94 protein-coding genes and 2 tRNA genes (2 of these 96 cut by a window edge) are annotated in these 115,343 nt (G+C 61.6%); 56 read left to right on the plus strand and 40 right to left on the minus strand.

The window, feature by feature from the left end; translation table 11 throughout:
• The 5 genes from parE to HX805_RS06665 all read left to right on the plus strand — a co-directional run.
• Positions 1–45: the end of a DNA topoisomerase IV subunit B gene (parE, locus tag HX805_RS06645; RefSeq protein WP_003209518.1), read on the plus strand. 1,860 nt of this gene lie to the left of the window's left edge; only the last 45 of its 1,905 coding nucleotides appear in the window; its start codon lies beyond the left edge, outside the window; it ends in the stop codon at positions 43–45.
• Positions 45–1,049, plus strand: coding sequence for an esterase-like activity of phytase family protein (locus HX805_RS06650; protein ID WP_177022500.1), 1,005 nt, complete (start codon positions 45–47; stop codon positions 1,047–1,049). Before parE ends, HX805_RS06650 begins: the two co-directional genes overlap by 1 nt.
• Positions 1,046–1,567: a TIGR02281 family clan AA aspartic protease gene (locus HX805_RS06655; protein ID WP_008439113.1), complete on the plus strand. Its 522-nt coding sequence runs from the start codon at positions 1,046–1,048 to the stop codon at positions 1,565–1,567. The genes HX805_RS06650 and HX805_RS06655 overlap by 4 nt, the downstream gene beginning before the upstream one ends.
• Before the next feature lie 10 nt (positions 1,568–1,577).
• Positions 1,578–3,842 (plus strand): DNA topoisomerase IV subunit A, encoded by a 2,265-nt coding sequence (gene parC / locus HX805_RS06660; RefSeq protein ID WP_003217539.1) that lies wholly within the window; start codon positions 1,578–1,580, stop codon positions 3,840–3,842.
• Positions 3,843–4,019: 177 nt separating this feature from the next.
• Positions 4,020–4,727, plus strand: coding sequence for a membrane integrity-associated transporter subunit PqiC (locus tag HX805_RS06665; RefSeq protein ID WP_003217538.1), 708 nt, complete (start codon positions 4,020–4,022; stop codon positions 4,725–4,727).
• Between the two features lie 187 nt (positions 4,728–4,914).
• On the opposite strand, the gene HX805_RS06670 is transcribed toward HX805_RS06665, so the two are convergent.
• Positions 4,915–6,447: an AhpA/YtjB family protein gene (locus tag HX805_RS06670; protein ID WP_008439111.1), complete on the minus strand. Its 1,533-nt coding sequence runs from the start codon at positions 6,445–6,447 to the stop codon at positions 4,915–4,917.
• Between the two features lie 134 nt (positions 6,448–6,581).
• Here HX805_RS06670 and serB point away from each other — a divergent pair, with 134 nt between their 5' ends.
• Positions 6,582–7,796 (plus strand): phosphoserine phosphatase SerB, encoded by a 1,215-nt coding sequence (gene serB, locus HX805_RS06675; protein ID WP_003217536.1) that lies wholly within the window; start codon positions 6,582–6,584, stop codon positions 7,794–7,796.
• Between the two features lie 120 nt (positions 7,797–7,916).
• Here serB and asd read toward each other — a convergent pair whose 3' ends face one another.
• From asd to HX805_RS06690, 3 genes are read right to left on the minus strand one after another with little or no spacing between them, the layout of a single operon-like run.
• On the minus strand, positions 7,917–8,777 hold the full coding sequence (gene asd / locus HX805_RS06680) for an archaetidylserine decarboxylase (protein ID WP_008439110.1): 861 nt from the start codon (positions 8,775–8,777) through the stop codon (positions 7,917–7,919).
• A 16-nt stretch (positions 8,778–8,793) separates the two neighbouring features.
• On the minus strand, positions 8,794–9,609 hold the full coding sequence (locus HX805_RS06685; protein ID WP_102367974.1) for a rhodanese-like domain-containing protein: 816 nt from the start codon (positions 9,607–9,609) through the stop codon (positions 8,794–8,796).
• Positions 9,610–9,667: 58 nt separating this feature from the next.
• Positions 9,668–11,203, minus strand: a complete 1,536-nt coding sequence (locus HX805_RS06690) for an HDOD domain-containing protein (protein ID WP_177080393.1) — start codon at positions 11,201–11,203, stop codon at positions 9,668–9,670.
• A gap of 166 nt (positions 11,204–11,369) precedes the next feature.
• On the opposite strand from HX805_RS06690, the gene motA reads away from it, so the two are divergent.
• Together motA and motB are read left to right on the plus strand one after the other, a co-directional pair.
• Positions 11,370–12,221 (plus strand): flagellar motor stator protein MotA, encoded by an 852-nt coding sequence (gene motA / locus HX805_RS06695; RefSeq protein ID WP_003217532.1) that lies wholly within the window; start codon positions 11,370–11,372, stop codon positions 12,219–12,221.
• 3 nt (positions 12,222–12,224) lie between these two features.
• Positions 12,225–13,247, plus strand: coding sequence for a flagellar motor protein MotB (gene motB / locus HX805_RS06700; protein WP_102367976.1), 1,023 nt, complete (start codon positions 12,225–12,227; stop codon positions 13,245–13,247).
• Between the two features lie 75 nt (positions 13,248–13,322).
• On the opposite strand, the gene HX805_RS06705 is transcribed toward motB, so the two are convergent.
• A complete protein-coding gene (locus tag HX805_RS06705) occupies positions 13,323–13,718 on the minus strand; it encodes a type II toxin-antitoxin system PemK/MazF family toxin (protein WP_102370214.1) in 396 nt (131 codons plus the stop codon).
• 300 nt (positions 13,719–14,018) lie between these two features.
• A complete protein-coding gene (rsgA, locus tag HX805_RS06710) occupies positions 14,019–15,050 on the minus strand; it encodes a small ribosomal subunit biogenesis GTPase RsgA (RefSeq protein WP_003217530.1) in 1,032 nt (343 codons plus the stop codon).
• A gap of 106 nt (positions 15,051–15,156) precedes the next feature.
• Here rsgA and orn point away from each other — a divergent pair, with 106 nt between their 5' ends.
• Both orn and HX805_RS06720 read left to right on the plus strand, forming a co-directional pair.
• A complete protein-coding gene (gene orn / locus HX805_RS06715; protein ID WP_177080392.1) occupies positions 15,157–15,699 on the plus strand; it encodes an oligoribonuclease in 543 nt (180 codons plus the stop codon).
• 201 nt (positions 15,700–15,900) lie between these two features.
• On the plus strand, positions 15,901–16,515 hold the full coding sequence (locus HX805_RS06720) for a trimeric intracellular cation channel family protein (RefSeq protein ID WP_177080391.1): 615 nt from the start codon (positions 15,901–15,903) through the stop codon (positions 16,513–16,515).
• On the opposite strand, the gene queG is transcribed toward HX805_RS06720, so the two are convergent.
• On the minus strand, positions 16,494–17,576 hold the full coding sequence (queG, locus tag HX805_RS06725) for a tRNA epoxyqueuosine(34) reductase QueG (RefSeq protein WP_177080390.1): 1,083 nt from the start codon (positions 17,574–17,576) through the stop codon (positions 16,494–16,496). The two genes, HX805_RS06720 and queG, sit on opposite strands and share 22 nt — an antisense overlap.
• Positions 17,577–17,638: 62 nt before the next feature.
• Between queG and HX805_RS06730 the strand changes: the two genes are divergently transcribed.
• The 12 genes from HX805_RS06730 to HX805_RS06785 all read left to right on the plus strand — a co-directional run bounded on the left by HX805_RS06730 (position 17,639) and on the right by HX805_RS06785 (position 31,994).
• Complete coding sequence (locus HX805_RS06730; RefSeq protein ID WP_003217526.1) at positions 17,639–18,499, plus strand: NAD(P)H-hydrate dehydratase; 861 nt, start codon at positions 17,639–17,641, stop codon at positions 18,497–18,499.
• The gene (gene tsaE, locus HX805_RS06735; RefSeq protein WP_003217524.1) at positions 18,487–18,957 is read left to right on the plus strand and encodes a tRNA (adenosine(37)-N6)-threonylcarbamoyltransferase complex ATPase subunit type 1 TsaE; all 471 of its coding nucleotides are present in this window, start codon (positions 18,487–18,489) and stop codon (positions 18,955–18,957) included. Before HX805_RS06730 ends, tsaE begins: the two co-directional genes overlap by 13 nt.
• Before the next feature lie 3 nt (positions 18,958–18,960).
• On the plus strand, positions 18,961–20,394 hold the full coding sequence (locus tag HX805_RS06740) for an N-acetylmuramoyl-L-alanine amidase (RefSeq protein ID WP_202948682.1): 1,434 nt from the start codon (positions 18,961–18,963) through the stop codon (positions 20,392–20,394).
• 14 nt (positions 20,395–20,408) lie between these two features.
• Positions 20,409–22,307 (plus strand): DNA mismatch repair endonuclease MutL, encoded by a 1,899-nt coding sequence (gene mutL, locus HX805_RS06745; protein WP_177116730.1) that lies wholly within the window; start codon positions 20,409–20,411, stop codon positions 22,305–22,307.
• Positions 22,307–23,278, plus strand: coding sequence for a tRNA (adenosine(37)-N6)-dimethylallyltransferase MiaA (gene miaA, locus HX805_RS06750; RefSeq protein ID WP_003217518.1), 972 nt, complete (start codon positions 22,307–22,309; stop codon positions 23,276–23,278). Before mutL ends, miaA begins: the two co-directional genes overlap by 1 nt.
• 93 nt (positions 23,279–23,371) lie before the next feature.
• Positions 23,372–23,635: an RNA chaperone Hfq gene (hfq, locus tag HX805_RS06755; protein WP_003217515.1), complete on the plus strand. Its 264-nt coding sequence runs from the start codon at positions 23,372–23,374 to the stop codon at positions 23,633–23,635.
• Positions 23,636–23,647: 12 nt separating this feature from the next.
• Positions 23,648–24,949: a ribosome rescue GTPase HflX gene (gene hflX, locus HX805_RS06760; protein ID WP_003217514.1), complete on the plus strand. Its 1,302-nt coding sequence runs from the start codon at positions 23,648–23,650 to the stop codon at positions 24,947–24,949.
• Positions 24,950–25,045: 96 nt separating this feature from the next.
• Complete coding sequence (gene hflK, locus HX805_RS06765; RefSeq protein WP_177080388.1) at positions 25,046–26,221, plus strand: FtsH protease activity modulator HflK; 1,176 nt, start codon at positions 25,046–25,048, stop codon at positions 26,219–26,221.
• Positions 26,221–27,087, plus strand: a complete 867-nt coding sequence (gene hflC, locus HX805_RS06770; RefSeq protein ID WP_003217510.1) for a protease modulator HflC — start codon at positions 26,221–26,223, stop codon at positions 27,085–27,087. The genes hflK and hflC overlap by 1 nt, the downstream gene beginning before the upstream one ends.
• Before the next feature lie 301 nt (positions 27,088–27,388).
• A complete protein-coding gene (locus tag HX805_RS06775) occupies positions 27,389–28,576 on the plus strand; it encodes an ATP phosphoribosyltransferase regulatory subunit (RefSeq protein ID WP_003217507.1) in 1,188 nt (395 codons plus the stop codon).
• Positions 28,577–28,630: 54 nt separating this feature from the next.
• Positions 28,631–29,920, plus strand: a complete 1,290-nt coding sequence (locus HX805_RS06780) for an adenylosuccinate synthase (protein WP_177080387.1) — start codon at positions 28,631–28,633, stop codon at positions 29,918–29,920.
• Between the two features lie 139 nt (positions 29,921–30,059).
• Entirely contained in the window at positions 30,060–31,994 is a 1,935-nt protein-coding gene (locus HX805_RS06785; protein WP_008439098.1) for a methyl-accepting chemotaxis protein, read from the plus strand.
• 108 nt (positions 31,995–32,102) lie between these two features.
• Here HX805_RS06785 and HX805_RS06790 read toward each other — a convergent pair whose 3' ends face one another.
• The 4 genes from HX805_RS06790 to HX805_RS06805 form a co-directional block, all read right to left on the minus strand.
• Complete coding sequence (locus tag HX805_RS06790; protein ID WP_003217500.1) at positions 32,103–33,668, minus strand: iron ABC transporter permease; 1,566 nt, start codon at positions 33,666–33,668, stop codon at positions 32,103–32,105.
• Positions 33,668–34,693, minus strand: coding sequence for an extracellular solute-binding protein (locus HX805_RS06795; RefSeq protein ID WP_177080386.1), 1,026 nt, complete (start codon positions 34,691–34,693; stop codon positions 33,668–33,670). Before HX805_RS06795 ends, HX805_RS06790 begins: the two co-directional genes overlap by 1 nt.
• Positions 34,694–34,838: 145 nt before the next feature.
• Positions 34,839–34,925, minus strand: a tRNA-Leu gene (locus HX805_RS06800).
• 173 nt (positions 34,926–35,098) lie between these two features.
• A tRNA-Leu gene (locus HX805_RS06805) sits at positions 35,099–35,185 on the minus strand.
• A 224-nt stretch (positions 35,186–35,409) separates the two neighbouring features.
• Here HX805_RS06805 and rnr point away from each other — a divergent pair.
• From rnr to HX805_RS06870, 13 genes are all read left to right on the plus strand, one after another.
• Positions 35,410–38,043: a ribonuclease R gene (gene rnr / locus HX805_RS06810; protein WP_003217496.1), complete on the plus strand. Its 2,634-nt coding sequence runs from the start codon at positions 35,410–35,412 to the stop codon at positions 38,041–38,043.
• Positions 38,040–38,795 carry a 23S rRNA (guanosine(2251)-2'-O)-methyltransferase RlmB gene (gene rlmB, locus HX805_RS06815; protein WP_003217493.1) on the plus strand — a complete coding sequence of 252 codons (756 nt, stop codon included), beginning with the start codon at positions 38,040–38,042 and terminating at the stop codon, positions 38,793–38,795. Before rnr ends, rlmB begins: the two co-directional genes overlap by 4 nt.
• 307 nt (positions 38,796–39,102) lie before the next feature.
• Positions 39,103–39,525, plus strand: coding sequence for a 30S ribosomal protein S6 (gene rpsF, locus HX805_RS06820; protein WP_003217491.1), 423 nt, complete (start codon positions 39,103–39,105; stop codon positions 39,523–39,525).
• 28 nt (positions 39,526–39,553) lie between these two features.
• Positions 39,554–39,784, plus strand: a complete 231-nt coding sequence (gene rpsR / locus HX805_RS06825) for a 30S ribosomal protein S18 (protein WP_002551829.1) — start codon at positions 39,554–39,556, stop codon at positions 39,782–39,784.
• Positions 39,785–39,820: 36 nt separating this feature from the next.
• On the plus strand, positions 39,821–40,708 hold the full coding sequence (locus tag HX805_RS06830; protein ID WP_003217488.1) for a hypothetical protein: 888 nt from the start codon (positions 39,821–39,823) through the stop codon (positions 40,706–40,708).
• Between the two features lie 18 nt (positions 40,709–40,726).
• Positions 40,727–41,173, plus strand: coding sequence for a 50S ribosomal protein L9 (gene rplI, locus HX805_RS06835; RefSeq protein WP_003171376.1), 447 nt, complete (start codon positions 40,727–40,729; stop codon positions 41,171–41,173).
• 120 nt (positions 41,174–41,293) lie between these two features.
• Positions 41,294–42,688, plus strand: a complete 1,395-nt coding sequence (dnaB, locus tag HX805_RS06840) for a replicative DNA helicase (RefSeq protein WP_003217484.1) — start codon at positions 41,294–41,296, stop codon at positions 42,686–42,688.
• Positions 42,689–42,787: 99 nt separating this feature from the next.
• A complete protein-coding gene (locus tag HX805_RS06845) occupies positions 42,788–45,091 on the plus strand; it encodes a YgiQ family radical SAM protein (RefSeq protein WP_008439091.1) in 2,304 nt (767 codons plus the stop codon).
• Between the two features lie 221 nt (positions 45,092–45,312).
• Positions 45,313–46,233 carry an NAD synthetase gene (locus HX805_RS06850; protein WP_177022497.1) on the plus strand — a complete coding sequence of 307 codons (921 nt, stop codon included), beginning with the start codon at positions 45,313–45,315 and terminating at the stop codon, positions 46,231–46,233.
• A complete protein-coding gene (locus HX805_RS06855; RefSeq protein WP_134325642.1) occupies positions 46,230–46,679 on the plus strand; it encodes a hypothetical protein in 450 nt (149 codons plus the stop codon). Before HX805_RS06850 ends, HX805_RS06855 begins: the two co-directional genes overlap by 4 nt.
• A gap of 187 nt (positions 46,680–46,866) precedes the next feature.
• Positions 46,867–50,157 carry a transglutaminase family protein gene (locus HX805_RS06860; protein WP_177080385.1) on the plus strand — a complete coding sequence of 1,097 codons (3,291 nt, stop codon included), beginning with the start codon at positions 46,867–46,869 and terminating at the stop codon, positions 50,155–50,157.
• Positions 50,158–50,332: 175 nt separating this feature from the next.
• Positions 50,333–52,819, plus strand: coding sequence for a circularly permuted type 2 ATP-grasp protein (locus HX805_RS06865; protein ID WP_102604264.1), 2,487 nt, complete (start codon positions 50,333–50,335; stop codon positions 52,817–52,819).
• Positions 52,819–53,709 (plus strand): transglutaminase family protein, encoded by an 891-nt coding sequence (locus HX805_RS06870; RefSeq protein WP_003217471.1) that lies wholly within the window; start codon positions 52,819–52,821, stop codon positions 53,707–53,709. The genes HX805_RS06865 and HX805_RS06870 overlap by 1 nt, the downstream gene beginning before the upstream one ends.
• A 70-nt stretch (positions 53,710–53,779) precedes the next feature.
• Here HX805_RS06870 and HX805_RS06875 read toward each other — a convergent pair whose 3' ends face one another.
• Both HX805_RS06875 and HX805_RS06880 read right to left on the minus strand, forming a co-directional pair.
• Positions 53,780–53,959 (minus strand): hypothetical protein, encoded by a 180-nt coding sequence (locus tag HX805_RS06875; protein ID WP_003217470.1) that lies wholly within the window; start codon positions 53,957–53,959, stop codon positions 53,780–53,782.
• A gap of 68 nt (positions 53,960–54,027) precedes the next feature.
• Positions 54,028–54,615 (minus strand): TIGR00730 family Rossman fold protein, encoded by a 588-nt coding sequence (locus HX805_RS06880; RefSeq protein ID WP_177080384.1) that lies wholly within the window; start codon positions 54,613–54,615, stop codon positions 54,028–54,030.
• A gap of 337 nt (positions 54,616–54,952) precedes the next feature.
• On the opposite strand from HX805_RS06880, the gene azu reads away from it, so the two are divergent.
• Positions 54,953–55,399 carry an azurin gene (gene azu / locus HX805_RS06885; protein ID WP_008439083.1) on the plus strand — a complete coding sequence of 149 codons (447 nt, stop codon included), beginning with the start codon at positions 54,953–54,955 and terminating at the stop codon, positions 55,397–55,399.
• A 289-nt stretch (positions 55,400–55,688) separates the two neighbouring features.
• On the opposite strand, the gene nadE is transcribed toward azu, so the two are convergent.
• The 3 genes from nadE to HX805_RS06900 form a co-directional block, all read right to left on the minus strand.
• The gene (nadE, locus tag HX805_RS06890; protein WP_003217462.1) at positions 55,689–56,516 is read right to left on the minus strand and encodes an ammonia-dependent NAD(+) synthetase; all 828 of its coding nucleotides are present in this window, start codon (positions 56,514–56,516) and stop codon (positions 55,689–55,691) included.
• A gap of 3 nt (positions 56,517–56,519) precedes the next feature.
• A complete protein-coding gene (gene pncB, locus HX805_RS06895; protein ID WP_003217456.1) occupies positions 56,520–57,734 on the minus strand; it encodes a nicotinate phosphoribosyltransferase in 1,215 nt (404 codons plus the stop codon).
• Between the two features lie 225 nt (positions 57,735–57,959).
• On the minus strand, positions 57,960–58,856 hold the full coding sequence (locus tag HX805_RS06900) for a LysR family transcriptional regulator (protein WP_003217454.1): 897 nt from the start codon (positions 58,854–58,856) through the stop codon (positions 57,960–57,962).
• 154 nt (positions 58,857–59,010) lie between these two features.
• Here HX805_RS06900 and HX805_RS06905 point away from each other — a divergent pair, with 154 nt between their 5' ends.
• From HX805_RS06905 to HX805_RS06945, 9 genes are all read left to right on the plus strand, one after another.
• A complete protein-coding gene (locus HX805_RS06905; protein WP_003217452.1) occupies positions 59,011–60,501 on the plus strand; it encodes an aldehyde dehydrogenase family protein in 1,491 nt (496 codons plus the stop codon).
• 171 nt (positions 60,502–60,672) lie between these two features.
• Positions 60,673–61,956, plus strand: coding sequence for an FAD-binding oxidoreductase (locus HX805_RS06910; RefSeq protein ID WP_087692468.1), 1,284 nt, complete (start codon positions 60,673–60,675; stop codon positions 61,954–61,956).
• Positions 61,957–62,332: 376 nt separating this feature from the next.
• A complete protein-coding gene (locus HX805_RS06915) occupies positions 62,333–63,469 on the plus strand; it encodes a branched-chain amino acid ABC transporter substrate-binding protein (protein WP_003217449.1) in 1,137 nt (378 codons plus the stop codon).
• 253 nt (positions 63,470–63,722) lie between these two features.
• Entirely contained in the window at positions 63,723–64,637 is a 915-nt protein-coding gene (locus tag HX805_RS06920; protein ID WP_003217447.1) for a branched-chain amino acid ABC transporter permease, read from the plus strand.
• 2 nt (positions 64,638–64,639) lie between these two features.
• On the plus strand, positions 64,640–65,917 hold the full coding sequence (gene livM / locus HX805_RS06925; protein WP_003217445.1) for a high-affinity branched-chain amino acid ABC transporter permease LivM: 1,278 nt from the start codon (positions 64,640–64,642) through the stop codon (positions 65,915–65,917).
• The gene (locus tag HX805_RS06930; protein WP_003217442.1) at positions 65,914–66,789 is read left to right on the plus strand and encodes an ABC transporter ATP-binding protein; all 876 of its coding nucleotides are present in this window, start codon (positions 65,914–65,916) and stop codon (positions 66,787–66,789) included. The genes livM and HX805_RS06930 overlap by 4 nt, the downstream gene beginning before the upstream one ends.
• Positions 66,786–67,502, plus strand: a complete 717-nt coding sequence (locus HX805_RS06935; protein ID WP_003217439.1) for an ABC transporter ATP-binding protein — start codon at positions 66,786–66,788, stop codon at positions 67,500–67,502. The genes HX805_RS06930 and HX805_RS06935 overlap by 4 nt, the downstream gene beginning before the upstream one ends.
• Before the next feature lie 824 nt (positions 67,503–68,326).
• Entirely contained in the window at positions 68,327–69,094 is a 768-nt protein-coding gene (locus tag HX805_RS06940; protein WP_003217437.1) for an SDR family oxidoreductase, read from the plus strand.
• 223 nt (positions 69,095–69,317) lie between these two features.
• Positions 69,318–70,223, plus strand: coding sequence for a cation diffusion facilitator family transporter (locus HX805_RS06945; protein WP_177116713.1), 906 nt, complete (start codon positions 69,318–69,320; stop codon positions 70,221–70,223).
• On the opposite strand, the gene HX805_RS06950 is transcribed toward HX805_RS06945, so the two are convergent.
• The 5 genes from HX805_RS06950 to ureE form a co-directional block, all read right to left on the minus strand.
• Positions 70,195–71,325, minus strand: coding sequence for an AGE family epimerase/isomerase (locus HX805_RS06950; RefSeq protein ID WP_177080382.1), 1,131 nt, complete (start codon positions 71,323–71,325; stop codon positions 70,195–70,197). The genes HX805_RS06945 and HX805_RS06950 overlap by 29 nt on opposite strands.
• A gap of 182 nt (positions 71,326–71,507) precedes the next feature.
• Positions 71,508–72,080, minus strand: a complete 573-nt coding sequence (locus HX805_RS06955; RefSeq protein WP_087692463.1) for a HupE/UreJ family protein — start codon at positions 72,078–72,080, stop codon at positions 71,508–71,510.
• 24 nt (positions 72,081–72,104) lie between these two features.
• A complete protein-coding gene (gene ureG / locus HX805_RS06960; protein ID WP_003217431.1) occupies positions 72,105–72,719 on the minus strand; it encodes an urease accessory protein UreG in 615 nt (204 codons plus the stop codon).
• A 23-nt stretch (positions 72,720–72,742) separates the two neighbouring features.
• On the minus strand, positions 72,743–73,417 hold the full coding sequence (locus HX805_RS06965) for an urease accessory protein UreF (RefSeq protein ID WP_102604261.1): 675 nt from the start codon (positions 73,415–73,417) through the stop codon (positions 72,743–72,745).
• Positions 73,414–73,914, minus strand: a complete 501-nt coding sequence (gene ureE / locus HX805_RS06970; protein ID WP_177080381.1) for an urease accessory protein UreE — start codon at positions 73,912–73,914, stop codon at positions 73,414–73,416. Before ureE ends, HX805_RS06965 begins: the two co-directional genes overlap by 4 nt.
• 337 nt (positions 73,915–74,251) lie before the next feature.
• Between ureE and HX805_RS06975 the strand changes: the two genes are divergently transcribed.
• Positions 74,252–74,740 carry a C40 family peptidase gene (locus tag HX805_RS06975; RefSeq protein ID WP_087692460.1) on the plus strand — a complete coding sequence of 163 codons (489 nt, stop codon included), beginning with the start codon at positions 74,252–74,254 and terminating at the stop codon, positions 74,738–74,740.
• Between the two features lies 1 nt (position 74,741).
• Here HX805_RS06975 and HX805_RS06980 read toward each other — a convergent pair whose 3' ends face one another.
• Entirely contained in the window at positions 74,742–75,374 is a 633-nt protein-coding gene (locus HX805_RS06980; RefSeq protein ID WP_003217423.1) for a TetR family transcriptional regulator, read from the minus strand.
• Between the two features lie 151 nt (positions 75,375–75,525).
• Entirely contained in the window at positions 75,526–75,975 is a 450-nt protein-coding gene (locus HX805_RS06985; protein WP_177116714.1) for a hypothetical protein, read from the minus strand.
• Between the two features lie 368 nt (positions 75,976–76,343).
• On the opposite strand from HX805_RS06985, the gene HX805_RS06990 reads away from it, so the two are divergent.
• On the plus strand, positions 76,344–78,413 hold the full coding sequence (locus HX805_RS06990; RefSeq protein ID WP_003217419.1) for an AsmA family protein: 2,070 nt from the start codon (positions 76,344–76,346) through the stop codon (positions 78,411–78,413).
• A gap of 137 nt (positions 78,414–78,550) precedes the next feature.
• Here HX805_RS06990 and HX805_RS06995 read toward each other — a convergent pair whose 3' ends face one another.
• Both HX805_RS06995 and HX805_RS07000 read right to left on the minus strand, forming a co-directional pair.
• Complete coding sequence (locus HX805_RS06995; protein WP_003217418.1) at positions 78,551–79,081, minus strand: bacterioferritin; 531 nt, start codon at positions 79,079–79,081, stop codon at positions 78,551–78,553.
• A gap of 98 nt (positions 79,082–79,179) precedes the next feature.
• Positions 79,180–80,091: a LysR substrate-binding domain-containing protein gene (locus tag HX805_RS07000; RefSeq protein ID WP_085984661.1), complete on the minus strand. Its 912-nt coding sequence runs from the start codon at positions 80,089–80,091 to the stop codon at positions 79,180–79,182.
• A 124-nt stretch (positions 80,092–80,215) separates the two neighbouring features.
• On the opposite strand from HX805_RS07000, the gene HX805_RS07005 reads away from it, so the two are divergent.
• Both HX805_RS07005 and HX805_RS07010 read left to right on the plus strand, forming a co-directional pair.
• Positions 80,216–80,857 (plus strand): FMN-dependent NADH-azoreductase, encoded by a 642-nt coding sequence (locus HX805_RS07005; protein WP_087693121.1) that lies wholly within the window; start codon positions 80,216–80,218, stop codon positions 80,855–80,857.
• A 1-nt stretch (position 80,858) separates the two neighbouring features.
• Positions 80,859–81,164, plus strand: a complete 306-nt coding sequence (locus tag HX805_RS07010) for a multidrug efflux SMR transporter (RefSeq protein ID WP_003217412.1) — start codon at positions 80,859–80,861, stop codon at positions 81,162–81,164.
• Here the strand turns inward: HX805_RS07010 and HX805_RS07015 are convergent.
• Positions 81,157–82,053 carry a DMT family transporter gene (locus tag HX805_RS07015; protein WP_177028640.1) on the minus strand — a complete coding sequence of 299 codons (897 nt, stop codon included), beginning with the start codon at positions 82,051–82,053 and terminating at the stop codon, positions 81,157–81,159. The two genes, HX805_RS07010 and HX805_RS07015, sit on opposite strands and share 8 nt — an antisense overlap.
• A 97-nt stretch (positions 82,054–82,150) precedes the next feature.
• On the opposite strand from HX805_RS07015, the gene HX805_RS07020 reads away from it, so the two are divergent.
• The 3 genes from HX805_RS07020 to HX805_RS07030 all read left to right on the plus strand — a co-directional run bounded on the left by HX805_RS07020 (position 82,151) and on the right by HX805_RS07030 (position 84,523).
• Positions 82,151–82,945 carry a helix-turn-helix transcriptional regulator gene (locus tag HX805_RS07020; protein ID WP_177080380.1) on the plus strand — a complete coding sequence of 265 codons (795 nt, stop codon included), beginning with the start codon at positions 82,151–82,153 and terminating at the stop codon, positions 82,943–82,945.
• 63 nt (positions 82,946–83,008) lie between these two features.
• Positions 83,009–83,323, plus strand: coding sequence for a PsiF family protein (locus tag HX805_RS07025; protein WP_003217404.1), 315 nt, complete (start codon positions 83,009–83,011; stop codon positions 83,321–83,323).
• Positions 83,324–83,509: 186 nt separating this feature from the next.
• Positions 83,510–84,523 carry an AI-2E family transporter gene (locus tag HX805_RS07030; RefSeq protein ID WP_003217402.1) on the plus strand — a complete coding sequence of 338 codons (1,014 nt, stop codon included), beginning with the start codon at positions 83,510–83,512 and terminating at the stop codon, positions 84,521–84,523.
• A gap of 134 nt (positions 84,524–84,657) precedes the next feature.
• On the opposite strand, the gene HX805_RS07035 is transcribed toward HX805_RS07030, so the two are convergent.
• Positions 84,658–85,926 carry an Hsp70 family protein gene (locus HX805_RS07035; RefSeq protein WP_087693124.1) on the minus strand — a complete coding sequence of 423 codons (1,269 nt, stop codon included), beginning with the start codon at positions 85,924–85,926 and terminating at the stop codon, positions 84,658–84,660.
• A 288-nt stretch (positions 85,927–86,214) separates the two neighbouring features.
• Between HX805_RS07035 and HX805_RS07040 the strand changes: the two genes are divergently transcribed.
• Together HX805_RS07040 and HX805_RS07045 are read left to right on the plus strand one after the other, a co-directional pair.
• Positions 86,215–87,162 (plus strand): DnaJ C-terminal domain-containing protein, encoded by a 948-nt coding sequence (locus HX805_RS07040; RefSeq protein ID WP_008439071.1) that lies wholly within the window; start codon positions 86,215–86,217, stop codon positions 87,160–87,162.
• A gap of 2 nt (positions 87,163–87,164) precedes the next feature.
• Positions 87,165–87,473, plus strand: coding sequence for a chaperone modulator CbpM (locus HX805_RS07045; RefSeq protein ID WP_003217397.1), 309 nt, complete (start codon positions 87,165–87,167; stop codon positions 87,471–87,473).
• Between the two features lie 5 nt (positions 87,474–87,478).
• Here the strand turns inward: HX805_RS07045 and HX805_RS07050 are convergent, their stop codons facing one another.
• Positions 87,479–93,394: an NEL-type E3 ubiquitin ligase domain-containing protein gene (locus HX805_RS07050; protein WP_177116715.1), complete on the minus strand. Its 5,916-nt coding sequence runs from the start codon at positions 93,392–93,394 to the stop codon at positions 87,479–87,481.
• A gap of 284 nt (positions 93,395–93,678) precedes the next feature.
• Here HX805_RS07050 and HX805_RS07055 point away from each other — a divergent pair, with 284 nt between their 5' ends.
• Positions 93,679–98,838, plus strand: coding sequence for a dermonecrotic toxin domain-containing protein (locus HX805_RS07055; RefSeq protein ID WP_177080378.1), 5,160 nt, complete (start codon positions 93,679–93,681; stop codon positions 98,836–98,838).
• Here HX805_RS07055 and ureC read toward each other — a convergent pair.
• The 11 genes from ureC to urtA form a co-directional block, all read right to left on the minus strand.
• Entirely contained in the window at positions 98,835–100,535 is a 1,701-nt protein-coding gene (gene ureC, locus HX805_RS07060; protein WP_177080377.1) for an urease subunit alpha, read from the minus strand. The genes HX805_RS07055 and ureC overlap by 4 nt on opposite strands.
• 129 nt (positions 100,536–100,664) lie before the next feature.
• Positions 100,665–100,970 (minus strand): urease subunit beta, encoded by a 306-nt coding sequence (locus tag HX805_RS07065; RefSeq protein ID WP_177039716.1) that lies wholly within the window; start codon positions 100,968–100,970, stop codon positions 100,665–100,667.
• Positions 100,967–101,497: an N-acetyltransferase gene (locus HX805_RS07070; protein WP_177080376.1), complete on the minus strand. Its 531-nt coding sequence runs from the start codon at positions 101,495–101,497 to the stop codon at positions 100,967–100,969. The genes HX805_RS07065 and HX805_RS07070 overlap by 4 nt, the downstream gene beginning before the upstream one ends.
• Before the next feature lie 5 nt (positions 101,498–101,502).
• The gene (locus HX805_RS07075; protein ID WP_003217385.1) at positions 101,503–102,024 is read right to left on the minus strand and encodes a GNAT family N-acetyltransferase; all 522 of its coding nucleotides are present in this window, start codon (positions 102,022–102,024) and stop codon (positions 101,503–101,505) included.
• Between the two features lie 9 nt (positions 102,025–102,033).
• Positions 102,034–102,336 carry an urease subunit gamma gene (gene ureA, locus HX805_RS07080; protein WP_003217383.1) on the minus strand — a complete coding sequence of 101 codons (303 nt, stop codon included), beginning with the start codon at positions 102,334–102,336 and terminating at the stop codon, positions 102,034–102,036.
• 148 nt (positions 102,337–102,484) lie between these two features.
• Positions 102,485–103,324, minus strand: coding sequence for an urease accessory protein UreD (locus HX805_RS07085; RefSeq protein WP_003217381.1), 840 nt, complete (start codon positions 103,322–103,324; stop codon positions 102,485–102,487).
• 30 nt (positions 103,325–103,354) lie between these two features.
• A complete protein-coding gene (gene urtE / locus HX805_RS07090) occupies positions 103,355–104,053 on the minus strand; it encodes an urea ABC transporter ATP-binding subunit UrtE (RefSeq protein ID WP_003217380.1) in 699 nt (232 codons plus the stop codon).
• A 127-nt stretch (positions 104,054–104,180) separates the two neighbouring features.
• A complete protein-coding gene (urtD, locus tag HX805_RS07095) occupies positions 104,181–105,041 on the minus strand; it encodes an urea ABC transporter ATP-binding protein UrtD (protein ID WP_003217378.1) in 861 nt (286 codons plus the stop codon).
• The gene (gene urtC, locus HX805_RS07100) at positions 105,038–106,117 is read right to left on the minus strand and encodes an urea ABC transporter permease subunit UrtC (protein ID WP_008439056.1); all 1,080 of its coding nucleotides are present in this window, start codon (positions 106,115–106,117) and stop codon (positions 105,038–105,040) included. The genes urtD and urtC overlap by 4 nt, the downstream gene beginning before the upstream one ends.
• On the minus strand, positions 106,117–107,619 hold the full coding sequence (gene urtB, locus HX805_RS07105; RefSeq protein ID WP_003217374.1) for an urea ABC transporter permease subunit UrtB: 1,503 nt from the start codon (positions 107,617–107,619) through the stop codon (positions 106,117–106,119). The genes urtC and urtB overlap by 1 nt, the downstream gene beginning before the upstream one ends.
• Before the next feature lie 134 nt (positions 107,620–107,753).
• Positions 107,754–109,019, minus strand: coding sequence for an urea ABC transporter substrate-binding protein (urtA, locus tag HX805_RS07110; RefSeq protein ID WP_003217372.1), 1,266 nt, complete (start codon positions 109,017–109,019; stop codon positions 107,754–107,756).
• A 297-nt stretch (positions 109,020–109,316) separates the two neighbouring features.
• On the opposite strand from urtA, the gene HX805_RS07115 reads away from it, so the two are divergent.
• The gene (locus HX805_RS07115) at positions 109,317–115,238 is read left to right on the plus strand and encodes a hypothetical protein (protein ID WP_177080375.1); all 5,922 of its coding nucleotides are present in this window, start codon (positions 109,317–109,319) and stop codon (positions 115,236–115,238) included.
• Here the strand turns inward: HX805_RS07115 and HX805_RS07120 are convergent.
• Positions 115,235–115,343 carry the final stretch of an iron ABC transporter permease gene (locus HX805_RS07120; RefSeq protein ID WP_003217368.1) on the minus strand. Its footprint extends 902 nt past the window's final position, so only the last 109 of its 1,011 coding nucleotides appear in the window; its start codon lies off the right edge, out of view; it ends in the stop codon at positions 115,235–115,237. The genes HX805_RS07115 and HX805_RS07120 overlap by 4 nt on opposite strands.

The following is a 115,343-nucleotide window of genomic DNA, read 5'->3' on the forward strand; positions in this document are numbered from 1 at the left end:
AACTGGCTGGAGTCCAAGGGCAACCTGGCCGAGGTTCTGGGCTGATGCGCAGCGGTTTCGCCCTGGCGATACTGTTGTTGAGCGGGTTGGCGGCCACCTCGGTGGTCGCGGCGCCCGTGGCTGAGCTGAAGCTGTTGTCGGAACACCCGGTGGAAGGCATGCGCGGCGGTAACCTGTCGGGCCTGGCCTTATGCGGTAGCGAATTGTGGACAGTCTCCGATCGCGATGACGACCAGATCTACCGGCTCGATACCGCCGGTGACGTCTGGAAAGCAGAGACATACGGGATTGATGTGCCGCCGGTGCCGGCGTCGGGTTTGCCCTTTGGCCTGCGCTCACGCACCAGGGCAGCTGCGTTGATTCGTGGTGGTGATCTGGATTTTGAAGGCATCAGCTGCGATGCGGCGGGTAACCGTTACATTGTCAGCGAAGCCCACGCGGCGGTTCTCAGGGTGCCTTTCTCCTCAGAACACGGCGAAACGGAGTGGCTGAAGATCGCCCCGGGCATGGTTCGCGAAGCTCGGGCCAGTGGCATGTTGCTGCACTTCAACGCGCTGTTTGAAGGCATCGTGGTGAACCCGGAAGGCAATCAAATCTGGCTCGCAGCAGAGCGTGAGCGGCGCGGGTTGATCTCCATCAAGCGCCCGCAAACCCTCTGGGATTGTGACGGCCCTTGTGTATTGCTGAGCGAGGCCGGCCAGGAGATGCAGCCGGCGCAGTTCCCGGGCGCCAAGGCGGTGTCCAAGGACTTTGCCGACCTGGCGCTGTTCAATGGCAAGCTGTTTACCCTGGAGCGCAATGCGTTTCAGGTGTGTCGCCGGGATGCGGTCACGGCCCAGGTGGAGTTGTGCTGGTCGTTTGCCGATGAAGCGCTGACGCCGAATCGGCGTTATGCCCAGGCCTATGGATTGGCCGAAGCCTTGGTGGTGGACGCTGACGGTGCCTGGATCGGCATTGACAATAACTTCGGTGCCCGCGCCGATGGCGAAAAGCGGCCGGTGGTCTATCGTTTCGCCGCCCCTGCGGGTGGCTGGAGCGCCAAGCCATGAGTGCGCAACCACCCGGCAAGCGCGCCGGGCGTGTGTTGATGTTCGTCGCGTGGGGCGCCGGCCTGTTTTTGGCGACACGATTTTTTGGGCAGTGGGAAGCGCGACAGGAAAACCCCAATGCCGTGGTGACCTCGGAGCAGCACGAGGGTTATATCGAAGTAAAACTGCTGGGCAACGGCCAAGGGCATTTTGTCGCCACTGGCCAGATCAACGGCAAGCCGGTGCAGTTCATGCTCGACACCGGGGCCACCGACGTGGCGGTTCCGGCTGAATTGGCCGACCGTCTCGGGCTTGAACGCGGCATGCCGGTTGGCGTGAGTACGGCCAACGGGCGAACCCAGGGCTTTCGGACCGAGTTGGGCCGCCTGCAACTGGGCGATATCGTCCTTCGGGACGTGCGCGCCATCGTGGTACCGGGTTTGGGCGATGAACAGGTATTGCTGGGCATGAGTGCATTGAAACAACTTGAATTTACCCAGCGCAGCGGCACTTTGCTGCTGCGCCAGACCAAACAATGATGAGGCCCGCATGAGTGACATCCTTGCAGACAGCTTAGATGGCGTTGAACGCCGGTCGCTGGCTGACTTCACCGAAAATGCCTACCTCAACTACTCCATGTACGTGATCATGGACCGTGCCTTGCCGCATATCGGCGACGGCCTGAAGCCCGTACAGCGGCGCATTATCTATGCGATGAGTGAGTTGGGCCTGGACGCTGACTCCAAGCACAAGAAGTCGGCGCGTACCGTCGGTGACGTGCTCGGTAAGTTCCACCCCCACGGCGATTCGGCGTGCTACGAAGCCATGGTGCTGATGGCCCAGCCGTTCAGCTACCGCTACACGCTGGTGGACGGCCAGGGTAACTGGGGTGCGCCGGATGATCCGAAGTCCTTCGCCGCCATGCGTTACACCGAAGCGCGTCTGTCGCGGTATTCGGAAGTGCTGCTCAGCGAACTGGGCCAGGGCACGGCCAACTGGGGCCCGAACTTTGACGGCACCCTCGACGAGCCGCTGGTGTTGCCGGCACGTTTGCCGAACATCCTGCTCAATGGCACCACGGGCATCGCCGTGGGCATGGCCACTGACGTACCGCCCCACAACCTGCGGGAAGTGGCCAGCGCCTGCGTGCGCCTGCTGGATGAGCCGAAGGCTACGGTCGAACAGCTCTGCGAGCATATCCAGGGCCCGGATTACCCGACCGAAGCAGAAATCATCACGCCTCGCGCCGACCTGCTGAAAATCTACCAGACCGGTAAAGGCTCGGTGCGCATGCGCGCTGTGTACCACATCGAAGACGGCGACATCATCGTCACGGCGCTGCCGCACCAGGTGTCCGGCGCCAAGGTGCTGGAGCAGATTGCCGCGCTGATGCAGGCCAAGCCGTCGAAGCTGCCGCAAGTCGCCGACCTGCGTGACGAGTCCGACCACGAAAACCCGTGCCGCATCGTGATCATCCCGACCAACAGCCGGGTCGACCATGAAGTGCTGATGCAGCATCTGTTCGCCAGCACCGAGCTGGAGTCCAGCTATCGGGTCAACATCAACATCATTGGCCTGGACGGCAAGCCGCAGTTGAAGAACCTGCGGGCTTTGCTGGTGGAATGGCTGGAATTCCGGGTGCAGACCGTGCGTCGCCGCCTGCAATTCCGCCTGGACAAGGTCGAACGCCGCCTGCACCTGTTGGACGGCTTGCTGATCGCTTACCTCAACCTGGATGAAGTGATCCATATCATCCGTACCGCCGAGCACCCGAAGGCCGAGCTGATCGCGCGCTTCGAACTCAGCGAAATCCAGGCCGACTACATCCTCGACACCCGTCTGCGTCAGTTGGCGCGACTGGAAGAGATGAAGCTGCGGGACGAACAGGACGCGCTGCTCAAGGAGCAAGCCAAGCTCCAGGCCCTGCTGGGCAGCGAGGCCAAGCTGAAGAAGCTGGTGCGCACCGAGCTGATCAAGGACGCCGAAACCTATGGCGACGACCGCCGCTCGCCGATTGTCGAGCGCGCCGAAGCCAAGGCCCTGACCGAAACCGAGTTGCTGCCCAACGAGAAAATTACCGTCGTTCTGTCGGAAAAGGGTTGGGTTCGCTCAGCCAAAGGGCATGATATTGACGCCACCGGCCTGTCTTATAAGGCTGGCGACGGTTTCAAAACCGCGGCGGCGGGGCGTTCCAATCAGTTTGCGGTGTTTATCGACTCCACCGGTCGCAGTTACTCGGTGCCGGCGCACACCTTGCCATCGGCGCGGGGGCAGGGCGAGCCATTGACCGGGCGCCTGACACCGCCGCCGGGTGCGAATTTTGAGTGCGTGCTGCTGCCGGACGATGACTCGTTGTACGTCATCGCTTCCGATGCGGGCTATGGGTTCGTGGTCAAGGGTGAAGACCTGCAGGCCAAGAACAAGGCGGGCAAGGCGTTGTTGAGCCTGCCGAACAACGCCAAGGTGATCCTGCCGCGTCCGGTGGAAGACCGTGAAGGCAACTGGCTGGCGTCGGTGACGACCGAAGGGCGCCTGCTGGTGTTCAAGATCAGCGATTTGCCGCAGTTGGGCAAAGGCAAGGGCAACAAGATCATTGGTATTCCCGGGGAGCGGGTGGCCAGTCGCGAAGAGTACGTGACCGACATCGCCGTGATCCCGGAAGGCTCGACCCTGGTGTTGCAGGCCGGCAAGCGCACGTTGTCACTGCGCCCTGACGACCTCGAGCACTACAAGGGTGAGCGGGGTCGTCGTGGCAATAAACTGCCGCGCGGCTTCCAGCGAGTGGACGCTTTACTGGTGGAAACGCCCGTTTAAGGCGATATAGAGCGCCCGATCTACGATTTAACCCGTAGATCGACGCTTTCGCGCTGGAGTCATGGCGCATATTCACGGATGATATGGCCTTTCCAGCGCCGGCGTGGCTGAGCGCGTACAGGTTATTTTTGAGTATTACATTGTGGTTCGCCTTGTGGCAGCCACCTGGATGGGATGATGACTGCTCCGCGCCTTCCTTTATTTTTGTTGCTCGCTGGCCTTTTGGGCCTGGCGGGTTGCAGCACACACCAACCGGTGTCGCTGTATCAGCTGGACAGTGGAAGTCCGGCTCAGCCTGCACAAAGTGCCGGCATGGCTGTATTGCTTGGCCCTGTTGTAGTGGCCGACTATCTGCAACGTGAAACCCTGCTGCAACGTCAGAACGACGGCAGCCTGCAAGGTTCCACCGATGGCCGCTGGGCCGGTAGCCTTTCGTCCGACATCAATCAGTTGATGTTGCGCCAGGTGGCTGGCCACCTGGACAGCCAGCGCGTGGTATTGGCGCCGGCGCCGTTGGGTTTTGCCCCGGACGTACAGGTGCTGCTGACCATTACGCGACTGGACTCGGGCGTTTCGCAGCCCGCTATCCTCGACGCGCAATGGCGCCTGATCGACCGTCGTGGCCAGGTGCGGGATAACCGCATCGTGCACTTGCAGGAAGAGCACAGCGGCAGCACCGCGTCCCAGGTCCAGGCCCAGGGTGTGTTGCTGCAACGTTTGGCTGACCAGCTGTCGGTGGCCCTCAAGCCATTGGCCAATCAGCCAGCGGTGGCAGAAGCGCCACGCAAACAAGCCCCGGCGCAGCCCAAGGCTGCGGCACCGGAGAAGCCGAAGATGCCGATGGCCGTGCCGATTCGCACCGATATGGAAGTGTTCAGGTTCTGACCTGAATACAGACCAACAAAAAGGCCCGCTGATGAGCGGGCCTTTTGTTTGTGCGGGATTTGAGCGGTACGCAGATCTAATGTGGGAGCGGGCTTGCTCGCGAAGGCGGCGGATCAGTCGATACATAGGCTGACTGACAGGCCGCTTTCGCGAGCAAGCCCGCTCCCACATTGATTTGCGTTGTTCTTTAGTTCTTCGCCCGCGTCTCATGCATCCGCGCCAGCTGGCGCTCCAGCATCGACGGGTAAGGCTCCATCAGCCGCTCCACACAGCACGCACCCTCAGGGCTGGCAATCGGGCGGATCCGCGCACGCTGGCGAATCAGCACGTCGTCACTGATCTTGCGCTCCACCAGCAGCAGGTTGCGGCTGTGTTGCGACAAGGCCAGGGCGTCCTGGGCAATCTCGGTCAGCAGCAGATCAATCTGGCTCATGCCATACAGATCGTCGCCCACCGTCAGGCCCAATTGCAGCTGCAAGGTGATGCCGCTGTCGGCCACTTCGATTTGCAGCGCATGGCCCAGGGCCCGCAGCAGTTCACCGCAGCAGATGGCGTTGGTCAGGTAGTCTTCGCCGCTGTCTTCGCTGTGGAACAGCATCAAGGTGCTGCCGTCGTTCAGGGTGTGCAGTTCGCTCTGATACAGCGAGGCCGCCTGGTCGAGGCAGTCACGATAACGTTCCAGCAGCTCGGTCAGGCGTGCCCGCGGCAAGCGACGCAGTTGATCCTGTGCGCCCAGTTGCACGGCCAATACGGCGCTGTGCTGGGGCTGGGTGCTGCGCACCGGAGCAGGCTGCACAGCAGGAGCGGTTGGCACTGAAGTATCGCGAAGATCGGCGAACGGGTCTTCTTCGTCCAGTTCGTCTTCTTCTGCCTTGATCACATGACGGGTCGCCGGCTTTTGGGCCGCTACCGGCGCAGACTCGTCGAAGCTCGGGTCCCGCAGGTTGCGCACTTCAAACTCGGGCTCGTCGTCTTCGTAGTCGGTGTCGTCGAACTCGGGCTCGGGTTCAACCTCGGGCACTACGGGCTCCGGCGCGAAGCTGGTGTGCAGTTGGCGGGCGAGGTCGCCGATTTCGTCCTGGCGGTCGGTGGCCGGGGTGTGTTCATCGATATCCCGCAGCCAGATGCGCAGTTGCATCAGTGGCGTGGAGATATGCCGGCCCAGGCGCAGGCTCAAGGCCAGGGACAGTGCCAGCAGGATCGCACTCAAGATACCCATGCTTTGCAGGCTGATGGTCATCGGCTGCTGGAACTGTTGCATGTCCAGGCTGATGCGCAGTTGGCCGGCCTTCACGTCCTGAAACGTGATATTGCTCTGGTACAGGCCTTCGGCTTCACCCAGCAGGCCGTTTTTCGGACGTTGCCCGGCTTCGGCCATGATCCGGTTGTCCACGCTATAGATAGCAGCGTGGGCCACCAGCGGGTTCTTGGTCAGGTTGTTGAGCAGCACGTTGAGGCTGAGGATGTCGTTGGACACCAACAACTCAGTCGCCGAGGTGGCGGTCTGGGTGGTCAGGCTCTCGCCCAAAGCGTCGGCTTGCTCGTGCATGGCCTGCTTGAACTGCAAACCCATCACGCAGGCGTAGATGACCAGGGCCAGGGCGACCAGGATCACGTTATGGCTGGCGATGCGTAATGCGATCGGTACACGGCGGTGACGCAGTGCCCGGAAGATCAGCAGGAAGAAGTTATCGGTTTTTACTGGCGTGGGCCGGTTCACTTAAGCTCGGCTCTTTAGTCCGTGAAGTTGACGCGCAGTATAGCGACAGGCCCAAGACCGGCAAAGCGCTGGCTGTGCCCGATGGTCACTGAAAGTGGGTAGAATGCGGTTTTTTTCCAGCTCGGGGGTGCGCTTTGCGCGAAATTGTCCTGATTAACATCACAGGTGAGGACCGTCCGGGTCTCACTGCAGCCATTACCGGTGTTCTGGCCCAGGGTGGTGTGAATATTCTCGACATCGGCCAGGCAGTGATTCACGACACGCTGTCGTTCGGCATCCTGGTGGAAATTCCCAGCACCGAGCAGGCCTCGTCCGTGCTCAAGGACATCCTGTTTACGGCGTATAAGCTCGATCAGCAGGTGCGTTTCACCCCGGTGTCCGAAGAGGATTACCAGAGCTGGGTGGCCGGCCAGGGCAAGAAACGCCACATCGTGACGCTGTTGACCCGCAAGGTGACAGCCGAGCAACTGCAGCGTGTCAGTTCGATCACGGCTCAGTACGGTTTGAATATCGACCATATTGACCGTCTGTCGGGTCGCATGCCATTGGACACGCCGGCGGACAAGGGCAAGGGCTGCATTGAGTTCTCCGTACGCGGTGAGCCGGCAGATCCCCAGGCCCTGCGTGCCGAATTCCTGAGCGTTGCCCAAGAGCTGAACGTCGATATCGCCTTCCAGGAAGACTCGCTGTTCCGCCGCAATCGCCGCCTGGCGGTGTTCGACATGGATTCGACGCTGATCGAAGCCGAAGTCATCGACGAATTGGCCAAGGCTGCCGGTGTAGGCGAGCAGGTTTCGGAAATTACCGAGCGTGCCATGGCTGGTGAGCTGGATTTCCGAGCCAGCTTCAAGGAGCGCCTGGCGCTGCTCAAGGGCCTGGATGTGAGCGTACTGGACTCCATCGGCGCCTCGCTGCGACTGACCGAAGGCGCCGAAACCCTGTTCGCCGAACTCAAGCGCCTGGGCTACAAGACCGCGATCCTGTCGGGCGGTTTCACTTACTTCGCCAAGCAATTGCAGGCCAAGCTGGGTATCGACTATGTGTTCGCCAACGAGCTGGAAGTGGTAGACGGCAAGGTGACGGGCGTGGCCGTGGAGCCGATTGTCGACGCACAGCGTAAGGCTGACCTGTTGCGGGAATTGGCACACAAGGAAGGGTTGCGTCTGGAGCAGACCATTGCGGTCGGCGACGGGGCAAATGACTTGCCGATGCTGGCGATTGCCGGGTTGGGTGTGGCGTTCCGGGCCAAGCCGCTGGTCAAGCAATCGGCCAAGCAGGCGATTTCGACTTTAGGGCTGGATGGCGTGTTGTACCTGTTGGGCTTTCGCGATCGCGACGGTCAGCTCTGAAGATCGTTCCCACGCTCTGCGTGGGAACGCCGCCCTGGACGCTCCGCGTCCGATTTTGAGGTTGGGACGCGGAGCGTCCCGGGATGCATTCCCACGCGGAGCGTGGGAATGATCGCTAGGTCAGGCTTTCGGCAAACCCATGCCCTGGCCCATCTGCACCGGCGTCCCCGCCTGCAGTGCTTCCGACCATTGAACCTGGTCCGGCCCAAACAGCACGATTGCCGTCGAACCCAGCTTGAAGCGCCCCAGTTCCGCACCTTTTTCCAGGTGGATCGGCCCACGGGCAGCTTCGTCATAACGGAAGGTTTTCAGCTCGCGTTTTGGCGGCGTTACCAAGCCTGCCCAAACCGTTTCAATCGACGCCACGATCATCGCGCCAACCAGCACCACGGCCATCGGGCCGCGTTCGGTGTCGAAGATGCAGGCAACACGCTCGTTACGCGCAAACAGTTCCGGCACATTTTCGGCCGTGGTCTGGTTCACCGAGAAGATTCGGCCAGGGATATAAACCATTTCCCGCAGGGTGCCGGCCAATGGCATATGCACCCGGTGGTAGTCCTTCGGCGACAGGTAAACAGTGGCGAAATCGCCGCCCATGAACGGCGCAGCCACCGCCGCATCGCCGCCCAGCAATTCCAGCACGCTGAAGCTGTGGCCCTTGGCCTGGAACACCCGGCCATGTTCAATCGGGCCCAACTGGCTGACCGCGCCATCGGCCGGGCTCAACACCGCGCCTGGGGTCTGATCCAGCGGGCGTGCACCGTCTTTCAGTGCGCGGGTGAAGAAGGCGTTGAAGTGCTCGTAAGCGGTCACGTCTTCAACCAGGGCCTGGGACATGTCCACTTGATAACGCTTGGCAAACCAGCGGGTGAACGCATTCTTGAACCAGCGCACGCGGCATTCGGCAATGCAACCGGCCAGACGCGACAGCAGGTGGTGGGGCAGCAAGTACTGGCTGAGGATGAACAACTGCTTTTTCATTAACTGTCCTTAAACCTTAAATCTCAACGGGGGTGTCGGGGTGGTTGCCCCATTCGCCCCAGGAACCGGCATAACCTTTGACTCGCGGATAACCGAGCGCCTTGGCCACCAGGTAGGTGAAGCCAGAACGGTGGTGAGTCTGGCAGTGGGTGATGATTTCTTTGTCGCGGGTCAGCCCGAGGTCTTCGAGGATCTGCGGCATGTCGCGGCGGATGCGCAGTTGGCGTGCCTTGTCCATGCCGGCGGTCCATTCGAAGTTCACCGCGCCCGGGATGTGTCCACCCTTGGCCGCGAGGACTTTCTCGCCGGAGTATTCCAGCGGGCCACGGGCGTCCCAGATGCCGAGGTCGGCAGCGCCGAGACGGCTTTGCAGGTATTCGCGGGTGGCGGTGGGTTCTTCATGCAACGTCAGGCTGACCGGGCCGCCGGCGCTGGCCGGTACCTCGGTGGACACTGGGTGTTTTTCTTCCAGCCACGCCAGCAGGCCGCCGTCGAGGTAGTGGTACTTCTTGTGGCCGATGACGTCGAGCATCCAGATGAATCGCCCGGCCCAGCCACCGCCTTCGTCGTCATACACCACGTAAGTGGCATCCGGGGTGTGGCCCAGTTCGCCGAACAGCTTTTCAAGATCGGCCTTGCCCGGCAGCAGGCCCGGCGCTGGTGGCTGGCCCAGTTGAGTGCGTTTTGGATCAACGAAGCGTGCGCCGGGGATATGCCCTTCGGCGTAACGCGCAGCGCTGGTGAGGTCCACCAGGATCAGGTGTTCGGCATCGAGGCGACCGAGCAGGTCACTGGCCTCGATGACCAGCGGCAAGCCAGAGAAGTCAGGCATGTGAGGTCTCCTGGGCATAAAAATTGGGCGCTAAGGGAGGGCGATTGTAGCGCAAGCGTCAGGCACTGCGGTTGGTAAAGCTGTGCAGGGCCTTTTCGATGCATTGGGCGGTTTTGCCGAAGGCCTGCACGGTGGTTTCCGAGAACGGCCCGCCGCCCTGGTCGGCCACCATCAGCATCACCACCCGGCCATTGCAGCTCAGGGAGCGCAGCAGCAGGTGTTCGCCCTTGAACAGGCGGCGCAGTTCCGGCGGCAGCAGTGCCGAGAACTGGGCGTGGTTGTCGGGGTTGAGGCGCACCTGGGCGGACTTGGCCAGCAGGCGTTGCAGCAGGGTGCTTTGCGCCACGTCGAGGCTCATGTGGTCGGCGTCCTTCGGCAGGCCGTCGACTTGATGCACACGTAGCGTGCTCAAGGTTTTGTCCGCCATCAGCAGCATCACCCGTTGCATGCCGCAGGCCACGAGGGCTTCCTTGGCGCAGGTGGTCAGGTGCATGGCATTGGCAAAGCGGCTCGGCTCTACGAGCAATTCGGTGCAGCGCTTGCGCCAGATCGCCAGGGACTCGGCGGTGGGTGGCGGTGCCGGCAGCAAGCCGTGGTGAACGCGCTGCACATCCCATGGCCAGATCAACGACAGCGCCGGGTGCCACAGGTCGCGCATCAGGGTGCTGCGGGCGCTGATCGCCGCGTGTTGGTGGGACTGTTGCTGCACTTCGGCCAACGGTTGTTGCAGGTAAAGCGCAGTGAGGTATTGCCAGCGCTGGGTGTGCGGGCAGGTCCAGGACTCCTGCGCCGCCAGCGCCAGGCCGTTGGCCAACAGCACAGTGTTGGCCGGCTGGTTCAGCCAGCGGCGCAGGTTCGGGTCGGCATCCAGCAACTGCTGTTGGCACAACGGCTCGTCTTCACGGGCAATGCTCAGCGCCTTGACCAGCAAGCGTTGTTCCGTCAGCAGCAACGTATAACCCTGGGACACCCAGATCGGCAGGCGCCAGGTGTCGGTCAACCCCAGGCACAGGTCCAGCAGGCGTACGCCGAACAGCTCCTGTTCGACCGTGCGGGCCGATTCGCCCTTGTGAATCACCCGCAGCTCCCATTCTTCCAGCAGCTTGGGATAGGCAATCGCCATCGGCCACAGCGGCGAAAGGAACAGCAGGCTGCCCCAGTGAATGTCTTGCCACAACCGCGCCAGGCGGCTGGCGAACAGGCCGCTGGCTTGTTGCGACGCGTGCTGGCTGATCATCTGCAGCTGGCGCAGGGCCACGGGGATTTCATTCAGCGGCACGGAAGGCAGGCGCCGCAGCAGCTCCTCGGTGCGCTTGAGGCCGAGGCGATTGATCGCCACTTCGAGGTTTTCTGCCGGCTCCGCGAGGCTGCCGTGGGCCTGGTTGTTGGCCTCGCGCATCACGCTCAGCACCAGCGCCGGGCTGTTCTGCATCAGCTCTGCAATATCCCGCAACGAACTGCGGTTGTCGCCGATGGCCTTGCAAACCCGGTCGTGGCTCGCCTGTGGAACAGGCAACAGCACATCGTCCAGGCGCTTTATCCAAGCGGCGAGGGTGGCGGGTTTTTGAGTTGGGACTGTCGTTTCATTTGCCATGATTGGGGCGCGATCATCACTTGCGGTCAACACGCCCGGGACGGGCCGAACTGGTTTTTCGCCATAACGGGCTATAGTCTGGCGCAGATTTGCCGATAAGTAGAACAAGAGTTTTCAACTCTTGCGAATATGACCCTGAACCCGACGGCGCAAGTACTCATCCCCTATGGCTAAAATTATCGGCATCATCGTCGTCATCGCGAGCGTGCTCGGCGGATACGTCCTTTCCCACGGCAAGATTGCGGCGCTGATCCAGCCTTTCGAAGTGCTGATTATCGGCGGTGCGGCGTTCGGCGCATTCCTGCAGGCCAACCCCGGCTACATGACGATGCACGTGATCAAGAAGTCGCTGGGCATGTTCAGCTCGCGCTTCTCCCACACCTTCTACCTGGAAGTGCTGGGGCTGATCTACGAGATCCTCAACAAGAGCCGCCGCGAAGGCATGATGGCCATCGAAGGCGACATTGAGGACGCCGCGGCGAGCCCGATTTTCGCCAAGTACCCGGCCGTGCTCAAAGACGAGCGCATGACCGCCTACATCTGTGATTACCTGCGCATCATGTCGTCCGGCAACATGGCGCCCCATGAGCTGGAAGGCCTGTTCGACATGGAACTGTTCAGCCTCAAGGAAGAGCTGGAGCACCCATCCCACGCCGTGACCGGCATCGCCGACGGCATGCCCGGTTTCGGTATTGTTGCCGCGGTGCTCGGGATCGTGGTGACCATGGCCTCCCTCGGTGAAGGCGACCAGAAAGCCATCGGCATGCACGTAGGTGCGGCACTGGTAGGTACCTTCTTCGGTATTCTCGCGGCCTACGGTTTCTTCGGCCCGCTGGCCACGTCCCTGGCCCACGATGCCAAGGAAGAAGTGAATCTGTACGAAGCCATCAAGGCCTGCCTGGTGGCTTCGGCTTCCGGCATGCCGCCATCGTTGGCAGTGGAGTTCGGGCGCAAGGTTCTGTATCCGAAGCACCGTCCAAGCTTCGCTGAGCTGGAACAAGCGGTTCGCGGTCGCTAAGCCATGGAAAACAACCAGCCGATCATCATCAAGCGCGTCAAGCGCTTCGCTGCGGGGCACCATGGCGGCGCCTGGAAAATCGCCTTCGCCGACTTTGCGACGGCGATGATGGCGTTCTTCCTGGTGCTGTGGCTGATGTCCACCGCCACGCCGGAACAGAAGATCGCCATCGCCGGTTACTTCAAGGACCCCATCGGTTTCTCCGAGAGCGGCACGCCTTTTGTGATCGACCTCGGTGGTTCGCCGCAACTGGCGCCCGAGCGCACCATCAACCCGGAAATCAAGACCGACTCGCCGCAGGAAAAGATCCCGATCGAGCGCGACACCGTCGAGAGCATGGCCGAACAGGTCGAGCAGGAACGCCTGGAATTGCTGCTGCAGGAACTGCAAACCAAGGTTGAGGAAAACCCGCAACTGCTGAAGTTCAAGGACCAGATTTCCTTCGAGATCACCCCGGATGGCTTGCGCATCCAGATCACGGACGCCGCCAACCGGCCGATGTTCGACTCCGGCAGCGCACGCTTGAAGCCGTACTTTGAAGACATCCTGCTGGCCATGGCCGACACCATCAAGGCGGTGCCGAACAAGATCAGCATCAGCGGCCACACCGACGCCAAGCCGTATGCAGGCCAGGGCGACTTCGGCAACTGGGAGCTCTCGGCCAACCGGGCCAATGCCGCGCGTCGTGCACTGGTGGCCGGCAGCTATCCGGACCCGCAAGTGGCACGGGTGGTGGGGTTTGCTTCCTCGCAGCTGTTTGATCCCAAGGATCCGTTCAATCCGATCAACCGACGCATCGATATCGTCGTGCTGACCAAAAAGGCCCAGCGTGCAATTGAAGGTGACCCGCCTGCGACGCCACCGGTACCGACCCAGGGTGAAGGCGCGCCGGGCGAGGTGCCGGCAGACCCGAACGCACTGCCGCCGGAGCAGGAGCCGTTGCCGGCCCATGAGCTGCGGCAGAAGCTGAACCTGTTTGATGACGGCGGGATGAAAGACCCGACTCTGCCCGCCACGGGTTCATGAGGCCGTCAGACTCAATCGGTTGCTTCGACGATTAAAAAAGCCCCGGGTTCTCGGGGGTTTTTTCTGTCGGTTGTATCAGAGCGGGAGGTAGGCCTTCACACCGTCAATCACGCCTCGCATATCTTCCGCGCCCAAGCGCGGCACGAAATACTCTCGCCCAGTGGTCCTGGTCTTTCTGTGCAGTTTGTCCAGTCGTTCGAAACTGACCGTGTAGATCATGTCGCATTTCACCCACAGCGCTTTATAGCCATCGGTATGCAGCGGATTGGTTCGCAATAAATGGTGCCAGTCGTGCTGGATGTCAGGCGCTGTGGAGGAAATCGGGACCACTGTGCACAGTTTTCGGCTGTGGGTGACAGTCGGCGAGATCACAACGACTTTGCGGATCTTCAGCATTTCGGGCGCTACAAAGCCCCGAGTGAAGTCGCACAGAAGAACATCGCCTTGTTTGGGATGGTAGTAGAGAGGCAATCGTTGATTCCCCGGAAAAAGCAAAGCCGCCCGAAGGCGGCTTCATTCGACACGCAGTGGAGCTTGCTTCGCCCCTTCTGCGCCGCTGGATCAACCCCGAAAAGGATCCAGACTCCTGCCAGCTTGCGCTGGTGACGGAGCGAGTATGAGCATTGGGAAAATCGAATTCAAGCTGGCTTGCGTCATGGGCCGCCCAGTTGCAGCGGATTCTTGATGGCTGACTCGATTTAATCAATGGGGTCGGGGGTTCCGTGCCGTGCCTTATGTGTATCAAGGCATGGCACGGCACCGGTTTGCTGCTTAGTAACTGGTCTCGGGCAAGCTGGCGATGATCGAGCGATAGCTGTTCATTCGCTGCTGCTGCACGCGGCCGTCTTCCAGTGCCTTGAGCAGGGCGCAACCCGGCTCGCGGTCATGTTTGCAGTCGCGGAAGCGGCAGGTGCCGATCAAGTCGTTGAACTCGATAAAGCCCGCTTCAACATCGGCACGGCTCACATGGCCCAGGCCGAATTCACGGATGCCGGGGGAGTCGATCAACTCGCCGCCGCCCGGAAAGTGGAACAATCGCGCGGTGGTGGTGGTGTGGGTGCCCTGGCCGGACAGCTCCGACAGCGGGCCAACACGGGTTTCGACTTCCGGCAACAGGCTGTTGACCAGGGACGACTTGCCCACGCCCGACTGGCCGACGAACACGCTGATGCGACCGTCCAGTTCAGTCTGTAACTGTTCCATGCCATTGCCGTGATGCGCCGAGACTTCCAGCACCGGGTAGCCGAGGGTGCGGTACACCGCCAGCAACGCGTTGAGCGCCGGGGCGTTCTGTTCGTCGATCAGGTCGAATTTGTTCAGCAGCAACAGCGGGCGAATGCCGGCGTGTTCGGCGGCTACCAGGTAGCGGTCGATAAGGTTGGCATGGGGCTCAGGCAGTGGCGCGAAGACAATGACGATCATGTCGACGTTGGCCGCTACCGGCTTGAGCTGGCCACGGCTGTCGGGGCGACGCAGTTCGGTGGTGCGCGGCAACTGGGCGACGATCACGCCGATGCCCTGGTTGCCGGCACGCCATACCACCTTGTCGCCGGTCACCAGCGCAGGCAGGTTGGCGCGCAGGTGGCAACGGAACACCTGGCCGGCGTGATCGCCTTCGGTGGCCTCGACTTCGACCTGCACACCGAAGTGCGCGATCACCAGGCCCGTTTGCTCGGGGCCCAGGTCGCCGCCCTCAAGCGCTTCCACGGCGGAGGATTCACGTTTGGCGGCGCGGGCAGCGCGTTCGCCCTGAATCTTTTCGATGCGCCAGTTTTGGCGACGGTTGAGCTGGCGTTTGGCCATTGGTGTTCCGTGTCGATAATGCAAAGGTTAGGTGAAACGGTCGCGAGTCTAGCACGCCCTGCCTGCTAAACTGCGCAGCTACGCCAAGGTGCCAAGGAACCACGACATGCAAAACCCACAGAACCTGATTTGGATCGATCTGGAAATGACCGGTCTGAACCCTGACACCGACGTCATCATCGAGATGGCGACCATTGTCACCGACAGCAACCTCAACACCTTGGCCGAAGGTCCGGTGATCGCCATTCACCACAGCGACGCGGTGCTGGCCACCATGGACGAGTGGAACACTCGCACCCACGGCAACTCGGGCCTGACCCAGCGTGTGCGCGACAGCCGCGTGAGCATGGCCGAGGCTGAAGCCGAAACCATCGCCTTCCTGGAAAAGTGGGTAGCCAAGGGCAAGTCGCCAATCTGCGGCAACAGCATTTGCCAGGACCGCCGCTTTCTCTATACCCACATGAAGGCGCTGGAAAGCTACTTCCACTACCGCAACCTGGACGTGTCGACCTTGAAGGAGCTGGCCGCGCGCTGGGCGCCGGAAGTCAAAGACAGCTTCCACAAGGGCAGCACCCACCTGGCGCTGGACGATATTCGCGAGTCGATTGCCGAGCTGCAGCATTACCGCAAGCATTTCATCAAGTTCTAAAGCGGTAATACCTGAGCCAAGCGGGCTTTTGTGGCGAGGGGCTTGTCTGTGGCGAGGGGGCTTGTCCCCCGTTGGGCTGCGAAGCGGCCCTAAAATCTGACATCCCGATCTACCTGAAAACTCTATTGCCTTTAAAAGGGGCTGCTTCGCACCCCAACGGGGGACAAGCCCCCTCGCCACAACTTTGCAAGGATCGCCACCATGCTGCTGATGCTCTACCTCATCGCCATCACCGCCGAAGCCATGACGGGTGCCTTGTCCGCCGGGCGGCGCGGGATGGACTGGTTCGGTGTGGTGCTGATCGCCTGCGTGACGGCGCTGGGCGGCGGTTCGGTGCGTGACGTGTTGCTCGGCCACTACCCGCTGACCTGGGTCAAACACCCGGAGTACCTGGTGCTGACCTCCGTCGCTGCCCTGGTGACCATCTTCATCGCTCCATTGATGCGCCACCTGCGGTCGCTGTTCCTCGCGCTGGACGCCGTGGGCCTGGTGGCCTTCACGCTGATCGGCAGCATGACCGCCCTGGAAATGGGCCACGGCATGCTGGTGGCTTCAGTCAGCGGTATGATCACCGGGGTATTCGGCGGCATCCTGCGGGATATCTTCTGCAACGACATTCCGTTGATCTTCCGCCGCGAGCTGTACGCCAGCGTGTCGTTCCTGGCCGCCTGGTTCTACATGCTGTGCATCTACCTTGAGCTGCCAAGTGAGCAATCGATCCTGCTGACGCTGTTCAGCGGCTTTCTATTGCGCCTGCTGGCGATCCGTTTTCACTGGGAAATGCCCAAGTTCGTCTACAACGACGACGTGCACTGACGTTCGGCGTGCTGGTTCAGCGCCCATTCCACATGTTCGCGCACCAGTTCCGAGGGGTATTCCCGACGCGCCTTCAGCGCTTCCAGCACCGGAATGCTTGATGGCGCATTGCCCAGGCCCACCGCCAGGTTGCGCAGCCAGCGCTCATAGCCGGCGCGGCGCAGGGGAGAACCTTCGGTGCTGCTGAGGAATTTGTCCTCGTCCCACATAAACAACTCGGCGAGCTCTGCGTTATCCAGGTTGTGCCGTGGCTTGAAATCGCGTTCGTCGGTAGGCCGCGCGAAACGATTCCACGGGCAAACGATCTGACAGTCATCGCAGCCGAATACCCGATTGCCGATCAGTGGGCGCAGTTCTTCGGGGATCGCACTTTTCAGCTCGATGGTCAGGTAGGAAATGCAGCGCCGGGCGTCCAGCACGTAGGGCCCGACGAAGGCGTTGGTAGGGCAGATATCCAGGCAGGCGGTGCAGCGGCCACAATGTTCGGTGGCGTGGGGTGGGTCGACCGGCAACGGCAGGTCGACAAACAGCTCGCTCAGGAAGAAGTAACTGCCCGCCTTGCGATTGAGTACCAGGGTGTTCTTGCCGATCCAGCCGAGCCCGGCCTGCTCGGCGATGGCTTTTTCCAGCACGGGGGCGCTGTCGACAAAGGCGCGGAAGCCGAACGGGCCGATTTGCGCCTGGATGCGGTCGGCCAGTTGCTGCACGCGCTTGCGGATCAGCTTGTGGTAGTCGCGGCCCAGGGCGTAGCGGGAGATGTAGGCTTTTTCGGGTTTGGCCAGCAGTTGGGCCATTTGGGTGTCGCCCGGCAAGTAGTCCATGCGCAGTGAGACCACGCGCAAGGTGCCGGGTACCAGCTCCTCCGGGTGTGAGCGCTTGCTGCCGTGGGCGCCCATGTAGTCCATTTCGCCGTGGTAGCCGGCGTCGAGCCAGCGTTGCAGGTGCTGTTCATGCTCGGCGAGGTCGAGGCCGCTGATGCCCACTTGTTGAAAGCCCAGCTCGCGGCCCCAGTCTTTGATCGATTGGGCGAGGGCGGGCAGGTCGTAGGTAATAGCAGGCATGAACAAGAGAAACCGCAGGTTAGATGCGTATAATTCTGCCAGACATCGGAGCTTGAAGACGCATGCCGCAGACAAAACACGAAATACCCGACGTTCAGCACCTGTTGCCCGGCCAATTGCCGCAACTCGCTGCGCGTTCCCCGGACGCCCATAAAGGCCAGTTCGGCCATGTATTGCTGATCGGCGGCGACCGCGGTTTTGGCGGCGCCGCCTTGCTCAGTGCTGAAAGTGCCCTGCGCAGTGGTGCCGGCATGGTTTCCCTGGCGACCCGTAGCGAACACGTCGGTGCGGCGCTGGCGCGGTTGCCGGAAGTGATGACGGTGGGCGTGCACTCGGCCAATCAATTGATGGGCCTGCTGGAAAAGATTTCCGTGATCGTCATCGGCCCGGGCCTGGGCGAGGTCTCCTGGGGCAAAAGCCTGCTGTCGGTAGCGGCCAATGCCAGGCAGCCGCAAGTCTGGGACGCCGATGCCTTGAACCTGCTGGCGGCGGGCAGCGTCAGCTTGCCGGCCAATTGCGTGATCACTCCGCATCCTGGCGAAGCGGCCCGCTTGATGGGTATTTCGACAGCCGAGGTTCAGGCCGACCGCCTTAACGTGGCGCGCGCCTTGAGTCAGAAATTCAATGCGGTGGCCATCCTCAAGGGCGCCGGCAGCTTGATCGCCAGCCCGGACGGTCGGGTTGCCCGCTGCGATCAGGGCCATCCTGCAATGGCAACCGCTGGCCTTGGCGATGTGTTGGCCGGCCTGGTCGGTGCTTTGCTGGCGCAAGGCATGCCGGCATTTGATGCCGCCTGCCTGGCGGTCTGGCTGCATGCCACTGCCGGAGATCGCCAGGGTACCTACGGTCGCGGGCTGGCCGCCAGTGACCTGATTCCTGCCATTCGTCAGTTGCTGGAGGAGCAATCGCCGTGTCTGAAGTAGTTCTTTTCCTGCCTGATGAAGACGCCATGGTCGCCTTGGGCAACCGTATTGCCCGGGTCACTCAAGGCTCAGGGCTGATCTTTCTGGAAGGCGATCTCGGCGCCGGAAAAACCACCTTGTCCCGGGGCATCATTCGCGGGTTGGGGCACGCGGGTGCTGTGAAAAGCCCTACGTTCACCTTGGTAGAACCCTACGAAATCGGTGACGTACGAGCGTTCCACTTCGACCTGTATCGCCTGGTGGACCCGGAAGAACTGGAATACATGGGCATTCGTGATTACTTCGATGAGGACGCCTTGTGCCTGATCGAGTGGCCAGATAAAGGCACAGGCTTTTTGCCAAAGCCGGACCTGACCATTACCATTACCCCGCATAAGCAAGGACGTCAGCTGAAATTGTTGTCCCAGAGCGCGCGCGGCGAGTCGTGGTGCGCCGCCTTGGCATTGGAATTCAAATAATTGATGGGGTTAGGTATGCGCTTTCGCGCGTTGGTTACTGTCGTAGGGGTGTTGCTTGCGGCAATGACTTTCAATGCACTGGCGGCCTCACAGGTGAAAAGTGTTCGCCTGTGGCGGGCACCGGATAACACGCGACTGGTATTCGACCTGTCCGGCCCGGTTCAGCACAGCGTCTTCACCCTCACGGCGCCTGATCGCCTGGTGATTGATATCAACGGTGCGACCCTGGCCGCGCCGTTGAAGGTCGCCATGGCCAATACCCCGATTACCGCGATGCGCTCGGCCCAGCGTACGCCGACCGACCTGCGGGTGGTCATCGACCTGAAAAAGGCCGTGACCCCGAAAAGCTTCGTGCTGGCGCCCAACGCACAGTATGGCAACCGGCTGGTGGTCGACCTGTTCGACAACGCCGCCGATGCCGCGCCGCCGCCTGCGCCAACTCCAAGCGTCGCGACGATACCTGCGGTGCCGGTCAACCAGTCGCAACCCCAGGTCAAATTGCCGCCGTTGCCACCGGCTCCTGCGGGCAAGCGTGACATTATTGTGGTTATCGATGCCGGTCACGGCGGCGAAGACCCGGGAGCCTCCGGTTCGCGCGGCCAGCATGAAAAAGACGTGGTACTGGCCATCGCTCGCGAACTGCAGCGCCAGATCAATGGCATGAAAGGCTATCGCGCCGAGCTGACCCGTACCGGCGACTACTTTATTCCGCTGCGTGGCCGTACCGAAATCGCCCGCAAGAAGGGCGCCGACCTGTTCGTCTCGATCCACGCCGACGCCGCACCTTCGGCCGCGGCGTTTGGTGCCTCGGTGTTTGCCCTGTCTGATCGCGGCGCTACGTCCGAGACCGCCCGCTGGCTGGCGGACAGTGAAAACCGTTCCGACTTGATCGGCGGGGCTGGCAACGTATCCCTCGACGACAAGGACAAGATGCTCGCTGGCGTATTGCTCGATCTGTCGATGACTGCCTCGCTGACCTCCAGCCTGAACGTGGGGCAGAAAGTCCTGAGCAACATTGGTCGCGTCACCTCGCTGCACAAACAGCGCGTGGAACAGGCCGGGTTCATGGTGCTCAAGTCGCCGGATATTCCGTCGATCCTGGTGGAAACCGGGTTTATCTCCAACTCCAACGAAGCCTCGAAACTGGCCTCGGCCAGCCACCAGCAGGCGTTGGCGCGGTCCATCAGCGCCGGTGTTCGCCAGTTCTTCCAGCAGAACCCGCCGCCGGGCACTTATATAGCCTGGCTGCGTGACTCCGGGAAAATCGCCCAGGGCCCGCGTGACCATCGCGTGCAGCCGGGCGACACCCTGGCGATGCTGGCGGTGCGCTTCCAGGTGTCAGCGGCAACCTTGCGCAGTGCCAACAACCTCAAGACCGATGAATTGAAGGTCGGCCAGGTGTTGACCATCCCGGGCACTGAACTGGCGGCGCAATAATGAGCGAAACAGTCTTGAGCAATACCTCGCGCATCGAGCTGCTAAGCCCGCGTCTCGCCAACCAGATCGCGGCGGGTGAGGTGGTCGAGCGGCCAGCGTCGGTAATCAAGGAGTTGCTGGAAAACAGTATCGACTCCGGTGCCAGGCGCATTGATGTCGATGTTGAGCAGGGCGGCGTCAAGCTGCTGCGAGTGCGCGACGACGGCAGCGGGATTTCCTCCGATGACCTGCCGCTGGCCCTGGCCCGTCACGCCACCAGCAAGATTCGTGACCTGGAAGACCTGGAGCGGGTGATGAGCCTCGGGTTTCGTGGTGAGGCCCTGGCCTCCATCAGCTCCGTGGCTCGCCTGACCCTGACGTCCCGCACCCGCGACGCCGACCAGGCCTGGCAGGTTGAAACCGAAGGCCGCGACATGGCGCCCCGGGTCCAGCCGGCGGCACATCCGGTGGGCACCTCGGTGGAAGTACGCGACCTGTTCTTCAATACCCCGGCCCGGCGTAAATTCCTCAAGGCCGAAAAAACCGAATTCGATCACCTGCAGGAAGTCATCAAGCGCCTGGCCCTGGCTCGGTTTGATGTGGCTTTCCACCTGCGCCACAACGGCAAGACCATCCTCAGCCTGCACGAGGCCCATGATGATGCGGCCCGTGCGCGGCGTGTCTCGGCCATCTGCGGCGCGGGGTTCCTGGAGCAGGCGCTGCCGATCGAGATCGAGCGCAATGGCCTGCGGCTGTGGGGTTGGGTGGGTTTGCCGACTTTCTCCCGTAGCCAGGCGGACATGCAGTATTTCTTCGTGAATGGCCGGGCGGTGCGCGACAAGCTGGTGGCCCACGCGGTGCGCCAGGCGTATCGCGACGTGCTGTTCAACGAGCGGCATCCGACGTTTGTGCTGTTTTTCGAGGTCGACCCGTCGGTGGTCGACGTCAACGTGCACCCGACCAAGCACGAAGTGCGCTTCCGTGACGGTCGCATGGTCCACGACTTTCTTTACGGCACCCTGCACCGCGCCTTGGGCGATGTGCGGCCGGATGATCACCTGGCGGCGCCGATTGTCACGGCTGTTGTCCGTCCTTCAGGGCCGGAAGCCGGCGAGTTCGGGCCCCAGGGCGAAATGAGCCTGGCGGCCAACCTGCTGCAATCGCCGCAAGCCCAGCCGAGCTATACCGCACCAGGCTCAGGCGCCGGCGCCGGTTATCAATACCAGTACACCCCGCGTCCGCAATCGGCGGTGCCGGTGGCCGAGGCCCAGGCGGCCTATCGCGAGTTTTTCGCGCCGCTGCCCGGCGCCGAGCCAGGTGCTGCCGCGTTGCCGGAAGGCCAGGGCGACGTGCCGCCGTTGGGTTACGCGCTGGCACAGCTCAAGGGTATCTATATTCTTGCGGAAAACGCCCATGGCCTGGTGCTGGTGGACATGCACGCCGCCCACGAGCGGATCATGTACGAGCGCCTGAAGATCGCCATGGCCAGCGAAGGCCTGAGCGGCCAGCCGCTGCTGGTGCCGGAATCCCTGGCGGTCAGCCAGCGGGAAGCGGATTGCGCCGAAGAGCACATCAGCGTGTTCCAGAAGCTGGGCTTTGAGCTGCAACGCCTGGGGCCGGAAACCCTGGCTATCCGCCAGATTCCGGCTTTGCTCAAGCAGGCAGAGGCCAACCGGCTGGTGGCCGACGTACTGGCAGACCTGATGGAATACGGCACCAGTGACCGGATCCAGGCCCACATCAATGAACTGCTCGGCACCATGGCCTGTCACGGCGCCATCCGCGCCAACCGCCGGCTGGCCTTGCCGGAAATGAACGGCCTGCTGCGGGACATGGAAAACACCGAGCGCAGCGGCCAGTGCAACCATGGCCGCCCGACCTGGACCCAGATGGGCCTGGACGACCTGGACAAACTGTTCTTGCGCGGCCGTTGATGAGTGCCTTGCCCCCCGCCATCTTCCTGATGGGCCCGACGGCCGCCGGCAAGACCGACCTGGCCATCGAGCTGACCAAGGTCTTGCCGTGCGAGTTGATCAGTGTCGACTCTGCACTGGTTTACCGGGACATGGACATCGGCACTGCCAAACCTTCAAAAGAGCTGCTGGCCCAGTATCCGCACCGGTTGATCGACATTATTGATCCCAGCGAGAGCTATTCGGCGGCGGATTTTCGCATCGATGCGCTGGCCGCCATGGCCGATATCACCGCGCGGGGCAAGATTCCGCTGCTGGTCGGCGGCACGATGCTCTACTACAAGGCCTTGCAGGAAGGTCTGGCTGATATGCCGCCAGCTGATCCACAGGTGCGCGCCGAACTTGAAGAAGAGGCTGCGCGCCTTGGCTGGCAGGCCTTGCACGATCAGTTGGCCATTGTGGATCCGGTTTCCGCCGCGCGAATTCATCCCAATGACCCCCAGCGCCTGACGCGAGCGTTGGAAGTCTGGCGGGTCAGTGGCCAGACCATGACTGAACACAGGCTGAAACAAACTGCGCAAAGTGCTGAAGCAGGCGCCTCGGGACACTCACAATTGCCCTATACTGTGGCGAATCTGGCCATCGCTCCGACGGATCGCCAGGTGCTGCATGAACGAATTGCACAAAGATTCACAATTATGTTGGAACAGGGGTTTGTGGAGGAGGTCGTAGCACTGCGTTCAAGAGGTGACCTGCATCCAGGGCTGCCTTCGATACGTGCTGTAGGCTACCGCCAAGTCTGGGATCATCTGGATGGCAAGCTGACGTCAGCCGAAATGCAGGAGCGCGGCATCATTGCCACGCGCCAATTGGCGAAGCGTCAGTTCACCTGGTTGCGCAGTTGGAGCGATTTGCACTGGCTGGACAGCCTGGACAGCGACAATCTGTCACGCGCCTTGAAATACTTGGGAACGGTCTCCATATTGAGCTGAGTCCTTGCAATTGCCGTCTATCCTTGGGGGTGTGACGGCCATGAGCTATCTATTTTCCGATTTTTATTATTGATCCTTAAAGGAGTGCGGCACATGTCAAAAGGGCATTCGCTACAAGACCCTTACTTGAATACTTTACGTAAAGAGAAAGTTGGGGTTTCCATCTATCTGGTCAACGGTATCAAGCTGCAAGGTACGATCGAGTCGTTCGACCAGTTCGTGATCCTGCTGAAAAACACCGTAAGCCAAATGGTTTACAAGCACGCTATCTCGACCGTAGTGCCGGTTCGTCCAATTCGTCTGCCTAGCGCAACCGAAGAACAGGGTGACGCCGAGCCTGCACCAGGTAACGCCTGATAGGAGTCTCCTTTGTTCTTTGAGCGCCACGGTGGTGGTGAGCGAGTAATCCTCGTTCACTTGGATGGACAGGACCCTGAGGCGCGCGAAGATCCGCAGGAGTTTCAGGAGTTGGCAAATTCGGCCGGCGCCGAGACCGTCGCGTTTTTTAACGTGCCGCGTCATCGGCCAACCGCCAAATTCCTGATCGGCAGCGGCAAGGTCGAGGAACTGCGCGACCTGGTCCACGCCGAAAAGGCCGATCTGGTGATTTTCAATCACATCCTCACGCCCAGTCAGGAACGTAACCTCGAACGAGTTTTCGAGTGTCGCGTGATCGACCGCACGGGTCTGATTCTCGATATTTTCGCTCAACGCGCCCGTACCCATGAAGGCAAGCTCCAGGTAGAACTGGCCCAGCTTGACCACATGAGCACCCGGCTGGTTCGTGGCTGGACTCACCTTGAGCGCCAGGGTGGCGGCATCGGCATGCGCGGCCCGGGTGAAACCCAGCTGGAAACCGACCGGCGTCTGCTGCGGGTGCGCCTGCGACAGATCAAGGGCCGCCTGGAGAAGGTGCGCAGCCAGCGCGAACAATCGCGACGTGGCCGTATGCGTGCGGATATCCCGACCGTTTCCCTGGTGGGCTATACCAACGCCGGCAAATCCACACTCTTCAACAACGTGACGAAATCGGACGTGTACGCGGCCGACCAACTGTTCGCGACCCTCGACCCGACCTTGCGCCGTCTGGAACTGGACGACCTGGGGCCGATTGTCCTGGCCGATACCGTGGGTTTCATTCGTCACTTGCCCCACAAGCTGGTCGAGGCATTTCGGTCTACGCTCGAAGAGTCGAGCAATTCCGACCTGCTGTTGCACGTGATCGATGCGGCCGAACCGGATCGCATGTTGCAGATTGAACAGGTCATGGTGGTGCTGGGCGAGATTGGTGCCCAGGACTTGCCGATCCTCGAGGTCTATAACAAACTCGATTTGCTTGAAGGCGTTGAGCCACAAATCCAGCGCGACGAAAACGGCAAGCCCCAGCGGGTCTGGCTGTCGGCGCGTGATGGCAGTGGCCTGGAATTGCTTGAACAAGCCATTGCCGAGCTGTTGGGCAGCGATTTGTTCGTCGGCACCTTGCGCTTGCCGCAGCGTTTTGCTCGACTGCGTGCACAGTTTTTCGAGCTGGGCGCGGTACAGAAAGAAGAACACGACGAAGAAGGTGTCAGCTTGCTGGCCGTTCGATTGCCGCGCTCGGAGCTGAATCGGCTGGTCAGCCGTGAAGGCGTTGTGCCGACAGAGTTCATCGAACAACACACTTTGCAATAAAAGCCTGAGAAAGCGGTTGTGCCGCTGTGACAGGCATTCTGTAGCATTGGTCGGCGCGCCGTGGGTGCGTCTTTGCTTTATCAGATGGAGAGCGCTATGGCTTGGAATGAGCCGGGTGGCAACTCGAATAATCAGGATCCTTGGGGTGGTAAACGCCGCAATAATGGCGACCGCAAGGGGCCACCAGATCTCGACGAGGCCTTCCGAAAGCTGCAGGAAAGCCTGAATGGGTTGTTCGGTGGTGGAAAAAAACGTGGTAGTGACGAAGGCGGTCGTACGAGCAAGGGCGGTGGTTACGGCCTGCTCGGCATCGGCCTCGTCGTGCTGGCGGCCGTCTGGCTGTACAGCGCCGTCTATGTGGTGGACGAGCAGGAGCAAGCCGTGGTGCTGCGCTTCGGCAAGTACTACGAGACTGTCGGCCCTGGCCTGAACATCTACTTCCCGCCGATCGACAAGAAGTACATGGAAAACGTCACGCGTGAGCGTGCCTACACCAAGCAGGGCCAGATGCTGACCGAAGACGAGAACATCGTCGAAGTGCCGCTGACCGTGCAGTACAAGATCAGCAACCTGCAGGACTTCGTGCTGAACGTCGACCAGCCGGAGATCAGCCTGCAACATGCGACCGAAAGCGCCCTGCGCCACGTGGTGGGTTCCACCGCAATGGACCAGGTGCTGACTGAAGGCCGTGAATTGATGGCCAGCGAAATCAAGGAGCGCCTGCAACGGTTCCTCGACACGTACCGCACCGGTATCACCGTGACCCAGGTCAACGTACAGAGCGCAGCGGCACCGCGTGAAGTGCAGGAAGCCTTCGATGACGTGATCCGTGCCCGTGAAGACGAGCAGCGTTCGCGCAACCAGGCTGAAACCTACGCCAACGGCGTGGTGCCGGAAGCCCGTGGCCAGGCCCAGCGCATCCTTGAGGATGCCAACGGTTACCGCGACGAAGTGGTCTCCCGCGCCAAGGGTGAGGCAGATCGTTTCACCAAGCTGGTGGCCGAGTACCGCAAGGCACCGGAAGTCACCCGTGAGCGTCTGTACCTGGACACCATGCAGGAAGTCTTCAGCAACACCAGCAAGGTTCTCGTGACCGGCAGCAAGGGCGGGCAGAACAATCTGCTGTACCTGCCGCTGGACAAGATGATCGAAGGTGGTCGTAGCAGCACCAGCGCACCGGCTACCGGTTCCAATGCTGCTGCCAACGAAGCGAGCGCCCGTGCGGCCGCTGACCTGCTGCAACAGCAAACACGTACCAGGGAGAGTCGTTGATGAGCAATAAATCGCTGACCGCCCTGATTGTGGGCGTCGTCGTGGTCATCGCTGCCTGGAACTGCTTCTATATCGTGTCTCAGACCGAGCGCGCGGTGTTGCTGCAATTCGGTCGCGTGGTCCAGGCGGATGTCCAGCCGGGCCTGCATGTGAAAGTCCCCTACGTCAACCAGGTGCGCAAGTTCGACGGCCGCCTGATGACCCTGGATGCACCGACACAACGCTTCCTGACCCTGGAAAAGAAAGCCGTGATGGTTGACGCCTACGCCAAGTGGCGCGTCAAGGATGCCGAGCGCTTCTACACCGCGACCTCCGGCCTCAAGCAGATTGCCGACGAGCGTTTGTCGCGCCGTCTGGAATCGGGCCTGCGTGACCAGTTTGGTAAGCGCACCCTGCACGAGGTGGTATCCGGTGAACGTGACGCGCTGATGGCGGACATCACGCGTTCGTTGAATGCGATGGCGGAAAAAGAGCTGGGCATCGAGGTGATCGATGTTCGGGTCAAGGCCATCGACCTTCCGAAGGAAGTGAACCGCAGCGTGTTCGAGCGTATGAGCACCGAGCGTGAGCGCGAGGCTCGTGAGCACCGCGCCAAGGGTAACGAACTGGCAGAAGGGATCCGCGCGGATGCCGACCGTCAGCGTCGCGTACTGTTGGCTGAAGCCTATCGCGAGTCTGAAGAGGCCCGTGGTGATGGTGATGCTCAAGCCGCTTCGATCTACGCCAAGGCCTATGGCCAGGACCAGGAGTTCTACGCGTTCTACCGTAGCCTGCGCGCCTACCGTGAAAGCTTTGCGAACAAAACCGACGTCATGGTGCTGGACCCAAGTAGCGATTTCTTCCGCTACCTGGAAAAGTCCAAGTAACCCGCATGTAGTCTGAGAATCGCTCCGTCGGGCGGCTAAAATGCCGGGCGGGGTGATCCTTTCAGAAAACGGGTGTATGATGCGGCAGCCGGGAAATTCCCGGCTTTTTTGCGTCTGCATGTTTGATTGTGGTTTTGCTCCGCAGGCGCCACAGGTTTTTCGAGGAAAGTGCCCGACGAGGCCGATTGTTGGTCGTTCGTCACGTCGCTCTTGCGCGTGGTTTATGCAGGGGCCGGGTATTTTCTGCTTCACTCAAGGCTCGCCCGAGGGCTGGCCGCCCGGATCATAGGGGAATGGCGTAATGGCAACGGTAGACCGCTGGCTGCTGCCAGATGGCATCGAAGAAGTACTGCCACCAGAAGCTGCGCGCATTGAAATCGCGCGCCGCCAGGTGTTGGATCTGTTCCAGAGCTGGGGTTACGAGTTTGTCGTGACTCCGCATATCGAGTACCTGGAATCCCTGCTGACCGGCGCGGGCCAGGACCTGGATCTGCGCACCTTCAAGGTCATCGACCCGCAATCGGGCCGGCAAATGGGCTTTCGTGCCGACATCACGCCGCAAGTAGCGCGCATTGATGCGCACACCCTGCGTCGCGAAGGGCCAAGCCGCCTGTGCTACGCCGGCAGCGTGCTGCATGCGCAACCGCGTGCGTTGTCGTCGTCCCGCAGCCCGATCCAGTTGGGCGCCGAGTTGTACGGTGATGCGAGCCCGAGCAGCGACGTGGAAGTCATCAGCCTGATGCTGGCCATGCTGCAATTGGCCGATGTGCCGGATGTGCACATGGACCTTGGGCATGTCGGTATCTACCGCGGCCTGGCCCGTGCGGCCGGCTTGTCGGGTGAAGTGGAACAACAGTTGTTCGATGCCTTGCAGCGCAAGGCCATCGATGAAGTGATTGCCCTGACGGCGGGCGTGCCTGCCGACCTGGCCGGCATGCTGCGTGCGCTGGTGGATCTGTGTGGCGGCCGTGAAGTACTGACCGCCGCCCGTGATCGCCTGGCGAATGCGCCGGCTGATGTATTGGCGGCCCTGGACGATGTGCTGGCGATTGCCGAGCAGTTGTCTGCGCGCTTCCCGCAGTTGCCGCTGTATTTTGATTTGGGTGAGTTGCGCGGCTACCACTACCACACCGGTGTGGTGTTTGCGGTGTTTGTCCCGGGTGTTGGCCAGGCCATCGCCCAGGGCGGTCGTTACGACGATATCGGCGCCGACTTCGGTCGCGCTCGTCCGGCGACCGGTTTTTCCACCGATTTGAAAACCCTGGTGACCCTGGGGCGTGCTGAGGTCGAACTGCCGTCTGGCGGTATCTGGATGCCCGACAGTACGGACGCAGCACTCTGGCAGCAGGTTTGCCAGTTGCGCAGTGAGGGTCAGCGTGTGGTCCAGGCCTTGCCTGGGCAGCCATTGGCCGCCGCCCGTGAAGCGGACTGCGACCGGCAATTGATTCAGCAGAACGGGCTTTGGCAAGTATCGCCACTGGCTTCTTGAGTTTTCCTGCCGGCCACTGCCGGCACCAAGTTTGCGCGAATGAGGACAAGTGTTATGGGTAAGAATGTCGTAGTCCTGGGCACCCAATGGGGTGATGAGGGCAAAGGCAAGATCGTTGATCTGCTGACCGAACATGCTGCCGCCGTAGTGCGCTACCAAGGTGGCCACAACGCTGGCCACACCCTGGTCATCGATGGCGAAAAAACCGTCTTGCACCTGATCCCGTCGGGTGTACTGCGCGAAGGCGTGCAGTGCCTGATCGGCAACGGCGTGGTGGTTGCACCTGACGCCCTGCTGCGCGAGATCACCAAGCTGGAAGAGAAAGGCGTGCCAGTGCGCGAGCGCCTGCGTATCAGCCCTTCCTGCCCGCTGATCCTGTCCTTCCACGTTGCGCTGGACCAGGCCCGTGAAAAGGCCCGTGGCGAGCTGAAGATCGGCACGACCGGTCGCGGCATCGGCCCGGCCTACGAAGACAAGGTTGCACGTCGTGGCCTGCGTGTGGGCGACCTGCTCAACATGCCGCGCTTTGAAGACAAGCTGCGTGAACTGGTGGATTACCACAACTTCATGCTGGTGGGTTACTACAAAGAGCCGGCCATCGAGTTTGAAAAGACCCTGGCCGAGTGCAAGGAATACGCCGAGCTGCTCAAGCCGCTGATGCTGGACGTGACTGCCGAGCTGCACGACCTGCGTCGCGCCGGCAAAGACATCATGTTCGAAGGCGCCCAGGGCTCGTTGCTGGACATCGACCACGGCACCTACCCTTACGTCACCAGTTCCAACACCACCGCTGGCGGCGTTGCGACGGGTTCGGGCGTTGGCCCGATGTTCCTGGACTACATCCTCGGCATCACCAAGGCATACACCACGCGTGTAGGTTCGGGTCCATTCCCGACTGAACTGTTCGACGACGTCGGCGCGCACCTGGCCAAACAAGGCCACGAGTTCGGCGCGACGACCGGCCGTGCCCGCCGTTGTGGCTGGTTCGACGCCGTTATCCTGCGTCGCGCTATCGATGTGAACAGCATCTCGGGCATCTGCCTGACCAAGCTGGACGTACTCGACGGCCTGGAAACCATCAACATCTGCATCGGCTACAAGGATGCGGAAGGCAAGGACGTTGCCCCGACTGACGCGGACAGCTACGTAGGCCTGCAGCCTGTGTACGAAGAAGTGCCAGGCTGGACCGAATCGACCGTGGGCGCCAAGACCCTGGAAGAACTGCCAGCCACCGCCCGCGCTTACATCAAGCGCGTTGAAGAGCTGATCGGTGCGCCAATCGACATTATTTCGACGGGCCCGGACCGCAACGAGACCATCGTTCTGCGTCACCCGTTCGCTTAATAAGCTGTTGATGTAAAAAGCAAAGGGCTCCTTCGGGAGCCCTTTGTCGTTTCCGCCTGGTAAACGGCACGACCCTTGCTATGGTTCTTTCTTTCGCGGTGCTATCAAATTAATGGCACCCGTGGTGGAGGGATTCCCAGTGTCTGCCGTTCTCTCATTGTTACAAAGCCGGCTGTTGCGGCCTGTGTTCGTTACCCTAGGTATCGCTCTTTTGGTGCAAGTACTGGTGGCCGTCGCCCTGACGCGAAGCACCGTCACTGCATTGGAAGCTGATTTGGGCAATCGCCTGGGGGTCGACAGCCAGAAACTGTCCGGCGAGTTGGCGCAAGCCGGCAAGGAAGTGACATCCAGCCTGGACAGTCTGTCTTCCAGCACGCGCCAGCGTCTGACGGCGGGGCTTTCCACGCGCCTGCAGGAAGAGCAGAAGCAACTGCGTGCGACCCTGGAAAAAGACCTGCAGGACTCTGCCAATGACATGGCGCAACTGCTCGCCTCGGTGGCGCCGCGCGCCATGTGGGACAGCGACGTGCCGACGCTGTCTGAGTTTGCCCGCAGAGCCCAGCGCAATCCCAACGTGTTGTTTGTGGTGTATGACGACGCGGCTGGTGAGCACCTGACCCGTTACCTCAATCGTGAAAACCCGATCAACCAGGCGCTGCTGGAAAAGGGCAAGGGCGAACGTGCCCTGGATAAAGTGCTGGATGCGGCGAAGAATGATCCCTCGGTGTTCTACGTCGAAGCGTCCATCAGCCCCAATGGCGTAGAGATCGGCAAGGTCCGCATGGGGGTTTCGACTGCCTCGGTCGAGGCTGACCTGGCCGCGCTGGACAAGCGTTTTGCTGCACTGATTGCCAGCGGTGACCAGTTGGTGGGCGACAGCCTCAAGGGTGCCGCGGCTGACAGCGCGGCGGCCATGGGCGCGCGTTTGCAGTCGGCGCAAGCCACCGCCACCCAGATGACCGCCAATACCACCAGCGCCGTGCAAGAGGCGGCGGGCACCTTGCGCTGGCGCATCGGCATGGGCCTGGCGGTGGTAGGTTTTGGTGTATTGCTGTTGATTGCTGTAGTGCTCGGCCGTCGGGTGGTCAATCGCCTGAAGCTGCTGATTGCAGCCATGGACGACCTGGCGGCAGGCGAGGGCGACCTGACCAAGCGCGTGCAGATCAACAGCCGGGACGAAATCGGCGACATGGCCTCGGCGGTCAATCGCTTTGTGGATAAGTTGCAGCCGATCGTGCGTGAAGCCGGTGATGTGGCCCAGCGTACCGGTGTGGAAATCGGCGCGATGACCCTGCGCAATGCGGGTGCCGATGCGGCCGCCGGCTTGCAGCGTGATGAGGTTGCCGAAAGCCTGCGGGCGCTGTCGCAAATGGCGGATGAGGCCCAGGCGGAAAGCCATGCGATGCAGGCGGCCTTGCAGCAGGTGGTGGATATTCGCCAGGCGACTGATGAAAATTCCCGCACTTCAGCCGAAGTCGGCAGCTTGATCGAGGCGTTGGCGGGGCAGGTGCAGGCCGGTTCCAAGGTGATCGAGCGGCTGGCGCAGCAGAGCGAGCAGATCGAGGTGGTGTTAACGGTGATCCACGGGATTGCCGAGCAAACCAACCTGCTGGCGCTCAACGCGGCTATTGAGGCGGCGCGAGCCGGTGAGACCGGGCGCGGCTTTGCGGTCGTGGCGGACGAGGTTCGCGCCCTGGCCAGTAAAACCCAGAGTTCTACCGGCGACATCCAGGCCCACATCGTGGCCTTGCAGCAAGGCGCCCGTGAGGCCGTGGAAACCATCGGCAAGGCCGGGCGCCAGGCCAGCGAAGGTTTGTTGGTATTACGCGACAGTGTACGCCTGCAGCAGTCGGTACAGGCCTCGGTGGAGCAGGTGCATGCAGCGATTGGCCTGGCGACGCGGGCGGCTGAGCATCAGGCGCAGGGTGCGCATGCGGTGCGTGGGCGGGTGGAAATCATCCATGCCCAGGCAGAGCGGGCCGCTCAGGCGGTGGTAGAGACTACAGCCAGTGGCAAAGTGCTGGATGGGTTGGCGGCGCAGTTGAAGGCGAGCCTGGGGCAGTTCCGGGCTTGATGTCGCCTGGTGCGGCCCTTTCGCGAGCAAGCCCGCTCCCACATTCGACCGAGTTCCACTTCTGGAATGCGAGCAAATGTGGGAGCGGGCTTGCTCGCGAAAGCTATTTCAGCGGCTCAGGTACATCCGCGTCGTAAGCAAATACACCGGCAGTCCCGACACCAAAATCAACAATGCCGCATAGGGCGCCGCTGCCGCGAATTCCACATTCGAGGTGTGCGCCCACACGGCAGTTGCCAAGGTGTTCAGCCCGGTAGGACTAAGCAGCAACGTCGCCGTCAATTCCTTCATCGCATCCAGGAATACCAGCGCAAACGCCGCCCCCAATGCCGGGAAAATAATCGGCAGCGTCACCCGGCAAAACGCACTGAACGACGACGCGCCCAGCGTTCTCGCCGCCTCTTCCAGCTGTGGTGCTGCCTTGTTCAGCGCCGTGCGGATCGGCGCCTGGGCCAGGGGCAAAAACAGCAGCGCATAAGCGATCAGCAGCAATGCCGACGTTTGATACAGCGCCGGCACGTAATGCAGGGCGAAATACACCAGTGTCAGCGCAATCACCAGGCCGGGCAGGGCGTGCAGCAGGTACGGCAGGCGCTCGGCCCACAGTGCGAGCTGGCCCTTGTAGCGCACCACCAGCAAGCCCACGGGCACGGCAAACAACAGGCAAAGCGCGGCGCCGCCCAGGGATAGCGCCAACGAAGAAAGCAGCGCCTCGCTGATCTCGGCTATCGGAAATGCCGCCGAACTGCCCACTGCCAGCCAATAACCGAGCATGCCCAGTGGAATGCCGCTGCCGATGATCGCCAGGAGCAGGCAATACAGCTGCCCCAGCGCCGCCCATTTGCCGAGTCGAACCTGTTCGGCATGCCGCGCCGCGCCCTGGCCGGTACGCACGTGTCGGCCCTTGCCGCGCACCCGCAGCTCCAGCCAGAGCAGCGTCAGGCACATCACCAGCAGCACCGCCGAAAGCATCGCCGCATTGGCGTTGCTGAACTCCAGCTCGAATTGCTGGTAGATCGCGGTGGTAAACGTCTGCAAGCCGATGATCGACAGCGCGCCGAACTCCACCAGCATATGCAGGGCAATCAACAGTGCCCCGGCCAGCAGCGACGGCCACAGCAGCGGCAAGGTGATGCGAAAGAATACGCCCCAGCGATTCAGTCCGAGGGTGCGGGCCGATTCTTCCAGGGATGGATCAAGATTGCGCAGGGTTGCCGCCACCGGCAGAAACACCAGCGGGTATTTGGACAGGGTCATCACCAGGATCGCTCCGCCCAACCCTTCAAAGTTGGCGCTTAACGAAACCCAGGTAAAGCTGCTGACAAACGCCGGCACCGCGAACGGCAGGCACAGGATCACTCCCCAGATCCGCCGCCCCGGCAGGTTGCTGCGTTCCAGCAGCCAGGCCAGGGACAAGCCGATCACGCCGCAGGCCACGGTGACGCCGACCATCAGCGCCAGGGTGTTGCGCAGCAACCCGAATACATAGGGCCGCCACAGCAAATGCACCGCTTCGGCCCATCCTGCCTGCCAGGCCTTGAGGCCGACATACGCCAGCGGCAACAGGCTCAGGCCTACCAGCAGCAGGACTGGTAGCAGCAACCAGATCGAAGGGCGTTTGCGTCTCGGCGTAAAACCCCCGCGCAAGGCGGGGGCGGGGAGCGATGGGTTCATCAGTTCAAGCCAACGTCACGTTCCAGTTCCAGGGCTTCTTCGGCGTTGCCCAGGTCGGAAGGGGTGACTTTCGGCGGTTGCAGCTCGCTGAAAGGCTTGAGGCCGCGGTTGGATTCCATGCCCTTGCGCAGCGGGTATTCGGCGGAAGTGTTGGTGATCACCCGCTGGCCTTCTTCGCTGGCCATGAATGCCAGCAGTTGCTGGGCTTCCTTTGGATGCTTGCTGGATTTCAGTGCAGCCGCGGCAGACACGGTGATCAGGCCACCGGCATCGCCGTTGGTGAAGTAGTGCAGCTGCGAATCCAGGTTGGTTTTTTCTTTCTTCAGGGCGAACCAGTAGTAGTTGTTCACCAGGACAGTGGCGACTTCGCCATTTTCCACGGCCTTGAGCGCAACCATGTTGTTGCTGTAGACCTTGCCGAAGGCGCGCAGGCCGGTCAGCCACTCTTCAGCCGCTTCGCGACCGTGCAGCTTGATGATCGCTACGGCTTGTTCCTGGAACGCGCCGCTGGTGGGCACGAAACCGACCTTGCCTTGCCACTCGGGCCCGGCGAAATCCAGTACCGACTTGGGCAGGTCTTTCTCGGCGATCAGCTTCGGGTTGAAGGCCACGACGCGGGTGCGTGCGGTTACGCCCATCCAGGCGCCGTTGGCGGCCACGTATTCCTTCGGCAGGACGTCGAGGGTGCTGGCGTCGATGGTTGCCAGCAGGCCTTGCTCGCCGAGTTTATTCAGCGGCGGCGATTCTTCGGTGTAGATCACGTCGGCAGGGGAGCGGTCACCTTCTTCGACGACCTGGCTGGCCAGCTGGTTGCTGCTGCCCTTGCGCACATTGACGTGGATGCCGGTCTTGGCTTCGAAGGCCTTGGCAAGTTCATCGCCGACCTCCTTGTGTTGGCCGTTGTACAAGGTCAGTGCAACCTTATCGGCAGAATAGGCGGCGGGCGAGAGCAGGGTCAGGCCGAGCAGAGTGATGGTCAGGCCACGCAGAAGGGATGTCTTGAGACGGGTATCGCGGATCATCATCCGGGGTTTTCCTCACTTGAGTGCAACAAATCCTTACAAGGATAAACGATAAAACTTCTCAAGTGCGGACGAGGGGGGAAATCACCGGTCAGGTTTTCAAACCCCGGAAACGAAAAAACCCGCTTTCGCGGGTTTGATCTGAATTTGGTGCCCAGGAGAAGACTCGAACTTCCACGACCTTGCGATCACCAGCACCTGAAGCTGGCGTGTCTACCAATTTCACCACCTGGGCATTATCAACGCTTGCGCTGTTGATGGAACGAACTATACGGAGGGCTTTTTGATCTGTAAACCCCTGATTCAAAAATATAAATCAAGATTCTTGTTAAAAATCAAAGGCCTGAAACGCAAAAACCCGCTTTCGCGGGTTTTTGGAGACTCAAGGCATAACCTTGAGTTTGAAATTGGTGCCCAGGAGAAGACTCGAACTTCCACGACCTTGCGATCACCAGCACCTGAAGCTGGCGTGTCTACCAATTTCACCACCTGGGCAGCATCAACAACGTTGCTGTCGTCGATGGCGCGCACTATACGGAGGCTGTTTTGAGCTGTAAAGCCCTGCCATGAAAAAAGTCTGGAATATTTCGCCGACGGTCGCGCAAGGTGCATTCCAAGGGCTACAAAGTGCTTTTACGGGCTTGTTGACACCTGAAATTTCCCGTTTCAATACGCGTATGCCAAACTAACCCGCATATAGACAAGGTGAAAACTCTCTAATGGCCGATTGGCAGTCCCTCGATCCCGAGGCCGCTCGTGAAGCGGAAAAATATGAAAACCCTATTCCTAGCCGCGAACTGATCCTGGCGCACCTCGCCGATCGGGGTTCGCCTGCTAGCCGCGAGCAGCTGGTTGAAGAATTCGGTCTGACCACCGAAGACCAACTCGAAGCCCTGCGTCGTCGCCTGCGCGCCATGGAGCGCGATGCCCAGTTGATCTACACCCGCCGCGGCACCTACGCGCCGGTGGACAAGCTCGACCTGATCCTCGGCCGCATCGCCGGCCACCGTGACGGTTTCGGCTTCCTGATCCCGGACGATGGCAGCGACGACCTGTTCATGAGCCCGGCGCAAATGCGCCTGGTGTTCGATGGCGACCGTGCCCTGGCGCGCGTTTCCGGCCTTGACCGTCGCGGTCGCCGTGAAGGCGTGATCGTCGAAGTGGTGTCCCGTGCCCACGAGTCCATCGTCGGCCGTTACTTCGAAGAAGGCGGCATCGGCTTCGTGGTGCCGGATAACCCCAAGGTCCAGCAGGAAGTGCTGATCACCCCGGGGCGCAATGGCGCCGCCAAAGTGGGCCAGTTCGTTGAGGTGAAAATCACCCACTGGCCAACTGCGCGCTTCCAGCCACAGGGCGATATCGTTGAAGTGGTCGGCAACTACATGGCGCCGGGCATGGAGATCGATGTTGCGCTGCGCACCTACGATATCCCTCACGTCTGGCCTGAGGCTGTGCTCAAAGAAGCCGCCAAGCTCAAGCCGGAAGTCGAAGAAAAAGACAAAGAGAAGCGCATCGACCTGCGTCATCTGCCGTTCGTCACCATTGACGGCGAAGATGCCCGCGACTTCGACGATGCGGTCTACTGCGAAGCCAAGCCTGGCAAACTGCGCCTGTTCTCCGGCGGCTGGAAGTTGTTCGTCGCGATTGCCGACGTGTCCAGCTACGTGAAGATCGGTTCGGCCCTGGACAACGAAGCCCAGGTGCGCGGCAACTCGGTGTACTTCCCCGAGCGCGTCATCCCGATGCTGCCTGAGCAGCTGTCCAACGGCCTGTGCTCCCTGAACCCGAAAGTCGACCGTTTGGCCATGGTGTGCGAGATGACCATCTCGAAAACCGGCGAAATGACCGACTACCAGTTCTACGAAGCGGTGATTCACTCCCAGGCGCGCCTGACCTACAACAAGGTCAGCACCATCCTGGAACAGCCGAAAACCAGCGAAGCCAAGGCCCTGCGCGGTGAGTACGGGCATGTCGTGCCGCACCTCAAGCAGCTCTACGCGCTGTACAAGGTGCTGTTGGGCGCTCGTCACGTGCGTGGCGCGATCGACTTTGAAACTCAGGAAACCCGGATTGTCTTCGGTTCCGAGCGCAAGATCGCCGCAATCACCCCGACCACCCGTAACGATGCTCACAAGCTGATCGAGGAATGCATGCTGGCGGCCAACGTGGCCACCGCAGAATTCCTCAAAAAGCACGAGATTCCTGCGTTGTACCGGGTGCACGACGGCCCGCCGCCGGAGCGTCTGGAGAAGCTGCGCGCGTTCCTCGGTGAGCTCGGCCTGTCCCTGCACAAAGGCAAGGACGGCCCGACGCCGAAGGACTACCAGGCTCTGCTCGCGAGCATCAAGGACCGTCCGGATTACCACGTGATCCAGACCGTCATGCTGCGCTCCCTGAGCCAGGCGGTGTACAGCGCCGATAACCAGGGCCACTTCGGCCTGAATTACGAAGCGTACACCCACTTCACCTCGCCGATTCGTCGTTACCCGGACTTGCTCACGCACCGGGCGATCCGCAGCGTGATCCATTCCAAGCAGAACACCCCGCACGTCAAGCGTGCTGGTGCCATGACCATTCCGAAGGCACGGATCTATCCGTACGACGAAGCGGCCCTGGAACAGTTGGGCGAGCAGTGCTCCATGAGCGAGCGCCGTGCCGACGAAGCCACCCGCGACGTAGTGAACTGGCTCAAGTGCGAGTTCATGAAAGACCGCGTGGGCGAGTCGTTCCCGGGTGTGATCACTGCCGTGACCGGTTTTGGTTTGTTCGTCGAGCTGACCGACATCTACGTCGAGGGCCTGGTGCACGTCACCGCCTTGCCGGGTGACTACTACCACTTCGACCCTGTGCATCACCGCCTGGCGGGCGAGCGCACCGGTCGCAGCTTCCGTCTGGGCGATACCGTGGAAGTGCAGGTCATGCGCGTCGACCTCGACGAGCGCAAGATCGATTTCGGTATGCCTGACAAGCCGGCTGAACCGACTGGCCGTAAAAAACGTGGCAGCGAAACTGCAGCCCCGGCCAGCAAAGGCAAAGGCGCTCCTGCGAAAGCGGCGGTCGCCGAGCCTGCGCCAGCCAAGCCTGCGCGTCGTTCGTCTGCCAAGGACAAGGCCCCCGAAGCCTACCGCCCTAGCGATGCCGCGGCGAAAAACGCCGAGCTGCGCAAGAGCCGCGAGTTGAAGCAGCAGTTGCTCAACGAAGCCAAAAGCGGTGGTAAAGCGGCGTCTGGGGGAAAGTCCCGCGAGGCGGAAAAGCCGTCGAGCAAGCCGAGTAAACACCGTAAAGGCCCGCCAAAAGCGGGTTCGGCCCCCGCGAAAAGCGGCGGGTCGCGCAAACCTAAGGCCAAGTCATGAGTCTGGAAAAAATCTACGGCGTGCACGCCGTAGAAGCATTGCTGCGTCACCACCCGAAACGCGTCAAGCAGGTGTGGTTGGCAGAAGGCCGCAGTGAGCCGCGTGTTCAAGCGCTGGTCGAACTGGCCAATCAGAACAAAGTTGCCATCGGCCAGGCCGAGCGGCGCGAGATGGACGTCTGGGTCGAAGGCGTTCACCAGGGCGTGGTAGCCGACGTCAGTCCAAGCCAGGTCTGGGGCGAAGCGATGCTCGACGAGCTGCTCGACCGCACCGAAGGCGCACCGCTGTTGCTGGTGCTCGACGGCGTGACCGATCCGCACAACCTCGGCGCCTGCCTGCGTTCGGCGGATGCTGCCGGTGCGTTGGCGGTGATCGTGCCTAAAGACAAGTCGGCAACCTTGACGCCTGTCGTGCGTAAAGTCGCCTGCGGTGCGGCGGAAGTGATTCCGTTGGTGGCCGTGACCAACCTGGCGCGCACCCTCGAGAAACTCCAGCAGCGCGGCCTGTGGGTTGTGGGTACGGCGGGGGAGGCTGAGGTCAGCATTTATGACCAGGACCTCACCGGCCCGACCATCCTGATCATGGGGGCCGAAGGCAAGGGCATGCGCCGCCTGACCCGCGAGCATTGCGATTACCTGGTGCATCTGCCGATGGCCGGTAGCGTCAGCAGCCTCAACGTTTCAGTCGCAACGGGCGTCTGCCTGTTCGAAGCCCAGCGCCAGCGCGGCGCCAAGGCTAAAGCCAAGAAATAACCAAGTCTGGCGCAGGTCAAAATGTGGGAGGGGGCTTGCTCCCGAATACGGTGTATCAGTCAGTGCATTTGGTGACTGGCACATCGCTTTCGGGAGCAAGCCCCCTCCCACATTTGTTTTTGTGGTGTATGGGGGCTGTTCAAATAATCACCAATCACCTTGCACCCTTTCTCCCCCTTCTCTACAATTGCGCCCCTTGCCTTCATGGCAGGCACGCATGTGCCTCCCTTCGGCAAGATCCATAAGTGTCATTCACTCCTTGTCTGACCGTTTTTGAGCGGCAGGCTACAACCCGTAAGGAGCATTCATGCGTCATTACGAAATCATCTTTTTGGTCCACCCGGATCAAAGCGAGCAAGTCGGCGGCATGGTAGAGCGTTACACCAAGCTGATCGAAGAAGACGGCGGCAAAATCCACCGTCTGGAAGATTGGGGCCGTCGTCAACTGGCCTACGCAATCAACAATGTTCACAAGGCTCACTACGTGATGCTGAACGTTGAGTGCACTGGCAAGGCCCTGGCCGAGCTGGAAGACAACTTCCGCTACAACGATGCAGTGATCCGTAACCTGGTCATCCGTCGCGAAGAAGCCGTTACCGGCCAATCCGAGATGCTCAAGGCTGAAGAAAACCGCAGTGAGCGCCGTGAGCGTCGCGACCGTCCTGAGCACGAAGGCGCTGAAAGCGCTGATAGTGATGACAGCGACAACAGCGATAACGCTGACGAGTAATCCACGGACCTTTTAAGGAGCCTATCAAATGGCACGTTTCTTCCGTCGTCGTAAATTCTGCCGCTTCACCGCTGAAGACGTGAAGGAGATCGATTACAAAGATCTCAACACTCTGAAAGCCTACGTATCCGAGACCGGCAAAATTGTTCCAAGCCGCATCACCGGTACCAAAGCTCGTTATCAGCGTCAGCTGGCCACCGCTATCAAGCGCGCCCGCTTCCTGGCCCTGCTGGCCTACACCGACAGCCACGGCCGCTGAGACCGGGCAGTCGACAAGTAGTAAGGGATTGAATGCATGCGCGCCTTAGCTGAGTTCATCATGCGCGGTCGTGTGCAGGCCACTCTTGTAGTGGCTGGATGTGCAGCATTGCCGTTGTTGTATTGGTTGGGTGCTGCCGCGGGTTGCCTTGTGCTTCTGCGGCGCGGTTTGAAGGACGCCCTTGGCGTTCTTGCCCTGGGAATACTGCCGGCCTTGGTCTGGTGGTTGAAATTCGATGATCCACGGGTACTTCTGGTACTGCTCGGTTCATCGACCCTTGCGTTGGTTTTGCGCGCAAGTGAGTCCTGGGTCCGTACGCTGCTGGTCAGCGTGGCATTGGGGTTGGTGTATTCACTGGCGCTTGGCGCGGCTTTCCGCCCGCAAATCGAGGCGCTGGCGCAGGAGATCATCAAGATCCTGCCGCTGGCCCTCGGGGATCTCTACCAGCAGTTATCGGTAGAGGAGCGAGCGCGCTTTGCGTCAGTGGTTGCACCGATGCTTACCGGCCTGATAGCGGCACTGTTGCAGATTGTCAGCTTGCTGAGCCTGATTCTTGGGCGTTACTGGCAGGCGTTGTTGTATAACCCGGGTGGTTTTGGTCGCGAGTTTCGCAGTATCAGAATCCCCGCTGGACCGGCGATGTTGCTGCTGGCGTTCATGGTGGTCGGGCCGACTTTTGGCCTGGCGCTGTTGGTGCCGTTGTGCAGCGTACCGCTGGTATTCGCCGGCCTGTCCCTGATTCATGGGCTGGTGGCGCAAAAGCGACTGGGCAGATTCTGGCTGGTGGGGTTGTACGTAACGCTGTTGCTGTTCATGCAGCTGATCTATCCGTTACTCGTGGTCTTGGCCATTGTCGACGGCCTGATTGATTTTCGCGGTCGTCTGGCGCCGAAAGACGCCGATAACGCGAACGGTGAAGGTTAAAAGTTAGAGGATTTTCACATGCAACTGATCCTTCTGGAAAAAGTCGCCAACCTGGGCAACCTGGGCGACAAAGTGAACGTTAAGGCCGGCTACGGTCGTAACTACCTGCTGCCATACGGCAAAGCCACCGCTGCAACCGCTGCCAACCTGGCTGCGTTTGAAGAGCGTCGTGCTGAGCTGGAAAAAGCAGCAGCAGACAAAAAAGCTTCGGCCGAAACTCGCGCTGCCCAACTGGCTGAGCTGGAAGTGACTATCACTGCCACCGCCGGTGACGAAGGCAAGCTGTTCGGTTCGATCGGCACCCACGACATCGCTGATGCACTGACCGCCTCCGGCGTTGAAGTGCAGAAGAGCGAAGTTCGTCTGCCGAACGGCACCATCCGCAACGTTGGCGAATTCGATGTAGCCGTGCACCTGCACGCTGAAGTCGAAGCAACCGTACGCGTTGTTGTGGTAGCAGCTTAAGCAACACCTAACTGACTGGCACCTCGCGTGCCAGGCAGTTAACATCGGGCACGATCCTGTTCACAGGTCGTGCCTTTTGTTTTTCTGTAGCTCCTGATTCTCCAACTATTCCAAGTGGCCATGAACGATATCTCCGCTCCTGAGCAATATGACCTGCAAACCGCTGCCCTGAAGGTGCCGCCGCATTCCATCGAGGCCGAACAGGCCGTGCTCGGTGGCTTGATGCTGGACAACAACGCCTGGGAACGCGTGCTGGATCAAGTCTCGGACGGCGATTTCTACCGTCATGACCACCGCCTGATCTTCCGCGCCATTGCCAAGCTGGCCGACCAGAACTCACCGATCGACGTGGTGACCCTGGCCGAGCAGTTGGACAAGGAAGGCCAGACGTCCCAAGTGGGCGGCCTGGGTTACCTGGGCGAGCTGGCGAAAAACACGCCATCGGTCGCCAACATCAAGGCGTATGCGCAGATCGTCCGAGCGCGGGCCACGTTGCGCCAGTTGATCGGCATCGCCACCGAGATCGCCGACAGCGCGTTCAACCCGGAAGGCCGCACTGCCGAAGAGATTCTCGACGAAGCCGAACGGCAGATCTTCCAGATCGCCGAGGCCCGGCCTAAAACCGGCGGCCCGGTCAGCGTCAACGACTTGCTGACCAAGGCCATCGACCGTATCGACACCTTGTTCAACACCGACAACGCCATCACCGGCCTGTCCACCGGCTACACCGACCTCGACGGCATGACCAGCGGCCTGCAGCCAGCCGACTTGATCATCGTCGCCGGCCGTCCGTCCATGGGTAAAACCACCTTCGCCATGAACCTGGTGGAAAACGCCGTGTTGCGCAGCGACAAGGCTGTACTGGTTTACTCCCTGGAGATGCCAGGCGAATCGCTGATCATGCGTATGTTGTCGTCCCTGGGCCGCATCGACCAGACCAAGGTGCGTGCCGGCCGCCTGGAAGACGACGACTGGCCGCGGCTGACCTCGGCGGTCAACCTGCTCAACGATCGCAAGCTGTTTATCGATGACACCGCGGGCATCAGCCCGTCGGAAATGCGCGCGCGTACCCGACGCCTGGTGCGTGAGCACGGCGATATTGCCCTGATCATGATCGACTACCTGCAGTTGATGCAGATCCCGGGCTCCAGCGGTGATAGCCGGACCAACGAGATTTCCGAGATTTCTCGCTCGTTGAAAGCCCTGGCCAAGGAATTCAACTGCCCGGTGGTTGCCCTGTCGCAGCTCAACCGATCTCTTGAGCAGCGTCCGAACAAACGCCCGATCAACTCCGACTTGCGGGAATCCGGAGCGATCGAGCAGGATGCTGACGTGATCATGTTCGTATACCGGGACGAGGTGTATCACCCGGAGACCGAGCATAAAGGCATCGCTGAAATCATTATCGGTAAACAGCGTAACGGGCCAATCGGCACCACGCGCCTGGCCTTCATCGGTAAATACACTCGCTTCGAGAACCTGGCGCCGGGCAGCTATAACTTCGAAGACGAGTAAAAGCGCTGCCCACCAATTCCGACTGCAAAGGTCGGAATTGGTCAAATTTTGTGCTATATTCCGCGCCCGCGATTTTTCATCTCAACACCGGTCACCGTCATGCAAACAGCCAAGCCGTTATTTGACTATCCCAAGTACTGGGCCGAATGTTTCGGTCCTGCGCCATTCCTGCCGATGAGCAGGGAGGAGATGGATCAGCTTGGCTGGGATTCATGCGACATCATCATCGTCACCGGTGACGCGTACGTGGACCATCCGTCGTTCGGCATGGCAATCATCGGCCGGCTGCTGGAGTCCCAGGGCTTTCGCGTCGGGATCATTGCCCAGCCCAACTGGCAGTCCAAAGACGACTTCATGAAGCTCGGCGAGCCGAACCTGTTCTTCGGCGTCGCGGCCGGCAACATGGACTCGATGATCAACCGCTACACCGCCGACAAGAAAATCCGCTCCGATGACGCCTACACCCCAGGCGGCATGGCCGGCAAACGTCCGGACCGCGCGAGCCTGGTCTACAGCCAGCGCTGCAAGGAAGCCTACAAGCACGTGCCGATCGTGCTCGGCGGCATCGAAGCCTCCCTGCGCCGCATCGCCCACTACGACTACTGGCAGGACCGTGTACGCAACTCGATCCTGATCGACGCCTGTGCCGATATCCTGCTGTACGGCAACGCCGAGCGGGCCATCGTCGAAGTCGCCCAGCGCCTGTCGTGGGGCCACAAGATCGAAGACATCACCGACGTGCGCGGCACTGCGTTCATTCGCCGTGACACGCCTGAAGGCTGGTACGAGGTGGACTCCACCCGTATCGACCGTCCGGGCAAGATCGACAAGATCATCAACCCGTACGTGAATACCCAGGACACCCAGGCCTGCGCCATCGAGCAGGAAAAGGGCCCGGTGGAAGACCCGGAAGAGGCCAAGGTGGTACAGATCCTGGCCAGCCCACGCATGACCCGTGACAAGACCGTGATCCGTCTGCCGTCCGTGGAAAAAGTCCGTGGCGACTCGGTGCTGTATGCCCACGCCAACCGCGTGCTCCACCTGGAAACCAACCCGGGCAACGCCCGCGCGCTGGTACAGAAGCACGGCGAAGTGGATGTGTGGTTCAACCCGCCGCCCATTCCCATGACTACCGAAGAAATGGACTACGTGTTCGGCATGCCTTACGCCCGTGTTCCACACCCGGCGTACGGCAAGGAAAAGATCCCGGCCTACGACATGATCCGCTTCTCGGTGAACATCATGCGTGGCTGCTTCGGCGGCTGCACCTTCTGCTCGATCACCGAGCACGAAGGCCGGATCATCCAGAACCGTTCCGAAGAGTCGATCATTCGCGAAATCGAAGAGATCCGCGACAAGGTGCCAGGCTTCACCGGCGTCATTTCCGACCTCGGCGGCCCGACCGCGAACATGTACCGCATTGCCTGCAAGAGCCCGGAAATCGAATCCGCGTGCCGCAAGCCATCCTGCGTGTTCCCGGGCATCTGCCCGAACCTGAACACCGACCACTCGTCGTTGATCCAGCTGTACCGCAGCGCCCGTGCGTTGCCGGGTGTGAAGAAGATCCTGATCGCTTCCGGCCTGCGCTACGACCTCGCGGTCGAGTCGCCGGAGTATGTGAAGGAGCTGGTGACCCACCACGTCGGTGGTTACCTGAAGATCGCCCCGGAACACACCGAGGAAGGTCCGCTCAACCAGATGATGAAACCGGGCATCGGCAGCTATGACAAGTTCAAGCGCATGTTCGAGAAGTACACCAAGGAAGCGGGCAAGGAGCAGTACCTGATTCCTTACTTCATCGCCGCCCACCCGGGCACCACCGATGAAGACATGATGAACCTGGCCCTGTGGCTCAAGGGCAACGGCTTCCGCGCCGACCAGGTGCAGGCGTTCTACCCGTCGCCAATGGCCACCGCCACGGCGATGTACCACTCGGGCAAGAACCCGCTGCGCAAGGTCACCTACAAGAGCGACGCGGTGACCATCGTCAAGAGCGAAGAACAGCGCCGCCTGCACAAGGCCTTCCTGCGCTACCACGACCCGAAGGGCTGGCCGATGCTGCGTGAAGCATTGACTCGCATGGGCCGTGCAGACCTGATCGGGCCGGGCAAGGAGCAACTGATCCCGTTGCACCAACCGTCCACCGACAGCTACCAGAGCGCCCGTCGCAAAAACTCGACGCCGGCTGGCAGCCACAAGGTTGCGAAGGAAACCACCACCAGGATCCTAACCCAGCACACCGGCCTGCCGCCGCGTGGCAGTGATGGCAGCAACCCGTGGGACAAGCGCGAGCAAGCCAAGGCCGCGGCCATGGCGCGCAACAAGCAGGCCGCCAAGGAGCGCACCGACGCCGCCAAGGGCAAAGGCAAGAAGCCAGCCCGCAAGCCGGTGGTGCCGCGTTGATCGTCGCCTGAAACGCAAAACGCCAGCCTCGTGCTGGCGTTTTGCTTTCTAGCGGGTGGGTAGCCTGTTTGTTAAGGTGGCGCCCATTCGAGCGCCATCGCAGGCAAGCCAGCTCCCACATGTGACCGGGTTTCAGCATGAGAATGCGGTCGAATGTGGGAGCGGGCTTGCTCGCGAAAGCGCCAGTTCAGACACCACCCATTTCAAGGAAGAACACCCCCATGAGCAGCCCCCTGCTTGGCATCGGCATGGACTCCAACCGCTCCCAGTTCATGGCCCGCCAGCGCATCGAAAGCCAGATCAACCTGCCACGCCTGTTTGCTGCCATCGACGCCGACCCAGGCATCGTGGGGGCGGGTGTGGTGTATATCGATGCCGACTTCAACGTCGTCACCCTGCGCGAATTCCAACCCATCTGCAGCATTGCGCCCAAACGCGTGATCCTGCGGGAAGCGCAGCGGTACATAGCGCCGGCGCAGTTCGCCCAGCAGGTGCAAGACAATCCCCGTGAATCGCGGCTGGTGGGTGAAGCGATCAACACCACGCTGTCGTGTGCCGGTGCAGTCATCGGCTGGGTAGTGGTGCTCAGCGGCTCTGTCGCGATACCGTTTTCGGCGGGTGCCAGTACGGTGGTCGCAGCCCTCGGCTACACCGCTGCGGCAGCCAGTACCGTTCAGTGTTTTGCCGGTGGCTACCGGACCGTCAACGAAATAAGAAATCCGTCGCGCAACGACGAGCTCGACGGCGAGGAATGGTATCAATACACGATGATCGCGTTGGACGCCGCATCGTTGGTCGGAGTCGGTGCATCGTCACTCACCACCCTCAAGTTGGTCCGGCTGAATAAGGCGACCACCGGCAAAAGTGTTCGGGAGGTACTGAAAGGCTTGAATCGACAAGAGCGCGCCAAACTGACCAAGGAGTTGCTGAGCATTAACGACCCTCGCTTGAGCTCGAAGATGCTCAAGTTGCGACAGTTGTCAGGTGAGCTACCCAAGCGCTTCACGCCCACACAGGTCAAGCACGCAACGGTCACGCAAATACAGGATGCGTTGGGCGCCTCGATTGGCTTCACGGGCAGTGCGCTTTCCGGGAATGTCCGAACCATTGCCGTAGGTCTATACGAGGAGATTGAGCAATGAACCAAGCACCGAGCATTCGTGCCTTTCTATCCCGGTACTTTCCGGTTTTCATGGGGGCGATATTTGCAGCGGTATTTTCCCTGGTCTTCGCGGTGCCTTTGTTTTTTGACAGCTATTTCCGGGACCTTCCCCTGGCGGATAACGCCAAGTACTCCTTTCTCGGCGGAATCGCTCTGACGTTGGTCATCGTGCACTGCAACTTCATGATCGCCCGCGGACGCCCGCAATGGGTGTGGCCGCTGGTGGTGTTGCTGGGGCTTTGTCTTGTGTGTGTGCTGCCCACGATCGAGTACCGACCGCATCCATTTATTTATGGCATGAGCGTGCTGTTGCCGTTGCTGGCGCTGCTGGTGCTTAACAGCAAGCGCCACCGCGAAATGCGCCAGAAACTGGTCGAAGTTCGCCACCTGCGTGAAGCCGTGATCGCCAGGCACAAAGCCCGTTGACTGGGTAGATTCACCACCCACCCTCACACTCCCGCCACAAATATGTGCAACCCTCGCACCACGACGGCAGCCATCGCGCCGTTTTGGTGCTGTACTGCACCGGGTCCCACGATAAAGCGCAATGACCACTGCTCTGGCATAAGTCTTGCGCGCTTTGTTTCCATGCCCTGGCTCGCAGGAGGCCGCCGTGTCGATTCATGTCGCGTTGCACCACGTTACGCATTACCGCTACGACCGCGCGGTCGAACTCGGCCCACAGATTGTTCGTCTGCGTCCGGCGGCCCATAGCCGCACGCGGATTCTTTCCTACGCGCTGAAGGTGCTGCCGGAACAGCACTTCATCAATTGGCAGCAAGATCCCCAGGGCAATTACCTGGCGCGTCTGGTGTTCCCGGAAAAAACTGACGAGCTGCGCATCGAAGTCGACCTGGTCGCGGAGATGGCGGTATTCAATCCGTTCGATTTCTTCCTGGAACCCTACGCCGAAAAAATCCCTTTCAGCTACGCCGCCGATGAGCAGCGCGAGCTGGCGCCGTACCTGGAAACATTGCCGCTGACCCCGCGATTCGCCGCGTATCTGGCGGGTATCGACCGCACGCCGTTGCCGGCGGTGGATTTCCTGGTGGGCCTGAATCAGCGTCTGGCCGCCGATATCGGCTACCTGATCCGCATGGAGCCGGGGGTACAAACTCCGGAATTCACCCTGGAAAACGCCTCCGGTTCCTGCCGGGATTCGGCGTGGTTGCTGGTGCAACTGCTGCGTAATCTCGGTTTGGCGGCACGATTTGTGTCGGGCTATCTGATCCAGCTGACCGCCGACGTCAAAGCCCTCGACGGCCCGTCCGGCACCGAGGTGGATTTCACCGACCTGCACGCCTGGTGCGAAGTCTATTTGCCTGGCGCCGGCTGGATCGGCCTCGATGCCACCTCCGGTTTGTTCGCCGGTGAAGGTCATATCCCGTTGGCCTGTAGTCCTGATCCTTCTTCCGCGGCGCCCATCAGCGGCCTGGTGGAACCCTGCGAGTGCGAATTTACCCACGAGATGTCCGTGGAGCGGATTTGGGAAGCCCCCAGGGTTACCAAGCCCTACACCGAAGAGCAGTGGCTGGCGATCCAGGCCCTGGGCCGGCAGATCGACGGTGACCTGCACAAGGACGACGTACGCCTGACCATGGGCGGCGAACCCACCTTCGTTTCCATCGACGACCCCGACGGCGCCGAATGGAACACCGCCGCCCTGGGCCCGGACAAACGCCGGCTGTCCGCCGAGCTGTTCCAGCGCATGCGCAAGCACTACGCACCCAAGGGCCTGGTGCATTTCGGCCAGGGCAAGTGGTACCCCGGCGAGCAACTGCCGCGCTGGTCCCTCAACTGCTACTGGCGCCGCGACGGCGTGCCGATCTGGCACAACAGCGCGCTGATCGCCGATGAGCAGGAAAGCTATGGCGCCGACGGCGTGATGGCCGGGCGTTTTCTGGCCAGCGTTGCCGAGCGCCTGAAACTGCCCGCGCAGTTTGTATTCCCGGCCTACGAAGATAATTTCTATTACCTGTGGCGCGAAGGCGCCTTGCCGCAAAACGTCAGCGCCGAAGATCCGCGCCTGGAGGACAAGCTTGAGCGCGAACGCCTGCGCAAGGTCTTCAGCCAGGGCCTGGATAAAGTCATCGGCCAGGTGCTGCCGCTGGCACGCACGGCGGCCAATGACCGCTGGCAGAGCGGGCGCTGGTACCTGCGGGACAACCATTGCCGCCTGGTGCCGGGCGATTCACCGTTGGGTTATCGCCTGCCACTGGCCTCGCAACCGTGGGTAACGGCGGCGGACTATCCGTTCGTGCACCCCACCGATCCCAATCAGGACCTGGCAGACCTGCCGACCACCTCACAACTGCAAAGCCATGGCGAGGCAGCTGCCAGCCAAGACCGTATCCCGAAGATCGACGAGTCTGCCGACTGGCTGACCCGCACCGCCCTGTGCGCCGAGGCACGGGACGGCCGCTTGTACCTGTTCATGCCGCCGCTGGAACGGGTCGAGGATTACCTGGAACTGGTGGCCGCCATCGAAGCCACCGCCGAAGAACTGCATTGCCCGGTGTTGCTGGAAGGTTATGAGCCGCCGAGCGACCCACGCCTGAGCAACTTCCGGGTGACGCCGGATCCGGGTGTGATCGAGGTCAACGTGCAGCCGTCCGCCACCTGGGACGAGTTGGTGGAACGCACCGAGTTTCTCTACGAAGAAGCCCGGCAAACCCGCCTCACCACAGAAAAATTCATGATCGACGGGCGCCACACCGGCACCGGCGGCGGTAACCACTTTGTGCTCGGTGGCGCTACGCCCAAGGATTCGCCGTTCCTGCGGCGTCCCGATCTGCTGCGCAGCCTGATCAGCTATTGGCATAACCATCCGTCATTGTCCTACCTGTTTTCCGGCCTGTTCATCGGCCCGACTTCCCAGGCACCACGGGTCGACGAAGCGCGCAACGATGCGCTGTATGAGCTGGAAATCGCCTTCGCGCAGATGCCCGAAGCGGGCGAAGAATGCCCGCCATGGTTGGTGGACCGCCTGATGCGCAACCTGCTGATCGACGTCACTGGCAATACCCACCGCGCCGAGTTCTGCATCGACAAGCTCTACTCGCCGGACGGTGCCACCGGCCGCCTGGGCCTGCTGGAATTGCGTGCCTTTGAAATGCCGCCCCACGCCCGCATGAGCCTGACCCAGCAGTTGCTGCTGCGGGCACTGGTCGCGCGGTTCTGGCGTGAACCCTATGCGCCGCCGAAGCTGGCGCGCTGGGGCACAGAGCTGCACGACCGCTTCCTGCTGCCGCACTTTATCGAGCAGGATTTTGCCGACGTGATCGTCGAGCTGAACGCTGCCGGTTATCCGCTGCGGGCCGAATGGTTTGCCGCGCACCTGGAGTTCCGTTTTCCCAAGGTCGGTGACTACGCCGTCAGCGGCATCGAACTGGAATTGCGCCAGGCCCTTGAGCCCTGGCATGTGCTGGGCGAAGAGGGTGCGGTGGGCGGTACGGTGCGTTACGTGGATTCGTCCCTGGAGCGCCTGCAGGTCAAGTTGAGTGGCCTGCCGCCCCAGCGTTACCTGCTGACCTGCAATGGCATCCCGGTGCCGCTGCAACCCACCGGGCGTGTCGGCGAGTTTGTGGCTGGCGTGCGCTATCGCGCCTGGCAACCGGCCAACTGTTTGCAGCCGACGATCCCGGTGCATGCGCCACTGGTGTTCGATCTTTTGGACACATGGATGCAGCGCTCGCTGGGCGGTTGCCAGTACCATGTCGCCCACCCGGGCGGGCGCAATTACGACAGCCTGCCGGTGAATGCCAATGAAGCTGAAAGCCGGCGGATGGCGCGGTTTTTCCGCTTGGGACACAGCCCCGGGAAATTGCCGGTGCCGAGTGTGGTGATCAATGATGAATTGCCGATGACCCTGGATTTGCGGCGCTTCCCCAATAAGAATGACTAAATGCGATTCAAAATGTGGGAGCGGGCTTGCTCGCGAATACGGTGTATCAGAAACACATTAAGTGACTGACACTCCGCTTTCGCGAGCAAGCCCGCTCCCACACAAGCCCGCTCCCACAGTTGGATCGCGTGGTTTGTGAGTTAATTCGACTTCCCTTGCCTCTGCCGAGCGTTCCATGCCCGACTTGCTCGACCGTTACCCGCTGACCGCGGGCACTTATCACGAACTGCTGGACGACAGCGGCGCGGTTCGCGCCCATTGGCAGCGGCTGCTCGATCACTTGCAACGCAGCACCCCGGCGCAACTGGCTCAGCGCCAGGCCTTGCTGACCCGGCAGATCCAGGAAAACGGCGTGACCTATAACGTCTACGCCGACCCCAAGGGCGCCGATCGTCCCTGGGAGCTGGACCTGCTGCCCCACGTGCTGGCCGCCGATGAATGGAAGCAACTCTCCGCCGGCATCGCCCAGCGTGCGCGCCTGCTGAATGCAGTACTGGCCGACCTCTACGGCCCGCAACGCCTGATCGCCGAAGGCTTGCTGCCGGCAGAACTGGTGTTCGGCCATAACAATTTCCTGTGGCCGTGCCAGGGCATCCAGCCGCCCGACGGCGCGTTCCTGCACCTGTACGCCGTGGACCTGGCGCGTACGCCGGATGGCCGCTGGTGGGTCACCGCCGACCGGACCCAGGCCCCGTCCGGCGCCGGTTATGCTTTGGAAAACCGCACCATCGTGTCCCGCGCCTTCCCGGACCTGTACCGCGACTTGCAGGTGCAGCACCTCACCGGGTTCTTCCGCACCCTGCAGGAAACCCTGGCCCGCCAGGCGCCGAGCGACGACCAGCCACCGCTGATCGTGCTGCTGACCCCGGGCCGTTTCAACGAAAGCTATTTCGAGCATCTGTACCTCGCCCGCCAGCTTGGCTACCCGCTGGTGGAAGGCGGCGACCTGACCGTGCGCGACGCCACGGTGTACCTCAAGACCCTCAGCGGCCTGCGCCGGGTGCACGCGATCATGCGCCGCCTGGACGACGATTTCTGCGACCCGCTGGAACTGCGCACCGACTCGGCCCTCGGCGTGCCCGGCCTGCTGGATGCCGTGCGCCAGGGCAATGTGCTGGTGGCCAACGCCCTGGGCAGTGGCGTGCTGGAGTCCCCCGGCCTGCTGGGCTTTCTGCCGAAGATCAATCAATTCCTGTTTGGCGAAGAGCTGATCCTGCCGTCCATCGCCACCTGGTGGTGCGGTGAGCCGCCGGTGCTGGCCGAAGCCCTGGAGAAACTGCCGGAACTGCTGATCAAGCCGGCGTTTCCGTCGCAAAGCTTCACCCCGGTATTTGGCCGCGACTTGAACGACGAACAACGCGAGGCCCTGGCTGAGCGCATGCGCGCGCGGCCTTACGCCTATGTCGCCCAGGAACTTGCGCAGTTGTCCCAGGCGCCGGTCTGGCACACCGTTGACGATCACCTTCAGCACCGCGCCATCGGCATGCGTGTGTACGCCGTAGCCAGCGCCGACGGTTATCGGGTACTGCCCGGTGGCCTGACCCGTGTGGCCGCCGATGCCGATGCCGAAGTGGTGTCGATGCAGCGCGGCGGTGCGAGCAAGGACACCTGGGTGCTCGGCGAACGTGCCCATGGCACCGAGCAATGGCGCGCCCAACGGGCCATCGGCGCCCATGACCTGGTGCGACGTGATCCGTACCTGCCGTCGCGGGTGGTGGAAAACCTGTTCTGGTTTGGCCGTTATTGCGAGCGCTGTGATGACAGTGCGCGCTGGTTGCGGATCGTCCTCGCCCGCTATGTCGACGGAGACGACCCGCTGGCGCTGCAGGCGGCGGTTGAACTGGGTGAGAACCTGCGACTGTTGCCGGAGGAGGGCGAGTTGCCTGAGCGGCTTCAGGCGGCGTTGCTCGGTGACGACTGGCCGTCGAGCCTGCGGGCCAACTTGCAGCGCTTGCAGTGGGCGGCGTCCCAGGTGCGCGGCAAGCTGTCCCGGGAAAACTGGCAGGCGCTGGTGGAGTTGCAGCGCGAAGCCCTGGAACTGGAAAGCGAAGAGCCGGACTTCGGCGAACTGCTGGATTTCCTCAACCGCCTGGTGATGTCCCTGGCCGCGCTGTCGGGCTTTGCCCTTGACGACATGACCCGCGACGAAGGCTGGCGCTTCCTGATGATGGGCCGGCGCATCGAGCGCCTGCAGTTTCTCAGCAGCAGCCTGGCGGCGTTCCTGCGCGGCGTGGCGGTGTTCGATCAGGCCGGGCTGGAGTGGTTGCTGGAACTGGGCAACAGCAGCATCACCTATCGTTCGCGCTACCTCGCGGTACCGCAGCTGATTCCGGTGCTGGACCTGTTGCTGCTGGATGAGCAAAACCCCCACGCAGTGCTGTTCCAGCTGAAACTGGTGAGCCGCACCTTGCGCCGCTTGAATGACGATTTCGGCGTGCCCCGGGAAACCGGGTTGGCGCCATTGGTGGAGCGCCTGGCGCGCTTTGACCTGGGCTGCCTGGAGAACCCGCTGTTCGGCGAGTCCAGTGTGCGTGCCGCGCTGGATGGCCTGGCCGACCTGCTGCAAGCGGTGGCCGATGAAAGTGGGCAAGTCTCCGACCGCCTGGCCTTGCGCCATTTTGCCCATGTGGACGATGTCAGCCAGCAAACGGTGTCTGTGTGATGAGTGCCCGCTACCAGATTTTCCACGATACCCACTACCACTACGACAGCCCGGTGTCCCTGGCCCAGCAGCTGGCGCACCTGTGGCCGCGGCCTTGCGCCTGGCAGCGCTGCAGCTCGCAGCAACTGGAGATCAGCCCCGAGCCGACCTCGCGCCGGGATGAACTGGATGTGTTCGGCAACCCGATCACCCGGCTGGCATTCGAGCGGCCCCATGATGAACTGCTGGTGAACGCCGGGCTGACAGTGGAGGTGTTGGCGCGGCCGCTGCTGGATTTCAGCCTGTCGCCGGCCTGGGACCAGACCCGCAACGGCCTGACCTACAGCAGCCAGCCGCTGTCGGCCGAAGTGATCGAGGCGTGCCGCTATCGGTTCGAATCGCCCTATGTGCATTTGAAGAAAAGCTTCGTCGAGTTCTCCGAAGACTGTTTCCCGGCCGGTCGTCCGTTGCTGTTGGGTGTGCAGGCGCTGATGCAGAAGATCTTCAGCGAATTTACTTTCGATGCCGAAGCCACCCAGGTCGCCACGCCGCTGGTGGAAGTGCTGGAGCGCCGGCGCGGCGTGTGCCAGGACTTCGCCCACCTGATGCTCGCGTGCCTGCGTTCCCGGGGCCTGGCGGCGCGGTATATCAGTGGTTACCTGCTGACTCAGCCACCGCCCGGCCAACCACGGTTGATTGGCGCGGATGCGTCCCACGCGTGGGTGTCGGTGTTTTGCCCTGTGTCGGGTTGGGTGGATTTTGACCCGACCAACAATGTGCAGCCGGCACTGGAACACATCACCCTGGCCTGGGGCCGGGACTTTTCCGATGTTTCGCCGTTGCGGGGGGTGATTCTGGGGGGAGGGAGCCATGACCCGGAAGTGCGGGTGACGGTGATGCCGCTGGAGTAATGCACATATCTCAAATCGGGACGCGGAGCGCCCCAGGATGCATTCCCACGCGGAGCGTGGGAACGATCACCTATTCAGCGTCTTTCGGTGCTTCGGTTTCGTCTGTAGCCACTGTACCTTCAGCATCCGGGTTCAGTGCACCGGCTTCTTCGTCGGCTGCAATTTTCTTGCGCTGCAGCTTTTCCTCTTTCTTCTGCTCTTTGGCCAAGTCTCTCTGACGTTTGGCGAAGGAGTAATTAGGTTTTGCCATGGGCGATCCTCTGGGGTCGAAGGTGAGGTTGAGCGGCGCGTATTCTGCCTTTAATCGCGTCCCAAGGGTTAATCGGGTTTTTGGTCCACCCATTTGGGCAGGACCAGCGGTTGCCAGGCATCCAGTACGTCAAGCAGCTCAGCCGGCGATTCGCTCATTTGCAGCATGGCACGATGCGGTGCCCGGACGAAGCCTTCGCCGACGATATGATCAAGAAAATCGGTCAACTTGCGGTAAAAGCCGTTCACTTCGAGCAACCCCAGCGGTTTGCCGTGGTAGCCGAGCTGGCCCCAGGTCCAGACTTCGAACAGTTCTTCCAGGGTGCCCAGGCCGCCCGGCAGCGCAATAAAGGCGTCGCTCAGCTCGGCCATGCGTGCCTTGCGGGCGTGCATGCCGTCGACCACCTCCAGGCGGGTCAGGCCTTTGTGGCCGATTTCGAGGTTTTTCAGGCTTTCGGGAATAATTCCGATCACCTCGCCGCCGGCTTCCAGCGCCGCATCGGCGACGATACCCATCAGGCCCACGGCGCCGCCGCCGTACACCAGGGTCAGCTTGCGCTCCGCCAGCGCGCGCCCGAGGTCCACGGCTGCTTCACGGTAGGCCGGGTTGGTGCCGCTGCTGGCACCGCAAAACACACAGACAGACTTCAAGGACATACCTGACTCCACTCAGTTGTGGCTAAAGAGTAAAGGCTGGCTTGCGTCTCTCAAAGGATTAAACCTCGCGTTGAGGTGTTTCGCAGGTGCCGCTGGCACCACAGGCATAGGCGGCAAGCAGGCTGCGGAACAGGCTATTGAGGTGCATGGCTGGGACTCCGGAAGGGTGATGGACCGATCATAGGCCGGCACCCGCACTTTGGCCGGTAGATTGTGTCGATGAGTCTGATAGCCTAAAGTTGTATACAATCTGTTGATACAGATCATATGAAGTCCTGCCTGACTCAGGCACCCTTGTCGCACTATGCGTTTTTTAAACCCTGCCCTGGAGATTCACATGTTTGCCAAACTCGTTGCTGTTTCCCTGCTGACTCTGGCTAGCGGCCAGTTGCTTGCTGCAGAGTGCAAGGTCACTGTCGACTCCACTGACCAGATGTCCTTCAACACCAAGGCCATCGAAATCGACAAGAGCTGCAAGACGTTCACCGTTGAGTTGACCCACTCCGGCAGCTTGCCGAAAAACGTCATGGGCCATAACTGGGTGCTGAGTTCCGCCGCCGACATGCCTGGCATCGCCAGCGACGGCATGGCCGCCGGTATCGACAAGAACTACCTGAAAGACGGCGACACCCGCATCATCGCCCACACCAAGATCATCGGTGCCGGCGAGAAAGACTCCGTGACCTTCGATGTGTCGAAGCTGGCGGCAGGCACTGACTACGCGTTCTTCTGCTCGTTCCCAGGCCACATCTCGATGATGAAAGGCACTGTGACCCTGAAGTAAGCAATCTTCAGGCAAAAAAAAGCGCCCTTCGGGGCGCTTTTTTTTGCCTGTAGGCAGGCTGCTCTTGTGGCGAGGGAGCTTGCTCCCGCTGGGCTGCGGAGCAGCCCCAATAAGCTCACCGCGTAGCATCAGAAAAAGCAGTAAGCAGGTTTCAGGGGCCGCTTCGCGCCCCAGCGGGCGCAAGCTCCCTCGCCACAGCAAGCTCTTTCACCACAGCAAGCTCTGTTTCACCACAGCAAGCTCCTTCACCACAACAAGCCCTTTTGCCAGAATGAGCCGCTACGTCAGATCAGGGTGCAAACGGCATCACCCGCTTGTGCTCGGTCTTGCGATAGGTGTCGCAGATGATCTTGAAGGCTTCCTCGCGCACCGGCTCGCCGTGCAGGAACGCGTCGATCTCGGCATAGGTCACGCCATGGGACGCTTCGTCCGGCTTGCCCGGCGACAGGTCTTCCAGGTCGGCCGTCGGGATCTTCTCTACCAGCGATTCCGGAGCACCAAAGTGCCGGGCAATCGCGCGCACCTGGTTCTTCACCAGCCCGCTCAGCGGTGCCAGGTCGCAGGCGCCGTCACCGAACTTGGTGAAAAAGCCCATCACGGCTTCCGCCGCATGGTCGGTACCGATCACCAAACCACCGGCCGCGCCGGCGATGGTGTACTGCGCCACCATGCGCATGCGCGCCTTGGTGTTGCCCAGCACGAAGTCCCGGGAGACTGCGGCCTTGCCTTCAAACGCCGCCACTTCATTGGCCAGGGATTTCACCGCCGGGCCGATGTTCACTGTGTGGCGTTCGTCGGGTTCGATAAAGTCCACGGACGCCTGGGCGTCGTGTTCGTCGAACTGGGTTTCGTAGGGCAGGCGCACCGCGATAAAGCGGTACGCATCGTCACCCTTGGCAGCCCGCAACTCTTGCATTGCACGCTGGGCCAGCAGGCCGGCGGTCAGGGAGTCGACGCCGCCGCTGATGCCCAGCACCAACGTCTTGAGGCCTGAATTGAGCAGGCAATCCTGGATAAAGGTAACGCGCCGGGCGACCTCCGCCTCAAGGGCGGCCTGGTCCTTGAACGGCGGTTGGACCTTGAGCTGTTCAGCAATCTCGCGCTGTACGGCTTGCATGATTCACTCCTTGCTGGGTAGGGCAGGTACTTTGAAAACGTGGCGCAAATAGGCGACAAAGTTCGGATCGGTGCAGTGGGTCTTGCCCGCTTCATCGGAAATCTTCGCGACGGGCTGGCCATTACAGGCAGTCATTTTAAGCACGATGCTCATCGGTTCCACACCTGGAATATCACAGGTCAGGTTGGTGCCGATGCCGAAGCTCACATTGATCCGACCACGCAGCGCGCGGAAAATCTCCAGCGCCTTGGGCAGCGACAGGCTGTCGGAGAACACCAGGGTCTTGCTCATGGGCTCGATCCCCAGCTTGTGATAGTGGGCGATCGCCTTTTCGGCCCATTGCACCGGGTCACCGGAGTCGTGGCGCAGGCCGTCGAAGAGCTTGGCGAAGTACAGGTCGAAATCGCTGAGAAACGCATCGGTGGTGATGCAATCGGTCAGGGCGATGCCCAGCAGGCCACGGTACTCGCGCACCCAGCAGTCGAGGGCGGCGATCTGGCTGTCGATCAGGCGCGGGCCGAGTTGCTGGTGGGCCATGATCCATTCGTGGGCCATGGTGCCCAGCGGCTTCATGTTCAGCTCGCGGGCCAGGTGCACGTTGCTGGTGCCGACAAAACGCCCGGGGAAGTCGTGCTTGAGCACGTTCACCACTTCTTCCTGCACGCGGTAGGAGAAGCGTCGACGCGTGCCGAAATCCGCGACCTGCAGTTCGGACAGTTCTTCGACGCTGGCGTTGGCCGTCAGCCAGTCGAACTTGCGATACAGCTGCTCGCGGGCCTGTTCGAGGATCACGCTCTGGTAGCGATAGCGGTTACGCACTTCGCTGACGATGGCCAGCATCGGCACTTCAAACAGGATCACGTGCAGCCATGGCCCGCGCAGGCGGATAAACAGCTCACCGTTTTCGATACCGGTGTGCACGTAGCGCAGGTTGAAGCGAAACAGCCCGAGGAAACGCAGGAAATCCGGCTTCATGAAGCTGATGCGTTCCAGGAAGCCCAGTTGGTCGGGGCTCAGGCTCAGCTCGGCGAGGCGCTCGATCTGGTAGCGGATCTCCGCCAGGTACGGGCGCAGGTCTTCACTGTTGCGGCAACGAAACTCCCATTCAACTTCCACGTTCGGGTAGTTGTGCAGCACCGCCTGCATCATGGTCAGCTTGTAGAAGTCGGTGTCGAGCAGGTTCTGCACGATGCGATCGGCAAACACACTCTCGCTCATAACGGGAATCTCCAGACGGGTCGGCGATGGGCGCCGACCTTTACGCACAATTAAGGAATGGCGCTAGTGGCGCATAGACCTGTGCTGTTTTGCCAGTGTTTTTTCAGCTGGGCATTGTTGTGTGGCCCCTGACGCCTTCGCGAGCAAGCCCGCTCCCACATTTGAAATGCGTTCCAAATGTGGGAGCGGGCTTGCTCGCGAAGGCGGTATTGCAGGCAACGCGCCTCAATCAGACTCAACCTGCTCCATCATCCACTTCACAAAATCCCGCACCTTGGGCACTTCCGCCGAGTGCTCGGGGTAGGCCAGGTAATAGGCATCCTGGCTCGGCATCGCATGCTGCCAGGGGATCACCAGCTTGCCTTCTGCTAGCTCTTCTTCCACCAGAAACCTGGGCAGCAGCGCCACACCGCAGCCAACCTGTGCGGCGCGAATGCACATATAAAAGGTCTCGAAGCGCGGCCCATGGTAGCTGTGCTCGGTGTGATGACCCTGGGCGGCGAACCAGTCATGCCAGCCTTGCGGGCGCGAGGCGTTTTGCAGCAACACCAGTTCGCTCAGTTGCGTGGGGTCGGTAAATGCTTGGGCGGGCAGGCTGTCGGGTGAGCACACGGGCACCAGTTCTTCGCTGAACAGCTTGAGGCTTTCGGTGCCGGGCCGTGAGCCCTGGCCAAAGTAGAAGGCCAGGTCGGCCTTGCCTTGCAGCAGCTCGTCGGGCTCCTGTTCGTTGCACAGGTCCAGGTGAATCTGCGGATGGCGCAGTCGCCAGCCCTTGAGGCGCGGCACCAGCCAGCGGGCGCCGAAGGTGTAGGGCGTGGACACCCGCAGCACTTCAGTCTCGCCGCCGTAGGAGCGCAGGTAATGGGTGGACATCTCCACCTGGGTGAGGATCTTGCGCACTTCCACCAGGTACAGATCGCCCGCCGGGGTCATCTGCAAGCGGCGGCGCACCCGGCGAAACAGCAGGTGCTGCAACAGTTCTTCCAGCTGCGCGACCTGTTTGCTGACAGCGCTCTGGGTGAGGTTCAGCTCTTCGGCGGCGCGGGTAAAACTCAGGTGGCGGGTGACCGCTTCGAAGCACTGCAGGGCGGTGATCGAGGGCAAATGTCTTTTATTCAGCACGGCACGCCTCTTTTTGTTCTTAGCATGAATAAACGGAATGATATCTCGCCTAATCGTCGTTTGTTGGCAAGTCTTGGGCCAGCTACAAATAAGGTCTGGATCGCCGCGACCGCTGGCGGCGCAAATTTCTGTTTGTAGATTGAAGGAGTGACCCATGGTTGCCGCATTGCTTGATCGTCTCGGGGTAAACCCGGCGCTGTACCAGTCGGGTAAACAACCCGTGCATTCGCCCATTGATGGCAGCCGGATTGCCAGTGTGCACTGGGAAGGCGCCGCCGAGGTGGAGCAGCAGGTCAGTCGCGCCGAGCATGCATTCGAGGCCTGGCGCAAGGTGCCGGCCCCGCGTCGTGGTGAGCTGGTGCGCCAGTTCGGCGACGTGTTGCGCGAGTACAAGGCCGACCTCGGCGAGCTGGTGTCGTGGGAAGCCGGCAAGATCACCCAGGAAGGTTTGGGTGAAGTGCAGGAAATGATCGACATCTGCGACTTCGCCGTCGGCCTGTCGCGCCAGTTGTACGGCTTGACCATCGCCTCCGAGCGTCCGGGCCACCACATGCGTGAAACCTGGCACCCGCTGGGCGTGGTTGGCGTGATCAGCGCCTTCAACTTCCCGGTCGCCGTATGGGCGTGGAACACCGCGCTGGCGCTGGTGTGCGGCAACGCAGTGATCTGGAAACCGTCGGAAAAAACCCCGCTTACCGCCCTGGCCTGCCAGGCACTGTTCGAGCGCGTACTGAAGAACTTCAGCGATGCGCCGCCGTACCTCAGCCAGGTGATCATCGGTGGCCGCGATGCCGGCGCCGCACTGGTGGATGACCCGCGTGTTGCGCTGATCAGCGCCACCGGCAGCACCCGCATGGGCCGCGAAGTAGCGCCGAAAGTCGCTGCACGTTTTGCCCGCAGCATTCTCGAACTGGGCGGCAACAACGCGATGATCCTCGGCCCAAGCGCCGACCTGGACATGGCCGTGCGCGCGATTCTGTTCAGCGCCGTCGGTACCGCCGGCCAGCGCTGCACCAGTCTGCGTCGGCTGATCGCCCATGAGTCGGTAAAAGAGGAAATCGTCACCCGCCTCAAGGCTGCGTATTCCAAAGTGCGCATCGGCCATCCGCTGGAAGGCAACCTGATCGGCCCGCTGATCGACAAGCACAGCTTCGAAAACATGCAGGACGCCCTGGAGCAGGCCTTGAGCGAAGGCGGCCGGGTGTTTGGCGGCAAGCGCCAGTTGGAAGACACGTTCCCCAACGCTTACTACGTGTCGCCGGCCATCGTGGAAATGCCGGAGCAGAGTGATGTGGTGTGCACCGAGACGTTCGCGCCGATTCTGTATGTGGTCGGCTATACCGATTTCGCTGAAGCGCTGCGCCTGAACAATGCGGTGCCACAAGGCCTGTCTTCGTGCATCTTTACCACTGACGTGCGCGAGGCCGAGCAGTTCATGTCGGCGGTAGGCAGTGACTGCGGGATCGCCAACGTCAACATCGGCCCGAGCGGCGCGGAGATTGGTGGCGCGTTTGGCGGTGAGAAAGAGACCGGTGGCGGGCGTGAGTCGGGCTCGGATGCATGGCGCGGGTACATGCGTCGCCAGACCAATACCGTGAACTACTCGCTGGAACTGCCGCTGGCCCAGGGCATTACCTTCGACTGATACCTCAAGTCGGAGTGAGGTCAATGTGGGAGCGGGCTTGCTCGCGAAGGCGGTGTATCAGTCGATATATAAGGTGACTGTCGCACCGCTTTCGCGAGCAAGCCCGCTCCCACATTTGACCGTATTTACAATTCGGAAAAGTGGTTTGTTAGGTCTCATCGGAGTCTGGCAATGGCATTACGCGAAGCATGTTTGTGGGAACAACTCACTCCTGGCCGGCCGGATCGTGCCGCGCTCAAGGGCGAGGTAAAAGTGGATGTGTGCGTGATCGGCGCCGGCATCACCGGTTTGTCGGCAGCCATACACTTGCTGGAACAAGGAAAAAGTGTCGCCGTACTCGAGGCCCATCGCACCGGCCACGGTGGTTCGGGGCGCAACGTAGGGCTGGTCAATGCAGGGATGTGGATTCCCCCGGACGAGATCGAAGCCGGTTTTGGTACCGCGGTGGGCAGCCAGCTCAACCGCATGCTCGGCGCGGCACCGTCCCTGGTGTTCAGCCTGATCGACAAATACAACATCGACTGCCAACTGCGTCGCGAGGGCACCTTGCACATGGCGCACAACGCCCGTGGCGAGGCGGATTTGCGCAGTCGTGAGGAACAGTGGAAGCGTCGCGGTGCACCGGTGGAGCTGTTGACCGGCGCTGCATGCGAACAAGCCACCGGTACCAAAAAGATTGCTGCCGCCTTGCTCGACCGGCGGGCCGGCACCTTGAACCCGATGGCCTACACCAGTGGTTTGGCCAATGCCGCCGTCGGGCTCGGCGGACAGTTGTTCGATCACTCCCCAGTCACCCAACTGGAACGCCAGGGCCAGCACTGGTCAGTGCAGACTGCCCAAGGCTCGGTGCAGGCTGAACAGGTGGTGATCGCTTCGAACGCCTACACCGAAGGCGAGTGGACCGAACTGCGCCGCAACTTCTTCCCCGGTTATTACTATCAGGTGGCGTCGGCCCCTCTGACCGACGACGCCGCCCAACAAATCCTTCCGGGCGGCCAAGGCTCCTGGGACACTCGCCAGGTACTCAGCAGTATCCGCCGCGACGCCGAAGGCCGCCTGCTGCTCGGCAGCCTGGGCAACGGCAACCAGAAACCCGCGTGGTTCCTCAAGGCCTGGGCCGATCGGGTGCAACAGCACTACTTCCCGTACCTCAAACCGGTGCAGTGGGAGTGCACCTGGACCGGCTGCATCGCGTTCACCCCGGACCACTTGATGCGCCTGTTCGAGCCGGCGCCCGGGCTGGTGGCGGTCACCGGTTACAACGGGCGCGGGGTGACGACCGGCAGTGTCGTGGGCAAAGCCTTCGCGGATTATCTGTGTCACCAGGATCCACAGGCACTGCCGATCCCCTTTGCGCCGATGCAGCCGTTGGCCGGTGTGGGCCTGCGCAGCTGTTTGTACGAGGCGGGATTCTCGCTGTATCACGCGGGCCAATGCCTGCGGATCGTGATCTGATCAACGAAATACCCCTCAGAAGCCTGCATTTTCTTAGCCGGCTACTAATCTGTATTGGTGCGAGTCGTAGCAGTAACGCACTGTAAATGTGCACTTCCGTTACGCACGCTGTTACATGTTTAAGGGTGGCCGTTTAGTGGCCGGGTTGCAGTGCTTGATTGGTCGGGTTGCACTTTATAGGTCCAATGGTTGCACCTGGTTGAGATAGACGGTTGCACGTCCAATCAAAAGGCGCCCAAAAACCTGCAATAACAATGACACCGTGTCTTTTTGAATAATAAAAACGTAATGGCACGACGCTTGCTCTGGGCTTTCTCCGAAAGTTTTTGAAGTGAAGCTGCAGTGCCAATTCAACAAAAACCTCGGAGCACCACTCATGTCCCAGACGTTTTACAAGAAAGGTTTTCTAGCCCTCGCCGTTGCTGCGGCGCTGGGTGTTTCTGCGTTTGCTCAAGCTGATGTGAAGATTGGCGTAGCGGGGCCGATGACCGGCGCCAACGCGGCATTTGGTGAGCAGTACATGAAAGGTGCCCAGGCGGCAGCCGATGTCATCAACAAGGCCGGCGGCATCAACGGCGAGCAGATCAAGCTGGTGGCCGGCGATGACGCCTGCGAACCCAAGCAGGCCGTGGCCGTGGCCAACCGCCTGGTTGACCAGGACAAAGTGATTGGCGTGGTCGGGCACTTCTGCTCGTCGAACACTATCCCTGCCTCCGAGGTGTATGCCGATGCGGGCGTGATCATGATCACCCCGGGCTCCACCAACCCGCAGGTTACCGAGCGTGGCCTGTCGGCCGTGTTCCGCATGTGTGGTCGTGACGATCAGCAAGGCATCGTGGCCGGCGACTACATCGTCGACGTGCTCAAGGGCAAGAAAGTTGCCGTTATCAACGACAAGGACACCTACGGCAAAGGCCTGGCCGACGCCACTGCGGCGCAGTTGACCAAGCGCGGCGTGAAGCCGGTGCTGGAAGAAGGCCTGACCCGTGGCGAGAAAGATTTCAGCGCCCTGGTCACCAAGATCCGCTCCACCGGTGCTGACGTCGTGTACTTCGGCGGCCTGCACCCGGAAGCCGGCCCACTGGTTCGGCAGATTCGTGAAGCCGGCCTGAAAGACGTCAAGTTCATGTCCGATGACGGCGTGGTGACCGACGAACTGGTGGCCACCGCCGGTGGTGCACAGTACGTGGATGGCGTGTACATGACCTTCGGCGCCGACCCACGCCTGCTGCCAGACAGCAAGACCGTGGTGGAAGAGTTCCGCAAAAATGGCACCGAGCCTGAAGGCTACACCCTGTACGCCTACGCCTCGATCCAGGCCCTGGCCGCCGGTTTCAATGGCGCCAAGTCCGACAAGGGCGAAGACGCAGCCAAATGGCTGAAATCCCACCCGGTCAAAACCGTCATGGGCGAGAAGAACTGGGACGCCAAGGGCGACCTGAAAATCTCCGACTATGTGGTTTACCAGTGGGACAAGGACGGCAAGTATCACCAGCTGGAAAAGCAGAAGTAATAGTTAGCGCGATGGGTTAGACGCCACTTGACCCTGTGGGAACCGGGCTTTTGTGGGGGCTGGCTTGCCTGCGATAGCGTCACCTCGGGTTGACTGACATTCCGAGGTGTCGCTATCGCGGGCAAGCCCGGCGCCCACACACGCCAGCTCCTACACGGGGACTTGGTTGCCAGCCCCTTTTGTGTCTGTCTTTTCCTCCTAGAAGATCCGCACACCCACAGGTGTGCAGGCTCTCACTGCGTGAGATTGCGTTATGGATGGTATTTTCCTGCAGCAACTGGTCAATGGGCTGACCCTCGGGTCGGTCTATGGCTTGATCGCCATCGGCTACACAATGGTCTATGGCATCATTGGCATGATCAACTTCGCCCATGGCGAGGTTTATATGATTTCCGCTTACCTCGCGGCGATCAGTCTGGCACTGCTGGCTTACTTCGGCATCGAATCCTTCCCGCTGCTCATCCTTGGCACCCTGATCTTCACCGTCGTCGTCACCGGCGTCTACGGCTGGGTCATCGAGCGTGTCGCCTACAAACCGCTGCGCAACTCCACCCGACTGGCACCGCTGATCAGCGCCATCGGTATTTCGCTGATCCTGCAGAACTACGCGCAGATCGCCCAGGGCGCCAAGCAACAAGGCATCCCGACGCTGCTGGCCGGCGCCTGGAGAGTCGATATCGGCACCGGCTTCGTGCAATTGACCTACACCAAGGTGTTCATCCTGGTGGCCGCGTTCGTCGGCATGGGCCTGCTGACCTACATCATCAAGTACACCAAGCTCGGCCGCATGTGCCGCGCTACCCAGCAAGACCGCAAGATGGCGTCGATCCTCGGTATCAACACCGACCGGGTCATCTCCTACGTATTCGTGATTGGTGCCGCCATGGCCGCGCTGGCCGGTGTGCTGATCACCCTGAACTACGGCACGTTCGACTTCTATGCCGGCTTCATCATCGGCATCAAGGCATTTACCGCAGCGGTACTCGGCGGCATCGGCTCCCTGCCTGGGGCCATGCTGGGCGGGATCATCCTGGGTATTTCCGAGTCGCTGTTCTCGGGGTTGATCAACTCTGACTACAAAGACGTGTTCAGTTTCTCCCTGCTGGTGGTGATCCTTATTTTCCGTCCCCAGGGCCTGCTCGGTCGCCCACTCGTGGCGAAGGTATAACTATGTCTGCTGCCTACTCTATCGATATCAAGAAAAGTGTCGTCGATGCGGTACTCGCCGGGCTGATTTCGCTGATCGTGTTCGGTCCGATCGTCGGCGTGGTCCTCGACGGCTACAGCTTCAACCTGCAACCGGCGCGTGTCGGCATCCTGGTGGCCATCGTGATGGTCGGCCGGTTCGCCATGAGCCTGTTCCTGCAAACCCCAAGGGGCCTGCGGATTCTGCAGGGGTTTGAAAGTACCGGCTCCGGTGTGCATGTACTCAAGCCGGACTACAAGTCGCGCCTGCGCTGGATCATCCCGGCGTTGATCGTGATTGCCATCGTGTTCCCGTTCTTCGCCAACAAATACCTGCTGACCGTGGTGATCCTCGGGTTGATCTACGTGTTGCTGGGCCTTGGCCTGAACATCGTGGTCGGCCTGGCCGGGCTGCTCGACCTGGGTTACGTGGCGTTCTACGCCATCGGCGCCTATGGCCTGGCGCTGGGTTACCAGTACCTCGGCCTGGGCTTCTGGTCGGTGCTGCCGCTGGCGGCGATTTGTGCGGCGCTGGCGGGGTGCATACTCGGGTTTCCGGTGCTGCGAATGCACGGCGATTACCTGGCGATCGTGACCCTGGGCTTCGGTGAAATCATCCGCCTGGTGCTGAATAACTGGCTGTCGTTTACCGGTGGCCCGAACGGCATGCCGGTGCCGTCGCCAACGTTTTTCGGCCTGGAGTTCGTGCGCAAGGCGAAGGATGGCGGGGTGCCGTTCCACGAGTTCTTCGGCATCGACTACAACCCCAACATCAAATTCCTGTTCATCTACATCGTGCTGTTCCTGGTGGTGCTGCTGGTGCTGTACATCAAGCACCGCCTGACCCGCATGCCGGTGGGGCGCGCGTGGGAAGCCTTGCGCGAAGACGAAATCGCCTGCCGTTCCATGGGCCTCAACCACGTGCTGGTGAAGCTCTCGGCGTTCACCATCGGCGCGTCCACTGCCGGTCTGGCCGGGGTGTTTTTCGCCAGCTACCAGGGCTTCGTCAACCCGTCGTCGTTCACCTTCTTCGAGTCGGCGCTGATCCTCGCCATCGTGGTATTGGGCGGCATGGGCTCGACCGTCGGCGTGGTGATTGCCGCGTTCGTGCTGACGGTGGCGCCGGAGCTGCTGCGCAGCTTCTCCGAGTACCGCGTGCTGCTCTTCGGCGTGTTGATGGTGGTGATGATGATCTGGCGACCACGAGGGCTGATTCGTATCAGCCGTACCGGTGTTGTCCCGCGTAAAGGAGTGGCGCCATGAGCAAGGAAGTCGTTCTTTCCGTGGAACACCTGATGATGCACTTTGGTGGCATCAAGGCCTTGAGCGACGTAAGTCTCAAGGTCAAGCGCAACTCGATCTTCGCCCTGATCGGTCCCAACGGTGCCGGCAAGACCACCGTGTTCAACTGCCTGACCGGTTTCTACAAAGCCTCCGGCGGCAAGATCGAACTCAATGTGCGCGGCAAGCAGACCAACGTGATCCAACTGCTGGGCGAGCGCTTCAAGGCCACCGACTTTGTCTCGCCGAAAAGCTTCGTCAGCCGGGTGTTCTACAAGATGTTCGGCGGCACTCACCTGGTGAACCGGGCGGGTTTGGCGCGCACCTTCCAGAACATTCGCCTGTTCAAGGAAATGTCGGTGGTGGAGAACCTGCTGGTGGCCCAGCACATGTGGGTCAACCGCAACATGCTCGCGGGCATCCTCAATACCAAGGGCTACCGCAAGGCTGAAAGCGATGCCCTCGACCATGCGTTCTACTGGCTGGAAGTGGTGGACCTGGTGGACTGCGCCAACCGCCTGGCCGGCGAGCTGTCCTACGGCCAGCAGCGCCGCCTGGAAATCGCCCGTGCCATGTGCACCCGGCCGCAGATCATTTGCCTCGACGAACCGGCCGCCGGCCTCAACCCCCAGGAAACCGAAGCCCTCAGCGCGATGATTCGCCTGCTGCGGGACGAGCACGACCTGACGGTGGTGCTGATCGAACACGACATGGGCATGGTGATGAGTATTTCCGACCACATCGTGGTGCTGGACCACGGCAACGTGATTGCCGAGGGCGGGCCGGAAGCGATCCGCAATGATCCGAAGGTGATCGCGGCTTATCTGGGCGCTGACGAAGAGGAACTGGTATGAGTGAGCCAATCCTCGAACTGAAAGACCTGGACGTGTTCTACGGCCCGATCCAGGCCCTGAAGAAAGTTTCGCTGCACATCAACGAAGGCGAAACCGTGAGCCTGATCGGCTCCAACGGCGCGGGTAAATCCACGCTGCTGATGTCGATCTTTGGCCAGCCACGGGCCGAGTCCGGGCAGATCATCTACCGCGGCGTCGACATTACCCACAAGTCGTCCCACTACATCGCCTCCAACGGCATCGCGCAGTCGCCGGAAGGGCGGCGGGTGTTCCCCGACATGACCGTCGAGGAAAACCTGCTGATGGGCACCATCCCGATTGGCGACAAGTTCGCCACCGAAGACATGCAGCGCATGTTCGAGCTATTCCCGCGTCTCAAGGAGCGGCGCAACCAGCGGGCGATGACCATGTCCGGTGGTGAACAGCAGATGCTTGCCATCGCCCGCGCACTGATGAGCCGGCCCAAGCTGTTGCTGCTGGACGAGCCGAGCCTGGGGCTGGCGCCGATCGTGGTGAAGCAGATCTTTTCCACGCTGCGGGAGCTGGCGTCTACCGGCATGACCATCTTCCTGGTGGAGCAGAACGCCAACCATGCGTTGCGGCTGTCGGACCGGGCGTACGTGATGGTCAACGGCGAGATTCGCCTTACCGGCACCGGCAAGGAGCTGCTGGTGAATGAGGAGGTGCGTAACGCCTACCTCGGCGGGCATTAAGTCGTTCGCAGGTCCAATGTGGGAGCGGGCTTGTGTGGGAGCGGGCTTGCTCGCGAAGACGGTGGGTCAGTCACATGTGCATTGACTGATACGCCGCTTTCGCGAGCAAGCCCGCTCCCACACAAAGCCCGCTCCCACATTTTTTTGCGTCGCCTGCAGGCTTTCCTGAAATTGTGGACAACAAATCCGGGCACCTGCCAAAGCGCGACATATAGCCGCCGCAAATCCCTGTTTTGTCACAGTTTTGACTTGTCCCCAGGCACTGTGGAACCGGCTGTGGGTAACGTGGGAGTAGCTGGCTGGAGGCCTTTGTTTTCGTGGCTTGCAGCGTGGTGGTTGTTTATTGATCAGTGAATTTTTCGTGACCACCCGAGGGGTTTGTCAACCTGTTTAAAGACACAGGTATATGACCGGAATATGTCACTACGGCCTGTGGATAAGTCTGTGACTAAACTCTGGAAAGAGTGCCGCAGAGGCCGGAATGACTGGCCTGGAGCCATCGTCCTGGTTGCACCGTTTTGAACCGGGCTACATAGGGGCTGCGCAAGGTCAAGCAAAAAACTTTTTGAATCGCGCTGAAAGCCTTGTGTAGCGCGGCTTTCAGCTTTTGTACTTGCCCCCAAAGACTGTGGACGGGGCTGTGGATAAGGTGCGCGCACATGGCTGCACGCCACGGCCTGTATGGCTTTCGGGCGATTGGTTGAATTTCGTACAGCATGAGCGGCATTCACCTGTGTCCACAGCGTGTATCAGTTGCCGCCAGCCCGGTAGCCGGGCATTCTGCTGGCTGATTTTTTACCTCGTAGCCCCGCAAGGAGAACACCATGTCCAATACGCTGTTTATTACTGGCGCGACCTCCGGTTTTGGCGAAGCCTGTGCCCGCCGTTTTGCCGAAGCCGGCTGGAAACTGGTGCTCACCGGCCGCCGCGCAGAGCGCTTGAACGCCCTGTGCGCCGAGCTTTCCAAGCAGACCGAAGTGCTCGGCCTGGTGGTGGACGTGCGTGACCGCAAGGCCATGGAAGAGGCGATCGCCAACCTGCCGCCGTCCTTTGCCACGCTGCGCGGGCTGATCAACAACGCCGGCCTGGCGGTGGGCACCGACCCTGCGCCGAAGTGCAGCCTCGACGATTGGGAAACCATGGTCGACACCAACATCAAGGGCCTGCTGACCACTACCAGCCTGCTGTTGCCGCGCTTGATCGCCCACGGCCGTGGCGCCGGCATCATCAACCTCGGTTCCATTGCCGGCAGCTACCCGTACCCGGGCAGCCACGTGTATGGCGGCACCAAGGCCTTCGTCAAACAGTTCTCGCTGAACCTGCGTTGCGACCTGCAGGGCACCGGCGTGCGCGTGACCAACATCGAGCCGGGCCTGTGTGAGAGTGAGTTCTCGCTGGTGCGCTTTGCCGGTGACCAGGCGCGTTATGACGCGACTTATGCCGGTGCCGAGCCGATCCAGCCGCAGGACATTGCGGATACGATCTTCTGGGTGCTTAACACCCCGGCACACGTGAACATCAACCGCCTGGAGCTGATGCCAGTGAGCCAGACCTGGGCCGGGTTTGCGATTGAGCGTGGCGCCAAGGCCTAAGTTCGTCGAGCTGTTGTGGCGAGGGAGCTTGCTCCCGCTGGGCTGCGAAGCGGCCCTGGCTTTTTTGGGGCGGCTTCGCCGCCCAGCGGGAGCAAGCTCCCTCGCCACAGGGTTTTGTCAGGCTTGAATATGCGGCAAATCGGCCAAAACAGGACATAAGGTACACTCCACCCCTGAAAACCCCGCCGCGCTGTGCGGTTCAAAGGTTTTGACAGGAGGATATGTGAGTAACCGAGGTGAGCAGTCGCTGCTCAAACAATCGACCATCCTGATGTTTGCCGTGGCGATCGCCGGGATTATCACAGGGGTGGTGTCGGGCGCCCAATCGATTTTATTCGACGGCTTTTTCTCGCTGATCGCCACCGCCATCAAGGTGCTGATGCTGATCACGGCCAAGCTGATCGCCAAGAAAAGCAACGAACGTTTCCAGTTCGGCTACTGGCACCTGGAGCCCATGGTGCTGCTGATCGAGGGCAGTTTCCTGCTGTTGATCGCCATCTACGCGTTTCTCAACGGCGTGTTCGGCATTATCAATGGCGGGCGCGATATCGAGTTGGGTCTGGTGATCATCTATGCGGCGGTGTTTACCGTCGTCGAGTTCGCCTATTTCTTCTACGTGCGTTACCGCAATCGCACGCTCAAGTCGTCGCTGATCCAGTTCGACAACATCAGTTGGTTGGTGGACGCGATGCTGTCGGTGGGGCTGCTGGTGAGCTTCCTGGCGGCGCTGTTGCTCAAGTCCCAGGGCTATGGGCAGTGGGCGGTGTATGTGGACCCGTTGATCCTGATCCTGCTGGCGTTGAGCATGCTGGCGCCGGCCTTCAAGATCCTGCGCCCGGCGCTACGCGACGTGTTGGGGATTGTGCCGGACCAACTGGACGGCAAAGTGCGCGAAGTGATGGAGGCGGCCCAGGCCAGGCATGGTTTCGATGATTACGTGTCCTACGTGCAGAAGCACGGGCGGGCGCGGTTTATCGAGATTCATGTGGTGCTGCCGGCGGATTACCCGGTGGATAACGTCGCCACCCTGGACGGGCTGCGCGAAGAAATATCCACAGGGTTGGGCAAGCCGGATGCGGCCCGCTGGCTGACGATCAGTTTTACCGGGGACCGCAAATGGATTGCGTAAGGCCCAGGTAGCACGTCGCCAAGTGGTAAGGCGTGGTCGACGGCATGTCCCGCCGGCTCACGTGGCCCCTGGCATCCAGGCACTCATTCCAGCCTTTGTCATGCAGGAAGCGTTGTTGCAGCGCCAGCAATTGGCGTTGCAGCACGGCTTCACTGTCGGGCCGCAAGGTCAGCGCCCGCAGGTATTCGGCCTGGGCCCAGATGCGCTGGGTGCCGTCGCGCACGCTGCCGTCCAGGGCGAGCATGCCGCTGACCGCACCGGTCAGGTTATCCACACCCTTTTGCTCGGCATAGGTGAACGCTTTGCTCAGTGATGTGTGCAGCGGTGTGCCCCGCAGCAAATCCGAAGATTCCAGCAGGAAGAACCATTCGAACTGATGCCCCGGTTCAAACCAGTTATCCACAGCGCCCAGCGGTTTTTCCATCATCACCCCGTGTTGGCGGTCGATGAAGCGCTTCTGCATGGCGTTGGCCAGGTCCAGCAACGCGTCTTGGGTGACGGCGTCCTCCCGCACGGCCAACGTGGCGAGGAAACCTTCGGCAAGGTGCATCAGCGGGTTTTGCAGAGGGCCAGACTTGAGGGACGACCAGTTACGTTCAAGCACCGCTTCGTACAGGCCGTCGCCGGTGGCGAAGCGTTCGGCGACCACTTCCAGGGCGGCGTCGAGTACCGATTCCACCAGCGATTCACGTACCTTGGCCCAATAGTGGGCGCAGGCGAAGATGATGAAGGCGTGGGTGTAGAGGTCCTTGCGCTTATCCAGCGGCTTGCCGTGGGCGTCGATGCTGTAGAACCAGCCGCCGTGCTCGGCGTCGTGGAAGTGCCGTTGCAGGGAACGGAACAACGCGGCGGCGCGCTCCTCGGCAAAGGCTGCGCCGGGTTCACCGATCAGGCTGGCAAACAGGTACAACTGCCGTGCGCAGGCCATGGCGCGATAGCGTTGCGGGGGCAAAGGCCGATGATCGGCGTCCAGGGCCTCATAGGGCAGCGCCAGGTCGGCATTCCAGCCCGGGCCTTGCCAGAGCGGCACGATCAGGTCGTGGAAGTGCGTCAACACGGCGGTCAATTGAGGCTTGAGGGCGGAGCTTGGAGCGATGGGCATCGGCTGGCGTCGTCACGGCAGGGGTGTTTGCGCGACATGGTATCAGGCTTGGGATCGGTGTTGTCTTTACTGCCGCCTTCGCGAGCAAGCCCGCTCCCACATTCGATCGAGTTCCATTGTTGGAATGCAGTCGACTGTGGGAGCGGGCTTGCTCGCGAAGGGGCCCTCAGGAGCACCGAAAATCAGGCAGCGAGCAACCAAACCCCAGTCGCCGCCGAAGCCGCACCCGCCACCCGCACCAACGGCGCAGCCGCCGCCGGCAGGAAACGCACCACGGCATAACCGGCAGCATGCAAAACCGCCGTCGCACCCACAAACCCTATGGCATACGCCCACGGGCTGGACATGTCCGGCAGCTCCAAACCATGGGCCACGCCATGGAACAGTGCAAACAGCGCCGTCGCCGCCACCGCCACGAACAACGGCGGCCGCACCGCCAGCGCTACCGCCAGGCCCAGCGCCAGCACCGACGCGGCAATCCCGCTTTCCAGCGCCGGCAGTTCCAGCCCTTCAAAGCCCAGCATCCCGCCGATCAGCATGGTGCCGACAAACGTGCACGGCAGCGCCCAGCGCGCCGAGCCTTTTTGTTGAGCGGCCCACAGGCCCACGGCGACCATTGCCAGCAAGTGGTCGATGCCGCCCAGCGGGTGGCTGATACCGGCCACCAGGCCGTTGTCGCCATGCCCGGGGTGGGCGAAGGCGAGGGCGGGAGTGAGCAGCAAGGCTGCGGCAGCGAGAAGTGTATTGAGGCGCATGGACAGGCTCCTTGTGGGGGTTGATCAGGCTGCGGTCAGCAAGCCCTGGCGTTCGATGAAGGCGACGATTTCTTCCAGGCCGACGCCGGTTTTCTGATTGCTGAAGACGAAAGGTTTACCGCCGCGCATGCGCTGGGTATCGCTGTTCATCAGTTCCAGGGATGCGCCTACCAGCGGCGCCAGATCGATCTTGTTGATCACCAGCAGGTCGGATTTGCAGATTCCCGGCCCGCCTTTGCGCGGCAGCTTGTCGCCGGCCGACACATCGATCACGTAGATGGTCAGGTCCGACAGTTCCGGGCTGAAGGTGGCCGACAGGTTGTCGCCGCCGGATTCCACCAGGATCAGGTCCAGACCGGGAAAGCGACGGTTGAGTTGGTCGACCGCTTCGAGGTTGATCGAGGCGTCTTCGCGAATCGCGGTGTGGGGGCAGCCGCCGGTTTCCACACCGATGATGCGCTCGGGCGCCAGGGCCTGGTTGCGCACCAGGAAGTCGGCGTCTTCGCGGGTGTAGATATCGTTGGTGACCACCGCCAGGTTGTAGCGATCACGCAGGGCCAGGCACAGGGCCAGGGTCAGGGCGGTCTTGCCGGAGCCGACCGGGCCGCCGATGCCGACGCGCAGGGGTTGGGTGTTCATGTGATTCTCCAAGATAAAGTGCCCTAGGAACGGAACAGGCGGCTGTACTGGCGCTCATGGGCCATGCACGCCAGGGACAGGCCAAACGCGGCGCTGCCGTAGTGATTGGGGTCAAGCTGGCTGGCGTCCTGCTGGGCTTGTTGCAGCAGCGGCAGCAGTTCGCTGGTCAGGCGCTGGGCGGCTTGTTGGCCCAGAGGCAGCGTCTTCATCAGCACCGCCAATTGGTTTTCCAGCCAACTCCACAGCCAGGCGGCCAGGGCGTCATCCGGGCTGATCTGCCAGGCGCGGGCGGCCAGGGCCCAGCCCAGGGCCAGGTGCGGTTCGGAGCGCTGTGCCAGGAATTCTCGGGCGGCGTCATCCAGCTCCGGTAAACCGTTCAATAGCTGGTGCAGGGAATAGCCCATCTGCCGGCTTTCCTGATACAGCTCGCGGGTTTCACGGCTGGCGCGGTGTTCCTCACACAACTGCGCGAGGCGCGACCAGTCCTGTTCGGCCGCGGCCTGGCAGTGGGCGAGCAGCAGTGGCGCTTCGAAGCGCGCCAGGTTGAGCAACAGTTGATCGCTGATCCAGCGCCCGGCACTTGCCGGGTCGGTCACGCGGGCTTGCTCCACGGCCATTTCCAGGCCCTGGGAATAGCTGTAGCCACCAATCGGCAGCTGCGGACTGGCCAGACGCAACAGCGCCCAGGCTGGGTTCATAGGCGTACGCCGAACTGGTGCAGCTTGGGCGGGTAGTTGAAGTCTTCGTCGCCATGGCGGGAGTGGTGGTGGCCGCCGCCATAGGCGCCGTGTTCCGGCTGGAAGGGGGCCTCGATGGTCTCGGTCGTCGCGCCCAACTGATCGAGCATGGCCTTGAGCACGTAGTCATCGAGCAGGCGCAGCCAACCGTCACCCACTTGCAGCGCCACGTGGCGGTTGCCCAGGTGATAGGCGGCGCGGGTCAGTTCAAAGGCATTGCCGCAGGTGACGTGCAGCAGTTGTTCAGGCCGGGCGCACACGCGTACGAAACGTCCGTCTTCAGCCTGTAGGAATTCGCCATCGTGCAGCGGCGGTTGGCCGCGCTCCAGAAACAGGCCGACGTCTTCTCCGTCGGCACTGAAACAGCGCAGGCGGCTTTTGCTGCGGGCTTCGAAATTCAGCAGCAACTCTGCGGCCCAGACGGGTTGGGGGGCGATTCGGCGGTGGATCACCAGCATCAGAAAGCTTCCAGCTATGAGCGATAAGCAAGCTAGAGCAAGGGTCTTGCCAACCACGCGGGGAGTAGGAATTCCCTGTAGGCAGGCGACTTGTGCCACCTGATGGCGCAGGAAATTATTCCAAAATGTTTCATTTTGGTGCGTTGTTGGATTTATAGCACCGGATCCGGGCGCTCGGCGTTGAATTCCATTGCTTGGTGCATGAAATTTCTTTCATCTTTTATGAGTTTTGATTGCTTGGGACTTTTCCTACGCACTTGCAGGATTTGCCGTGCGTTGCGTTACGCGCTGTTTCATTAGGATTCCGCTCCGTATTTAATCTTCAGCGGTTTCCACCATGTACAAGTCATTTTTCTGTTTACTCATTGTCAGTTTGTCGCTCGCCATTTCATCTGCTTCGGCCAACCTTCAGCGTGCTCCGGCATTCGCCCCGCCACCTTCTATCGACAACGTGATCGACCGCGCCCACGAGCTGTTGGGCACGCCCTATAAATTGGGCGGCGCTTCGGTGAAGCAGGGCTTCGATTGCAGCAGCTTCCTGGTGTACCTGTTCAAGACCGAAGCCAACATTCATCTGCCTCGCACCACCTCGGCGATGCACCGCTCAACCGCGGCCACGGTCAAGCGCAATGCGTTGCAACCGGGTGATGCGGTGTTTTTCAGGGGCAATGGGCGCGGCCAGGTCAGCCACGTTGGTCTCTATATAGGAGAGGGCAAGTTCATCCACTCGCCACGCACGGGCAAAAGCGTGCGCATCGACTCACTGGCCAACAGCTATTGGAACCGGAACTACACCACCGCCAAGCGTTTTCACACCGTGCGCTGAGTTATTCGGTGCTGCCCAGGCCTTGCCAATGCTTGAGGCCGATAAAGATGAAACGCAGCTGCTGGGTGATCTTGGCTTGTGGCGTGAGGTGCGCAGGCAGCGCTTCGGCGGGCGGGTCGATAATGTCGGGCAGGGTGGCGAACACGCTCTTGACGATCAGGTCGGCCATCACGTGCAGGCCGTCGGCATCCAGGTGCTGGAGCTTGGGCATCAGGGTCAGGTCGGCGGCGAGGTCGCTGGCGATGTCCTCACGCAGGGCACCAATGGCTTGGCGAACGGCGAGGCTGCCACCGTATTGCTCGCGGGCCAGGAACAGGAATTGCGAACGGTTGGCGGCGACCACATCCAGGAAAATCCGGACCGAGGCATCAATGATGCCGCCCATCACGAATTCGTTGTGGCGCACCAGGCGAATCGTCGCGCGAAAGGTCTGGCCGACTTCGCTGACCAATACCAGGCCCAGCTGATCCATATCGGCAAAGTGACGGTAGAAACCGGTGGGCACGATGCCGGCGGTCTTGGCCACTTCACGCAGGCTGAGGCTGCCGAACCCACGGCCACACTCCATCAGATGGCGGGCTGCGTCCATCAGGGCGAGTCGGGTCTGTTGCTTCTGTTCGGCGCGGGGCAGCATTGGCAGGCGGGCTTTGTGGACAAGGACAGCGACGCACTCTAGCAAATCAGCTTTGCCAGCGTCGAACTTCAAAAGGGAGAAGGGCGTTGCGGTTCACACAAAGTCAAAGCCCGATCGGCTGATCGGGCTTTTTTCCAGGGCCAGCACGGGCTTAGCTCTGTGCTTGATGCAGTTCTGCCAGACGGTCAGCACCGCCTTCCACTACGCCGTCAGCATAAGCGCGTTTGTTGGCGCGGCTCGAACCATCTTCAACCAGGCCTTTCTGTTCCAGGCGATCACGGCCACCGTCGGCAACAGCGTTGCGTTCCATCAGGCGATCAGCGCCACCTTCAACCAGGCCTTTCTGTTCAAGACGATCACGGCCACCTTCAGCAACGCCTTCGGTGTAAGCACGTTTGTTGGCTTGTTCCGAACCGTTTTCAGTGATGCTGCCATTGTAGTCGGTGTTGTTCTTGTCCGAAGCGCCGCTGCGAGCCAGGGTTTGGCTGAAGTGGGAAGCGTCGGCCTTCACTTGTGGGGTTGCCTGTTCAGCAGCTGGCAGGGCAAATGCGCTGGTGGCCAGGAGGGAAAGTGCAAAGCTTGCGAGTATTTGGCGTTTCATGATGGGTTGCTCCTTGGGAGGGCGATAAATTGGGTACAGGGCTAATGCTACTCTTGATAAGTCGATATAAAAGTTCATAAACACAATGGTAATAATCAACAGAATTGATTGTTCCCTGCGAAGGCTCTATCTCGCAGGTCTCAAGCCCGCGCTTTTGCACCGAGGTGGGTATTTTCGACACGAACGTGGGTAACAACGGTGCGCCGTTGATGATTGAAACTGTCTGGTTGGTCAGGAAAGGCGGTTTTTATGAGGAATTCATCAATGGGGTTAAACCCCCGCGCCGTTTGTCAGTCGTAGCCATATAAGCTGTAGTCAAAACGCGCGCCGCAAAGCGCCCGCTCAGTCGTAACCTGGAGTCCTGTGCAATGACGCGCACTCGTAAAATTCTCGCCTGGAGCTGCGCCAGCTTCGTTTTGTTAATCGCCATTGTGGTGTTGGTCCTGGTGTTCTTTGACTGGAACCGGATCAAGCCGCCCCTCAACGCCAAGGTCTCCGAAGAACTGCATCGACCGTTTGCCATCAATGGCAACCTGGCCGTGGTGTGGCAGCGCGAGCCCGATGAAGGCGGCTGGCGCGCCTGGATTCCGTGGCCCCATGTGATTGCCGAAGACCTGACCCTGGGCAATCCCGACTGGTCGAAAGCCCCGCAGATGGTCACCCTCAAGCGCGTGGAGTTGCGCATCTCGCCCCTGGCGTTGCTGGCCCAGCGCGTGGTGATCCCGCGTATCGACCTCACCGAACCGAGTGCGCAGTTGCAGCGCCTGGCCGATGGCCGCGCCAACTGGACCTTCAAGTTCGACCCCAAGGACCCGAATGCCGAACCGTCCAACTGGGTGGTGGACATCGGCGCCATCGGCTTCGACAAAGGCCATGTGACCCTCGACGACCAGACTCTCAAGACCCAGCTCGACGTCGTGATCGACCTGCTCGGCAAGCCGATCCCCTTCGGCGAGATCGTCGGCGATGCCGATGCCAGGAAAGCCCTGGAAAAAGGCTCGGCGCCGCAGGATTACGCGTTCGGCCTCAAGGTCAAGGGCCAATACCACGGCCAGAAACTCGATGGCACCGGCAAGATCGGTGGCCTGCTGGCCTTGCAGGACGCGGCCAAGCCGTTCCCGCTGCAAGCCCAGGCCAGGATCGGCGACACCAGCATCGCGCTGGCCGGCACCCTGACCGACCCGATGAACCTCGGCGCCCTCGACCTGCGCCTCAAACTCTCCGGCAGCAGCCTGGGCAACCTGTACCCCCTGACCGGCGTGACCTTGCCGGATTCGCCGGCCTATTCCACCGACGGCCACCTGATCGCCAAGTTGCATGAGGCCAGTGGCGCTTCGTTCCAGTATGAAAACTTCAACGGCAAGATCGGCAACAGCGACATCCACGGCAACCTCGGCTACGTCGCCAGCCAGCCGCGGCCCAAGCTCACCGGGGCGCTGGTCTCCAACCAGCTGTTGATGACCGACCTGGCGCCGCTGATCGGTGCCGACTCCAACGCCAAGCAAAAAGCCCGTGGCGGCGAAAGCAAGCAGCCGGCGACCAAGGTGCTGCCGGTGGAAGAGTTCCGCACCGAGCGCTGGCGCGACATGGATGCCGACGTCGAATTCACCGGCAAACGCATCGTCCACAGTGCCGAATTGCCGTTCACCGATCTCTACACTCACCTGGTGCTGAACGACGGGCAGTTGAGCCTGGAGCCCCTGCGTTTCGGCGTGGCCGGTGGCAAGCTCGACGCGCAGATTCGTCTCAACGGGCGCACCACGCCGATGGAAGGCCAGGCCAGACTCACCGCGCGCAACTTCAAGCTCAAGCAGTTGTTCCCGACCTTCGAGCCGATGAAAACCAGCTTCGGCGAGCTCAACGGCGACGCGGACATTTCCGGGCGCGGCAACTCCGTCGCGGCATTGCTTGGCACGTCGAATGGCGATCTGAAGATGTTGATCAACGACGGCGCCATCAGCCGCGGACTGATGGAAATCGCCGGGCTCAACGTCGGCAACTACGTGGTCGGCCGCCTGTTTGGCGACAAGGAAGTGAAGATCAACTGTGCGGCCGCAGACTTCGGCATCAAGTCGGGCCTGGCGACGACTCGCCTGTTTGTGTTCGATACCGAGAACGCGATCATCTACATCGATGGCACCGCGAACATGGCCAGCGAGCAGCTTGACCTGACCATTACTCCGGAGTCCAAAGGCTTCCGCCTGTTTTCCCTGCGCTCGCCGTTGTACGTCAACGGGCCGTTTATCAAACCGAATGCTGGCGTGAAGGCGGTGCCGCTGATGCTGCGTGGTGCGGGCATGGTTGCCTTGGGTGTGATTGCCGGCCCGGCGGCGGGTTTGCTGGCGCTGGTGGCGCCGAGCGGCGATGAGCCGAACCAGTGTGCGCCGCTGCTGCAACAGATGAAGGAAGGCAAGGCACCGAAGACGGTGAAAGGCTAGCTGACAAAACCGTGAACCAAATGTGGGAGCGGGCTTGCTCGCGAAGGCGGTGGATCAGTCAAGAATGTTCCGACTGACCCACCGCCTTCGCGAGCAAGCCCGCTCCCACATGGGTTTTGCGGTGTTAGCTGTGTTAGTTACAGGTCCTTCAGAATATCCGCCATGTCGTCGGCGTGTTCTTCTTCCTGGGCCAGGATGTCTTCGAAGATCCGGCGAGTGGTCGGGTCTTTGTCACCGATGTACTGGATGATTTCGCGATAGCTGTCTACCGCGATGCGCTCGGCCACCAGGTCTTCGTAGACCATCTCCTTCAGCGTATTGCCGGCCACGTACTGCGCGTGGGAATTCTTCGACAGCAGGTCGGGGTTGAACTCCGGCTCGCCACCCAACTGCACGATACGCTCGGCCAATTTGTCGGCGTGTTCGGCTTCCTGGGTGGCGTGCTCGAGGAACTCCTCGGCGGCGACATGCGCCTTGACGCCATTGGCCATGAAGTAGTGGCGCTTGTAGCGCAGCACGCACACCAGCTCGGTGGCCAGCGATTCGTTGAGCAGACGCAGGATTTCCTGGCGGTCGGCGTCATAACCTTCGGTCACGGCACCGTTTTCGACGTTCTTGCGGGCGCGGTCACGTAAAGTGGCTACGTCAGACAAATGTGAGTCAGTCATCTCATTCTCCTGGTACTAATCCGGTTTTGCGCCACGCTCTGCCGGCGTGATCGCTCCAAGTTGTGAGTCCCAGGCGACGCAAAAAGTTTTATCGGATTTTACAGAGCGTGCCCCGACAGCCGCGCTTCCTCCTGCAACCACTCAAAAAACGCCCGGACCGGCGGGTGCCGTTCCCGTCCCGGTACGCACAGGGCGCTGTAGCCGGCGCCGTTGACGCGGACCTGTGGCCGGTAAGGCACCAGCAACCCGCTGGCGACGCTTTCCGAGACCAGGATATTGCTCGCCAGCACCAGGCCCTGGCCGGCGATGGCCGCTTGCAGGGCGTAGTGTTCTTCGTCGTATTCGCGCAGCGGCGAAGCGGATTGCAACCAGTCTTCGCCGGCCTTTTCGCACCATGCCTGCCAGCCCAGGGCGTACAGCCTGGAGTTGTGCCAGCGCACGCTGATCAGGGTCGGGGTGCGCTCGCGCGCCAGGGCGACTTGTTCGGGGGAGCCATACACGGCGAAACATTCGTCGAACAGGCACAAACCGTAGAGGTTCGTGTAGTCGTCGATGCTGTAGCGGATCACCAGGTCGACGCTGGCATCCTGCTGTAAATCGACCACGGCGCAGTTGGTGTCCAGGCGCAGGCTGATATCCGGATGGGCGGCATAGAAGCGCCCGAGTCGCGGCACCAGCCACAGAGCGGCAAACGCCGGCGTAGTGGAGAGCGTGAGATTGCCGGCGCTGCGTTGCGGGCGCAGGGTGTCGACGCTTTGCGCGACGTCCAGCAAGGCGCCGTGCAGGCTGTGGAACAGGCGCTCGCCGCGTTCCGTCAGGCGCACCTGGCGCGGCAGGCGCTCGAACAGTGGCACGCCGAGCCAGGTTTCCAGGGAGCGAATCTGGTGGGATACCGCCGTCGGCGTGACCGACAACTCCTGGGCGGCGGCCTTGAAGCTCAACAGGCGCGAGGCCGATTCAAAGGCGCGCAGGGCGGTCAGGGGCAGCGAAGCAAACATGTGTGGCTCCATGGATGAATTCAGTTCATCCAAAACAACTATTGCTCATTTGTGAGGGTGGCCGCTCGGCTCTAGATTTATGCGCAACAGAGGCAGCCATTCAGGTTGCCTGAGTCTAGCGTGTGAAGGCCTACAGATGAAAAAAATGCTTGCGATCCATTCCAGTCCCCGCGGCGAACGTTCCCACTCCCGGCGCCTTGCCGAGGTGTTCCTGGCCGCCTGGCACACCGCCAATCCCGACGCGCAGCTGACCCGCCGCGAAGTGGGCCGGGCGTCGATTCCCCACGTCAGCGAAGCGTTCATCGCCGCCAGCTTCCACCCGGAGCCGCAGGCGATGCCGTTGTCCATGCACGCCGATTTGCAACTGAGCAATGAGCTGGTAGCCGAGCTCGTCGAGCACGAACTGCTGGTGATTTCCGTACCGATGTACAACTTCGGGATTCCCAGCGGCCTCAAGGCCTGGATCGACCAGATCGTGCGCATGGGCCATACCGTGGATATCACCCAGGACAGCCAGGGTATCGCCCAGTACCAGCCGTTATTGTTGGGCAAAAAGGCCTTGATCATCACCAGTCGCGGCGGCAGCGGCTTTGGCCCGGGCGGGGAAAACGAGGCGATGAACCACGCCGATCCGCACCTGCGGACCGCGTTGGGGTTCATCGGCATTGAAGACGTCACGGTGATCGCCGCAGAAGGCGAAGAGTCCGACCCGAGCGTTTTCCGCCGTTCCTGCGATGCAGTCGAAGGGCAACTGCGCGACCTGGCCGGGAGCTTCTGAAGTGTCGTGGCTTTTCCTGCTGATCGCCGCCGGCTTTGAGGTGACCTTCGCCATGGGCATGAAGTACGCCGACGGCTTCACCCGGCTGTGGCCGTCGCTGGTCACCGTCGTCGCGGCCGTGGGCGGGATCTACTTCCTGACCCTGGCCATGCGTGAGTTGCCGGTGAGCGTGGCCTACCCGATCTGGACCGCCATTGGCTCACTGGGCACGGTGTTTCTCGGGTTCGCGCTGCTGGGGGAGAGCCTGACGCTGATCAAGCTGGTGTCGGTGGGCTTGATCGTCGCCGGAGTGGTGGGGCTCAAGTAGCTTCCTGCGCGCTGACATTGCTGCGAACCGGCGTCGTCCAGCGCTCCGACAAAATCACCCCGCCCAGGGTCAGCAAGCCGCCCACCAGGTGATACAGCGCCAGTTGCTCCTTCAACACCACTGCGGCAATCAACGCGGTGATCAGCGGCAGCAGGTTGAAAAACAGCGTGGTGCGGCTTGGGCCGAGGGTCTTCACCGAATGCATCCAGGCCAGCGGCGCGAGCATCGAGGCCAGCAGGCAGGCGTACAGCACCAGCGGGATATTCGACCAGCCAAGGCCAGCCTTGTCGGAGAGCAGGAACAGCGGAAACAACACCACCACCGCCACCAGCACCTGCAGGTACAGCAACACCAGTGGCGGCAAGCGCAGCTGCCATTTTTTCAGCAGGGTGCTGTAGACCGCGTAGGCGAGGGTGGCCACCAGCATCATCGCGTCACCCATATTCAGCCCGTGTTGCAGCAGGGCGCTGAGACTACCGGCGGAAACCACCACTACCACGCCGGCAAACGACAGCACGGCACCGGTCAGGGCGCCGAAGGTCAGGCGCTGGCCAAGGCTGATGATTGCGGCGGTAAGAGCCATCAGTGGCATCAGCGAGAGGATGATGCCCATATTGGTGGCCGAGGTCAGGTTCGCGGCGTAATACGCCAGGCTCTGGTACACCGCCATGCCCAGCACGCCGAGGATGAAGACCTTGCCCAGGTTGGGACGAATCAGCGGCCAGTTGGCGATGACGGGTTTGAGCATGAACGGGGTAAACAGCAGGCCGGCCAGCAGCCAGCGGTAAAAACCGATCTCGGCAGGGAAAATCGTCCCCACCGCGAGTTTGTTGACCACGGTATTGCCGGCCCAGATAAAAATGGCCAGTAACGGATAAGCGTATTGCATCGAAAAGAACCAGTTGCGTCTATGAGCGGTGATTATCCTTTGTCTGGATCGAAGCCTATACTTCGATCCAGCCATCCGACCTTTGTATCCAGACAACATGCTCAAGAAGTACATCAACCTTCCCGATTTTGACCAGTTGCCGGCCCCGGTGTATTTCCGTTATTCGGAATTCGAGGCTGACACCCATGCCAGTGCGCACCAGCATGCCTGGGGTTCCCTGGACTACTCGGCCCGTGGCGTGATGCGCTTTGAAGTGGCCGGCAGTCGCTTTATGTCGCCGCCGCAATATGCGGTATGGATCCCCCCCAACACCCAGCACAGTTCCTACAACGCCCAGGCGATCGTCTACCGCTCGGTATATCTGGCGCCCGCCTTGTGCGAGCAATTGCCGGCGCAGCCGTGCACCCTGACCATCAGCGATATCCTCAAGGCGATCCTCAGTGATTTCGCCGAGCGTGATGTCAACATTCCCGAGAACGAAGCCGACGTGCGCCTGGCCCAGGTGCTGGTAGACCAGCTCAGGCAGGCGCCGGTGCACGATTGTTTCCTGCCGTATGCCAGCCATCCCGGGTTGCTCAGTGTGCTGGAGGGCATGCAGGCCGACCCTGGCGATAACCGCGCGCTGGCCCAGTGGGCGCAGCAGGTGCATGTCAGTGAGCGCACCCTGGCGCGGCTATTTGTGCGTGAGCTGGGGATGAGCTTCGGCGAATGGCGCCAACGCCTGCGGTTCCTGGCGTCGATCGAGGCGCTGGACAGCGCGCGCAGTGTCCAGGAAGTTGCGTTTGACCTGGGCTACAGCACGGCCTCGGCGTTTATCGCGATGTTCCAGCGCCAGGCCGGCTGCACGCCGGAGCAGTATCGCCGGACCCATATACGCGGCAGGAAGGTGTAACAGGGTTTGACTACACTGCTGGGGAGGCCGTGCCCCTCGGCACGGTAACAGGGAGAAAACTCCATGAAGATGCTGCGTATTCCGCTGTTGATGATGGGCCTGCTGCTGTGTTCCCAAGGCTTTGCCGCGACTGCCGCACAGACGGCTCAGCAACAAAAAATGACTACTTGCAACGCCGAAGCCAAGACCAGTGGCAAGACCGGTGATGATCGCAAGGCGTTCATGAGCAACTGCCTCAAGGCGGCCCCGGCGGCCAACGACGCCAAGACCCTGACCCCACAGCAACAGAAGATGAAAGATTGCAACGCCACCGCGAAAACTCAGGCGCTGACCGGCGATGCGCGTAAAACCTTTATGAGCACCTGCCTGAAGAAATAATGATGCAGAACTCTGTGGGCGCTGGCTTGCCTAAGATTGCGACCTGACAGTCGATGCCTTTGTTGGCTGACCCACCGCCATCGCAGGCAAGCCAGCTCCCACATTGGACCGCGTTTAGACTTCTCGCTTGATTCACCCAACGCTGGCAGACTGCCCATCCTTTAACGCCGTTCGTTTTGAGGCTGTATGCCAACGTTTTCTCAGCGTCACGTGTTGTTGTTGGTCAGTTGCGTGCTGATTTTTGGCGGGCTGCTGCTGGTTTTGCCATTGAAGTTGCTGCCGAGCCTGCTGGCCGGGCTGCTGGTGTATGAGCTGGTCAACATGCTCACCCCGCAGTTGCAGCGGTTGATCGAAGGCCGGCGTGCGCGCTGGTTGGCGGTAGCCTTGCTGGGAACCTTGATCGTCAGCATCCTGACCCTGATCTTTGCCGGGGCCATCAGCTTCCTGCTGCACGAAGCGGAAAACCCGGGGGCCTCCCTCGATAAGTTCATGGGCGTGGTCGACCGTGCCCGCGGCCAGTTGCCGCCGTTCCTCGACGCCTACCTGCCGGCCAGCGCCGCCGAGTTCCGCGTGGCCATCGGCGAATGGCTGAGCAAACACCTCAGCGAACTGCAACTGGTGGGCAAAGACGCCGCGCACATGTTCGTGACCTTGCTGATCGGCATGGTGCTGGGGGCGATCATCGCCCTGCAACGGGTGCCGGACCTGACCAAGCGCAAACCCCTGGCGGCCGCGCTGTTTGATCGCCTGCACCTGCTGGTCCAGGCCTTTCGCAACATCGTTTTCGCGCAGATCAAGATCGCCGCGCTGAACACCGCGTTCACCGCGATCTTCCTCGCGGTGGTGCTGCCGTTGTGCGGGATCCACCTGCCGTTGACCAAGACGTTGATCGTGCTGACGTTCCTGCTGGGCCTGCTACCGGTGATCGGCAACCTGATGTCCAACACCCTGATCACCATCGTGGCCTTGTCGCTGTCGATCTGGGTGGCGGTGGCGGCGTTGGGCTACCTGATCGTGATCCACAAGGTCGAGTACTTCCTCAACGCGCGGATCGTCGGCGGGCAGATCAGTGCCAAGTCGTGGGAATTGTTGCTGGCGATGCTGGTGTTCGAAGCCGCGTTCGGCCTGCCGGGGGTGGTGGCGGGGCCGATTTATTATGCGTACTTGAAGAGTGAGTTGAAGCTGGCGGGGATGGTTTAGGCATTGATGTTGCCTGGACTGGCCCCTTCGCGAGCAAGCCCGCTCCCACATTTGACCGAGTTCCAACTTTGGAATGCAGCCGAATGTGGGAGCGGGCTTGCTCGCGAAGGGCGCGCCACGGTTTCAGCTAAAACTCAGTAGCCGTAGCGCTTGCTGGCCTCAATCGCCAGACCACTGCCAATACTGCCAAAGATGTTCCCTTCCACATGCTGCGCATTCGGCAGCATCGCCGAGATGCTGTGGCGCAGCGCCGGAATCCCGCTGGAACCCCCGGTAAAGAACACCGTGTCCACCTGGGCCACGTCCACCGAGGCGTCGTTGAGCAGTTGCGTCACCGCATTGCGCACCCGCTCCAGCAAGCCATCGATGGCCGACTCGAACAGCGCCCGGCTCAATTCCACGCTCAACCCCGGCTCGACCCGGTCCAGCAGCACATGGCGGCTGTCCTGCCGGGTCAGCTGAATCTTGGTTTCTTCCACTTCCATCGCCAACCAGTGCCCGGCGCGCTGTTCGATCAGGTTGAACAGGCGGTCGATGCCACCCGTGTCCTCGATGTCGTAGCGCATGCTGCCCAGCGCCAGCTTGGATTTCTGCGAGTACACCGAGTTGATGGTGTGCCAGGTCGCCAGGTTCATGTGGTGGCTGGTGGGCATATAAGCGCCGCTCTTCATGCGGCTGCCGTAGCCGAACAGCGGCATCATGCCGGCCAGCGAGAGCTGCTTGTCGAAGTCGGTACCGCCGATGTGCACACCGCCGGTGGCGAGGATGTCGTCGTGGCGGTTGTCGATCTGGCGGCGCTCGGGCGACAGGCGCACCAGGGAGAAGTCGGAGGTACCCCCGCCGATGTCGACAATCAGCACCAGCTCTTCTTTCTCGATGGTGGACTCGTAGTCGAAGGCCGCGGCAATCGGTTCGTACTGGAACGAGATGTCCTTGAAGCCGATCTTGCGGGCCACGTCCACCAGGGTGTTCTCGGCTTCCTGGTCGGCCATCGGGTCGTCGTCGACGAAAAATACCGGACGGCCCAGCACCACTTCTTCGAACTCACGCCCGGCGGTGGTCTCGGCGCGGCTCTTGAGTTGGCCGATAAACAGCGCCAGCAGGTCGGTGAACGGCATGGCCGTGCCCAATACACTGGTGTCGTGCTTGATCAGCTTGGAACCCAGCAGGCTCTTGAGCGAGCGCATCAGCCGGCCTTCGTAGTTTTCCAGGTACTCGTGCAGGGCCAGGCGACCGTACACCGGGCGGCGCTCTTCGAAGTTGAAGAACACCACCGACGGCAGCGTGATCTTGTCGTCCTCCAGCGCGATAAGCGTTTCCATGCCGGGACGAATCCAGCCGACGGTGGAGTTGGACGTGCCGAAGTCGATACCGCAGGCACGGGCTGGGGATGGGTTTTTCATGTCAATCGGGTTCCGGTTGAAAAACGGCCGCGCAGTGTATGCCACCCGCGTGCAGATGCGTAGGCCGACTATCCGCTAAATACAACGCACTTGTTACCTTGAAAGCCCGGCCTTTGCCCCCAAATCCTCCCCATACGGTTGGTGGCTGCAGGATTCTGCCCGCAGCGCCGATAAACTTCTGACGCACCCTTCGGTCACAAGATTGAGATCGGTCAATCCAGACGCCGCAAACAGGCGCATGCTGTGACGCTGGCAGTGCGATATCGATAATGGATGGTGATGCCCCCGATGGACTTCAAAGACTATTACAAGATTCTCGGTGTAGAACCCACCGCTGACGACAAGGCGATCAAGGCCGCCTATCGCAAGCTGGCGCGCAAATATCACCCGGACGTGAGCAAGGAAAAGGACGCTGAAGCCAAGTTCAAGGACGCGTCCGAAGCCTATGAAGCGCTGAAAAGTGCCGACAAGCGCGCCGAATACGACGATCTGCGCAAATACGGCCAGCATGGCCAGCCGTTCCAGGGCCCGCCAGGCTGGCAGAGCCGTGGTGGCTATGGCGGCGGTGGCCAGGACACCGGCGACTTCTCGGACTTCTTCAGCTCGATCTTCGGTTCGCGCGGCAATGGTTTTGGTGGTGCCCAGGGCCGCAGTGCCGGGCGTCGAGGGCAAGATGTGGAAATGGAACTGCCGGTCTTCCTCGAAGAGACCCTGTCCAACGAGTCCAAGCAGGTCAACTTCCAGGTGCCGCAATACAACGCGGCCGGCCAGCACGTCAGCAACACCACCAAGAGCCTGAACGTGAAGATCCCGGCCGGTGTGGCCGACGGCGAGCGCATCCGCCTCAAGGGCCAGGGCGCGCCTGGGATTGGCGGTGGTGCCAATGGTGATCTGTACTTGATCATCAAGTTCGCGCCACACCCTAAATTCGATGTGGAAGGTGAGAACCTGATCATCACCCTGCCACTGGCCCCGTGGGAGCTGGCGTTGGGCACGGAAGTGGCGGTGCCGACCCTCACCGGCAAGATCAACCTCAAGGTGCCGGCCGGCAGCCAGAACGGCCAGCGCATGCGCGCCAAGGGCCATGGCTTGTTGAACAAGGCCGGGCAGCGCGGTTACCTGTTTGTGCAACTCAAGGCGGTGATGCCGAAAAACACCGACGACGAGGTCAAGGCGTTGTGGCAGGAACTGGCACAAAAAGCCGCCTTCGATCCAAGAGAATCATGGAGTAGCTAACGATGAGCAGTCCCCGTTTGGTTCAAGTGAACATGGCAGAATTCTGTGAGGCCACCGACCTGTCGGTGGCCTACGTGATCGAAATCGTCGAGCACGGCATCGTTGAACCGGTGGGGACCAGTCCCGAGTCCTGGCGCTTCACCGATTACGAACTGGCCCTGGCCAAGCGCGCCTCGGCGCTGCAAAAGGACCTGGAGCTGGAATGGGAAGGCGTCGCCCTGGCGCTCGACCTGCTGGAGGAAGTCCAGCAACTGCGGGCCGAGAACCAGATGCTCAAGCAACGGCTGGGGCGGTTGGTGCAAACGCCCTGAATCCATCAGGTGATGCTGCAGCGCGCCTTGCACGGCACCCAGTCGCGCAGGGTCAGCGAGCGAATCAGTTGCGCCTCGTCCACGGCCAGTTGCAGTTGCACATTTTCAGCCTGGGTTGCGTATGCCTCATCACTGAGGGCGCCCGCATCGTGTTCCTCGGATAACGCATTCAAGCGCACGTCATGGGGCTCCCTCAGGACTCTGAACTCATCGTCATAATGGTTGCGAATAAAGGCCTGCCAGAATTCGCGGCCTAACAGCGACTGTACGAGCTTCTTGGAGTTGTCCAGTTTTTCTATTGTGATGGCGGCATTATTCAGGATCTGCGGCGCTACCTGTCCTGTTGCGAGGTAGCGGGCATCGTTGGGCTGACCGGGCAGGCCGAGGCGGCGGGCCAGGCCCATGCGATAGGCCAGGCGAATTTCAATATCTTCCAGTTTTTCCAGGGTGGCGACTTTTTGTTCAGGGGGCATGGTCGACGTGCGAATCATGCCTTCTCGAACCCGAATGTCTGCGCTGGCTAATTTTTCCACCTCGTCCAGGCGAAAAAGACCTTTGGCCAACGTGTAGAGTGCCGGTCCCGCCTCGCCATCGGCGGCATAGCGCGTGGCTTGCCACGTCAGCACCTTGGTCTCCATGTCACTGAACACCAGGGCCGACCGATCGCCGCAGCGCGGGTCACCCGCCAGGTTGAACAGCTCTTCACGCAAGCCATCGTCCCGGGCCGCATCGAGCAATTGCCACAGGCGCGATTGCAGGTCGGTATAGCGGCTGCGGTACTCCGCCGATTCTTTGAGGTTGTCGAGGATGTCGAGGAAGATCTGCGAACCGGGTTTCTCGGCAATCGACTCCCACAGGCTGCGTCGTACGTCGATTTCCTCGGGTGACAGACCATCCATCCAGTGCTGGTATGCCGGCTCCGGTGTGTCGTCCACGATCTGTTCTTGAGGGGCGTGAACCTCGACTGTAGCGGGCTGTGGCGCCCGATAACGCATCGCGCCGGGCTGCCGGCCCGCTGCTGCCTCGCGGTGGAGCAAGGTTGCATTGCTCCAATACTCGACCAACTGCCTGCGGGCTTCGGTGCTCAGCGGGTTGCCGTCGATAAAGGTGACGTTGTTGACGTAGATGAATGCCTCGGCCTCCTCGGGCAGCGGGTTGACCAGGGACTCGGGCAACTGCGTGATGCGGTTCTGCGCCAGGTTAACGATGTCCAACGCCTGATGTGGCCCCAAGCCCTGCGGCCACTCGGTGATCCCGGTGTTTTTCAAATTCACCCTACGCAGGTTCGGCAGGGTTGCGAAGTTGGGGGTACGCGCCAGGGGGTTGCGGCTCAGATTGATGATCTTGAGTGAGGTGAGCCCCTCCAGCAGATCCACGTCGGCCTCGCTCAGGGAAAGTTGGTTGCTCCTGAGGTCCAGGCGGGTAAGCCGAATCATCCGGGCAACGCTGGGCGGGATTGAACGCAACTCTCCGTACGACAGGTCGAGCCAACGGGTGTGACTGAAGTGGCCGAGAAACTCATCCAGGCCGTAAACGGATTGCATGCCCTGAAGCTTGATTGACCCAACGTGGCTGAAATCTGCTTCCAGCGCAGGCAAGTCGCCGACTCTCAAGCCGAGTGCTTCAAGGGTGTAGCCGGCGGGAGAACCATCTTGGGCCAGCACTTTGGGAGTCATGCGCCGCCAGCACGCCTTGAGGTCTCGAGCGAATTGCTGGCGATGGTTGGCATCCCCTGCACGCAGGTTTTCGCTGTCGGCAGCCACCAGGAACCGTTGTGTGGCCCAGGCGTTCAGTTGGGTGCTCAAGGTTTGCCACTCGCCTTCCAGGCGCGTCAGTTCAGCCGGCGCCCCGTCGCCTGCGTGCAATACGAATTGCTCGTTTTCCTCCTCGCTGTAGCCGGGAAACAGGTCCCTTATCCGCCGCATTTCGTCGGTGTGGCTCAAGGGTACTTCGAAGGCGCCAGGCTGGCCGCCGTTGCGCCAGCCCGGGCGAGTTTGTGCCAGGCGAGCGATGTACGCCCGCATCTGCTGATTGGCTTGCGGGGTGAATGGGTTGTCACGCAGGCGGGTCATGCGGTTGAGACGGATGCTGGCTTCCACGTTTTCGGGGGCTGGGTTGAGCAGGCTGTCGGGCACCGCGCTCAGGTGATTGCCGGACAGGTCGACTTCTCTCAGCTCCGGCAGTTCCAGCAGGCCTGTGGGCCACTGATTGATCCGGGTGTCACGCAGCTCCAGCTTTCGCAGTCGTAGCAGCGGGCTGAAATCCGGCAGGGTGCCCAAGGGGTTGTCGTTCAGGCACAGTTCTTCCAGGCGGCTCAGGCCGGCCAGTTGGCCGGCGCTGATTTCGCTCAGGCGGATGGCATTTTTCGACAGGTCCAGGTGCGTCAGCGCCTTTATGGCCGTGATTGCTTCGGGCAGTTCGGTCAGCGTGTGGCGTCCGATACCGCCGACTTGTTTGAGGGTCAAACGTTTCAGATTGGGGAAGTTGCCAAGGAACTGCCCGGGGCCGTCGGTGAAGCTCACGTAGTCGAGAACCAACTCCTCGACATGGGCAAAATCGGCGTTGAGTTTGGGCAGGTTCACCTGGGCGCTGATTTCCAGTCGGCGCCCGGTGTATCCCCCGGCACGGTCCACGGTCTGTCGGCGCCAGCAGTCTCTTAACGCATCGGCCACTGACTGCTCCCGGCCTCCCGGGTTTACCTCAAATGGACGCCGGCTCGTATCTTCTCGGGCACTGCGTTTCACCCAGTCCTTGAGTGCGCGTTTGAGGGCGGCGTATTGGTCTTCCCGGCGCGTCAATTCAGTGCGCACATCGCTCCCGAGGGTCTCGATGAAGGCTGTGGCCTGCTCGTCGCTGAACCCAGGATACAGCTTGCGCACCCGCGTATGGGGGCTGCGCAATTGAGTAAGTTTGTGCAGCGGGGAGCCGCCCCGCAGGCGCAGGTCTCCTGCCAAGGGTTTGCGCAGCAGCGGGTATTCCAGCAGCACCGAGCGCAGCTCGTCCCGGGCCAATGGCGTTTGCCGCACCCGTTGCTTCAAGGTGCCGGCGTCCCGTGCGGCTTCGCCAAGTGCTCGACGCTGGCCCTGTTCAAGGCATGCCAGAACGGCGCCATACAGGTCTGTGGCGCCGAACGCTCCGTCGTCACCCATCGCCAGCATCAGCGGCGGTGCGTCGGCCTCTGGACCGACGGCGTCGATCAGTGGCCCCTGTTCGCTGCCCAAGCGGATTTCCACCCGCAGGCTCGGGTCCCAACCCGGCAAGCTGGGCAGGGTATGCAGGGCCAAGCGCAGGCTGTCCGGGCTCTGCAGGGTGTCGAGGAACAAGCCTTCATAGGCCCGTGCCATGCGCACTTGCTGCTGGCTTTCGCGCGCCAGGGCGGTGAGCCTTGGTGACAACTGCTGATGGCCACTCAGCGTGGTTAAATCCGCGTCCGTGGCGGTTTCCAGCAACTGCCTGGCAACCTCCGCCGGCAGGCCGGGAAACCTGTCCATGAGCTGCTGTACCGGGGGCGAGCGAGTCAGGTTATGGGCGCGGTAATCCGCGTCGAACAGCGAGGTCCGACTGTCCCGGGCGGCCTGGGCAACTTCCCGGCGCCACAGCATCGTCTGTTCGTCCAGCACCCGGGGAGTCGGGTCGAGGACCGCCGGATAGGTCAAGCCTCGGTGCGCCACCACGCGCTCGGTGATCGCCGGGTCGGCCAGCGCATAATCCAGCGGGTCGTCACTGCCCATCTTCTCGATAAAGGTCTCGATCCGCTGATGGATGCCAAAGCGCGCCAGGCTGTCACTCAACAGGGCGGGCGGCGGTTGCAGGTCCACATGCAGTTGGCGCAGTTGATCGGCGCGAGTGCCACTGGCCAGGCGTGCCTGTTCCAGTTGTGCGTCGCTCAAGCCCCGGGTGCGACAACCCAGGCGGCGCATCAGCGCCGGGCCGTCCCAGGTCAGCGGTTCTTCGCCTTCATGCAGCCAGGCGCCCGCGCCGTTATGCGCCACCTGCGGGGCATAAGCGTCGGAGCGTGTGGGGTGTTGTATGCGATAGGTGTCGCCGTCGGGCTCGGGTTTGACGGCATACAGTTGATCGTCGAGGGGCAGCAGCGGCTGCTGGTCGTGGCTGTGCAAGCCCAGGTCATCAAACGTGGCGTCCTTGGGCAATACGACGGGGCTGCGATAAGGCGTAAGGTCCGGCTTCCATAGCCGTAGCTCGCCACCTGGCAAACGAACCGGCTTGAGCCCTTGTACCAACGCGGGTGTAGGCGGTGCAGCGAGCTTTTGCAGGCCTTTCCCCGCGCCGGCCAGCAGCGCCATGGCGGCCAGGTTTTGGGCGACGTCGAACCAGTGAGCCTTGGCCGTGTCACGGTCGCCTTCGCCCCAGTCGATCACGCCTTCGAAGGTTTCGTAGAGCAATTGGCCCGCCATGGCGGCCAGCATGATTTCGCCGAGCACCGGGACGAACGCCAGTCCCAGGCCGAGCACGGTAGCGCCGGCCTCCAGCCAACGGGCGATTTTTTGCCCGCGCACCCGGGCGTCGACATCGGCGGTGGGCACTGCCTGGTCGCGCGCATCGCCGAGGGCCTTGTCGCGGCCATGCTCAAACAGGTTGGCCCACAGGTCGACGTTGTCAGCCCACAGGCCCTGTCTTGAGACCACCATCAGGTACAGGTCGGGAGCGCCCGTCTTCACCACCCTGCAGCCGGCTTTCGGGGGCGGAAGCGACTGGGGCATGACCGTCGTAGTCAATACCGGGAAGGCCAGTTGCAGCATTGTCTGGGTCACCGGCGAACGCGCTACTGCGTCGACGGCGGCGGTGGAGTCCGCAGCGGGTTCGGTAAACCGGTTGAAGAACGCCGGCTTGTCATGCTCATTGAGAAACTGGCTGAAAAAATGCGGGTAGCTCGTGGGCGTCGGGCGGTTGTTATTGCCGGATTCGCTTGGCGCTTTGTCGCGCGCCACCCACTGGCGGTTCAGTTCGGTTTTCAGCGCATCAAGGCTGTTGTAGCGCTTGAGCGGGTGCTCCGGATCGTGGGGCAGGTAGACGATGAAGTCGGTGGCATAGCGATATTTTTCCACCGGTGTAAACACCACGCTCCCCATGAGCGCGCGGTCCATCACGCTCAGGCAACTGAACCACACCGGCTTGCCGCCCAGCGTCGGGTTGCGTTCGCCGTCGACCACCTTGAGCACCATGGTGAAGTCATCCGGGAGAATGTCCTGCTTGAGCAGCGCCAGGTACGCCGCAGCCCTGAGGGCATCCTTCTGGCTGGTGATCACGGCGTCGCGCAACCGGGTGGCGGCCGTCTCGTCGGTGGGCAGTAATGTTTCCTTGAGGTGCGCCTGGTAGCGGGCACCCACGTCCAGCGTACGGCACAGCCTGATAAAGGCGGGTACGGTCAGCGCCGGGCTGATCCTGGGAGAGGCGCCTTCCCGGTCCGGGTATTGGGTGAACCCGGAGGCAGGATCGAATGCGCCGTCTTCACCTTCACTGGCTTCAAAGTTATGCAGGGCAGCCTGCACCAGCGACACCTCCAGTACTTTGTATTCGCCGGCCTTGATCCCCAGGGTGCCGAGCCTCAGCGGCTCATACAAACGAAGAGAGGTGCCTTCGACATCCACGGTGAGGTTGAATTGTTCTTTCAGCGCGCCGTTGAGCAGGCCTATGGCGAAGGGCTTGAGTGCCTGGACGTTGGCCAGGTGTTTATCCACCGCGTGTTGGGATTTGAAACTGGTTTCATTGAACGCCTTCAAGGTTCTTCGCTGCAGCGGCGACAAGCTGTCCATCCACTGCGCCTGTTCGAGCCTGGCCTGTTTCAACGCTTCTATGCGGTGGGCCGGCGCCTGTACCAGCCAGTCCGGAATGGCCTGGCGAATGAACGCACTGTTGTCGTCGGAAGATGAGAGGGGAGTAACGGAGGGGGCATCCTGCATGGGGGCATTCCTTTGGGTAAGCAAAGGAAAAAGGCTACTGAAAACCGCTGTGGATTAATAAGTCGAAAAGCCGCTGGATAGCACGCAATAGTTAACGCATCGGCCCCGGATTACCTATGGATCGACGACTTAATTACCCCATGGAAATCCCCCCGTGTGCATCAAGCCTGCCAGCGCTTTTTGAGTGTTCGTCCATGGGGGGCAATCCGTTCAAATAGCTACCGCCGAGTGCCGGGGGCGACTGATTAAGGTCATTGCCTTAATTTCCCTATCGGTACTCGTTTATGCCAGCACCTCAAGCCTCCACCTCGCTCCTGCCGGGCGGCGAAGGGCGTCACTATGCACAGATCAAAGCCGCCATCCCCGAAAGCCTGGTCAGCGCATCTCCTGTCCTGCGTGCAGCCATCACGCAGGCCAAGCCAGAGATCCCCGCCTGGTATGCGACCACCACCCCGGCACAGAAGGCTGCGCTGCAAAACCTGTTGGAGGCGAGCATCAAGTCTCACACTGCACTGGAGCAAGCGACCGGCAAGGTGCAAGAGGTCAACGCCTTCGCCCGGCCATTGCTTGAAGCCGCGTTGAAGGCCGCCGGGTTTGAGCTGGACGTCAACCAGGTGCATCTGCGCCTCTATGTACCGGTCGAAGGTCTAGCGACAGGCTACCGGACCAAGACTTTGTCCCTGTTGCAAGCGGCCTTGAACAATTTTGAAGCGCGCGAGACCCGCGCCGGGTTCTTCGACAGTGCTTCAGGCTTTATCACCGCTCCCGGCGCGGATGGCCGTTTCGAGCGCCATACCACGACCCTGACGATCGAGACCTTCGCCCGGTTATGCCGCGACCTGGACCTGGGCAGGCTGTACCAGGAACACCTCACCACCTACCTGCTGCCCGTGCAAACCGTGTCCAGGAACCTGCTGCGTGAACGCTTTATCACCCGGCAAAAGGACGCCTTCAGAGCCGCCGCCTACGTGGCGTTGCTCAAAGGTGATATTCGCAGCGACGACTACGCGCTACTGCTGCGCATCGCCAATGGCGAGCGACGCATCAAGCACGAAGGCAAGCAGGTCTGGCACCGCTGGCCCAGTATCATGGAACTGCAAATGCACGGCTGCCTCATGATCGACCCGAGCGTGGAGCATGGGTATGGCACCTGGCTTATCGTCTACATCCCCGACCACCCCGAGCACCCCATCAAGCGCTACAAAACCTTTGCCGACTATGCAGAGGAAACGACCCGTGAGCTGACCGCTTACAGGCCAGAGGACTATTGGGACAGCAGGGGGGTTCAGGTCACGGCCCACCAACAGTTTTTCTCACGGTTCATCGGGAAAAAATACCTGGCTTACTACTACGGGCGGTTCACCGAGAAACGCGTCGATGAACCGCAAAGGCGCGTGGCCCTGGGCCCTGATCCAGCGTGGCGACAGTACTACGCAAGAAAATCCCTTACCGAACTCCAGGCGATCAACGCCGTCATAAAGTCCCCGCGACATATCAGCCGCACGCCGCAGGACCAGCCAAACCTGAACCTCAACGCTCACCCGATCAAGGGGCTGTGGATCGACGTCGACCCTTGGGACGAGCTGTACGCCGACATGCGCAAGCGCGCACTCGACGATGGGTTGAGCATGGCGATACCCACCGCTCACACCGACGCGGCTGGCCACGACCGGCGGATGGCGCATCTGATGAACATCGGCCTGTTCACCTTGAACCTGGTGTCGATGTTCATTCCGCCCTTGGGTGCACTGATGGCGGTGGTCACGGCCGGGCAACTGCTGTACGAAGTGCTGGAGGGCGTGGTTGAACTCGGCCAGGGTGACCGCGAGGCCGGCTGGGCGCATATCGCTGACGTGCTGGAAAATCTCGCGCAACTGGCGGTGGGCGGCGCTGCGTTGCATATCAGCCTGTCGCCGTTTATCGAAGGACTCAAGGCGGTCAGGCTGCCGTCGGGCAAGGCCCGCTTGTGGAAGCCGGACCTTGCGCCCTATGCGCAGGACATCCGACTGCCGGCAGGCTCGGTTCCCGACCAGGCGGGACTACATACCGTCAATGGGCGCCAGGTCGTGTCGGTGGACGGCAATCGCTACGCCGTGACCGCGCAAGACGAACCGGGCGTGTACCGGGTCCAGCACCCCAGCAGGCCCGAGGCGTATGAGCCTCAGATCGTCAACAACGGTTCTGGCGCCTGGACCCATGAGGCCGATGAGCCCCTGACGTGGCAAGGTGCTCCGCTGATGCGGCGACTGAGCCATGTAATGGAAGGCCTGAGCGATACGCAGTTGGAGCAGGTGCGCAAGATCAGTGACACCGATGAAAGCGTGCTGCGCCGGCTGTACGTGGAAAGCGAGCCGACGCCGGCAATCACACTCGACACGGCGGTGCGCATGCGGGCTTACGGGCGTGCCGAAAGCTTGAGTGGGCAGATCCTTGCGGGGTCGATGTCGATGGACCTGGGTAGCTACGCCGCGTCGTTGATGGTGGAAATGACCGGCTGGCCGCCCGGCAGGACCATCGAAGTATTTGACGGCCAGGGCACCAGCAGGACAGCTGCGTTGTATGGCCAACCTCATGCGCCCGGGACGGAACTGATCAGCATCAGCCGCATCGACCTGTTCGGCGGCAAGCTGCCGGCGTTGATCGTCGAGAGTTTGCCCGAGGAGCAGCTTAAAAACCTGCTCGGCCAGCATATGCCTTACGGGGTCGTGCTGCGTAGCCAGGCGTTGCAGGAACGGCTGGGGATCTATGCCAAACAGTCCCTGCGGCGGGTGTTCGACAGCCTTTACCTCGGGCGGTCATCGCCTGGCAGCGCCGAACTGCAACTGTTCGCGCGCGACTTCAAAAGCCTGCCACCGGTCATGGTCGAGGAACTGCTGGAAGGTGCCAGCCCCTCGCAGCGGGCGAGCCTGGTCAACAATCGCAAGATTCCCCTGGAGCTGGCGCAGCAAGCGCGCCGGCAACTTGGGCATCTGCGTCTGGCCCGGGCGTACGAAGGGCTTTATCTGGACGAGTTGGCCAATGTCGACACCGAAGCGCTGGCGCTCAACACGCTGGAGCGCCTTCCTGGCTGGCGAAACGACTTGCGCATTGAGGTTCGCGAAGGCTCCCTGGCCGGAAGCCTGCGTGCCGGCTATGGCCCACCCGAGTCCGCGCACCGCAAGGTATTGGTGCACAGGGGCGATGGACGCTACGAGGCGTTTGACGCACGAGGGCAAAGCCTGCATGTCGTCGACAATCTGTACGGCGCCTTGCAACATGCCCTGCCAGACACCCACCGCCAGTCTCTGGGATTGCCAGGCATTGGGCAGGGGCCGGAGTTAAGAGGCAAAATCCAGGAACATGCCCTGTCGCGCGGTGCCTTGCGCAAGGTGCTGCAGATGCAACCCGCCCAACCGTTCTTCAAACCGCTATCGCAGTTGTCGGGCGGCAGGCGTGGGTACCCCTTGAGCGGGCGCGGCGGGTGGGCGTTTGAGCGGAGCCTGCAGGCACGCATTCGCAACTTGTACCCGGACATCACCGCCAACGAAATTGCCGAGTTGCGACCTCTTGGCGACCCACTCGATCTCACCTGGGTACAGGAACTCGAAAGCGAATTCAGCAACCTGACTCAGACGTTGCGAACCTGGCAGATTAGCGCTCGCGCAGGCGCGTCGACCAGTGGCCAGGCGGCAGATCGGATTTATCGGGCCAGGGGCCGGATCGTCAAGGCCATTGAGGCGGCCTGGCGCAGAACCGGGGTGCGGGATATCGACGGCAATGGTCGATACCTCGGCCAGGCCATCAAGTGGGATGGGGTCGAATTGCGCCAGCAGTTGCGCACCCTGCCGCCATTGCCGGCCGACTTTGATCACGTCAGTAAGCTGACCCTGCGCAGCATGGCCTTGACCAGTGACGACGTCGACGGGTTTGTTTCCAACTTTCGCAGCCTGCGCAGCTTGTCCGTGCAAGCCTGCCGGTTGACGCGGCTGCCGCCGGCCATTGCCGCCATGCCGCACCTGACCGAGTTGTATCTGGGAGGCAATGAAATAGTCCTGAGTCAGGAGAGCGTCATGGTCTTGGGCAAACTGAAACAGCTCAAGGAGCTGTCGCTTGAAAGCAATCCATTGGGTCTGGCGCCGGACGTGAGTCGCATGCCTGATTTGCGCCAGCTGTGGCTGGCTGAAACAGATTTGGAGGAGTGGCCTGCCAGCGTGTTTCGCCTGCCGCGCCCACGGCATTTCATTCTGGATTTGCGTGAGAACGCGCTTATCCGCGTACCGGTATTTGCGCCGGGTTCTGATAACGCCCGGATCATCGCGCGCACGACGCTCTCCCGAGAGCTACTGAGTACTAAAGCCGTGAGCGATTTCAGGTTATATATCGAGGCAGCCGGTAATGATCCGGATCGTCAGCTTCCACCCAAAGGCCGGGCCGATAGCAAACTCTGGAAAACGGGATTGACCGACGAGGAATGGGAATCCAAGCAGCAATTGTGGCAAAGGCTGGAGGATGCCTTCGGTTCTGAAGCTTTTTTCAACGAAATTCGCTACCTGTCCAAATCAGGGGATGCCGTAGTCGAGGGCAAGCGCTACCTGCCGGAGCTGACTGCGAAAGTATGGCGCATGCTGGAGGCCATGGGCGAAGACGCCGAGTTGCGAGAGGAGCTGTTCCGCATGGCACAGTTCCCCACGGCTTGCGTGGATGCGGGGGCGCAGTTGTTCAATGCCATGGGGGTTGAAGTGTTGTTGCGCTCGGCCTATGCCAATGAAGACGCGAATGCGGTGAGAAGCAGCGTGCTCAAGTTGGCCAGGGGCAAGTGGCGATTGGAGGAGTTGGGGCGGATCGCTCATGCGCGCGTGGCACAATTGATCAGTCAAGGCGCCAGGTATACGGAGTATGACCAGGAGGGCATGTTGGTCTCTCATTACGACAACGCAGGCAATGAGATCCCGCCTATTGATGAGGTCGAGATCTACCTGGCTTACACCTCCCAGCTATCCTCTCGCCTGGACTTGCCGTGGCAGGCCAGAACCATGCTGTACCGCGAAGAGTATGTGACGCCGGCCATGGTAGAGGCGGCGTACGAGCAGGTGACAGCGCTGGACCAGGGTGAGCAGTTGCGCAAGAACCTGATCGAGCAGCCGATGTGGAAGGAGTTTCTGGAGCGGGCCCACAAGGTGGAATACTTGAGAATCTTCCGGAAATCTGACGCGTTGCTCGACTACGAGGACGCGCAAGCGCAATGGGCCAGGGATGGCGGCTTGTCTGCCGAGGCCAAGAAGGACCTGAGCGACACCATCGCCAGGACCGCCGATATCCTCGGTCGGCCGCGCGGTAACAGCCTGCCGGGAACCGTCATGAGTCGGGCTGAATACGACACTTCGCTTGCCAGCATCACCAGCGAACTCAACTCATTGAACACGACACTGACCGACCAGGCGATCAGTGCCGTATTTGGGGCTTAGAACAAGAAGTACCGCTGCGCCATCGGCAACACATCCGCAGGCTCACACCACAGCAATACTCCGTCGGCCTTGACCTGATAGGTCTGCGGGTCAACCTCGATATCCGGCAGGTAATCGTTGTGGATCAAGTCGGTTTTCTGCACCGCGCGGCAACCCTTGACCACGGCGATCTGCTTCTTCAACCCCAACTGCTCCGGCAGGCCTGCCGCCAACGCCGCCTGGCTGATAAAGGTCAGGCTGGTGGCGTGCAGCGAGCTGCCGAAGCTGGCGAACATCGGGCGGTAGTGCACCGGTTGCGGCGTCGGGATCGAGGCGTTGGCGTCGCCCATCAGGCTTGAGGCAATCGCGCCGCCCTTGAGGATCAGGGTTGGCTTGATCCCGAAAAACGCCGGGCGCCACAGCACCAGGTCGGCCCACTTGCCCACTTCAATCGAGCCCACTTCGTGGCTGATGCCGTGGGTAATCGCCGGGTTGATGGTGTACTTGGCGATGTAGCGTTTGGCGCGGAAGTTGTCGTTGCCTTCGCTGTCGCCAGGCAATCGCCCGCGCTGTTTTTTCATCTTGTCGGCGGTCTGCCAGGTACGTGTGATCACCTCGCCAACCCGCCCCATGGCCTGGCTGTCGGAGCTGATCATCGAGAACGCGCCGAGGTCATGAAGGATGTCTTCGGCGGCAATCGTTTCGCGGCGGATGCGGCTTTCGGCAAAGGCCACGTCTTCGGCAATGCTCGGGTCCAGGTGATGGCACACCATCAACATGTCCAGGTGTTCGTCGATGGTGTTGCGGGTGAACGGCCGGGTTGGGTTGGTGGAGCTGGGCAGCACGTTGGGGAAGCCACAGGCCTTGATGATGTCTGGCGCGTGACCGCCACCGGCACCTTCGGTGTGGTAGGTGTGGATGGTGCGGCCCTTGAAGGCGGCGAGGGTGGTTTCGACAAAGCCGGATTCGTTGAGGGTGTCGCTGTGGATCGCCACCTGCACGTCGTACTCGTCGGCGACGCTCAGGCAGTTGTCGATGCTCGCCGGCGTGGTGCCCCAGTCCTCGTGCAGCTTCAAGCCAATGGCACCGGCCTTCACTTGTTCGATCAACGGCTCCGGCAGGCTGGCGTTGCCCTTGCCGGTGAAGCCGATGTTCATCGGGAACGAGTCGGAGGCCTGGAGCATGCGCGCCAGGTGCCATGGGCCGGAGGTGCAGGTGGTGGCGTTGGTGCCGGTGGCCGGCCCGGTGCCGCCGCCGATCATGGTGGTGACGCCGCTGGTCAGTGCTTCTTCGATTTGCTGCGGGCAAATGAAGTGGATGTGGGTATCGATGCCGCCGGCGGTGAGGATCATGCCCTCACCGGCAATCACTTCGGTGCTGGCGCCGACACAGATGGTCACGCCGGGCTGGATGTCCGGGTTGCCGGCCTTGCCGATGGCGGCGATGCGGCCGTTTTTCAGGCCGACGTCAGCCTTGACGATGCCCCAGTGGTCGATGATCAGCGCGTTGGTGATCAGGGTGTCGACCACCTCATGGGCGAGCAATTGGCTCTGGCCCTGGCCATCACGGATCACCTTGCCGCCGCCGAATTTCACTTCTTCGCCGTAGACGGTGAAATCCTGTTCGACTTCGACGAACAGCTCGGTGTCGGCCAGGCGGACCTTGTCACCAACGGTGGGGCCGTACATGTCGGCGTAGGCTTGTCGGCTGATTTTCATGTGGTTGCCCTGAGAAATTTGTGTTGAATGTGAAGTCGCTATCGCGAGCAAGCCCGCTCCCACATTTGTTCGGTGTACATCCTTTGGAATGCGATCGAATGTGGGAGCGGGCTTGCTCGCGAAGAGGCCCTAAAGGTCGCCCATGATCCTGCCGGCAAAGCCAAACACCCGGCGCTTGCCACTCAGCTCAACCAGTTCCACTTCACGACTCTGCCCCGGCTCAAAGCGCACGGCGGTGCCGGCCGGGATGTTCAGGCGCATGCCACGGCTGGCGGCACGGTCGAACGTCAGTGCGTCGTTGGTCTCGAAAAAGTGATAGTGGGAACCGACCTGGATCGGCCGGTCGCCGCTGTTGGCCACGCTCAGGGTGGCGGTGCGCCGGCCCACGTTGAGTTCGATGTCGCCAGGCTGGATCTGAAATTCGCCAGGAATCATGCAGGTTGCCCCAGGGTCTTGAAGTAGATGGCGGTCGGGGTGTAGCGCCCGTCCGGGCTTTGGCAGTAGTTGGGCAATTCGCCGATCTTGGTATAACGCAGCGACTGGTAGAAGGCTTCGGCGCCGGAGCCGGCTTCGGTGTCCAGGTACAGCAGCCCGCGTTTGTACTGACGGGCGCTCAGTTCCAGGGCGCTCATCAGTTGCTGGCCAAGGCCACGGCGCCGGGCCTCGCTGTGCACCAGCAGCTTCTGCACTTCGGCGCGGTTCAGGCCGTTGGCTTTCATGCACAGCGCCAATTGCACGCTGGCGATGACGTGTTCATCACGCACCACCACCCACAGCAGCAGGCTGCCATCGGTGAGGCTGGCCTGCACGCCGTTGAGATAAGCGCTGGCCTGGGTTTCATCGAAGTCGGCCATGAAACCCACCGATGCGCCGTGCTTCACGGCGTCCAGCAACAGCTCAATCAAACCCGGGCGGTAATGGGCAAAACTTTCGGCATTGACTCGACGCAGTTGGGCGTTCATCGGTGTCACTCCTTGGGCGGCACAGCGCCTGGGTTGAGCGTCAGTTGCATGAAGGTCAGGTCCAGCCAGCGCCCGAACTTGGTGCCGACCTGGGGCATCTGCCCGGTGGTGATGAAACCCAGGCGCTCATGCAGGCGGATCGAGGCCTGGTTGCCGCTTTCGATGGCGGCGACCATCACGTGTTTGTCGCAGGTTTTCGCCCGCTCGATCAGCACCTGCATCAGCTGGGGGCCGAGGCCCTTGCCGCGCTGGTCGTTGCGCACGTACACCGAGTGTTCGACGGTATGGCGAAAACCCTCAAAAGGCCGCCAGTCGCCAAACGAGGCATAGCCGATGACCTGCTCGTCTTCGACGGCCACCAGGACCGGGTAAAACTGTGACTGACGAGCGCTGAACCAGGCCTGGCGGTTGCCCAGGTCTACCGGTTGTTCGTTCCAGATCGCCGTGGTGTTGAGCACCGCGTCGTTGTAGATATCGCGAATCCCTGGCAAATCGGCGTGCACCGCATCACGAATCAAAAAGGACATGGTCGGGCCTCAGGCGATGGGTTGGTGGACGGTGACCAGCTTGGTGCCGTCGGGGAAGGTGGCTTCCACCTGGATGTCCGGGATCATTTCCGGGATGCCTTCCATCACCTGTTCGCGGGTGAGCAGGGTGGTGCCGAAGTGCATCAGCTCGGCCACGGTGCGGCCATCGCGGGCGCCTTCCATCAACGCGGCGGAGATGTAGGCGATGGTTTCCGGGTAGTTGAGCTTCACACCGCGCGCCAACCGTCGCTCGGCTACCAGGCCGGCGGTGAAGATCAGCAGTTTGTCTTTTTCCCGTGGGGTCAGGTCCATCGTTCAAGGTCCACTATGAAATACATTCGTAAAAACACCGGAGATCCAATGTGGGAGCGGGCTTGCTCGCGAATGCGGTGTGTCAGTGAATGCATCTTTGCCTGACCCACTGCATTCGCGAGCAAGCCCGCTCCCACATTTTTAATCTTCATGTGCTCCAGATTCTCGGTGATACAGCCTCGCGGCCCAGCACGGCCGGGCGCAGCAGGCGCCACAGTGCGATCAGCCAGGCTCGCGCCAGCAGCGCTTCACTGGCCAGGCAGCGGGCCACCAGCAGGCCGGGCAATTGGGTCAGGTCGCCGCGTACCGGGTGGGGCAGGGAGCGACATTGCTCGAGCAGTTCAGGGTCGATTTCGCCGGTCACCAGCAAGGTCGCAAACACCGGTTGCCCGTCCAGCCCGATGGGTGAGTCGAGCAAACCGTCGGCGCCCACAATGCGCTGGCGCTCATGCCAAATCAACTGGCCGTCGCGGCGGATATCCAGGTGCGACTGGAAGTGCCCGAGGTCGAAACGCTCGCCGCTGGCGGGGCGCCCGAGGGCGACCACGTCCCAGTAAAACAGCCGGGCATCGCCTTGCAGGTCGATGCGGGTGGTGAGTTCGGCCTGGGCGGCGCTGAACACGATGGTCTCCTGCGGCAGCCATTCCAGCGTCGCGCCCGCCTCAACCGTCAGCTCCAGTTTCTGATACGCCGGCCCGCCGGCGCGGTACCACTTGGCCGCGCCGGGGCTGGTCAGTTGCGCCCACGCACCTTCGGCGACATGGGCGCTGATATCGAGACGATCACCGCCGGCAATCCCGCCCGGCGGGTGCACGATGATGTGCTGGCACACCTCGGGGCCTTCGGCGTACAGATGCTTTTGCACCCGCAGTGGGCCGAGGTGGCGGCGCATCACTGGGCGCGTGGTGTCGCCGAAACGCGCGTAGCCGAGTTCCAGCTCGGCGTGCCAGCTTGGGGTGAACAGCGCGGTGGGGGCAGGTAGGGTCATGGTCAGTGCTTATCGTTAGGACGCTACAGATTAGATCGTAACGAGCCCGCGCACACCCTCGCTTTCCATATTTTCTCCACGCCCCTGCTGGACGATTTCGCCCCGGGACATCACCAGGTACTGGTCGGCCAGTTCCGCGGCAAAATCATAGAACTGCTCCACCAGCAGAATCGCCATGTCGCCGCGTGCCGCGAGCTTCTTGATCACCGCGCCGATCTCCTTGATCACCGACGGCTGGATGCCTTCGGTGGGTTCATCGAGGATCAGCAGGCGCGGGCGGCTGGCCAGGGCCCGACCGATAGCCAGCTGCTGTTGCTGGCCGCCGGACAAGTCACCACCCCGGCGTTGCTTCATTTGCAGCAGCACCGGGAACAGCTCGTAGATGAAGGCGGGCACTTCCTTGGCTTCGGAGCCGGGGAAGCGTGACAGGCCCATCAGCAGGTTTTCTTCCACTGTCAGGCGGCCAAAAATCTCCCGGCCCTGGGGCACGTAAGCGATACCGGCGTGCACCCGCTGGTGCGGCTTGAAGCCGGTAATGGCGCGGCCTTCCCAGTTCACCGCACCTTCCTTGGCCGGCAGCAAACCCATCAGGCACTTGAGCAAGGTGGTCTTGCCCACGCCGTTGCGGCCCAGCAGGCAGGTGACTTCGCCGACTTTTACCTCAAAGGAAAGCCCGCGCAGGATGTGGCTACCGCCGTAGTACTGGTGCAGCTTGTCGACTTGCAGCATGTTCAGTTCCCCTTAATGATCGTTCCCACGCTCTGCGTGGGAATGCCGCAATGGACGCTCCGCGTCCGCCGTGTGACGCAGAGCGTCACCGGATGCATTCCCACGCGGAGCGTGGGAACGATCAGGTTCAGCGGCCGAGGTAAACCTCGATCACCCGCTCATTTTCCTGCACCTGTTCCAGCGACCCTTCGGCCAGCACGCTGCCCTGGTGCAACACCGTCACGTGGTCGGCAATCGAGCCGACAAAGCCCATGTCGTGTTCCACCACCATCAGCGAATGCTTGCCCGCCAGGCGCTTGAACAGCTCGGCGGTGAACTCGGTTTCGGCATCGGTCATGCCCGCCACCGGTTCATCCAGCAGCAACAGTTGCGGGTCCTGCATCAGCAACATGCCGATTTCCAGGAACTGTTTCTGGCCGTGGGACAGCAAGCCGGCCGGGCGATTGACTGAAGCGGTGAGTCGGATGGTGTCGAGCACTTCGCTGATGCGGTCTTTCTGCTCACCACTCAAGCGCGCCCGCAGGCTGGCCCACACCGACTTGTCGGTCTTTTGCGCCAGCTCGAGGTTTTCGAACACGCTGAGGGCTTCGAATACCGTGGGCTTCTGGAACTTGCGACCGATGCCGGCCTGGGCGATCTGCACTTCGCTCATGCTCGTCAGGTCGAGGGTTTCGCCGAACCAGGCCTTGCCGTGGCTGGGCCGGGTCTTGCCGGTGATCACGTCCATCAGCGTGGTCTTGCCCGCGCCGTTGGGGCCGATGATGCAGCGCAATTCGCCGACGCCGATGTACAGGTTCAAGTCGTTCAACGCCTTGAAGCCGTCGAAGCTGACGCTGATGTCTTCCAGGGTCAGGATCGTGCCGTGGCGGGTGTTCAGGCCTTTGCCGGCAGCCTGGCCGAGGCCAATGGCATCGCGGGCGCTGCCTTGGTCTTTATTGGGTTCAAGGATAGGTTCGAGCATAAATTCGGCCGTCGCTGTGATCCTCATTGGTCGCCCCTCTTCTTCAGCAGGCCAATCACACCCTTGGGCAAATACAGGGTGACGATGATGAACAGCGCACCGAGGAAGAACAGCCAATACTCAGGAAACGCCACGGTGAACCAGCTCTTCATGCCGTTGACCACACCGGCGCCCAGCAGCGGGCCGATCAAGGTTCCACGCCCGCCGAGGGCCACCCACACAGCGGCCTCGATGGAGTTGGTCGGCGACATTTCGCTGGGGTTGATGATGCCCACTTGCGGCACATACAACGCGCCCGCCAAACCACACAGCACCGCGCTCAACACCCATACGAACAGCTTGAAGCCGCGCGGGTCGTAGCCGCAGAACATCAGGCGATTTTCCGCATCCCGCAGCGCTGTCAGTACCCGGCCGAACTTGCTCTGGGCCAGGCGCCAGCCGATGAACAGGCTCGCCACCAACAACACCACGGTGGCCACAAACAGCGCCGCTCGCGTGCCCGGCTCGGTGATGCCAAACCCGAGGATGCTACGGAAATTGGTAAAGCCGTTATTGCCGCCGAACCCGGTCTCGTTGCGGAAGAACAACAGCATCCCGGCGAACGTCAGGGCCTGGGTCATGATCGAGAAGTACACGCCCTTGATCCGCGAGCGGAAGGCGAAGAACCCGAACACCAGCGCGAGCAAGCCCGGTGCCAACACCACCAGGCACATCGCCCAGAGGAAGTGGCTGGTGCCGGTCCAGTACCACGGCAACTCGGTCCACGACAAAAAGGTCATGAACGCCGGCAGCTCATCGCCGGACGCCTGGCGCATCAGGTACATGCCCATGGCATAACCGCCCAGCGCAAAGAACAGGCCGTGGCCGAGGGACAACATCCCGGCATAACCCCACACCAGATCCAGCGCCAGGGCGACGATGGCATAGCACAGAATCTTGCCCACCAACGTCAGGGTATAGGCGGAAACGTGCAGCGGATTTTCCGGTGACAACAGCGAGAACAACGGCAGCGCCAGCAGCAGGATCAGCACCACTGCACCGACCGCGACGGTCACCTTGGGGCCGGCCTTTTGCGCGGCCGTAAGCATCAATGGCTGGTTCATCAGTCGATCACCCGTCCTTTCAGTGCGAAGAGTCCTTGCGGGCGTTTCTGGATGAACAGAATGATCAGCGCGAGGATCAGGATCTTGCCGAGCACGGCACCGATCTGCGGTTCAAGAATCTTGTTGGCTATCCCCAGGCCGAAGGCGGCCATGACGCTACCGGCCAACTGGCCGACACCGCCGAGTACCACCACCAGGAACGAGTCGATGATGTAGCTCTGGCCGAGGTCCGGGCCGACGTTGCCGATCTGGCTCAGGGCCACGCCACCGAGGCCCGCTATGCCGGAGCCGAGGCCAAAGGCGAGCATGTCCACGCGTCCGGTGGGCACGCCGCAGCAGGCGGCCATGTTGCGGTTCTGGGTGACGGCGCGCACGTTGAGGCCCAGGCGCGTCTTGTTCAGCAGCAGCCAGGTCAGCACCACCACGAACAGCGCGAAGGCGATGATCACGATGCGGTTGTACGGCAGCACCAGGTTGGGCAGCACCTGGATCCCGCCGGACAGCCACTCGGGGTTGGCCACTTCAACGTTCTGCGCACCGAACACCAGGCGCACCAGTTGGATCAGCATCAGGCTGATGCCCCAGGTGGCGAGCAGGGTTTCCAGCGGGCGGCCGTAGAGGTGACGAATCACCGTGCGCTCCAGGGCCATGCCGATGGCGGCGGTGACAAAAAACGCCACCGGCAGCGCGATCAGCGGGTAGAACTCGATGGCCTGGGGCACGTAGCGCTGCATCAGCAACTGCACCACATAGGTGGAGTAGGCGCCGAGCATCAGCATCTCGCCGTGGGCCATGTTGATCACCCCGAGCAGGCCGAAGGTGATCGCCAGGCCGAGCGCCGCCAGCAACAGGATCGAGCCCAGGGACATGCCGCTGAAGGCCTGGCCGAGAATCTCGCCCACCATCAGTTTGCGTTTGACCTGGGCCAGGCTGGTCTCGGCGGCGGTGTGCACCGTGGCGTCGGCTTCGACGCCGGGAGCGAGCAGGGCTTCCAGGCGAGTGCGGGCCAGCGGGTCGCCGGTGCCGCCGAGCAAGCGCACGGCGGCCAGGCGCACGGCCGGGTCGGGGTCTACCAGTTGCAGGTTGGCCAGGGCGAGACTGAGGGCTGTGTGTACGTCATCATTGGTTTCGCCGGCGAGTTGCTGGTCGAGGAATTTCAGCTGCGCAGGTTGTGCACTTTTTTGCAGAGTCTGGGCGGCGGCAAGGCGCACCTTGGGGTCGGCAGCGAGCAATTCCTGGCTGGCTTGCACGTTGTCGATCAGGCCGCGCAGGCGGTTGTTCAGGCGTACGGTCTTGGTTTCCCCGTTGACGCTGATCTGGCCTTGTTGCAGGGCGTCCACCAGCTCGATGCGCGCCGGGTCGGGCTGGGCGGCCCAGTCCTGGAGCAGCTTGGCTTGTTGCATCGGGTTGGCGTTGATGAAGTCTTCGGCGTCGCTGGCGTGTGCGGCGAGGGGCAGCAACAGCAGGGCGGCGAGGATGAAGCGGTATAGGGCAGTGGGCATACAAAATGTCCTGATCATGCACAGACAATGTGGGAGCGGGCTTGCTCGCGAAAGCGCTGGCTCAGTTTCGGATGCGTCGACTGACACACCGCTTTCGCGAGCAAGCCCGCTCCCACATTTAGACCGAGTCGGTCTTAGTTGCTCTTGACGGCGTAATCCGGCTTTTTGTCATTGCCAGGGATATACGGGCTCCACGGTTGGGCACGAATCGGCTCCTGGGTCTGCCACACCACCGAGAACTGCCCGTCAGACTGGATCTCGCCGATCATCACCGGCTTGTGCAGGTGGTGGTTGGTCTTGTCCATGGTCAGGGTGAAGCCGGACGGCGCGGCAAAGGTCTGCCCGGCCATGGCTTCACGCACTTTGTCGACGTCGGTGGACTTGGCTTTCTCCACCGCCTGCGCCCACATGTGGATGCCCACGTAGGTGGCTTCCATCGGGTCGTTGGTCACGGCTTTGTCCGCGCCCGGCAGGTTGTGGGCCTTGGCGTAGGCTTTCCAGTCGGCGACGAATTTCTTGTTCACCGGGTTCTCCACCGACTGGAAGTAGTTCCAGGCGGCGAGGTTGCCCACCAGCGGCTTGGTGTCGATGCCGCGCAGTTCTTCTTCACCCACGGAGAAGGCGACGACCGGTACGTCGGTAGCCTTCAGGCCCTGGTTGGCCAGCTCTTTGTAGAACGGCACGTTGGAGTCGCCGTTCACGGTGGAGATCACTGCGGTCTTGCCACCGGCCGAGAATTTTTTGATGTTGGCCACGATGGTCTGGTAATCGCTGTGGCCGAACGGGGTGTAGACCTCTTCGATGTCTTTATCCGCTACGCCTTTGGAGTGCAGGAACGAACGCAGGATCTTGTTGGTGGTGCGCGGGTACACGTAGTCGGTGCCCAGCAGGAAGAAGCGCTTGGCGCCGCCGCCTTCTTCGCTCATCAGGTATTCCACCGCCGGGATCGCCTGCTGGTTCGGCGCCGCACCGGTATAGAACACGTTCGGCGACATCTCTTCGCCTTCGTATTGCACCGGGTAGAACAGTAGGCCATTGAGTTCTTCGAACACCGGCAATACCGATTTGCGCGACACCGAGGTCCAGCAACCGAACACCACGGCGACCTTGTCCTGGGTCAGCAACTGGCGGCCCTTTTCAGCGAACAGCGGCCAGTTGGAAGCCGGGTCCACCACTACCGGTTCAAGCATCTTGCCGTTCACGCCGCCCTTGGCGTTGATCTCGTCGATGGTCATCAGCGCCATGTCTTTGAGCGAGGTCTCGGAGATCGCCATGGTCCCGGACAGCGAGTGCAGGATGCCGACCTTGATGGTCTCGGCGGCCTGTACCGTCCAGGTCATGCCCATCGCGGCGATGGATGCCGACAGTGTGAAAGCCTTGATCAAGCTGCGACGCTTCATTGTGCAATCTCCATGACTCAATGATGTGATGAGGGAGTGATTGCAAAGGCTGTGCCGGGGCGCGCAATCGTGGTGCGCGCGAGCCGTGACCGGGCTGTGGGGGTGGGCGATGCACCAATGCGGCGCCAATCAACGCAGGCTGTGCGTGCAGGCGCACCCGGATGGTGCCTGGCGCCCCGAGCCTTAACTATCTAATGCCTGCGTCCGGCCAAACCCTTGAAAGTGAAGCCTGCCTGGTGCCCCCGGCAACCCAGGGGCAGCGCCAGTTTTCTTAACTTCACTCAAGTGACGATGAACATGGACAGTACTCACATTCAAGACGATCAAGTGGCGAGCACGCGCAGGCCGGTTCCCCATCTGGGGCCGGCGTTCGTTACCGATCACGATGCCGCCCATTGGGCGCATCAACAGATCGGCAACCGGCGCGAGACGGTATTTGGCGGGCTGGTTTTCAAGCGTGATGACGGGATGTACCTGCCAAGCGTGCCGGTGGCCGGCACCGCCACTGCATTCGATTTCCAGAGCGACCTGCTCAAGGTCGATGCCAACAGGAATTTCCTGGCGTACGAGGGCCACAGCGTTCACGCCCTGTACAGTTCGCGCGGCGAGGATGGCACCCGACGCTCCGCGCAGATACAGCACTGGACAGGCGCGCAGCGCCGCCTGGATCGCAGCTTTTTCCCCATCAATATCCTGCGCATCATCATCCAGGTGCGCATGCTGTGCACCCGTTACTACCTGTCCGGGTTCTATGGCTCGCTCATCCAGTATGAAAGCAGCGGCTCTGCGACTGAGGCCAGCTTCTTGAACCAGTTGATGGCGGCCAAGCCTGCGGCCGATTTCGACGACTACATCGCCTTTATCAATCAGACGGCCAGGGCCGGCTACCTGCGGGTCATCGTTGCCAACGCCGAGCTGGGTGGAAAGCCTGGCCAACTGCTGGCGCCGTGGACCCTCAATCAAACCCTGTCGCAAATCGGGCAGGACGCACTGGCGCCTCTCGCCAGCCAAGTCAGCCGCCGGTGGCAGGACGCGGTGCGATCAGTCTTGCCGCCGCTGGGGTTTGCACGGCAGGAGAGTCTCTTTGGCTACCTGTACAAAAGCGCGTCGAACCAGTACGTGGCCGAATTTCCGTCGGATGAACTCAAGGCAGCGTTTGCGCTGACCAGTGGCAAGTTGTCACTGCCAAAAGTGCACAAGGCGGACAGTGAGTTTTTGACCTTCGGTATTTACTGCTCCCTATCACCGCAAGCGAAACCGACCGTGGCGAAAGAGTCGTGGCTGGCGGAAAACTTCTTCACGGCTTCCGCGTTGGCTGCCGTGGTGATGATGGCGGGGACCGACGACCTGGGCTTGCACTTTTACTTGCGCGCCAACGACGGCGCGCTGCTGATGTACCACTGCACCGGCTCGCAGGCGCAGTCCCAGCTGTTCGCCAATCGCGGCGCGGATCTCGACGGACGCTTGAAGGACGCTACCTTGAGCCCTTCCGAGTTTGTCCGGCAAGTGGCTGCCGTGGGCACGCTGACGGTGGTTGAGCCCGGACGGATATGGGACAAGGCCGGAGTGGTAGGAGCGCAATGGCGCGCCTTCGCGAAAGTCCATGCGTCGCTGAGCCCTGCCTTCGTCACTGCCGATGATGTCGCACGCTACCTGCATTACAAGGTGGGTTCACCCCACGGCTCTTTTCTCCAGGCTTACATCTTCAAGCGCAGCGATGGGCTGTTTGTGGCCTCCAGGCTGTCAGACCCTGACAGGTGGCTGTCGTTGTGGGGCGGGGCATTGCCCACCGACAACGCTCTGACGCGGGTCGAGCTTGAAGGGCACCAAATGGTTGGCGAGTTCAATCGACCTGTCTACGACCTGGCCGAGGTGCGTGCCAACTATCCTCAAAAAACCTCGCGACAGCTGGCGTTCCTGGTCAGTACACCGTCGACTCAAGCAATCGACATGACGCTGGTTTTTTCCGATCAGATCAAGGTGCTTTACACCAGCGGAACGAACGGTACGTTGATCAAATACGCTGTCAGCGGCTCTCGGGCCGAGCGTGAATTCGGCGAGTACCTGGCACAAGTTGAACGCGATGGCCAGGGTGTGGCCCGCGTACAAGGTTTTGACGGCACGCGTGAAGGGCTGATCAAAGAGCTGGTAAAACTCGGTGAGTTGACGGTGCTGCTGGAGGATGAGACCTGGTACAACGTCCAGGGCCGGGTCCCGGCCACCTGGGAGCCCGAAACGCCTTTCGCCGCCGCAGCCCCCATTGATACGCCCCTGAGCTGGGTTTTCACTGACCTGGCAACCGCCGCCCGTTATGCCCATGACCGTATGCAGGCAACGGCGGATGGCCGGCGAGTCGGTTGCATCCTCAAGCACTCGAGTGCAGAGCAGTATGTGGTCAGCGAGCCTTGCGCACCGATACCCGCCGGCGAAACCCTTTTCGTGTTGGCGAATGTTTTTGGCAATGCCAGCCTGCCGCCAGGCTTCGCCCTGCGTGGCTGGTACTGCCGCAGCGCACCGGACGCCACCGGCATCGGCGCCGAACCCTGGTTGTACGAGGGCTTTATCGACACCACGGATTTTGCCCAGGGGATTGCCGCGCTGCGCATCCACCCCGAGAGCAATCTGGCCTTCTACCTCAGCACGGCGGACGGCGCTCAACTGGCCTATGACGCTTCCGGCTCGGCCGAGGAAAGCCAGCTCTACCAGGTGCTGCCCGATGGCCGGGTGACGGACAACGGGCTGGGGGATGAACTGCGGGCCGCCACCGTGACGCCCCACGAGATGATCCAAAAGGTCGCCGCCGCCGGGGCGCTGTCGGTGTTGCAACCGGGCACGTTGTGGGATGTGGCGGGGCTGGTCGCCGACACCTGGCGACCTTACGCACTGGCACCCCGCCCGCAACTGAGCCGCGGGTTTCTCCAGGTAGAAGACGCGGCACGCTATGCCCACGGGCAAATCGGCAGCTGGCGTGAGGGCGAATACTGCGGCTATATCCTGCAGCGCCCGGACGGTCTCTACGTGGCCACTGAGCCATTGCCGGCCAGCGACGCCGGGCGCTTTGCCCTGGGCGTTGTCTACCCCCAGGACGTCAAGGGCCGCTCACTGCTCCCGCCCGGTCACATGCTGAAGGCCGTGTACGGTTCCAGCCGCGGGGTTTCGTTGCTGGAACCCGAGCGCCTGCAGCGCCCGGGCTGGTCGCGGGACGATGCCTGCCTGGAGGCGCAGATGTTCAGCGCCCTGGACGTGCACACGCTGATCCGCAATCGCCAACAGGTGTCCGTGGCCTACCTGTCGGGCGCCGAAGATTGTTTGCTGGCGTATGACCTGATCGACTCTGCCGCCCAGGCGAACCTGTTCAAGGCGCTCGACCCCTTGCCCCATCGCAGCCCAACGGCCCTCAACCTGGCCAGCGGCACGCTGACGGCGCGGGAGTGGATCAGCCAGGTGGCGGCGGCCGGCAGCGTGCGGGTGGTGCAGGCCAACCCCTTGTGGGGCGCGCCGGGGCTGATCGCCGAACACTGGCGGCCACGCCTGCCGATACCCCGGCGCGAACGTCCGGAGCAGATTGCCTATGGCCCGGTCTGCGCCAGTGCCGCTGACGCGGCTCGGGCACTGCACACGCGCCTGGACCATGAAGCACCGACGCAAACCGGTTTCGGGTTCATGCTCAAGCATCGCGATCAGGACGCTTTTGTCTGCTCCGAGCTTGTACCCGCCTGGGATAGGGCCGGGCTGTTCGCCTTGAGCGCCGTGTTTGCCGTGGATGACGAAGGCGAGTTCATTTACCCCACGGGTTATCAACTGCACGCCTTGGTTTACCGGCGCAACTGGATGCCACAGGGGCTGACCACCGCCGAACACTGGCTGGCGCAGCATTTTATTTCGGCCGGGGATCTGGCCAGTGCCACCGTCGAGGCCAAGCGCCAACGGGAGACAGGCGCACTGACGGGCTTGCCGGTGTTTATCTCGACACTGGACCAGGCGCTGCTGCAGGTACAAACGCCGGTGGCATCGACGCTGTTCAACCCGGTCCGCCAGCCGTCGGGGGTCTATGAAGACGTGCAGACCTTGATGGCCAGCGGGCAGCTCTCGGCGGTCGGGTTTGTCAACGAAGTGGCGAAGTTGAGCTGGTTGAGCGTTTTGGTGCCGAGCGAATGCTGGGCGTTGGCGGGTAAACTGGATGTCAGCCAGGCCCCATGGACCGCCTTCGCCAACTTTATGCGTCGCCCATTGAGCCCGCTGTTCAGCAACCAGGCCGATGCGGTGCGTTACGCCCACCAACAGCTGGGTACACAGCGCGACACGCTGCAAGGCGGGCTGGTGTTGCAGCGCAACGGCAAGTTTGTCGCGACCCTGGCGGTGCCGGTGTTGAGTGAAGACTTCGACCCGAACGTCATCCTGCCGGGCCTGGACGTCAGCCAGGCGCTGCTGGCCCCTGGTTGGAAAATGGTCGCGCGTTACCGGTCACGTGTCGCCCGGGTGCTGGAGTTCTGGTTACCCTCTGAAGAAAACGCGGTGTATCAAAACCTGTTCTCGACCAAAGTACTGGAGACCGCCCTGAAGTCGGGTCACCTGTGGACCCACGAATACCTGCTGACGCCCGACGGCTCACTCATCGGCTTCAGTACCCAGGATGCCGAGCGCAGCTTGCTGGACTCAGGCCAGCGCAACGAAACGACGCAGTTGCTCAGCCACCTGGAAACCTCCCTGGCCCCCAACAGCCTGGCGTTGCACGACCCTTACAGCAATGCCATCGAGCAGCAGATGCGCAGTGGCCGCAAGAGCCCCACCGAGCTGGTCAATCAGCTGGCGCGGGTGGGGACTTTGCAGGTACTGGAGGGCGGCCCGTTGTGGGGCACTGCCCAGCGTGTGCCGCCGGGCTGGATGCCCGGCCTGGCCTACGTTGCGCCGCAGGCGGCGGTCCATGCCGTGGCGGATCGGCAGCTGGGCCCGGTGTTCAAGCATGCCGACGACGCGGCACGCCATGGTCATCAATACGCCCATGGGCGCACTGAACTGAGCTTCGGGGTGATTCTCAAGTCCTCCGACAATGGGCATTTTGTCGCCTGCGCACCGGTCAAGGGCGACGACCTGGGCTTTGCCCTCGACCGGGCGTTCCTGCGCGGGCAGTTGCCGAGCGGGTACAGCCTGCAAGGCCTGTATCTGAGGCTCCCGCAGCGCGCTGCGCCCGAGTTGCCCCAGGCCGAAGGCTACGCGCAACTGATGGCTCCGGCCGTGGTGCTGGCGGCGCTGAGCTTTTTGCGGGTGGCACAGAGTGAGCGTTTCCTGGCGTTGCATGTGTCGTGTGCCGACGGCTCACTGTTTCGGTACCAGGCGGTGAGGATCGACCCGGACTGGGATTCCAGCCGCCGGCAGACGGCGTATCTGAAACACCTCAACAGTCGTGGCAGCATCGACAGCCATGTGTTGAAACTGGTGGAGTCCGGCGAGCTGCGGGTACTCGACAGCAGCCCGTTCTGGGATGCCTTGTTGCCCCGGATAAAGCGCCTGGCCACGACACTGGCAGTGCGCGATACCCGCATGGCCCTGGGCCCGTTGTGCGCCCACCCGGACGATGCCGCGCGCCAGGTATGGCAACAGGTTGTGCCGCTGGAGCACCAGGCGCGGCTGGGAGCGGTGCTGGGCAACGGCGACAGCGACACCTTCATCGCCGTGCAACCGGTGGCAGACCCGGGCCCCTCGGTGGCCGTGGGACTGCGGCCGGACACACCGGCCTACAAGGCATTGTTCGAAGGCATCATGAACCTCGGCTACCCCGGCACATCGACCCGCTACCCGGCGGGCTACAAGGTGATGGGCGTCCAGCAGTTGTTCAAGCTCGACACCGAGCGCCAGCATCTGGCGGATCGCTACGAAGAAGGCCTGGCCCACAACTTCATTGCCCAGAAGGAAATCCGCGGGTTCATCGAGATGCTGCGCCAAGACAAGATCGCGGGGGCGCGTTACTACTTCACCCCGGTGCACGGCGCGTTGATTGTCTATGAGCCCAGCTATCACGCGGACGAAAGCCAGTTGCTGCGCGATGACTGGATCGACGAAGACACGGGTGTGGTGAAGGTCAAGCCCAGCGAGGTGATCCGCCGGTTGGCGACCTCGGGCAAGCTGACCATCCTGGAAACCGATCGCTTCTGGCAACCCCGCAGCCAGGTGGCGCGGCGCTTGTTGCATGCATTCAAGCAGGCCGACCAGGGGGGTTAACGCCGCCGCATCAGCCCGATAAAAAACAGCCCGCCAATGGCCGCCGTGGCCACGCCGATGGGCAGGTCTTCGGGGGCAATCATTGTGCGGGCCGCCACATCCACC

Source organism: Pseudomonas sp. G5001, assembly GCF_013385475.1.
GTDB lineage: Bacteria > Pseudomonadota > Gammaproteobacteria > Pseudomonadales > Pseudomonadaceae > Aquipseudomonas.

What these genes read in the sequence shown, in the direction of transcription:
- HX805_RS06650 (WP_177022500.1), top strand. Translation starts at nt 45, where the DNA reads ATGCGCAGCGGTTTCGCCCTGGCGATACTGTTGTTGAGCGGGTTGGCG.
- HX805_RS06920 (WP_003217447.1), top strand. Translation starts at nt 63,723, where the DNA reads ATGGATGGTATTTTCCTGCAGCAACTGGTCAATGGGCTGACCCTCGGG.
- rnr (WP_003217496.1), top strand. Translation starts at nt 35,410, where the DNA reads ATGGCCGATTGGCAGTCCCTCGATCCCGAGGCCGCTCGTGAAGCGGAA.
- HX805_RS07040 (WP_008439071.1), top strand. Translation starts at nt 86,215, where the DNA reads ATGGACTTCAAAGACTATTACAAGATTCTCGGTGTAGAACCCACCGCT.
- ureG (WP_003217431.1), bottom strand. Translation starts at nt 72,719, where the DNA reads ATGAACACCCAACCCCTGCGCGTCGGCATCGGCGGCCCGGTCGGCTCC.
- asd (WP_008439110.1), bottom strand. Translation starts at nt 8,777, where the DNA reads ATGAAAAAGCAGTTGTTCATCCTCAGCCAGTACTTGCTGCCCCACCAC.
- HX805_RS06990 (WP_003217419.1), top strand. Translation starts at nt 76,344, where the DNA reads ATGACGCGCACTCGTAAAATTCTCGCCTGGAGCTGCGCCAGCTTCGTT.
- rplI (WP_003171376.1), top strand. Translation starts at nt 40,727, where the DNA reads ATGCAACTGATCCTTCTGGAAAAAGTCGCCAACCTGGGCAACCTGGGC.
- HX805_RS07000 (WP_085984661.1), bottom strand. Translation starts at nt 80,091, where the DNA reads ATGGAGCCACACATGTTTGCTTCGCTGCCCCTGACCGCCCTGCGCGCC.
- HX805_RS06790 (WP_003217500.1), bottom strand. Translation starts at nt 33,668, where the DNA reads ATGAACCCATCGCTCCCCGCCCCCGCCTTGCGCGGGGGTTTTACGCCG.
- HX805_RS06935 (WP_003217439.1), top strand. Translation starts at nt 66,786, where the DNA reads ATGAGTGAGCCAATCCTCGAACTGAAAGACCTGGACGTGTTCTACGGC.
- HX805_RS06850 (WP_177022497.1), top strand. Translation starts at nt 45,313, where the DNA reads ATGAGCAGCCCCCTGCTTGGCATCGGCATGGACTCCAACCGCTCCCAG.
- HX805_RS06915 (WP_003217449.1), top strand. Translation starts at nt 62,333, where the DNA reads ATGTCCCAGACGTTTTACAAGAAAGGTTTTCTAGCCCTCGCCGTTGCT.
- pncB (WP_003217456.1), bottom strand. Translation starts at nt 57,734, where the DNA reads ATGAGCGAGAGTGTGTTTGCCGATCGCATCGTGCAGAACCTGCTCGAC.
- dnaB (WP_003217484.1), top strand. Translation starts at nt 41,294, where the DNA reads ATGAACGATATCTCCGCTCCTGAGCAATATGACCTGCAAACCGCTGCC.
- rsgA (WP_003217530.1), bottom strand. Translation starts at nt 15,050, where the DNA reads ATGGCCAAACGCCAGCTCAACCGTCGCCAAAACTGGCGCATCGAAAAG.
- urtD (WP_003217378.1), bottom strand. Translation starts at nt 105,041, where the DNA reads ATGAGGATCACAGCGACGGCCGAATTTATGCTCGAACCTATCCTTGAA.
- HX805_RS06685 (WP_102367974.1), bottom strand. Translation starts at nt 9,609, where the DNA reads ATGCCTGACTTCTCTGGCTTGCCGCTGGTCATCGAGGCCAGTGACCTG.
- HX805_RS07030 (WP_003217402.1), top strand. Translation starts at nt 83,510, where the DNA reads ATGCCAACGTTTTCTCAGCGTCACGTGTTGTTGTTGGTCAGTTGCGTG.
- HX805_RS06730 (WP_003217526.1), top strand. Translation starts at nt 17,639, where the DNA reads ATGCCGCAGACAAAACACGAAATACCCGACGTTCAGCACCTGTTGCCC.
- HX805_RS06690 (WP_177080393.1), bottom strand. Translation starts at nt 11,203, where the DNA reads ATGGCAAATGAAACGACAGTCCCAACTCAAAAACCCGCCACCCTCGCC.
- HX805_RS06910 (WP_087692468.1), top strand. Translation starts at nt 60,673, where the DNA reads ATGGCATTACGCGAAGCATGTTTGTGGGAACAACTCACTCCTGGCCGG.
- HX805_RS07065 (WP_177039716.1), bottom strand. Translation starts at nt 100,970, where the DNA reads ATGATTCCTGGCGAATTTCAGATCCAGCCTGGCGACATCGAACTCAAC.
- hfq (WP_003217515.1), top strand. Translation starts at nt 23,372, where the DNA reads ATGTCAAAAGGGCATTCGCTACAAGACCCTTACTTGAATACTTTACGT.
- HX805_RS06955 (WP_087692463.1), bottom strand. Translation starts at nt 72,080, where the DNA reads ATGCGCCTCAATACACTTCTCGCTGCCGCAGCCTTGCTGCTCACTCCC.
- HX805_RS07070 (WP_177080376.1), bottom strand. Translation starts at nt 101,497, where the DNA reads ATGAACGCCCAACTGCGTCGAGTCAATGCCGAAAGTTTTGCCCATTAC.
- HX805_RS07020 (WP_177080380.1), top strand. Translation starts at nt 82,151, where the DNA reads ATGCTCAAGAAGTACATCAACCTTCCCGATTTTGACCAGTTGCCGGCC.
- HX805_RS07045 (WP_003217397.1), top strand. Translation starts at nt 87,165, where the DNA reads ATGAGCAGTCCCCGTTTGGTTCAAGTGAACATGGCAGAATTCTGTGAG.
- HX805_RS06965 (WP_102604261.1), bottom strand. Translation starts at nt 73,417, where the DNA reads ATGAACCCAGCCTGGGCGCTGTTGCGTCTGGCCAGTCCGCAGCTGCCG.
- parC (WP_003217539.1), top strand. Translation starts at nt 1,578, where the DNA reads ATGAGTGACATCCTTGCAGACAGCTTAGATGGCGTTGAACGCCGGTCG.
- HX805_RS06740 (WP_202948682.1), top strand. Translation starts at nt 18,961, where the DNA reads ATGGGGTTAGGTATGCGCTTTCGCGCGTTGGTTACTGTCGTAGGGGTG.
- HX805_RS06830 (WP_003217488.1), top strand. Translation starts at nt 39,821, where the DNA reads ATGCGCGCCTTAGCTGAGTTCATCATGCGCGGTCGTGTGCAGGCCACT.
- HX805_RS07050 (WP_177116715.1), bottom strand. Translation starts at nt 93,394, where the DNA reads ATGCAGGATGCCCCCTCCGTTACTCCCCTCTCATCTTCCGACGACAAC.
- nadE (WP_003217462.1), bottom strand. Translation starts at nt 56,516, where the DNA reads ATGCAAGCCGTACAGCGCGAGATTGCTGAACAGCTCAAGGTCCAACCG.
- HX805_RS06720 (WP_177080391.1), top strand. Translation starts at nt 15,901, where the DNA reads ATGCTGCTGATGCTCTACCTCATCGCCATCACCGCCGAAGCCATGACG.
- HX805_RS07025 (WP_003217404.1), top strand. Translation starts at nt 83,009, where the DNA reads ATGAAGATGCTGCGTATTCCGCTGTTGATGATGGGCCTGCTGCTGTGT.
- HX805_RS06940 (WP_003217437.1), top strand. Translation starts at nt 68,327, where the DNA reads ATGTCCAATACGCTGTTTATTACTGGCGCGACCTCCGGTTTTGGCGAA.
- HX805_RS06865 (WP_102604264.1), top strand. Translation starts at nt 50,333, where the DNA reads ATGCCCGACTTGCTCGACCGTTACCCGCTGACCGCGGGCACTTATCAC.
- HX805_RS07005 (WP_087693121.1), top strand. Translation starts at nt 80,216, where the DNA reads ATGAAAAAAATGCTTGCGATCCATTCCAGTCCCCGCGGCGAACGTTCC.
- azu (WP_008439083.1), top strand. Translation starts at nt 54,953, where the DNA reads ATGTTTGCCAAACTCGTTGCTGTTTCCCTGCTGACTCTGGCTAGCGGC.
- HX805_RS06905 (WP_003217452.1), top strand. Translation starts at nt 59,011, where the DNA reads ATGGTTGCCGCATTGCTTGATCGTCTCGGGGTAAACCCGGCGCTGTAC.
- HX805_RS07075 (WP_003217385.1), bottom strand. Translation starts at nt 102,024, where the DNA reads ATGTCCTTTTTGATTCGTGATGCGGTGCACGCCGATTTGCCAGGGATT.
- miaA (WP_003217518.1), top strand. Translation starts at nt 22,307, where the DNA reads ATGAGTGCCTTGCCCCCCGCCATCTTCCTGATGGGCCCGACGGCCGCC.
- motB (WP_102367976.1), top strand. Translation starts at nt 12,225, where the DNA reads ATGGAAAACAACCAGCCGATCATCATCAAGCGCGTCAAGCGCTTCGCT.
- HX805_RS06870 (WP_003217471.1), top strand. Translation starts at nt 52,819, where the DNA reads ATGAGTGCCCGCTACCAGATTTTCCACGATACCCACTACCACTACGAC.
- motA (WP_003217532.1), top strand. Translation starts at nt 11,370, where the DNA reads ATGGCTAAAATTATCGGCATCATCGTCGTCATCGCGAGCGTGCTCGGC.
- queG (WP_177080390.1), bottom strand. Translation starts at nt 17,576, where the DNA reads ATGCCTGCTATTACCTACGACCTGCCCGCCCTCGCCCAATCGATCAAA.
- urtE (WP_003217380.1), bottom strand. Translation starts at nt 104,053, where the DNA reads ATGCTGCAAGTCGACAAGCTGCACCAGTACTACGGCGGTAGCCACATC.
- urtA (WP_003217372.1), bottom strand. Translation starts at nt 109,019, where the DNA reads ATGAAGCGTCGCAGCTTGATCAAGGCTTTCACACTGTCGGCATCCATC.
- HX805_RS07035 (WP_087693124.1), bottom strand. Translation starts at nt 85,926, where the DNA reads ATGAAAAACCCATCCCCAGCCCGTGCCTGCGGTATCGACTTCGGCACG.
- ureA (WP_003217383.1), bottom strand. Translation starts at nt 102,336, where the DNA reads ATGGACCTGACCCCACGGGAAAAAGACAAACTGCTGATCTTCACCGCC.
- HX805_RS06775 (WP_003217507.1), top strand. Translation starts at nt 27,389, where the DNA reads ATGGCAACGGTAGACCGCTGGCTGCTGCCAGATGGCATCGAAGAAGTA.
- HX805_RS06875 (WP_003217470.1), bottom strand. Translation starts at nt 53,959, where the DNA reads ATGGCAAAACCTAATTACTCCTTCGCCAAACGTCAGAGAGACTTGGCC.
- HX805_RS06975 (WP_087692460.1), top strand. Translation starts at nt 74,252, where the DNA reads ATGTACAAGTCATTTTTCTGTTTACTCATTGTCAGTTTGTCGCTCGCC.
- rlmB (WP_003217493.1), top strand. Translation starts at nt 38,040, where the DNA reads ATGAGTCTGGAAAAAATCTACGGCGTGCACGCCGTAGAAGCATTGCTG.
- rpsR (WP_002551829.1), top strand. Translation starts at nt 39,554, where the DNA reads ATGGCACGTTTCTTCCGTCGTCGTAAATTCTGCCGCTTCACCGCTGAA.
- ureC (WP_177080377.1), bottom strand. Translation starts at nt 100,535, where the DNA reads ATGAAAATCAGCCGACAAGCCTACGCCGACATGTACGGCCCCACCGTT.
- urtB (WP_003217374.1), bottom strand. Translation starts at nt 107,619, where the DNA reads ATGCCCACTGCCCTATACCGCTTCATCCTCGCCGCCCTGCTGTTGCTG.
- HX805_RS06795 (WP_177080386.1), bottom strand. Translation starts at nt 34,693, where the DNA reads ATGATGATCCGCGATACCCGTCTCAAGACATCCCTTCTGCGTGGCCTG.
- HX805_RS06930 (WP_003217442.1), top strand. Translation starts at nt 65,914, where the DNA reads ATGAGCAAGGAAGTCGTTCTTTCCGTGGAACACCTGATGATGCACTTT.
- HX805_RS06950 (WP_177080382.1), bottom strand. Translation starts at nt 71,325, where the DNA reads ATGCCCATCGCTCCAAGCTCCGCCCTCAAGCCTCAATTGACCGCCGTG.
- rpsF (WP_003217491.1), top strand. Translation starts at nt 39,103, where the DNA reads ATGCGTCATTACGAAATCATCTTTTTGGTCCACCCGGATCAAAGCGAG.
- orn (WP_177080392.1), top strand. Translation starts at nt 15,157, where the DNA reads ATGCAAAACCCACAGAACCTGATTTGGATCGATCTGGAAATGACCGGT.
- ureE (WP_177080381.1), bottom strand. Translation starts at nt 73,914, where the DNA reads ATGCTGGTGATCCACCGCCGAATCGCCCCCCAACCCGTCTGGGCCGCA.
- HX805_RS06845 (WP_008439091.1), top strand. Translation starts at nt 42,788, where the DNA reads ATGCAAACAGCCAAGCCGTTATTTGACTATCCCAAGTACTGGGCCGAA.
- HX805_RS06980 (WP_003217423.1), bottom strand. Translation starts at nt 75,374, where the DNA reads ATGCTGCCCCGCGCCGAACAGAAGCAACAGACCCGACTCGCCCTGATG.
- HX805_RS06665 (WP_003217538.1), top strand. Translation starts at nt 4,020, where the DNA reads ATGACTGCTCCGCGCCTTCCTTTATTTTTGTTGCTCGCTGGCCTTTTG.
- livM (WP_003217445.1), top strand. Translation starts at nt 64,640, where the DNA reads ATGTCTGCTGCCTACTCTATCGATATCAAGAAAAGTGTCGTCGATGCG.
- hflC (WP_003217510.1), top strand. Translation starts at nt 26,221, where the DNA reads ATGAGCAATAAATCGCTGACCGCCCTGATTGTGGGCGTCGTCGTGGTC.
- HX805_RS07115 (WP_177080375.1), top strand. Translation starts at nt 109,317, where the DNA reads ATGGACAGTACTCACATTCAAGACGATCAAGTGGCGAGCACGCGCAGG.
- HX805_RS07055 (WP_177080378.1), top strand. Translation starts at nt 93,679, where the DNA reads ATGCCAGCACCTCAAGCCTCCACCTCGCTCCTGCCGGGCGGCGAAGGG.
- HX805_RS06655 (WP_008439113.1), top strand. Translation starts at nt 1,046, where the DNA reads ATGAGTGCGCAACCACCCGGCAAGCGCGCCGGGCGTGTGTTGATGTTC.
- urtC (WP_008439056.1), bottom strand. Translation starts at nt 106,117, where the DNA reads ATGAACCAGCCATTGATGCTTACGGCCGCGCAAAAGGCCGGCCCCAAG.
- HX805_RS06780 (WP_177080387.1), top strand. Translation starts at nt 28,631, where the DNA reads ATGGGTAAGAATGTCGTAGTCCTGGGCACCCAATGGGGTGATGAGGGC.
- HX805_RS06855 (WP_134325642.1), top strand. Translation starts at nt 46,230, where the DNA reads ATGAACCAAGCACCGAGCATTCGTGCCTTTCTATCCCGGTACTTTCCG.
- hflK (WP_177080388.1), top strand. Translation starts at nt 25,046, where the DNA reads ATGGCTTGGAATGAGCCGGGTGGCAACTCGAATAATCAGGATCCTTGG.
- HX805_RS07015 (WP_177028640.1), bottom strand. Translation starts at nt 82,053, where the DNA reads ATGCAATACGCTTATCCGTTACTGGCCATTTTTATCTGGGCCGGCAAT.
- HX805_RS06995 (WP_003217418.1), bottom strand. Translation starts at nt 79,081, where the DNA reads ATGACTGACTCACATTTGTCTGACGTAGCCACTTTACGTGACCGCGCC.
- HX805_RS06880 (WP_177080384.1), bottom strand. Translation starts at nt 54,615, where the DNA reads ATGTCCTTGAAGTCTGTCTGTGTGTTTTGCGGTGCCAGCAGCGGCACC.
- HX805_RS07085 (WP_003217381.1), bottom strand. Translation starts at nt 103,324, where the DNA reads ATGACCCTACCTGCCCCCACCGCGCTGTTCACCCCAAGCTGGCACGCC.
- HX805_RS06985 (WP_177116714.1), bottom strand. Translation starts at nt 75,975, where the DNA reads ATGAAACGCCAAATACTCGCAAGCTTTGCACTTTCCCTCCTGGCCACC.